We start from the raw sequence: 115,343 nt of genomic DNA, 5'->3' as shown, positions 1-115,343 counted from the left end.
AATCAATAGCTTTTCCTGTATGTACCTGTTGCGAGGCGTCTCTGGGTATGACCATTCCGTTAAGGAAAAAAATGGTTTTAGTAAACCCACTACAGTCCATACCTTTTGTTGAAGTGCCTCCCCATAAATACGGTACACCCATAAGGGTTTTAGAAGTAGAAACGAGGGTTTCCTGAGTAGGGTCCAGTTTTTCCAACCAACCTTCATAGGATTCGGCTTCTTCTTTACTCACAAATGCTTTTCTGCCATCCGGATATTGAACCTGAAAGAATTCATCTGTTTCTCCGATCAGCTTTAAAATATCTCCCGCTACCAAATCAGAAACTCGTTGTCCATAATCAGTATCTTGATATGAGTAGCCAGCAGTTTGGGTATAAATCAACTTTTGAGTGCTTTTCCATGTCTGGTATTGATTATCGTCCATCAGCACCACTCCTCCCGCATCTACCCAAGACAAATATTTATCCGGGGTTTGAATATAGTACCAATCACCTTCCTTTTTATACACTTTTACCGGAGTACCCAAGGTGGCCTGTGTAGCCAATTCTGCAGAATGTTTAGGTGCGCTTCTTAGATTGGCAACCGACAGATTAATAACGGCTTGGGTTTTTCCTTCTAGCGATTTTGAAGGCAGTAATTCTATTTCATTGACATACGTAACGTAATTCTCCTCCTTCAGCTTGGTTTCAAGGGCCTCAACAGCCTTAGGCATGTTGCTTTCACCTTTAAGAATATATTTTTCGGTATTTGTGAAAACATGAACATCAAAAAGCGCCGTTCTCTTATCTGGAGCATATTGTTTTCTTACCTCTGAAATACTCTCTATGAGCTGTGCTTCTTTTTTACTTTTTTCGGTACAGGAAACCAAAAGCAGAATTAAAAAAGCGGTGAACATGAACCCTATTCTATATCTTTTCATCCTTAATCTGATATCAATTTTACTTTCGTTAGTGAAATTATGTAATTTTATCGCAAATGAGCAAACTCAAAGCAATAGAACTTTTTGCAGGTGTCGGAGGATTTCGCCTGGGGCTGGAAAAAACAGGAAAATATGAGGTAGTTTGGAGTAACCAATGGGAGCCCTCTACCAAGGCTCAACACGCCTCTTTAGTTTACGAGGCCAACTTTGGTAAGGAAAACCACAGTAACCAGGATATTGCTGAAGTCCCCACTGATACTATTCCCGATGCAGATGTGCTCGTAGGTGGATTTCCGTGTCAAGATTATTCTGTTGCTACCACCTTACAAAACTCCAAAGGCCTAATTGGTAAAAAAGGAGTGTTATGGTGGAGTATCCATCGGGTTTTATCCGAAAAAAAGAATCCGCCCAAATACCTATTTCTTGAAAATGTAGATCGGTTGTTGAAATCGCCTTCCGCGCAACGTGGGCGTGACTTTGCTATTATGTTGAAAAGTCTTGATGATTTGGGTTATGCTGTAGAATGGCGTGTAATTAATGCCGCAGATTACGGAATGCCTCAGCGACGTAGACGTATTTTTTTCTTGGGCTATCATAAATCAACTCCACTTTATAAATCCTTAAAAAAAGCTGACCCTTCTGATTGGGTGCTTTCTTCAGGGACTATTGCTACCGCCCTTCCTGTTCAACAAACCGTTCAAAAGCCATCTTCCTTTAAAATTGAAGGCGATTTAGTGTCTCTCTCAGAAAGTTTTAATCTAGGCGAAAAACTATCTCCATTTCAAAATTCCGGAATATTTATAAATGGAAAAGTGTTTACGGTAAAAACCGAATCTAGTTATGCCGGTAAGCGAACCGTTTTAGGTGATGTGCTTCAAAACGGAGAAGTAACGCAGGAATTTTATATTCCCGAAGACGATTTCCCGAAATGGGAATACTTAAAAGGGGCAAAGAAAGAAGTCCGAACGGCAAAAACCGGATTCACCTATAATTACAGTGAGGGCGGAATGATTTTCCCTGATGCTTTGGATAACGCTTCTAGGACCATCATAACCGGAGAAGGCGGAAAATCTCCCTCAAGATTTAAACATGTGGTACAGACCACAAAGGGATTACGCCGATTAACTCCGGTAGAATTGGAGCGTTTAAATATGTTTCCTGATAATCATACGTTATTAGAAGGTATTAGTGATACCAAACGTGCCTTTTTTATGGGAAATGCACTTGTTGTAGGTGTTGTTGAAAAGATTGGTCAGGCTCTGGCCGATAAAATTAAAGTGTAAACCTTTTTAAAATTCCATATCAATATCTGTCCTATGCCTCTTCAAAGTAACTTTAATTCGGATTTGGAGAGGGAAAAAAAACTTTGTTCATTACTAGACCGTTACTACAGGCAATATTTAAAGCACTATTCTTTTGAGCGCATTTCTAAAATGCCACAGCAACTTGCAGGTATAGATTTGATTTTTACCCATACATCAAATGGGAAAAAATATAATATAGACGAGAAAGCTCAGTTAGATTACATTAACGAAAACCTACCGACTTTTGCCTTTGAACTGAGCTATGAAAAGAACGGAACTTTAAAAGAAGGTTGGCTATTCGATTCTTCTAAAAAGACAGAATTTTATGCCTTAATAACTTCTATATATGCAGATGCTCCTGGAGTGTTTACTTCCTGTAAAATTACTATGGTAAATCGGCAAAAGCTGATCAACTTTCTAAAAGAGCGTTCCATTGTATTATCGTCTTTAAAAAAATATATTTTACCAGATCAGAATATGCATGGTAAAATTAAGGTTGACGAACTACATCACAGAAGCGAGGGGTATCTATTTGCATCTACTAAAAACAAAGCTGAAAAACCACTAAACCTTATATTAAAACTGGATTTTCTAGAAGAAATTGGTGTAGCCAAAAGATTGGCATAACCATTCCTACAAACCGGGTAGTTTGTAAAAGTTAATATTTAGCTTTAAATATTGACTACTATGTACTTACAACCACAATATATTGTGTTTTATCCATAGCAAATAAGCTACAACTTTGGGTATTAAAGCATACTACAAACTGGGTAGTCGGTTCTTAAAATGCTGTTAATCAACGTTCAAAATTTGTTATTCTAATTTATTTATTTATCTTATTCCTTATGGTAAGAACAGAAAAGTCAGAAAATCAGGAATTTTTAGAGAAGTCAATTAACCATCTCGAGGCTACGGGTTTCGAAGATATAAAAGCCGATATTGATGGTTATGAAACACCCAAATCCTACGTTAGAAAAGGTACAGATTCTAAGATTACACCAGATATAGTGGCCCTTAAAAACGGAAGGAAATATTACTTTGAAATTAGCCTGAAATCTGCTAAACCTAGACTTCTAAAAACGAAGTGGCTTTTCTTGGATACCTTAAGCAGAATGAACTCTAATAGATTCCGAATTATAACGACCAAGGGACATTACAAGTTTACCGATAACATGTTGGAAGATATAAACCTAACCAACAAAGAACCTATTCGCATATAATTTTACTCGATAATGGAGATTGGATGCTCCAGGGCTTGCCTCGAAATCAAGGTGTATCCCTTTTGATGCCTCGTGGACTTACCCCGAGGTAGTTTACTATCCATCAAAAAAATAAAAGGTCCGTTAATTACGGGCCTTATTTTTTTACCATACCTATATGTGGTATGCCATCTTCTAGATACCCGTCTCCTTCTTGGTCAAAACCTAGGGAATGATAAAAACGTTCTAAATATAACTGGGCAGAAACTTTAATTACATTTTCATTAAAATGTTCTTCTACCGCCTTTATTGAAGCCTTCATTATATCTTTACCGTAACCATATTTTCTTTCGGTACTTTTTACTACTACCCTACCTATACTGGCTTCCTCAAAATAATCACCGGCTCTAAAAATTCGTGTATAGGCAACTATTTCATCATTTTTAGTGGCAATCACATGAAGTGCTTTTTGGTCTTTATCATCAATATCTTGATACACACAATCTTGTTCAACCACAAAAACTTCACTTCTAATTTTAAGTATATTGTAAAGTTCTAGTTTGGAGAGCGCCTCAAAGGATTTTACCGTAATTTCTATCATATTAATCTTGTACTATTATTTGTTTACTACCACATTTACCATATTCTGGTTGTATAGTAACGTGGTTGATTCCAAATTTGTGATACACCACCTCTTCTATTTCATCTAGAATGTTGTCAAACTCCGAAAGTCTGATGTCTTCATTAAAATCTACATGTGCCTCTAAGTGCACTTCATCTTCGTTTAATTGCCAAATATGTATGTGATGTATATTTTTTACGGATGCTATCTTACATACTTCTTCAACTATCTGTTGTACACGAATGGTATCTGGTGTAAATAGCATAAGTACGCGAGTAGCTTCCTTTAACAAATCATATCCCACAAAAATCAAATAAATGGCAATAGCTAAAGTCAATGCTGCATCTACCCAATAGATCTCATAAAACTTCATAACTAAACCGCCTATAAGCACCGCCACAGATGCCAACATATCTGTTAATAAGTGCAAGTAAGCTGACCTCATGTTCATATTACTCTTAGAATCTTTCTTAAGCAAGAGCACACTAAAACCATTTGCGGCAATACCTAATATAGAAAGCCATATCACTATGTCCGATTCTATGGTCTGTGGTTCAAAAAAGCGTTCTGAAGCTTCCTTTATCAATATAAGCGCAACTACAATTAATGTTGCTGCATTTACAAAAGCAGCAATAATTTCAGCACGTTTATAACCAAAGGTTTTATTTGTTGATGCCTGTCTTTTAGATAATAAGGTGGCCACATAACTAATAATAAGTGAAAGAACATCACTAAAATTATGTAGCGCATCCGAAAGTAGTGAAAGGCTTCCAGATACTAACCCTCCAATTACTTGAGCTACAGTAATTAGAATATTCAATAAGATGGATATAATTAAATTCCTTCCTTTTAAATTAGAATGAGCGTGACTGTGCCCATGAGAATGGTGTTCGTGAGAATGTCCCATTACTATGGTAGACTATATAGTTTATAAAATATATTATTATTGAAAAATCTTCATAACGGATTATAGACCCATTAAGAACATCTCAAATTATTAGTATTACAAAGTGGTTGGAAATTCTAGCTTTTTAAAAGCCTTGGTATATCTAAAAGTAAAGCTTTGAAAATTTACTTACAAGGTATTTTTTCTATTCTTCTCTCGTGCCTACCTCCTTCAAAATTGGTATTTAAAAAAGTCTTCACCATTTCTAGAGCTTGAGGTAAAGAAATAAATCTTGCCGGTAAGCTTAAGATATTGGCATCATTATGTTCTCTGCTTAATTGAACGATCTCTTTTGTCCAACAAAGGGCACAACGTACTTGTTGGTGTTTGTTGGCTGTCATAGAGGCACCGTTGCCACTACCACAGATAATAATACCAAAATCTACTTCACCTTTATCAACATCTAGAGCAACCGGGTGAACAAAATCGGCATAATCAACACTATCCGTTCCATCGGTACCATAATTACTTACCTCTATATTCATTGACTTCAGTAAACCTACAATGGCCAATTTATAGTCAGTACCTGCGTGATCGTTTCCAATAGCTATTTTCATTATACCTAATTATATTAGAACCTTATTAGAAGAAGGTTTAAGTACTATATTAAATCCGTTAATACCCGTACAAAGGTACAAATACTAGTGGTTCACAACAAAATACATACTCCTCACAACAATAGTTTTCTATTAACACTTGTTCATTGTTAATTTGTTATTGTTAAAAGGTGTTTATATTGTTAATAACCTTGCAAAAGAATCTAGATCTTAAATTTTGATTTCTCGGTTGAATAGTACTCTACAAAACTAAATGCTAATTGAGAAAATTATTTTTACCCTTTTTATAATACGCTATCAAAATGTTATTGTGGGTAATTAACATTAAATTTACGTTTACTTATTAAATAATTTATGTTGATATCACTTATCAACGAATATTGATAATTAAGTTACCACCCTGATTTTGTGAGATATTATAACTGTAAAGATTGTCAACAACTTATTAAAGTAGTTCAAAGCAATTATTTCTTCAAAATTTTATAAGCCTTATTAACACACTATAATAACCACCATTTTATTTTTTAAAATTTTAAAAGAAAAACAGATTATAATATAGTTGTTGATAACCTTGAATTCAGATCAAGAGTGTTCAATACATGAGGTAATGAATTATAATTCGTAATTTACCGTATAAATTAAAGATAGTTAATGTCAAAGAATAAAAAGAAAGCTCGTAACCATAGAACAAACGAGATAACAAAAGGAATCTTTACCGTATTAGAGAAAGATCCAAAAAAGAGTTTCAATTATAAACAAATAGCGGCTAAACTTGGCCTGGACAATACGCAAGACCGGAACCAATTAATTAAAAGGTTAGGGCAATTAAAGGAGAAAAATAGAATACAGGAAGAAAGCAGAGGTAGTTATATGGCTGTTGCTTCTACCAAAAAATATCAAACAGGTACTGTTGATCTTACTGGCCGTGGTAATGCCTATGTGGTCATAGAAGGCATGGAAGATGATGTTTTTGTACATGCCAACAAGGTAAATAAAGCTTTTCATGGAGACACCGTAGAGGTATACATATTTCCAAGGAGAAAAGGGAAAAAACTAGAGGGCGAGATTGCTAATATTCTGGAACGTAAAAAGACAGAATTTGTAGGTATTGTAGATCTACAGAAGACATTTGCTTTTGTACGCCCAACAGATTTTAGAATGTATACAGATTTCTTTATTCCAAAGGATAGTATAAATGGGGCCAACGATGGCGATAAGGTTATTGTTAAACTTGAAAGTTGGGACGGTAAGGATGATTCCCCTACCGGAACTATTACGGAAGTTTTAGGAAAACCTGGAGAACACAATACAGAAATTCATGCCATTTTAGCTGAATACGGACTTCCGTATGAATTTCCTACCGAAGTAGAACGTTACGCAGATACCCTTGATACTTCCATTAAAGAAGAAGAAATAGCTAAAAGGAGAGATATGAGAGAGGTGTTGACCTTTACCATTGACCCTAAAGATGCTAAGGATTTTGATGATGCCCTTTCCTTTGAAGTGCTCGAAAATGGTAATTATGAAATAGGAATTCATATTGCAGATGTTTCTCATTATTTGGTTCCCGATACTATTTTAGATGATGAAGCTTATGAAAGAGCTACATCGGTCTATTTGGTTGATCGTGTGGTACCTATGCTTCCAGAAGTATTATCCAATAATGCCTGTTCATTACGTCCTAACGAAGAAAAATATACGTTTTCCGCAATTTTTGAGATGGATAAAGATGCCAAGATCAAAAATCAATGGTTTGGTAGAACGGTCATTAATTCAAACGAACGTTTCGCTTATGAAGAAGCTCAGCATATTATAGAAAACCAAGAAGGAAGCATTCCTGAGGAAATATCCATTAGGGGAAATGCCTATACCGTTTCAGAAGAGGTAGTAAAAGCTACTTTAGAAATGGATAGATTGGCAAAAATTATGCGTGGTAAACGTATGCAAGATGGCGCTATTTCTTTTGATAAAGTTGAGGTTCGTTTTAATCTGAACGAAGAAAGTGAACCAATTGGGGTTTTCTTTAAAGAATCTAAAGACGCAAATAAACTAATTGAGGAATTTATGCTCTTGGCCAATAGAAAAGTGGCCGAATTTATAGGAAAGCAGAAGCCCAAGAAAACATTTGTTTATCGTGTGCACGATGATCCCAATGAAGATAAATTAATAGCTCTTAATGGAATTATCTCCCGGTTTGGGCATAAGTTAGACTTCAAGGATAAAAAGTCCATCAGCGCCTCTTTAAATCAGCTTTTGAGCGATGTTAAAGGTAAAAAAGAACAGAACTTGGTAGATACGCTAACTATTCGTAGTATGAGCAAAGCTATATACACTACGGATAACATTGGACATTATGGTTTATCGTTCGATTATTACAGTCACTTTACATCACCTATTCGGAGATATCCAGACGTAATGGTGCACCGCTTATTGCAACATTATTTAGACGGAGGGGCTTCGGCAAAAGAAGAAGTATACGAGCAAAAATGTAAGCACTCTTCGGATATGGAGTACTTGGCCTCCAGTGCGGAACGTGATTCTATAAAATATATGCAGATCAAGTTCATGCAAGATCATCAAGACCAAGAATTTGTTGGTGTTATTAGCGGAGTTACCGAATGGGGTATCTACGTTGAAATCATCGAAAACAAGTGTGAAGGTATGGTGAGGATCAGCGATATAAAAGATGATTATTATACCTTTGATGAAAAGCAGTACGCGATTGTTGGGGAAAGAACAAAGAAAACCTATCAATTGGGTGATGAAGTTGTAGTTATGGTAAAGAATTCCGATTTGGTTAAACGTCATTTAGATTTCTCCTTGTTGGGAAAGCATGAGGGATAGTCCTTTTTGGAACGGATTTTGTCTTTGAACTATCAAAATAACCTAAAAGGTACATCATGAAAAAGTTCGTTTTGCTTGTCATTTGTATGCTTGGGCTTCAATTTACCTATGCCCAGGATGCTAAGATGACACAAGACCTGACCAAATTCTCAGAGGTTAAGGCTTTTGACGGTCTTTCCGTTACGCTTATTAAAGCCGATGTGAACAAAGCGGTCATATCTGGTGAGAATATAGACAAAGTAGCCATTGTGAATAATGACGGTGTGCTGAAGATACGCATGCAAATTGGAAAAATCTTTAGTGGATATAAGACCTTTGTACAAATCTATTATACAGAAGATTTAATTGTAATAGATGTAAATGAAGATGCCCGTATAGCCTCTGAGCAGCCTATAAAACAAGAAGTATTGGAATTAAAGGCTCAAGAAGGAGGTGAATTGGCAATTAATGCCGAAGTGGAACAGATGTTGATAAAAACTGTTACTGGTGGTGTAGTTTCTACCATTGGCTCATCCAATTTACAGGACATTGTTATTAATACCGGTGGCATTTATGAAGGTAAAGAGTTCAAGACCAAGTTTTCTACCATCAATGTTAATGCAGGGTCTAGAGCAGAAATTTTTGCTTCGGATTATGTAAAGGCAACTGTAAAGGCAGGTGGCGAAGTTTTGGTATATGGTGATCCAAAGAAAATGGATGAAAAAACCGTATTTGGTGGCACCGTAACACGAATGTAGTCGGTTTTTATTCCAGTTTTAATCTCTTAGCTTTGTGTTATAGATTTTACCACAAAATACCGGTAACATACTATTCTACTGTAAACAATTCATATAAATACGAACCATAACGCATGTGGGAAGACATTCAGGCAGCAGTTCCATTAGGCTTTTTATTGAGTTTTATGATTGGACCTGTTTTCTTTGTTCTCTTAGAAACCAGCGCAATAAGAGGCTTTAGGGCCGCCCTGGTTTTTGATTTTGGAGTTATTCTTGCTGATGGTGTTTTTTTGGTCATTGCCTATTTCAGTAGTTTTCAACTTTTAGAAAATTTAAGCAATCAACCTGGTCTATATGTCTTTGGGGGTGTTATACTTTTGGTATATGGAATTACGACCGTATTTAGAAAACCGCCAAAGCAAGTTCATACGAACATAAAAGTGAAAAAAAGTGATTATATAGGACTCTTTATTAAAGGATTCCTCTTGAATTTTATAAACATTGGGGTACTTGTATTTTGGTTGGGTATCATCATTGTAGTAGGCCCAAGCTTAGATAACGATTCCAACAGAATTGTTGTATTTTTTTCTACAATGATAGGAGCTTATTTTGTTACCGATATTTTTAAAATCCTTTTGGCAAAACAATTAAAGAAAAAGCTGACTACCAGCAGAATTTACTTCATAAAAAAAGGCCTTGGTTTTATCCTAATAATTTGTGGTATTGTACTCATAGTTAAAGGTTTTTTACCCAAAGACCAGTTCACCATTGAAGAAGGAATTGAACGTATGGAAAAGTTGCAGTAAATTAATTTGGGGCAAGCCTCGTAGCATTTATTTTAGATTATCGCGTAAAACAAAAAAACCTTCGTATATCACGAAGGTTTTTTGTTGAGGCATCGAGCAGATTCGAACTGCTGTACAAGCTTTTGCAGAGCTCTGCCTAGCCACTCGGCCACGATGCCATTTGCAGGTGCAAAGATAGTTTTTTTGATTGAAATGCTATTTTTACTTTACTTTTTTTTTACACTGGCCCAATATAGCTCGTAAGAAAATTTGTAAGTGTAAAGATTTGCAGTTGTTTAGAGGGTAATTAAAGATTTCTACAAAATTACTTTTTTCGTTTTTCCCTTAAAACAATAGTAACCTTTTCTACATCACCCCCAATTGGCGGATTTATTTTGGAAACTTCAATTTCTGCTTTTCTTACAATTGGTATTTCTAAGAAAATACGGTCAATAATGCGTTTGCCTATATGTTCCAAAAGTTTAGAAGGTATCTTCATTTCCTCCTTTACAATATGGTTTATATGAACATAATCAACTGTATCAGATAATTTATCGGAAATTGATGCTTTGGTTAAATCAGCATCGACAGACACGTTTACCAAATATTCACTCCCTATTGCAGTTTCTTCCGCTAAGCATCCGTGGTGTGCATAAACCCTTATATTACTAACTTTAACCTTATCCAAAATCAATATATTTTTGCAAATTTAATTGAAAGCGGCGGAATAAAGATAAAAAGCCAATAGGTAATTTTTAAGGTTATGTTGCTCTTCTAAGGAGTTTAGGTTTTTAGTAGGTACAACGACAGTTACTAAGACCTTGAAACAAGTCTACACCAATGGTAACCACATGAGTACCTGTACTATAGGTAATTATTTCGTTAAGTATGATTTGATATGAATATCCAAAATAGAAATTGTTTTTCTTTAGACCGGCAAAAGGTGCAATATATAAGGGATCACCAATTTGATCATTTAAGAATCTATAGTTTACACCGGCATAGAAATAATCCTCAAAGTTGTACCATCTAAATTTAAGGTTTAAATCCGTTTCAGAACGGCCATCACTTTCAAAAAGTTTAAAGAGAACCGATGGTTCTATTTCTAGATCACTATTTTTATTTTTTCTATAACGGTAACCTGTATAGACGTAGTAGTTTCTTAATTCATTGGGTTCATCCGCGTTAAATGTAAAGCTACTTGGATCTTTGCCCAAAAGGTTAGAAGCATTGGCACTGATATAAAATTTACCATATCTGTATAATGCACCTACATCAAAGTTATGATTGCTCGTTTGGCGATTGTTTATAACACCAGGGTCAAGGTTAGCATCCACGAACTTATCAACATCTATTCTAAACTGGTTAAAGTTGTAAGATAGACCGAAAGAAAGAAATTCATCATCGTATCTATCTAGCGTTAAGTGATGCGCAAAAGAAACCCTTGCACCTTGTTGTTTAGTATATCCGTTTTTATCGTTATACAAGAATAGCCCTATACCTGATTTTTCGCCTAAACGCATATCTGCTGCCAAAGACTGCGTCTGTGGTGCATCTTTTATACCTACCCATTGGGTAAGACCGTTAAGCCTAATTTTTACATGGTCTCCTATACCGGCATATACTGGTGATAGAACAAAAGGGTTATCTGCCAAATATTGAGACAGTTGGGGCGAATTGAGCTCCTGACCTCTCGCGGTAAATATGCCCGATAAGAGCAGCAAGGTCCAAATGAATTTGCGCATGGTACTGTAGGTTGTAGGTTAAGTATTTTATTTAGCGATATAGGGTAAAGTGTCCAACGAATTCTCTGTCATCATTCTCTCCGTTTAGTTTAATGACGTACCAGTAATCTCCTGAAGGAAGCTCTTTTTGTAAGTAAAGACCATTCCAACCTGGATCACCAATACCCATTCGGTACACCTCTCTACCATAACGATCAAATATGATGGTTAGTATCTCTGGGAACCCTTCTTCATTTTTAGGTTTCCAAGTATCATTTTCACCATCTCCATTTGGGGTAAAGAAGTTTGGAATATCAAGATCTATAAATTCCATATATATACTGGCCACAGCTTCACAACCGTTTTCATCGGTTACGGTAACTATATAAGTATCAGTCCGATTAATATAGAATGTATTGTCAGAACCATTGTTTTTATCACCAAAGGTTATCGTGTATTCACCTCTACCTCCACTGACGTTTGCGGTAATTTGGTTGATGTTCGTTTGTTCTAAGGTTATAGTTAATGGTTGGTAATCTGCAATCTCTATGTCATAGGTTCTAATACAACCATTTGCGTGAGATATGGCTATATAATGCGTACCTGGGGTGAGGTCTCTAAAGAATGGATTCAATTGCATCTCAGCTGGGTCCGTAGTATCAACTCCATAAAGAACTTGTTCTGAAACACTTGAATCTTCCAAAGTTATATTGACGTAATTATTTGGAATGTTACCGTTACACCCGTACACAGGTTCTACAATAGCATTCAAATTTACACCGGGCTCTACGGTTACGGTTATATTTTCTTCACAGCCTTGAGCATCACGCACAAATATGATATATACACCTTCCGCTAAACCTGTAAAGGATGTTCTATCTTGAACAAAATTAGTTTCTGTATGTAACCTGGAACTATAAGCACCTGTTCCACCTGTAATGGTAAGATCGATCGTTCCATTTTCCTCACCTACACAAATTTCCGGTGTTGAGGTTCCTATAACTTCAATCACAGCTGGTTCATCAATTGTATATTCCAATTCTATGAAACACCCATTCTCATCTTGTGCAATTACTCTATAATCTCCAGGAGCAAGGTCTTCAAATGTATTTTCGTCATCAAACTGATTGAGGTTTGGAGATATAGCATATTGATAACCTCCTGAACCACCGGATAAAGTAACGGTTATACTACCGTCTTCTTCACCATTACAGGTTACGTTAATAACCTCATCCGTATATTCTAAAGCGGTAGGCTCAGAAATTACAACTTCTTCTGCTATAGTTCTACAATCTTGACTTGTTACATCTACGTAGTAGGTATCTGCTGGCAATGCACTAAATATTCCATTGCTTTGTGGTCCTGCAATACGTGAAGCAACACTCAATGAAGGATCAGTATAAAGCGAATACTGATAGTTTCCTAAACCACCATCTGCAGTGGCATAAATAGTAGCGGTACTATCGCCGTTACAATTAATTACCGCGGCAGTCTCATCTACAGTTAATATTAATGGATCAATAGGGTCTTCTTCAATAGAATTAGATTGAACAGCTGTACATAAGTTTACAGCATCTCTAACATAATAGCGATAGATACCAGCGCTTAACATACCGCTTAGAGGTAAATTAACGCTGTTTCCGGTCATTGCTGTCCAGTTCACATTATCAACACTGAATTCATATGCTCCACTTCCACCAGTAGCACTCAATTCAAACTCTACGCCTGTTGTACACGTCAACGGGCTAGTTCTAATTAATGATGCCTCTACTTCTGTTGGATTTACGATTTCAATAATAGCGGTCTCTTCCGAACATCCAACTTCATCACTTACCGTTACACTATAGAAACCGGCCGCTAAATTATTGAAGTCACCTGTACTCTGACCAACAGAAGTGGTTAATAAGTTACTTCCGGAAATATCGTCATAGACATTCAACTGATATTGGTACGTTGGTGTAATATTTCTAGCACCTACAGTTGTTGATATGCTTGCCGTGTTTGCATTGAAACACGATAAAGTAGTTGCCATAATATTAGCTACAATATCATCCGGTCTGATCAATGTGATGTTATCCGAGAATACACAAGAAAATGCATCCGTTACTGTTACATGGAAATCACCAGCGGACAGATTTCTGAAGATAAATGCCTCTACATTAGTTTCCGTATAAACGGTCGATGTAGTTGTGTTTTCTAAACGGATGGTATATGGACCTTCACCACCTGTTGGATCTACCAATATCTCACCTTGATCATTAGTACAAGAAACACTGGCTTCTTCCCTAATAGTAGCTGTTATTGGAGCACTTGGAGCCAATACGGTGATTACATTAGAATCATCATCACACAAAGGTGCATTGGTTTCTGTAATTCGTACATAATAGGTTCCTCCGGCTAAATTAGATATGGTTAAAGGAGAACTTGTATTACCTGTTCCACTAAATCCGGCACCAACTACAGGATTATCATTTATATCATATACTTGATAGCTATAAGGCCCAGTATAATTGTTAATAGTAACACTAAAACTTCCGTCATCTACACCATCGTTCAAACATTGTTCGTCCGTTAATTTAGTAGCAATAACTTCAATAACATCTGGGTCATCAATAGCATGAACCGTATTAATAACACAACCTGTATCTAGGTTGGTAATACTCACACTGTAATTACCTACTTCTAATCCTGTAAAAGTTTCCGGATTATTGCTAGAAGCAATGGTCTGACTATACGTAACATTTATTCCTGTTACCGTATATTCTAAATTAGGTGTTGCACTAGAAGGGCTAACGGTTACACCAACTTCTATTTCAGCGTTGTTTAATGGAGAACAAGCAGCTTCTTCAGTCGTAGTAACTGTGGCATCACTAATTTCTACAAAAGGTAAAACGGTATCAGTAGCTGAAAGTGCGGAACATCCTGCATCATCATAAACGCGTAATTCGTATGAACCACCTAAACCATCAGTTTCAAAATAAGTGGTGTTTGAACCATCTTGAACAATACTTCCATCGCGAATGAATACATAGCGAACAAAAGTTCCTGTTCCACCTGATGCATTGCTGAATGATACACTAGCATTATTTCCGTTGTTGCCAACAGTACAACCGTATTCAAGAATAGTGATTGGATCTACTGTGATAACATTTAATTCGGTAATAGTAACATCTGTTGTAATCGTACAGTTGTTAGCACCTCTTGCTTCTATGGTATAGGTTATACCTGCAATAGAACCTTCAAGTCCATCAAAGAAAGCAGATGTTGATGCTGAGGAAGTTGCAGCTATTGGGAAAGTAGCCGAACTACCTGGACCCGTAATTATACTGAACGTATACGGACCAACTCCATTATCGGTTACACTAACTGAGATTGTTCCATCATCTAAGCCATTACAAGTTACGTTGGTAGAAGAATCTACATTTAGTACAGGAATCACAGCTGTTTCTAAACGTTGTGTGATTGTGGTACTACAACCATGGTTAGGGTCTAAATCAGTGATTGTAAATACATAGTCTCCAACTTGTGTAAGATTTGTAAAAACACCTGTGTTGTTAGTATCATCTACCGTAGCAGGAGCGGATGAAGGATATTGTACATCATATCTAAAGCTTCCAGAACCACCCGTTTGTGAAATGGTTATTTGTCCGCCTGGATCCGTAGTAGAACAATCAATTGTTTTAACTACGGAAGCCAATGGTGAAATAGGTTCGTGAAAGTCAATACTTGTACTTGTAGTACCTACACAACCCCATTGGTCGCTAACAATTACTTGATATTCACCTGCGCCCAAACCACCAAATATGGCTGAGGTTTGTATAGGTCTCATATCTTCAAAAGCAGAAGTACCTGTATTGAAGAACTGTAACTGGTAACTATAATTGCTACCTTGACCGTTAAGTACGTTTATAACTTCAATTTCACCTTCAAAGTTGGTACAGTTAGGCTGATTGATTCTTAAATCTGCTGTAATCGGTGTTGGATCAGCCAGAACAACATCTGCCAATTGCTCAGCACATCCTCTAGAATCCATAACCCAAACTTGGTAGGTAGCCGCGGTTAGGTTTTCTTCTTTCTGGTTTGAAATATAACTAGCAGGGTCATTAGTGTCAATAGCTGGACCGGCGGTATCAAAAATGAGATACGAATAACCGCCCCATCCTCCGGTAACGTCCGTAATTGTAATGGTTCCGTTGTTACCTGGTACGCAAGTGATATCGGTAAATATCCTGTTTGCGCTAATTGGATCGCTAGGACCTGCAATGGTAAATAATTCAGAAGCTACACAAGAAGGATTACTGTCTTGGGTAACCTCAACGCGGTACTCGCCCGCGCCAATGTTAAATGGTGTTGTGGGACCTACATTGGCCGAGGTTCCGGTTGCTGCAATAATGATGGTATCATCGCCTGTGGCAATCGTACCTTGTGAGTTGTAAATTTGCCATGTGAAACCGCCAGTATATGGATTGGTACTATCGCTTATAGTAAAGCTAACAGAACCATCGTCTCCATTACAAACTACATCAACTGTGTCAGCTGTGATTTCAAATGTATTAGGATCTTCAATTTCAAAAGTAGTTTGTACAAAACATCCGGTATCGGCGTTTGTAACCGTTACTTCATAGTTTCCTACGCCTATTCCTGTAAATGAATTAGTAGGTTGATTTAAGTTGCTATATGCATTATCGGTTCCAACAACTGAATACTCTAGTGTTGGTGTTCCTGAAGGCGGAGTTAAATCAACCGCTATTGAAACTACAGCATCATTGCCAGGGTTACAGCTTACATCTGTATCAATGGTAACGGTAGGATTACTGATTTCAACAAAAGGGGCAATTGTTGCGTTGGCCGTGCCCACACAACCCTTATCGTCATACACATTTATTGTATATGCTCCACCTAATAGATCGGTTTCAATATAAGTATCATTAGAACCATTTTGAACCACGACGTCAGCTTCTACAGGAACGGTATTAGGATTGTCGTTTTTAATAAATTCATAACGCACGAAGTTGTTTGAACCTCCTGTGACACTTGCCACGGAAATGCTTGCATCATTCTGATTATTGGCCGTGGTACAACCAAATTCCACCACTGCATCCATGGTTACGGCAATTGTGGCTGGTTCCGCAATTAGTATGGAAGCACTATCCGTTGTACAGTTATTCGTGGTGCTATTACCTCTTAGGGTTACGATATATCCTGCTGCGGTTGTTGTAGGAGCAAGACCTGTGAACGTCGCCGTTGTATTTGTTGAACTAGTTGGGTTGATACTTACTGCTGCACCATCCAAAGAAGTAATCTCAAAAGTAAACGGTCCTATACCGTTATCCATGGCTGATATTGAAATGGTTCCATCGGAATCGCCAATACAAGTTACATCTGTAGATACAATAGTATTAACAATAGGTTCTATTCTAGTGGGTACCGTTACTATAAATTCCCGATTACAACTTGTATTATTAGGAGTATTAGCATCATAAATAGTGACCGTATAGTCTCCAGCAGCAGATGCTTGGTAATTGAATGGATTGCCAGGAATAGCAGTCTGAGCAACCGCAGGAACTCCTGCGGTATTGGTAATTGAATACTCGTAGTTTCCTGAACCATCTAAAACTTCAATGTTTATTATCGCATCTGATGATCCTGTACAATCTAAAACTTTGGTAAGTTCTGCTTTAGCTGATAATACAGGGTGAACCACAAAAGCCGATTGTGAATTGATACAACCATTTCCGTCTATGATATATACATCATAAGAACCGGCCGCTACATTTTCGAACAAGCCAGAATTGTCTATATAAGTTGTTGGTGCTGGGTTTCCATTTGGCACAATGGCATAACGGATATTTCCTGCTGCTGAATTTCCAACAACCGTAAGGTCAATAGGAGCACTACAATTATCTTGGGTAATAGAGGTAATAGTAGGGTTTGGTGATAAATCTAAAGTAACGGCTGCCATAGTGAACGAGCAACCATACTGATCATTAATAGTTACGGTATAATCGCCCGCAGGTGAGTTCACAGGAATTTGTACCGGATTGGTATTGATACCTGTCAATGCTGTAAAACCAGCAGGCCCTGTTACATCATAAGTATATGGTGCTCCACCTCCACCTGTGATATTGTCTACAGTTATTAGTCCGGGTAAGTTACATGAGATGTCTCTTGTTGCGGTTGCCGTTGCATTTAAGGCATTTAGTTCCTGCAAATAGCTGTTTTCGCTACCACCTCTACAGGCATCGGTAGTTCCATCGGATTGAACAATATCTATATAATACTCCCCTTCCGGTAAACCGGTTACGGTTATGGTATTGTTGTATAAAATATCTCCACCACTGGTCTGAAGAGCAACAGGATTTCCTACTTCAAAGAACTCCCAACGCATATGTGAACTTGGGGTACTCGGGTTTAAAGTATATTCTATTTCACCTGTTGAAGAACCGAAACAAGTAGGGGTTATATCCGTAGTTATTTCAATAGGTTCATTAATCAGATCATTAACATTGATTAAACTCTGGCGTACACAACCGGTATCATCCCTTACATAGAAAACGTAAGTTCTACCCGGTGTAAGACCTGTCCAAGTATGTGATCCTTCACCCGCTGGAACTGTGGCACCACTAGAATTAACGGTTCCGCCTGGTTCCCATGTTGTAGTAGCCGGGTCAAAATTAGCCGGGTCTTCTGAAAAAGCATATTCATAAGGAGCTACACCTGCAGTTCCTTGAACACGTACTTGCAAATCAAAACAGTCTACAACTATCGCGCTTATACTAATGTCCAAATTATCCAAAGGATAAGGAATAATGTATCTATCAAAATCTCTCTGACAAATAGTGCCACTAGGTAATGTAACTCTGATAGAAGGGAATACCTCCGTACCTGAAACAGTACCTACTAGGTCATTTGAAAGCTGCCAGTTAGCACCACCATCATTACTATATTCTATGGTACCACCAGAAGGAGCGGTTACATTATCAAAACGGAAGCCGTATTCATTAGGATCAGAGTCATTACATGCCGCTGGTAAAATAGGATCTATATCCGCAGTTATTTCTGTAGCATTGTTAATTGTAATGGTTGATGAAGTAACCGTACAACTGTTAGTATCGGTAACGGTGATTTCATAATCTCCTACTCCAATACCGCTAAAAGTTAATGTTGTTGTTGAAATATTAGTATTTGTCGTTCCGTAATCTATACCATCGGCAGGAGTCAAATCTACTAATTGATACGTAAACGGTCCTGTTCCTCCACCTACAGTGGCATCAATTGAACCTAGTCCATCAAAACATTCGGGGTCAGTTGCTGTTCCACTTGCGGTTAATGTGGCAACTGGAGTTAAAATGATATCTTCTTGTAGGAAAGAACAAGATGGAGATGCACCATTGTTATCCAATACATATACATCATAACCAGCAGGATTGGCTGTTGCCATTGCACTGGTTACCGTTAAGAAGTTAGTTGTTGAATAGAGCCCAGAAGGGTCTGTATTTGCCGGTACAATCGCATATACCAATGTTCCGTTTCCACCCGTGGCATTTACAGTAATTGAACCGTCATTACACGCACTAATATCAACAATAGCTACAGACACTACTAATTGTGGGTCTATTGTAATAGTTTGTTGTGCAGCGGTACACCCATAGGCATCTCTAACATCTATGGTATAAGTGCCATTTGCTAAATTGTCAAAAGTATGTGTAGTTCCGGTAACCGGAGTGGCGGCTATAAATGGGCCACCATCCAAACTGAAACTGTACCCTCCATTTCCTGCTGTAACATCAACCTGTATTGAAGCATCATTGGTACCTGAGTAACAAGCTGTGGCAATAGTATCAAAAGTAGGTACTACTGGAGCGGTTACTGTAATTGCCGTATTTATTGGATCGCTACATGAATTTGTGTCTCTTACCCTTACGATATAATCACCTGCAGGCACGCCGGTAAAAGTAGCTTCTGTTTGATAAGTTGTTATTGTTGTTCCTAAATCATCTTCTAGTTGGTACTCGTACGTTGGTGTGCCACCCGTAGCACTTGCCGTAATGGTAGCACCTGTATTGTTACACGTAAATTGCTCCGTAACACTTGCCGCAGCAATAATGGCATCTGGCTCGATTAAAGTTTGATTCAATACTACGGTACAACCCGGAAGTCCTGCAATTGCATTGTCAACATCGCGCACTTCAATTGAATGCGCTTGTGCGGCAAGACCTGTAATTTGTTCTGCAGCTGTAAAAGGTCCAACAAATGCAGCTCCGTTTAGGCTGTATTCGAATCCGCCTGTTCCGTAATTATCGGCATCAATGGTAATGGTTCCTGAACTATCAGCATTACAGTCTAGATTTTCAAAAGCTGTAATCGATGCTTCAAAAGCATATCCGTCTTCAACAATTACAGTTGTATCAACCGTACAATCACTACCGTAGTTTACAACAATAGTATGACTTCCTATGGCTACATCGTTAAATATATTTGTAGGTTGAGCTGCTGCTCCATCTAAACTATACGTATAAGATGCATCGTTAGGTAATACCGTAATATTTCCTGTTCCGTCACAATTATAACTAACAGAAGTAGAAAGGCTTGGTTCTGTTGGTAAAGGGGCAATGATAACATCGGCCAAAGTAATTTCACATGATGTAGCATTGGCGTCTCTAACCCTAATACTATAAGTATCATCGGTTAAGTCAGTAAATGTATGCACTCCCGTAGCGGAAGAGGCCGTCCAAGCGCCACCGTTAATGCTATACTGATAATCTCCAGAACCACCTGTTGTTGGTGTTACGCTTCCTATGGTTATTTCACCGTTTACAAGACAGGTATAGTTTTGGGTGATTTCAGCCTCCGCAGTAATTTGAGTGGGCTCGTTTACAATTATGTTTTGAGGTGTAGTTTCACAGTTATCAGCATCTCTAACTCGTACCGGATAGGTTCCGGCGGTCAAATTCGGAAAACTACTTTCTGTTACATAGGTGACCCCATCATCGATACTATACATGAACGGTGCGTTTCCACCAGAATCTACAGTAATTGAAATAGAACCGTTTGAATCTCCAAAACAGGTAACGTCTGTTGGTGTTGCGGTTAAGGAGATAGGTTGTATTTGCGTAATCGTAATTTCTGTAAACGCATCACAACGATTTGGTCCTCCGCTGGGATCGCGTAAATAAACATCATAATCCCCTGGCGCATAAATAAATCTCTCCGGCGACGCATCATAATCGGGCATAGTAGGGGTATCGCCATCTGGTACAATAGCATACTGGAACGAACCATCTCCGCCTGTTGATACAAAAGTAACGGTTGTAAAAGTGGCACAAGCAGAAATTGGGGGGGCAGATGCACTTACGGTTATAGGCTCATCGATTTCCACTGTTCTCACTGTACCAACACAACCGAATCCATCTTGAACGTTTATGGTGTACGTGCCGTTTGAAAGACCGTCGAATGTGTAGGTTGTAGCATTCGAAGGAGTTGGGCTTACCCAAGGATTTCCGTTGATGCTAAAAGTATAATTTCCATTTCCGTCAGTTACATCAACCTGTATGCTGGCATCGTTAGCCCCTGAATAACATTCGGTGGCAGTTACATCAAAAACAATAGGGTCTGGCGAAACGACGGTCAATGTGGCATCAATAGCATCTTCACAGGAATTGGAATCTCTTACACGAACAATATAGTCACCAGCTGCTAATCCTGAAAAGACTGTATTTGCTCCGTTTGTTGCATAATCAAAAGTTCCAATAATAGCGCCTAGATTATCTTCTAATTGATACTCATAAGCTGCTGTTCCACCGGTAACACTTGCCGTTATAGTAGCACCACCATTGGTACAGCTTAATTCCGTTGTAATTGAAGCAAAAGCCTCTAGTACATCTGGTGCGTTAATAGTTTGTGTAAGCGTTCTTGAACATGTTGTTTCATCTGCTTTTCTTACCACTAAGGTATGGGAGCCAGTGCCTAAGTTTGAGGCAGATGTAACTGGTGAAGTTGTTGAGGCTATAAAAGCACCACCGTCTATAGAATATTCAAATCCGGCTGCGTTAAAGTTTTCAACTTCAAATGTTATTGAGCCATCGCTTAGTCCGTTACAACTTGCATCCGTAGAACCGGTTATATTTGCGGTAAATACATTACCAGCAACCACGGTAACCGCAGTTTCAACAGTTTGCTCACAAACTTCCGGAACTTGGTGAACTACAATATCATCAAGTGCAAAATCATTGCCACCGTTACCTGTGACTTCAGATCTAATTATGAAATCGAGGGTGGTATTTGCTCCCGGGTTGAGGGTTGCTGTAAACTCTACCCAATCACTGGACCCTGTATTTTTGGCAATTTCTCCGGTTCTTATAGATTGAACAATATTTGTTGTTCCTGTTTCCCTTATTTCTACGGTTAAATTTGGATCAAGCCCACTAGTACCTTGGCGCAGAAGATTCATTACGTATAGTGTAACACTCAAATCTTGGTTAGGAATAACATCATTTATCTGTTTGGAATAGATGATTTGAGTTGGCGTTGGTGTACCTACATTCATCACCAAATAACGGCCTTGACCTGTTCTTGTTCCTGAAGTATGGTCTATTGGATTGATCCATGTACCAAAAGGAGCTTCAAGTTCGCTAGTAACCGTGTATTCAAAGTCGTTAACGTTTCTATTTGAATCTCCAGGAGCATCGTTTGTCTGATCCTCGTAAGTGTAACCTATTGTATTAGGGCTGGGAATAGTTGCTCCGCTACCAAAATCTTCACTTAGCAATACGCTTGGTGTTGGCGGTGTCTGTGAGCTATAATTTGTACTAACCGTATATGTTCCAGGGCCTACGTTTACAAAAACGTTGCTAGTTGGGTCCGGTGAGTTGGGCACACCATCTAGGGCATATGTATAATTGTATGTTGAAATATTTGGGGTTGCGGTTACAGTGGCCAATCCATCACAGTCATAGCTTACTTCAGGTGTAAGAGTTACTTCGGGCTCTTCAGGTACATCCTCTACCGTAACGTTCATTGGGTATTCACACGCGCCATCAGTTACAATTACAGTATAATCTCCTGGAGGAAGTGTTGCCGTACTAGAAGTGCCATAAGTAGCACCACCGTCAAAACTATATTCATATGGAGCTGTACCTCCCGTAACATTGGTTACTCTTACCTCTGCCCCATTTGGGTGACAAGTAGCATCTCTAGAGACACCAGCAGAAGCGCTTAAAGGAAAAGGCTCTGTTAATTCCACTGTTTCTGAAAAGGTACAACCAGAAGAATCAGTTACAAAAACTTCATATGTACCAGCAATAAGGTTAACAAAATTTGGTGTTCCTTGCGTAGTGGTTCCGCCATCAATACTAAATTCGTATGGCGCAACTCCTCCTGTTGTATTTATTGTTATTGCTCCATCGGAATCACCACTACATGAAGGTGAGGTTTCGGTAATGGAGTCTAGGGTCATTGCCCCGTTATCGTTTATAGTTACTTCATTAGAAAAAGCAAAACAGTTGTTAGAATCTACGATTACAAAAACATAATCACCCTCTTCTCCTGCAAAATATTCATCAACATCGTCGGCATCGGTATCTCTCCATCCGAATGAAAAGATAGGGTTGGTATCATATGCATCGCCTGGTATAGAAGCTACATCAGTATACAAATTTGTTCCGTTTTTACTCCAAATAGCATACGAATAGTCAGGGTTGGGAAGTCCGCCACTACCGGTGAGCTGAATTGTTCCTGCGGAACAACCAATGTCTCGTGTTGTTACGGCCAGTACAGTGGGATCGGGTGTACGGTCTACCGTTACATCTTCAGTATAGAAACACCCATCTTGTGTGGAAGCCTCTATCGTATAGTTTCCAGGATTTACGTTAAATGAATGTGTATTATCTGGTTGAGCTGTTTCATCGTCAATTAAGGTTCCGTCACTTCTTCGTAAGACGTAGGTGTAATTTGGTTCAACATTAAGAACATCGATCTTAATAATACCTTGAGCATTACAGTTAGATGGTGTTGTTGTTACATTTACTTGAAAATCTCTATCTAAAATTCCTATATCTGGAGTATTGAAAATACAAGCGTCCGGAATAGGGTTTCCTGAGCTGTCTAATTGAGTAACATCAACTCTATAAGCTCCATTGGTAGCAATATCAAAACTAGGACCGTTATTAGCGCTAAATGGCACTACAATAGTGTTGTTAGCCACATCTACTAATTGATAACCGTAGTTACTGCCTAAATTAGTAATGGTAATATTACCATCCGTGTTACAAATAATATCCCTGTCATTGTAAAGGATATCTAAATTGTTCTGAAAAACATCAAAGTAAAATCGACTAAAACACCCATTTGTATAATTTATTACCAAACGGTATTTTCCGGCTGTATCCGCATCATAATCGCTTCCTGTGGCAACTTCGTTCCATGTACAGGTAAGGTTTTTATTGGCACAGTCATCCGGGGCGGCAATACAACTACCTTCATCAAGCTTTTCCCAAGAAATACTCTGTGCATCCAGTATGTTTAAACGAATAGGCTGAATATCTGCTGAGCCGCAAAGGAAAAATTTTGGTAATAAATCTCCATCAATACTACATTCTACAATTTCACCCTGAATATCATTCGTTGGATCCGCATCACTATTGGTATCGTTAAAATAATCTACAAGCGGATTGGTCTGGGTAGTACCATACCTTTCAACAATCATTATTTCTTTGAAGCCTTTACAAGGATCAGCAACTATTTTATCTACAATGTAAGTTCCTACTTCGGTAACTTCTAAGGTACTTGGGTCAGAATCAGGGTCGCCATCGTTTAAAACTGGGTCGGATGCATCAATTTGTCCATTGCCGTTTTCATCGCGAACCCAAACGTAATCGTCAAAATTATCACCAGCATCTAAAACTGCGCTAAGACCACAGAGTTGAACTGTTCGGGTAAAATTACAGTCAGAAAGGTCATCTAATAAAAAGTTGGTTGCACCTGGTGTAACAAAACCACAATTATCAAAGTCAGATACGCTAGGGTCGTCGGTAATACGGTTGTTGTTTATTTCGCCCTCATAAGTGGAATACGCAAGATTTTCGATCAGATCTGTACAGGCATCAATGAAATCGAAACAATTTTCTGCAACCTGAACACGCATACGGATCTGTTCTGGTGTATCACCAACTTCAACGAACCTATTGGGAATGAAAAAATCTACCTCTCTAGTTGCGGGGTTATACGTATAAGTTGTACCTGTTGGCATGTCTAGATTTGCCTCATCTAAGGTAACATTAATAGGTAAAATATCACGAATGGTATAATTTACGGCGTCATCATTACCAGTGTTTTGAAAAGTAAGCACATAGTCTAAAATTTGACCTAGATTAACACCCTGTCCGGTAATATCGTTACCGGCAATATCCTCTACTTTTTTCTCAAGGATAATATCCGGTTCAATGATTTCGATATTGAAAGAATTGAAAAATGGATAGTATTGGTCACCATTGGTCTGAAACCTAAAGGTAGCAGCAGTTTCATTATTAGGAATTACGGAATTTGTTGGGTTGTTTAAATTGAAAATATCACTGTCAAAACCTAGTGTATTCAAGCTAAACGGATTTCTATCATTGGCATGTGCACCATTACGAGTAATGTTACTATTAAAAAAGTTATTGGATGGATTCGTACCGTTGCTCAATGTGGTATATCCACCATTACTTGCCGCTCTAATTCTTAATCTGTCTCCCGTAATTCTAAAATCACCTTCCAATGTAGCGGCACCAATATTGGCATTTACTGGCCCCACTGGAATGGTGTTAAATCCGTTATAAGGTATATCTATATTATCTGTGCCCGTAACTCTTGCAAAACCATCAAAGGTGGTGATAAGCTTACCACTCGTATTCGGGTTTTCGTATACAATTACTAAGGTCCAACCACCTGCGGCACCCCCGGTCATTCTAGACGTTCCGTTAGGGGCAATACCATATCCTTGCGCACTCGGTACGTTGGCTATGGTATAATCTCCCTCTGGATTTGCCAGGGGAGTTATTAAACTGGTTACATCTGCATAACATGCGTAGGGTGCGTTTGCGCTTAAATCTGTGTCGGTTAAACCATCATATAGTATTTCATCTGCGGTGATATCAACATATGCACCACCGGGGACTCTAAATTTAATTTCATCAATTTCATGATCTCTGGGCGTACCAACTGGGTCTGAAGTATCATCTCTAGGATAGGTTGCCGACCAGTATAGACCCGCATACCTAATTAAATTACAATCCGCCTGGGGAAAAGTAAAGGTTGCTGTACTAGAACTAAAGGTACTGGTGTCACTATCAACATCAATATACCGCATGTTTTTGCGATCATTATAATTGTAGTAGCCCCCTGTTTCAGCATTTCTATTACTTGATGGGTTATAGTCTCCGTTTGTGTTTAGGTTATTGTATGGGTCTTCTGGCTCTGTGGCGGTAGTGCCTCCGTCTCTGTTTACAATGGTATTGGAAATAAAGGTCAAGTCTCCCTTGATGTTGTTCTGATAACGAACTTCAAAGGAGTTGTATTCTTGTGAAAATCCTGCAGATGCATATAAAAACAGAGCGCCCGCAAGTATTTTTTTTAAGGATTTTGGTATCATTTATGCCAGTAGATTAGGTCTGACGCGCATAATCCACATTTTGTCGTTGTACGCATCATTTAGGTTGGTGTAGTAGGATAGGAGGGCGTTGTTCCAAGACTGGTGTCTTTTTAGGTATACATACCTCCAGTTGTTTTCGGGGTTTATAAAGTAACTGGCATTAAGCCCATAAGAATTTAAAAGTTTTACAAAACGATTTGCGTTTTTAGGGTTGGCAAATACATTAGCTATGATATAGTAGCCAGAACCGATACCATCAATCTTATGTGTTTTAGGATCTAACTCGTTAGATACCATTTGGTCTTTTACTACCGTGTTGGTACGTAGTACATCTGTATCATACTTGGCCGATTTCTCTTTTAATTTATCAACATTAGATGCATACGCTTCATTGGTATAGCGGTTATCAACATCCATGATCCAAAGTGGACCATCATAAGCACCGTTCATACTACTGTTATGAGCAGCTACTGCTTCATCCCAAGTATCATAACGTTGTAAATACACATATTTTAGTCCATTATTTGGGTTGTCTACATAGTCCGAAGAAAATCCTTCGTTGTTGAGTTTGTTCATAAATTTGTCCATGTACTGGCCACCTTTATATACATTGGCAACTACATAGTACCCATCTTTAACGTTTTCTAGGTTTTTGAATTTTCTACTTTTAACAGTGCCTCTATCGGCAATTTTGGAAGTAGCAGTTGTTGTTGTAACATTTGTATTTTTTGTATTCTGTATTTTATCCTTTGCAACTGTAGGTCTGGGTTGCTTTGGTGTATTTTGGGCTAAGGTTGTTGTTCCTGTATTTGTTGTGGAATTGATTGTTTCGGATGTACTGTTTGGTATAATATTACTGTTTTCGGTACTATTGTCAGCTACTGCAGGACGGTCGTTAGTTCCCATGAACAACCTTTCGGCACGGTCCTCTAAATCAGGTCTATCACCGTTGGTTTCATTACGAACCATGCTCATTACCATATTAAAGCGACGTTCCAAATCTTTTTGGCGATCGTTTTCTATGGAGTCTTGGCGGAACATCAGCTCTTGAATAATAGCATCGTTTTCTGCTAGTTTACGTTTAAGCTCTTCTATTTCCTCGTTATCAACTAAATCATTCTTATCTACTTCCTCATTTTCAACCAAAGCATCTTCATAATCATCCTCTAACATCACGCGATCTTCGGTAAGATTGGGAGTAAAGGAGTACGCAAATGATATTTCATGGGTAACACCAAAATTATTAAAGTCGGTTCCAAAGCCTTTTTCCATGGTATACCCTAGGGAAAGCCTTTTGTTTATATTGAAACCGGCACCTGCAGAAGCCCCATAAAAACTATCATACCCGGCTTGTAACCAGCCAAGTTTTGGTAAGTCTAGTATAGCTCCACCACCATAAGATAAATCTTGGGCATCATCCGTAGAAGATAGTCGGTTCTGTCCGTTCATTCGAACTCTTGCAATAGGTATTAAACGACTGCCCTCCATAATACCATCGCTTTTATCAAACCGATGGGTATATTGTAAATGACTTGAATAGGTTTTATCTGCAAAATCTGTTAGAGATTCACTCGTTTTGAGATTATAATCGAATAAATTTTCTGCGAATACACCAAAATCAATGTTACCATAAGAAAGGTTGAACCCAGGCTGAAATGAAAGAACATTACTGTCTTCCGTTCCGCTTAAGCTATAATCGTTAATATCAATAACATCAATACTATTCTGATCAAGACCGGTGCTATAGTATGCTAAGTTAGCACCGAAGGTAAAGTTGCTCTTATCGCTTAATTTTATGCCATATGCATAGTTAGCTAAAGCTCCAATATTAGATACCGCACCTACACTTTGCGTATACACACTAAGCCCCAAACCACTTTTGTCACCAATTCTACCACTATAACTTAAGAAGTAGGTTTGGTCATTATCCTTAAATTGTACCGATTGGTTTCTGTGTAAAAGGTTAATGTATGACTTGTCTTCCTGAACTGTAGAAAACGTAGGGTTGATCAAAAATCTATTGAATTTCAATAAATTTTGTGACGCAGGACTATATAACAAAACTGGGTCATCTTCTTGCGCCTGAACGTTTGCAAACGTAAGGGCGGCCAGTAATGTAAGCGCTATGTATTTTACAAATTTCATGGTTGGTTTGGGATTATCTGATAACTGTTACGGTACCTTGCTTTAATGTCTCGCTATCGTTTTTAATTACATAGTAGAAAACCATGTTTTGCTTAGCGAAGCTCATTGAGGACTCTGGCCAGTTATTTTGGTAGTTGGTTGAATTAAGTACTTCTGCACCACTTGCATTATATATAATAACACGTACGTCAGATTTATTGGAATATGAATTAGGTATAATCCATTGGTCGTTAGCGCCATCACCGTTAGGAGTAATAACGTTAGGTATATTAAACAAGTCTAAGTAGGTCACCGTTATTGGCTTGCTAATTTCACAGTTGTCAATATTCGCAATCAACAGATAGTTACCTTCTGTAGTAAACGTTGCAGATGAAGAGCTACTAATTTCAATATTATTAGCATTTAACCACCTGTATGCGGTACCTCCAGTTGCGTTCACGGTTTTGGAACTTCCTTCTGGGAAAATAACATCGCCATCAATATCCAAGGTAATTAGATCTGGATCTAATGGTGTTATATTTATTTCATTGGATATTTGGGAACAGCTACCTTTTCTAACTACTAAACGATAGGTGCCTTCTTGGGTAATTGATAAAGACGAATTTGAAGAGTTTATGGCCTCACCATTACGCTCCCAGTCAAAAGTTTCAGATGACAAATCGGTTGTAGTAGATAAGGTTATAACATCAGAAGAACTGCAATATACTGTGCTTGTACTACTAATAGTTAAGGTTTCACTTGCTAATTGTACTGGTAATTGGTTTGAGGTAGACGTCATACCACCTAGTTCTGTATTAACAGTATATGCTCCGTTTTCATCGCTATTGGTTAAACTAACAGATTGAGAAGTTTCTCCGGTTACATTCGTACCATCTTTTTGCCATTGATAATTGAAAGAAGAAGCAACATCTGCTGTTACATCAACTTCTGATACATCTCCTAGAACGGCATATATTTTTTCTGCGCTCAGGGCAATGCTCGTACTGATACATGATTCATAAGAGGTTACATACGAGATTTCTGTTCTAAATGCTGTTGGTGCAACAACCTCTGTATTTTCAGAATTAATTGTTGTAGATGCACAAGTACCGCCTGTTTGTGTAACTGCAGCATGATAAGTGCCTGCTTGACTAACCGTTAAGGATGAATTGTTTGAACTTGGTATTGGAGTTCCATTTCTAAACCATTCATAAGTAGGTGTATTTGCACTGGTAGTAACACTCAAAGTTTGGGTCTGTGATGGAAGCACTACAAGATTGGCGTTGTTGTTTCTTGTAACCGTAAATGCACCTGCGTTGGTAATTGTAACCGCAGCGGAAGTTTCTGTACAGATCCCTGATCCCTGTACTCTAACGGTATAATCGCCTACAAAAGCAGGATCGTTGGTATCAATAGTATAGGTAAAGCCACCTGTTTGGGAAGCTTGTACTTCACTACCATCTTTATACCATGTATATATATAACTACCATTTTGAACATTTGCCTCTAAAGGGGCTACGGTATCACCGGCACATAGTGCTGTGGTCGCTGGGGTGTTAATGGCAATACCTGTACTGGTACCAGAATTTACCACAATATGATTGGACTCCGTATTTGCCGATCCTGTACAGTCACCGTAATCTATAAAGGCAAAATATTCTCCAGCGCCATCAGTTAGTATGGATGGACCTGTTTCGGAAAGTTTGGTTCCACTTCTATACCAAGCATACTGATAGGTATTTAACTCGGAAGGAGGAATATTATCAACGGTTAAGGTGATTTGTGTACTTCCACAAGCTTGAACACTTCCTGGTGTAGTTCCATCTCCGTTAGGGCTCATATGTAGGTTGGTATCAAAGCCTAAAAAATACATTGAATATCCTGGTGATGCTGGACTGGTTGATGCTGGACTTGTACTTTTAACACGCATCATATAGTTGGCCCCTCTGGTATTTGTGGGAAGACTAAAGCTTGTTGTGAATTCTGGATTGCTGTTTTGGTCTGTTACCGTGGATAGTTCTAATGGGTTGGCAAATGATCCATTGGCATCAGATAATTCTAGAATAAATTCATTGTCTGAATTTGCTGCTCCTGCCCATTCAATGGACACGAAAAATTCGTTGAAGTCAGAATCGGCACATGCCCTTGGCCAGGTATTTGTTCCTGATAAGTTTGGGTTGTCTGCTGGCATAGGAGCCTGTAGAGCAATCTGTGCAGAGATTTGGGTTGTGAGGAGCACAAGTAGTGCCGTCAAAATTGTTCGCGGAATGTTAATTCTTTTCTGTCTCATAAGTAGGCGTAGTTTTGGGTTTACTACTGGTTTCAATGTCAGATTTGGGATATGACATGAGAATACATTAGCAAATATGACTTATAATTCACGCGTGGGGAATTTAATGTTGTAGGGGGGGATAAATTTGTTGTGAAATGCATGAATTTGTATGAAAGAAGATTCAAAGCTGCCCGATTACTGCATTTTACGTACCTTTGTGGCTCTAAAAAAGAACCCTATGAGCGAGGCAGTTGAATCGTTGAATTTCATCGAACATATTGTTGAAGAAGACTTAAAAAATGGCTATTCTGAGGAGGATTTACGCTTCCGTTTTCCACCCGAACCCAATGGCTATTTACATATAGGCCATGCAAGTTCAATTTGCTTGAATTTTGGGCTGGGATTACGCTATAATGCACCTGTTAATTTAAGGTTTGATGACACCAATCCGGCCAAAGAGGAACAGGAGTATGTAGACGCTATTAAGAAGGATGTGGAATGGCTAGGTTTTACATGGGATACCGAAAGGTATGCTTCTGATTATTTCCAACAATTGTATGATTGGGCTATTGAATTGATCAAGAAAGGAAAGGCCTATGTAGATGAGCAGTCATCGGAGGATATGGCCATCCAAAAAGGGACTCCTACACAAGCTGGTACGAACAGTCCTTACAGAGATCGTTCTGTAGAAGAGAATTTGTCTATTTTTCAAAAAATGAAAGATGGTGAATTTGAAGAGGGAACACATGTTTTGAGAGCAAAAATTGATATGAGTTCTTCTAACATGCTCATGCGCGACCCAATAATGTACCGAGTGTTACATAAAGCCCATCACCGCACAAATACTGATTGGTGTATTTACCCAATGTATGATTGGACACATGGTGAAAGTGACTATATAGAACAAGTTTCCCATTCCTTCTGTACACTAGAATTTGCGATGCACCGCGAACTTTATGATTGGTTTTTAGATCAAGTAACGGATAGTAAAAAGTTACGGCCCAAACAGCGTGAGTTTGCACGTAGGAACCTTAGCCATACGGTAGTCAGTAAACGAAAACTGCTGCAATTGGTAGAACAGAATGTGGTTACAGGATGGGATGACCCTAGGATGAGCACCTTATCAGGATTACGTAGACGTGGTTATACACCAGAGTCTATCCGAAACTTTGTGGAAACCATTGGTATTGCCAAGCGGGATAATTTGATTGATGTTTCTCTCTTAGAGTTTCATTTGCGTGATCACTTGAATAAAATTTCACCGAGGGTAATGGGTGTTTTAGATCCTGTGAGAGTTGTGATTACCAATTACCCTGAAGGTAAAGTTGAGTTGTTGGAAACTGAAAATAATCCCGAAGATGAAAGTGCGGGTACGCGTGAAGTTCCTTTCTCTAGAGAGATATACATAGAGAAGGAGGATTTTAGGGAGGAAGCAAATCGTAAGTTCTTCCGTTTAAAATTAGGTGGAGAGGTTAGACTTAAATCGGGCTATATTATCAAAGCGGAGAGTTGCACAAAAGATACCGATGGGAATATTACGGAAATTCAATGTACGTATGATCCTAAAAGTAAGAGTGGCAGTGGAACGGAAGAAAGCCTACGTAAAGTTAAGGGCACGTTGCATTGGGTATCTGTTGCACATGCTTTAGAGGCTGAGGTGAGGCTTTATGATCGTTTGTTTACGGACGAAAGTCCAGATTCGCACAAGGATAAGGATTTTATGGAATTCATTAATCCGGATTCGTTAAAAGTTATTACCGGATTTTTAGAACCTAGTTTGGCCGATGCCAAAGCAGGAGATAGATTCCAGTTTCAGCGAATAGGTTATTTCTGTGTTGACCCAGATTCAACTAATGAAAAATTGGTTTTTAATAAAACGGTTGGCTTAAGAGATACTTGGGCAAAACTTCAGAATAAGTAATAATCTATTTTTTTTAATATACACTCCTTAGAGACATTTTGGTCTTTAAGGAGTTTTTTTGTGGATTTTAGTTAAAACGAACATTATAATGTTTATCTATTGAAATTGTATTTAGTATTAGGTTTAGGTATTAAAATTGACATTGAATAAAGAGATTTTAGGATTTTTAGCATGGCATCTAGTATTCTTTATCCAGTTATGAGTTTTCTGTCTCTTAAATCGCTTTAAAACGTTAAATCACCCTTAAATTTATTTAAACGTCAATTTTAGAATGGATTGAGACAAGATGAGTTCAATCTATCCTCTAAATTGCAGGGTATATGATAAGGCGGTTGGTTTTCATCAGTTAGAACCAAAAAAATATCGCCATACAATTTTAACCAAGTATTAATTTTAAAAAAATAGATATTATGTCAAACGATAGTGGAAATGTTTTATTGGCCGTACTTACCGGAGCAATAATTGGAGTAGGAGCTGGAATATTATATGCACCGGACAAAGGTGAGAAGACCAGAAAGAAAATCAAGAAAAACGCTCTGAAGACAAAAGACGATTTAACCCATAGAATTACTCAAGCTACTGAAGAGTTAACAAAAACTGCGGAAGAGAAAAAGGTTGATTTTGAGCAAAAATTAGAAGATACAATTTCTAATATGAGTTATAAGGCAGATGATATTATTATGACCTTAGAAAACAAATTGGCCGATTTGAAAAAGAAAAACGCTCAATTACAGAAATAATATATGGCTTTTGATGACCTTAAACACAGCGTATCAGAAGCGGAGGCCAGTGCGAAGTCCTATATAGATAGCAGCGCAGAGTTTTACAAGCTCAAGGCCTTTAAACTGCTAATGAAAGGGGTTACGGGCTTTGCCCAAGCCGCTTTTTTAGCAATAGTGGTTTCTTTGGCGTTGATATTCTTATCTGTGGCCGCAGGTTTTTATATTGGCGCAGAACTAGAGAGTACCGCATTAGGTTTTCTTATTGTGGGTGGGTTCTATGTACTGGTAGGAATATTTGTATTTGTTTTCCGTAGAAGCCTTGTAAAGCCTTTAATGGCTCGTTTTTCCGAACTTTATTTTGAAGAAATATGATACCAAAAAAGTATACTTCCTTTGCACAGATAGATCAAGACCTAAAAATTTTGAAGCTTCAGCAAGAGATAGATCGTGAGAATTTAAAAATGCATGTTCAGGTTACAAAAAATAACTTGTACCCGTCTCAGTTATTGGGTGGGTTTAGCGGTATTTTTCAAAAGATTACGTTATCTATGGTTGCTAAAAAACTTATTAAAAAATTCAGCTAAACCAAACAAAAAAGCTGTAAAAAAGGGCTTTGGAATACGTTCCAAAGCCCTTTTTTGATTTGTATTTGTTATGAAGACGCTTATTTATTCTCGTCGTTTTTATTTTGCTTCGACTTCTTCATGGACTCCCCGATCATATTACTTGCAGTAAAGGAAGCCACCATGTTATTTAGCATATCACTGCCGGCTTGTGGTGAATTAGGCAGTAGGATTAGATTGGTATTCGTTTCTTCACCTATAGATTGTAATGTGTCATAATGTTGAGTAACTACGATTAGGGCAGAGGCTTCTTGTGAGTTGATACCTACTTTGTTCAAGACCTCCACGGACTCTTCTAGACCACGAGCTATTTCACGACGTTGGTCTGCGATTCCTTGGCCCTGTAACCGCTTGCTTTCAGCTTCAGCTTTTGCCTTTTCAACAATAAGAATACGTGCGGCATCACCTTCAAATTGAGCAGCGATTTTTTCACGCTCAGAGGCATTAATACGGTTCATGGCCTCTTTTACTTGGGCATCCGGGTCAATATCGGTTACTAAGGTCTTGATAATGTCGTATCCGTAGTCTAGCATTGCATCTTGTAGTTCTGATTTTACAGCTATGGCTATATCATCTTTTTTTACAAAAACATCATCTAGTTTCATTTTAGGCACTTCGGCACGCACCACGTCAAAAACATACGAAGTAATCTGCTCGTGCGGATATTCCAATTTATAAAAGGCATCGTAAACCTTTTCCCTAATTACCACATATTGAACAGAGACTTTTAATTTTACAAAAACGTCATCTAGGGTTTTAGTCTCAATGATGACATCCAATTGTTGAATTTTTAAGCTGATTCTTGCCGCAATACGCTGTACATAAGGTATTTTAAACTGAATTCCTGATTGTCTAACACTCGTAAATTTCCCGAATGTTTCAATCAAAACGGCAGTCTGTTGTTTCACAATAAATACGCCGGAGATAATAGTCACAACAACAAAGAATAGAATAGGAATCCAAATAAAACTGCCCATAATTTTTAGTTTTTAGTTAATGGAATGAATTTACGAAACGCTTTATTGATATGTAGTAATTTTCTTGAGTTTGTTACATCAGTTGTATTTTCATTGTCGAAGGGAATAAAAAAAGCCTGAATAGAAATGAACTATTCAGGCACTTACATAAAAGTGTATTTTACTATGAGTTTATGCTAAAGCTGAAATTGCTTTTTGAATGCGTGTTATACTATCTGCTTTGCCGATCATGGCCATGATATCAAATAAATGCGGGCCTTTCATATCACCAACAATCACTAAGCGTAAGGGTGGCATCACTTTACCAAAAGAGAGTTCTTCCTGGCCTATCCAATCTTTTACAATGGTTTCCACGTTTACGGATGAGAAATCAGATATTCCTTCCAACACGGATACCAAACGGTTTAGAATCTCGGGAGTACCTTCTTTCCATTGTTTTTTCACTGCCTTTTCATTGTAAGATGTAGGTGGAACAAAGAAGTAATCGGATAAATCCCAGAAGTCAGCTACAAAAACAGCTCGTTCTTTTATTAAACCAACTACATTTTCAAGATAATCTTCTGGTTTTTCATCAACTGCAATTGATTTCTCATGTAAGATATCTGCATATAGTTTAGCCAATTCGGCATTCGTTTTTGTCTGTAGGTACTGTTGATTATACCATTTGGTTTTATCAGGATCAAAGCGGGCCCCAGATTTGTTAACACGCTGTAGACTGAAGGTTTCTACTAATTCCTCTAGACTAAAAATCTCTTGTTCCGTACCTGGGTTCCAGCCTAAAAGGGCCAAAAAGTTAACAACAGCTTCTGAGAAATAACCTTCTTCTTTGTATCCAATGGATTCGTTCCAGCTTAGAGGAAATACAGGGAATCCCATTTTTTCACCATCACGTTTGCTAAGTTTTCCTTTTCCCACAGGTTTCATTATCAAGGGTAAGTGAGCAAATTCAGGGGCATTCCACCCAAAAGCATCGTATAGTTGCTGGTGAAGTGCTAAAGAAGGCAACCACTCCTCACCACGAATAACATGGGTAATTTCCATTAGGTGGTCATCCACAATGTTGGCAAGGTGATAGGTAGGCATTCCGTCACTTTTGAAAAGAACTTTATCGTCCAGAACATTAGTGTCAATTTCAATGTTACCGCGAACAATATCTTTTAAATGTAATTTTTCATCCGGAGGCGTTAAAAAACGAACCACATAATCTTCCCCTGCGTCCAAGCGTTTTTGAACATCTTCGGGCATTAGGGATAAGGAGTTATCCAGTTTTAACCGGTTGTGCCAGTTGTAAATAAAGGTCTTACCTTTTGCCTCATGGTCTTTTCTATGAAAATCCAACTTTTCTGCGGTATCAAAGGCATAATAGGCTTTCCCGTTGGCTATCAACTCCTCGGCATACTGCTTGTACAGGAGATTACGTTCACTTTGTCTATAAGGTCCAAAATTACCTTTTTGGCCTGGGCCTTCATCAAAAGCAAGGCCACACCATTTGAGTGCGTCAACAATATATTGCTCGGCACCTTCAACGTAGCGGTTTTGATCAGTATCTTCTATTCTCAATATGAAGTCCCCGCCGTGTTTTTTGGCGAATAAATAATTGAATAGGGCAGTGCGAACACCGCCTATGTGCAATGGCCCTGTAGGGCTTGGTGCAAAACGTACGCGTACTCTTTGGCTCATGGCTAAAATTTTATGGCGTAAAGGTATAAAAAGCACCTTATCTCCCCAAAGTAAACCTCTTAAACAGACGCATAAAGGACTTGAATTTGGAGCTAAGGCCTTGGGTGCTTTTTTCTGTATCTTTACAATCTATGAATGGTTACCAGAACATACTGCAAAAGCTGAACGGTTTTGTTAGAAAGTACTATACTAAAATGCTCATTAAGGGTGTAGTATTGTTTGTGGCCTTTGGTGTCCTTTTCCTTTTGGCTGTACTTGGAGTTGAATTCCTACTTTGGCTTAGCTCTACGGGACGTTTGGTCTTGCTGCTATTGTTTGTATGTATTGAGGTGTTATTGCTGTTTAAATACATTCTAATGCCTTTATTCTATCTATTTCGGTTAAAACAAGGGATTAGTAATAGAGAAGCTTCCGTTTTAATTGGTAAACATTTTCCTGAAGTTGGGGACAAGCTGTATAATCTTATTGATTTAGGCGAGGATAAAAACCAATCGGAATTATTGTTGGCTAGTATTGAACAGAGAAGTGAACGAATGCGTTTAGTGCCGTTTGCTAAGGCTGTGGAGTTTAAGGACAACTTAAAATATTTGAAATACCTTGCTATTCCAGCAATGGTAGTGTTTCTCATTGGCGTATCAGGTAATCTCAAACCCTTTTTTGGTTCCGGAAATAGGGTGGTTAATTATCGTATGGCTTACGAACCACCAGCACCTTTTTCTTTTCACTTAATGACCAAAGATTTAGACGTGTTGGATGCTAAAGAATATAATTTAGAAGTAATTACTAAGGGAAGTGTAAAGCCCGAAACTGTTTTTATAGTTGTTGATGGAAAACAATCAATTCTTCAGGAAGATAACGGTCGGTACCATTATAAGTTTACACCTCCTTTAAATTCGGTAAATTTTTATTTTTTGGCTAATGGAGTGCAATCTAAACCTTATCGACTTAATGTACTCAAAACGCCTGTAATGGATGGTTTTGAGATGGAATTGGACTATCCCAACTATACCGGTAAACCGACCGAAACCTTGAAAAGTACGGGTAATGCTATATTTCCAGAGGGTACAAAGGTTAGTTGGAAAATTACGGGTTCAAATACCAGTACTGTCCAATTAATTACTGAAGATACCATTCAGGATTTTTCTAAAAGTAATGTTGATTTTAATCTAGAAAAGAGAGTGTATAGCAATTTAGATTATGAGGTGGCTACTTCTAATGACAATGTATCTCATTATGAGAAATTAAGTTATAAGTTAACTGTTATTAGGGATGCGTATCCATCCATTAAAGTGAAGCAGGTGTTAGACTCACTCAATCCTAATGTAGCCTATTACGCAGGTGAGGCAACGGATGATTATAAACTAAACAGTATAAAATTGATATGTTATGCCGATGATAATCCGGAAAACAAGCAAACCATACTATTGAACAATCCTAATTCTAATTTTGATCAATTTTATTACACATTTCCTTCTGGGCTGGAAATAGATTCTGATACGAATTATAGTTTTTACTTTGAAGCGGTGGATAACGATGCTATTCATAAAGGAAAGTCCATAAAATCCCAAGTGTTTTCATTGTCTTTGTTGGACGAAGATGAGCTTAGGAATAAAGAATTGGAATCACAACAATCATTGATCAATAACCTTGATAAATCCTTAGATAAGTTTAAGGAGCAGAAGGAGAGTCTTAAGGACATTAATAGGGAACAAAAAGAGAAGACCCAGTTTAATTTTACTGACCAAAATCAGGTTAAGGATTTTCTAAGAAAGCAACAACAGCAGGAAAGTCAGATGGAAAAGTTCAGTAAACAACTGAAAGAGAACCTGAGTAAGATGGATAAAGATGATGAGTTAAACCAGTTGTTGCAGGAACGTTTGGAACGTCAGGAAATACAGGCTAAGAAGAATGAAAAGTTGCTGCAAGAACTTAATAAAATAGCTGATAAGATTGATAAATCTGAATTAACAAAGAGGTTAGAAGACCTAGGAAAGAAACAGCAGAACAGCGAACGTAACCTGGAGCAGTTGCTAGAATTGACCAAACGGTATTATGTTACTGAAAAGGTTAATCAACTGGCTCGTGATTTGGAAAAATTGGCTGAAAAGCAGGAAAAGGCTGCTGATAATTTTGGAGTAAAGGATAAAGAGAAGGAGCAGAAGGAATTGAATACATCCTTTGATAACATAGCGAAGGAGTTAGATGAGTTGCATAACGACAATTTAAATCTTAAGAAACCGCTTGATTTGAGCCGTGATCACCAGAAAGAGTTAGATGTTAAAGAGGATCAGAAAGAGGCTTTAGAAGAGATTAAAAAAGAAGAACCTAGCTTTTCAGAGCCAGAAAGTAGTAAGGGGTCAGCGGAAAAGGCAACTAAGAAACAAAAATCTGCAGCTCAGAAAATGAAGCAAATGAGCGAAGCGCTTAGAAAATCGTCCTCAGGTGGCGGCGGAGATTCCATTTCTGAGGATGCTGAAATGTTAAGACAAATATTGGATAACCTGATTACCTTCTCTTTTAAACAAGAAAAGTTGTACGATAGTCTAGAAGATGTTGATGCGGATAGTCCGCAGTTTTCTAACGCTATACACCAACAACAAGAGCTTCGTGATTTGTTTGAACATGTAGATGATAGCCTTTTTGCTTTATCGTTAAGGCGTGCGGAGTTATCTGAGTTCGTAAACGAACAGATTACAGAAGTGTATTATAATGTGGATAAGACTTTGGAGAGCGTTGCGGAAAATCAAATATACCAAGGTGTATCGTATCAAAAATATGTGCTTAATGCTTCCAATAGTTTAGCTGATTTTCTTGCTAAAATATTGGATAATATGGAACAGAGCATGATGTCTGGTAAAGGAGAGGGTAAAGGAGAAGGTTTTCAATTGCCAGATATTATTCAGGGGCAACAGGAATTAAAAGAGAAAATGGAAGGAATGGGCAAACCCGGAGAAGGAAAGCCTAGTAAAGGTGAAGGGGATAAAGGAGAGGGCTCTAAGGGTGATAAGGGAGAATCTAAAAAGGGGGAAGGGCAAAAACCCGGTGAAGGAGAATCTAATCAAGGAGACCAGCAACAGGGAAAAAATGGCAAGGGCGGTAGTGGAAAAGAGCAAGGGGGTGATTCTGGTGATGGCTCAGGACAACTGTCGGAATCAGAACTTGAGGAGATTTATGAAATTTACAAAGAGCAGCAGATGTTGCGTCAGCAATTGGAACAGCAATTAGAGGACATGATGAATGCTGGGGATAAAAAACTTGCAGAGAAGCTGATTAAGCAGATGGAGGATTTTGAGAATGATCTTTTAGAAAATGGTTTTACTCAGCGCAGTATGTCCAAGATTAATAACATTCAGTATGAAATGTTGAAGTTAGAAAATGCAGCGTTAAAACAAGGTAAAAAACCTGAAAGAGAGAGTAATACCAATACCAATCAGTTTGATAATCCTATTACTACTAAACCCTCATTATTAGAGAATTATCGTAATGAAGTTGAGATTTTAAACAGACAAAGCTTACCTTTGCGCCAAAATTTTCAAAATATGGTTAAAGAATATTTTAAAACGGATGATTGAGTTTCATTATAAGACGGACTTTATTCTGGAGAATGAGGGCAAGTATGTAGATTGGTTAGGTTCTGTTATTAGTTCTGAAGGGGGAGAGTTGAATCAAATTGACTATGTATTTTGTTCCGATGAAGAGGTTCTTGATATGAACGAAAAATATCTTAATCACGATACGTATACTGATATTTTGACGTTTGATTATACAGAAGGAAAAGTCATTGGAGGGGATATTTTTATCTCTGTTGATAGGGTGATGGAAAACGCTAAGGAATTCAACATTTCATTTGAAGAGGAAATGCTTAGGGTTATGGCGCATGGCATATTACATCTCTTTGGTTTTAAGGATAAGTCCGATGCAGAGGTAACCCTAATGCGTGGTAAGGAAAACGAAAAAATTAAAATGTTCCACGTGGAACAATAAGGACATACCAGACCCGTATTTTAAGGTTAGGGTGGTGTATGTAAAGTAAATAATCACATTTTATAAGGATAAGAGATGTTTGCAGAGGAGTATGATGTTGTAGTAGTAGGAGGAGGACATGCAGGGGCAGAGGCCGCTGCGGCAGCGGGTAATATGGGTTCCAAGACCCTTTTGGTAACCATGAATTTGCAGACTATCGGTCAGATGTCTTGTAATCCTGCCATGGGAGGAATTGCCAAAGGACAAATTGTACGTGAGATTGATGCGCTCGGAGGATTAAGTGGAATTATCACAGATAAGTCCGCTATTCAGTTTAAAATGTTGAATAAGTCCAAAGGACCTGCCATGTGGAGTCCACGTACTCAAAATGACCGTATGCGGTTTGCGGAGGAATGGCGTCTGGCGTTGGAGAACATACCTAATGTTGATTTTTATCAGGAAATGGTTAGTGGATTACTAATTGAGAATGGTAAAGCAGTAGGGGTAAAGAGTTCTTTAGGGATTGATATTAGATCTAAATCCGTTGTTCTAACGAACGGTACATTTTTAAATGGACTTATCCATATAGGCGAAAAACAGTTTGGTGGAGGAAGAGCAGGGGAAAAAGCAGCTACTGGAATTACCGAACAATTGCTGCAGTTGGGGTTTGAAAGTGGACGTATGAAGACTGGAACACCACCACGTGTTGATGGTCGTTCTTTGGATTATTCGGTTATGATTCCTCAGCCAGGGGATGTGATTCCGGAGAAATTCTCGTATTTGCAGACGCCGGTTCTTACTACCCAACGTGATTGTTTTATGACCCATACAAGTGAGTTGGTTCATGATGTGTTGCGTGATGGTTTTGATAGATCACCTATGTTCAATGGTCGAATTAAAAGTGTGGGGCCTCGTTATTGTCCATCTATTGAGGACAAGATTAACCGTTTCGCAGATAAGAATAGTCATCAAATTTTTGTTGAACCTGAGGGTTGGGATACGGTAGAAGTATATGTAAATGGTTTCTCAACTTCCCTTCCGGAGGATGTTCAATTTAAGGCATTACGCTCGGTTGTAGGGTTTGAAAATGTGAAGTTCTTCAGACCTGGTTACGCTATAGAATATGATTATTTTCCACCCACACAATTGAAACATACTTTGGAAACTAAGCTTGTGGAGAACCTGTATTTTGCTGGACAGATTAATGGAACTACCGGGTATGAGGAAGCAGCTTCCCAAGGTCTAATGGCTGGTATGAATGCCCATTTAAAAATTAAAGAAAAAGAGGAATTTATTCTCCAAAGAGACGAAGCATATATTGGTGTTTTGATTGATGATTTAATTACAAAGGGTACGGAAGAGCCTTATCGTATGTTTACTTCTAGGGCAGAATACAGAACTTTATTGCGACAGGATAATGCAGATTTGCGTTTAACTCCACGGAGTTTTCAGATTGGTTTAGCTAAAAAAGAACGCCTTATCCGCATGGAGGAGAAGGAGAAAAAATCTGATTCATTCGTAAATTTCTTTAAAGAAACCAGTGTTAAACCAGAGGATATTAATCCTATTTTGGAGAGTGTAAATTCCGCTTTGGTGAAACAATCCGATAAGATGTTCAAGGTGTTTTCAAGACCTAAAGTAACCATGGATCACATGCTACAATTGGAAACAGTTTCCGGTTTTGTGGAAGAGAATAAGCTGGACCGAGAGGTACTAGAACAGACCGAAATTCAGGTAAAGTATTCGGGATATATTGCTAAGGAAAAGAATAATGCTGATAAATTATTACGCTTGGAAAACGTAAAAATTCCGGCAAATTTTGACTATTCAAAACTTAAGTCTTTGTCCTACGAGGCAAGGGAAAAACTGAATTCTATACAGCCAGTTACTATAGCACAGGCAGCTAGAGTTAGTGGTGTAAATCCATCTGATATTAGTGTGCTTCTAGTGTATCTAGGAAGGTAGAATTTAAGAACGTTCCACGTGGAACATATGTCGTTTCCACACTGCTATTCTAGATAAGAATAGTGCGGATACGACTAAAGGAACCTTACTACAGCGAACGCTATAGCTTATATAACGTGCATTTTTAAAATATACATAAGAATAGTACTTAAGGGTTTCCCAGCCAGTTCTATAGTAGAAGGGTTCGAAATCCTTTTTTTATTTCTGTTTATATAGAACGAGTAGGGAGGTGTAAAATTGTTTTGGACTTGATTTTTTGTTGATGTATTTTTTCAATCAAAAACGTCTTTTAGATGAAGCGATATCTGTTTGTTTTGTGTCTTGTCGTTACAGTTCAATCTTGCATTTCGGTACGGATTGCGGCAAGCATAAAAGAGTATAAAATTTTTAAAAAGAAGAAGTTCAAAAAGAGTCTTTCCAGAATAAAGATGTTCATTTTTGAATGCCCCAAATAATCGAAGCATTTTACAATTATGTGTATGATGATTTCCCATTTGAGATTAATGGAAAAATTATTTTTTTCGTGTTTTATGAGACCTCAATTCCTGCCAAAGTTTTGAAACTAGCTCCTGCTATTTTTAACGATACTTTGAATACAGCTTTAGCCAATGAAGAAGATGTTAATTTTGTTGGGGGAGATGATATGACCAGAACCAATAATTGACATTTAGCTATTGAAATAAATCGCGATTATGAAAAAGACTGTGTTCATGAAAATTCGTTTTCTAGAGAGCCAGTTTTAAATTATCTTCGAACTCTCAAAAAAGAATACCTCACCACGCACAACTACAATGAAACCGTTTTTAAAAACTAAAGACTTCTCAATTACCGGCGAAGACTTTGAATTACTTTTAGATGAAGAACTTCAAATGTTGGTAACACAACCCCAACCAAAAGATCTTCAAAAATACTATGAAAGTGATGTCTATATTTCGCATACCGATTCGTCTAAATCTGTTATAGATAAAATGTATCAGGCGGTCAAAAAAATCAGTCTTTCTCAAAAAGTCTTTTTGATAAACCGATACGCAAAGCAAAATAAAACGCTCCTGGATATTGGTGCAGGTACCGGGGATTTTTTGTTGGAAGCAAAAAAATGGAAGTGGTCCGTTAAGGGAGTAGAACCCAACCAGGATGCTCGGATTCGTTCTCGCGAAAAGAGAATGGAATTGTTAGCCGGTTTAGATGATTTGCCTAATACCAAATTTCAGGTAATTACACTTTGGCATGTTCTAGAGCATCTTCCAGATTTAGATTCGCAAATAGAAACAATAAAGAAAAACTTAGAGAAAGATGGAACGCTTGTTATTGCTGTTCCGAATTTTAAATCTTACGACGCCCAACACTATAAAGAATTTTGGGCAGCTTATGATGTGCCCAGACATCTTTGGCATTTTTCAAAAGAAGCCATACATAAGATATTTGCAAAACACGGAATGGAATTGGTGAAAACCAAACCAATGTGGTTTGATGCTTTTTACGTCTCTATACTTTCGGAGAAATATAAGACGGGCAAACAAAATTTAATGAAATCATTTCTAATCGGTTTTTGGTCTAATCTTAAAGCTATATTCACGGGTCAACCTTCCTCTATAATCTATGTTTTAAAAAAGCAGCAATAATACTCGTTATTTACGTTAAAACTTATTTTAAGCCGTTTTAAGGCTGTTTGGCTACCATTGCCCAGTGATTGTATGATTTTAAAAATATAATTCCTCTATGGATTTTGTAAAGTGCTGTTTTTGATAAATTTCACTTATACTTTATCGAATGAAGTATAAAGACTGTTGATGGGCTGTTTTAGGAGCTAATAATGATATCGAATTAAATTTTTTATGAATAGGAGCTTCTTCATCGACATTTAAAAATTAGATGACAACAATTAAAAAAGCTTTTCTATTTTTGCGCAACTTGTAAATTAATTTCTTTAGAATTTAATGAAGTCTAATTTTAGAAGTAATTAGTTAAGAGTAAAAAGTAGACTAATAATAAACTGAATTATGAAAAACGTAGTAGTGGTATTTTTGATGTTGGTAATGGTTTCTTGTCAACAAGAAAAAATTGGATTTGTAGACAATGTAAAGTTGATGGAAGAATACCAAGAAAAAGTTGATGTTGAAGCGGCATTCAAAGTTAAAGCTGATGCGCTGACCAAAAAGAGAGATAGTATTTCTCAGGCATTTCAAATGGAGGCTCAGGCGTTTCAAGCTAAAGCTCAAAAATTATCCCAGCAAAAAGCGCAGGAAGAGTATGGTGCAATGCAACAAAGAGGGCAAATGATAGGGCAGCAATTGCAGCAGGAAGATCAACAACTTCAAATGGAAGGCCAAACCGAAATGGATAGTATTATCAGTAAGGTGAAGAAAGAAGTGAAGGCTTACGGAAAAGCAAATGGCTATAGCTACATTCTTGGAGGTGGTGATGGTGGTAGCGTGCTGTACGGTGCAGAAGCTAATGATCTTACTTCGGAAATCGTAAAACTTTTGAACGATAAGTACAAGAAGTAAACCTACATAAAAAAATTATTGAAACGCCCGTAGATTCTATCTACGGGCGTTTTTTTATCTCTGAAGGATGTAGACCAGAAATATGGCAGGCATGAAATATACGGCAATGGTCTTGGCTCCTTCATAATCCTTGGCCATACGTTGACCGAACATAAGCATCAGTAACGACACGCATGATAGAATACTGCCATAAAGCGCAATGCTGCTTTCTCCTATGATTAAAATTTGATAAAGCCCAACGGCGCATAAAACACCCGAAGCCATCTCTATCCACACTAGGGTGCCCAAGAGAAAAGGGACAAGCTTTTCTAACGGGGTGCCCGTAAAATGTTCTTTGAGCCAAGAGAGATTTCCTTTCCAATCAAAAATTTTGTCTATACTACTTTGAATGAAGACAATTATTAGAAAAATCAAGATTAAAATTTCGGTGGCGGAGTTTAGAAAAGAATCCATAGACTATGGTTTTGGGGTTGGTTGCTATTAAGTTAGCAAAAAAAAACCGTAGTATAGTACAGCCTATGCTGCTTTTCGATGTAAGAGACGCGTTAACTTTATAGAAAGGTCTGTAAGAATAATCTTGGAGTTCCCATTTCGTTCAACGTGGTAAATAGCATCTTCAAGTTCTTTTACAATAGTTAGAATATTGTTTTCATGAACAAAAGGAGCAAACTTGTCCAAACTAAAACCATCTGCATGGATACGCATAAAAGAGAGATCTTTGGCATTAAAATTAATGAGCATGGCCTGCCTCATTACCGCTATGCAGTAGTGTAAGAACTTCTTTTGTGTTTCACGACCGGTCTTAGCTACTTCTTCGCTCCACATAATAAGATCTTGGATGGCGCTTTTATTTCCTTTGGCTTTAAAAGCGCTCCGTACCCATTGCACGAACCATTTTTCAAAGATTAAATCTTCTGAGTCTTCATTCATCAAATCTAATGCCTTGTTGAAGTTTCCGTTAGCTTCATGGGCTATGCGCAAGGCTTCTTCTCTTAACGCTCCTTTTTCAACTAGGGCATTGGCCATAGCTTCTTCGGCTAGGGGAGGGAAATGTAAGACTTGACACCGAGAACGTATGGTCTGTATAATTTGTTCCTCGTCTTCGGTAATAAGAATAAAGACGGTTTTATTAGGAGGCTCCTCAATTAGTTTTAAAAGCTTGTTGGCTGCCGCGGTATTCATTTTCTCGGCCATCCAAATCACCATCACCTTATATCCTCCTTCGTAGGATTTTAAGACTAATTTCTTAACAACATCCTGGGCTTCATCAACCCCGATCTGACCTTGTTTTTTTTCAATTCCTATTAAACGGTACCAATCAAAAAGATTTCCGTAAGGTTGTTCTTTTACAAATTTTCGCCATTCTTCCATATAGTGGTTACTGACAGCGTGGCTTTTTACCTTATCCGAATTGGAAACGGGAAAAGCAAAATGCATATCAGGATGGGAAAGTGCACCAAATTTAAGATTGCAGCTCTGGTTGTGTCCGTTGTTCTCTCCGCCACTGTTGGCACAAATAATATATTGCGCATAGGCAATGGCCATGGGCAAGGTTCCGGATCCTTCCGGACCCACAAATAATTGGGCGTGAGGAATTCTACCTGCATCGGCACTAGTGGCCAAATGGTTCTTGATGTGTGATAGTCCTAAAATCTCGTTGAACAACATGGGCCAAAGATAACTTTTTTAATACATACGATTCAACTGTGCCAACTTCTTAAATATGGTTAATATCTAGAGTCTATTGGTTTTGTACTACCAGTCTAACATCCTTTTTATTACATTTGCGACTCTCTAAAACCGAATAACATGAAAACTGTAAACGACTTTAATTTTGAAAATAAGAAGGCTCTCATTCGCGTTGATTTCAACGTTCCATTGGATGAGGAATTTAATGTTGCCGATGCTACCCGTATAGAAGCGGCGAAGCCAACAATCATAAAAGTACTGGAAGATGGTGGTAGTGCCATTTTAATGAGCCACTTGGGAAGACCAAAGGGACAAAAAGTTGCCGATTTGTCTTTACAGCATATTGCGAATAAAGTTTCGGATGTTATTGGTGTTACGGTAAAATTTGTTGCGGATTGTGTGGGTGATGTTGCGGAGAAAGCGGCTGCTGAACTTAAACCAGGTGAAATACTATTATTGGAAAACTTAAGGTTCCACGCTGAAGAAGAAAAAGGAGACGAAGGTTTTGCTGAGCAACTTTCTAAATTAGGAGATATATACATCAATGATGCTTTTGGTACTGCACACAGAGCACATGCCTCAACCACTATTGTAGCAAAGTTCTTTACGGATAAAAAATGTTTTGGATTCTTGTTGGCTAAAGAAATTGAAGCAATTGATAAAGTAATGCAAACCGGCGAAAAGCCAGTTTTGGCAATTTTAGGAGGAGCAAAAGTCTCTTCAAAAATTACCATTATTGAAAACATTTTGGACAAAGTAGACCACCTGATAGTTGGCGGTGGTATGACGTATACGTTCATAAAAGCACAGGGTGGGCAAGTAGGTGATTCCATCTGTGAAGATGATAAGATGGATTTGGCCATGGATATTTTAAAACAAGCCAAAGAGAAGAATGTACAAGTTCATATTCCTGTTGATGTATTGGCTGCAGATGATTTTGCAAACGATGCGAATACGCAAATTGTAGACGTAACCAAAATACCTGACGGATGGCAAGGATTGGACGCTGGTCCAAAAACTTTGGAGAATTTTAAGGAGGTAATCTTAAAGTCAAAAACCATCCTTTGGAACGGTCCTATCGGTGTTTTTGAAATGGAGAGCTTCGCAAAAGGAACTATCGCTTTAGGTAATTATATTGATGAGGCTACGCAAGGCGGTGCTTTTTCACTTGTAGGAGGTGGTGATTCCGTTGCTGCTGTTAAACAGTTCGGTTTTGATGATAAGGTTAGTTATGTTTCTACTGGAGGTGGCGCTATGTTGGAAAGCCTAGAGGGTAAAACCCTACCTGGTATCGCTGCAATAATCGGTCAATAAAGGCGTTATCGATAAACGGGGCGAAACGCTTAATTTTGTAAAAATTTTATTTTTTCGGAAAAAAGTACGATTTTAGTAGGGTTACAGTTCGCTGTAACCCTATGTTAATCATAGCTGTACGTACCGCTATATATGCACTTTAAATGATAAAAAGTAAAAAACGTTTTCTTTCGATTTTTTCAGGTCTTATTTTGGCGTTGCCCGTAGTGGCACAAGAACAGGAGAAAGATTCGGTTGTGGTTTCTGACGAGCTAACGGAAGAGGTTGTAGTGGATACACTGGCCATGGATATGAAAGGCCTAGAGCAGATGGAGGAGATGGCTAAGGATAGTGTGGTTTTAAATGATAGCCCACTAACCTTATCAAAAGACAGTCTTATATTAAGACTAAGACTTCAAGATTTGCCTGAAGCTGCCAAGTATGACAGCCTTTGGATGAAGGAACTTTACGCAAATGCATCCCTTTCCGATGAAATGTTCCGTGAGGTGGAAACGTTAGATTATGATAAAACCTATCCTACTTCTCTTCCTACGGATACGCTGAAGGCTCGTTTGGATAGACTAAACCAAAAAACACCTTTCAATATTGCTTACAACCCTTCTTTAGAGAACGTCATTAAATCGTTTCTTTTCAGAAAAAGAGATTTAATGGAGCGTATGTTGACCGTAAGCCAATTTTATTTTCCTCTATTTGAGCAAGAGCTGGACAACTACAATATTCCTTTGGAGATGAAATATCTTTCTATTGTAGAATCGGCATTGAACCCAAGAGCCCGTTCACGTGTTGGAGCAACAGGTCTTTGGCAGTTTATGTACGGTACCGGTAAGCAATATAAATTAGATGTGTCCAGTTATGTAGATGATCGTAGTGATCCAATAAAATCTACTGCGGCAGCCTGTCAATTTCTTTCTAAACTTTATGATATTTATGGGGATTGGGATTTGGCCCTTGCAGCCTACAATTCTGGACCCGGTAATGTAAACAAGGCTATTAGAAGGTCTGGTGGCCAAAAGAATTATTGGCAACTACGGCGTTACCTACCTAGGGAAACAGCCGGTTATGTTCCTGCATTTTTGGCAACTATGTACCTTTTTGAATATGCGGATGAGCATGGTTTACGAGGAGAAAAGATAGAAAGGGCCTATTTTGAAACGGACACTCTACACGTAAAAAGTTTCATCACTTTTGATCAAATTTCTGAACTGACCGGAGTTAGCAAAGAGGAATTAAAGGTTTTAAATCCTTCTTATAAATTAGACGTTATTCCCTTTATAGAAGGGAAGAATCATACGTTGCGTTTGCCAAAATATGCAGTAGGAAGCTTTGTGCATAATGAGGAAGCTATCTATGCCCATATCAAAAAAGAATTGGAAAGCAAAGAAAGCCCGTTGGCACAAATGGCAAAGGAAGCGGAAGATAATCGTATTCGTTATAAAGTTCGTAGTGGAGATTTTTTGGGTAAAATAGCCGAGCGTTACGGGGTTGGCGTAAGTCAATTAAAACAATGGAACGGCTTGCGCAGTAATAATCTTAGAATAGGACAACGACTAACTATTTTTCCTAGAAAAATGCCAAGCGCTGCAGTGGTTTCTACAAAAACATCTAGCTCTGCTAAAAGTTTTCCACCCGGCACAAAGACCCATACAGTGCGCAGTGGTGACTCACTTTGGACCATTTCAAAAAAATATCCAGGAATTTCTGTTGAAAATTTACGACAATGGAACGGTATTAGCGGTAAGAATCTAAAACCGGGCACAAAATTGAAATTGTGCGAATGTTCATCGTAAACCTATACCAAAATGAAACAAGCTGGAACACTATTTTTACTCTTTTCCTTAGCATTTTTATCCTGTAAAGACAGTAAGAACCAAAACTACCTCCCTACTTCCGTTGGAGCAATAAACTCTATGGTCGTTGTAATTGATAACGAGCTATGGAAAGGCAGTGTGGGCGATAGTATTAGAAGTCATTTTGCTGCTCCTGTTGTGGGCATGCCTATGGATGAGCCTTTATTTACTATAGATCAGATCGCTCCTAAGTTTTTTACGGGTTCTATAAGGAATACACGCTCTATTCTTTATGTGGCGGAAGATTCGTTAAACTTGGCTCACATAAAGAAGGATATGTACGCTTCTCCACAACGCGTTGGGGTAATTAAGGGCACCACTAAGACTGAGGTCATTGAAAATATTAATGCTAAAGCCAATGATATTATCACTTCTTTTAAGAACATGGAAATTGAAGCTGCACAAAAACGTTTTGACCGCTCATTGAATAAAGAAACCGAGTTGCAGGACAAGTTTGGTATTCAATTGAAAATACCATCCATTTACAAGGTGGGTAAGCAGGAAGATAATTTTGTGTGGATTGACCGTGAAATACAGAAGGGCACCGCTAATATAATCGTGTATGAGATGCCTGCCAATAGCTTTGATAATGATTCTACTTTGGTGAAAGATATTGTGGCAATGCGCGATTCTGTTGGAGCCAAATACATTCCTGGGCCGGATGTTACAGGAAAAATAACCCACATGCGTACGGAACCGGCATTTGCTCCTTATATCTACCCTGTAGAAATAGCAGGATTAAAAGGTGTAGAGGTAAGAGGACTTTGGGATATTAAGAATTATCCTATGGCCGGACCTTTTTTGACCTATATTCTAAACGATAAGGCTAACAATAGAAAATTGGTTCTAGAAGGCTTTGTTTTTGCTCCCGCTACTCAAAAGAGAAATGACCTTTTTGAATTAGAAGCAATACTAAAGACATTACAATTAGGAAAGACTGCAAAATAGTTACTAGTACGGAATGTATTATAACGAAAACGCCCATCTTCTCAGATGGGCGTTTTTTTATTTACACTGTTTTAGTTTAAGCAAATGCAAAGCCCGTAGAGACCCGATAAATAAAAGCATATATCACAATCATCAATAAGGCAAAACAAAACCACGTGTACACCTTAAAATACTTTGTGAGTATTCTAAAGGTCCAGTCTCTAAATGCCTCTACATAAATTTCTTTAAAAAGTAATAATTTCCGCATATCATAGATTTTGAGATTCATGGCAAAGCTACGATGTACTGACGAGGCCTACACATTAATTGGATAAAGTGACAAGAAAATAGGGTGCATATTTTATTTATTTCAAAAGATAGACGAAGGGGTAATTTATTGGATATATGACCCTTTTTTACTGTCAAATTTATTTTTGGGTTACATGCGGTTATTGATTTTTCCTATAACAATATATCATACTCTTTGTAGGAGAATGTTATAAGTAAACAATGGGCTTGTGTATCTCCTTGAGCTGTTTATTGTTTTATTCAATATATATCCAAAAAAAACCGCTGCGTAAAAGGCAGCGGTTTTAGGTATTTGAATAAGTTGTTTCGGTTTTACATATTTAGTATTATAAATTCTGATCTTCTGTTTAGCAAGTGGTCTGCTTCCGAACAAGGTGATGAGCCATCACAATCATTAAGCAGTCTGTTTTCTCCATAACCTATGGCACTTTCTATACGATTGGCATCGATTCCCATAGATATGATGTAATCTCTTGTAGATTTAGCTCTTTTATCAGATAGGTATTCGTTGTAAACTTTGCTACCACGTGAATCTGTATGGGATTCAATTTTAATGACCATTGTTGGGTATTCCTTCATTACGCTAACCAACTTGTCCAATTCTTTTGCCGCATCTGGTCTAATTTGAGATTTATCAAAGTTAAAGTAAATCATTTCTGTCTTGATTTTTTTGATGCCATCTTCAACAGCGATCATTTCTTCAAGGCGTTTCATGGCGATATCTACATTGGTTGTATCATTTACTGTAGTCTCGACTAACCTCTCATTATCTACAAATTTTGACTGAACAGTTTTTAAAGTGTATTTGGTTGAATCGTCAAGGTCTTCAAAAATAAAGCTTCCGTCATCTTCGGTAACCATTTCTTTAAGCTTGATACCATTTTCATCCAAAAGCTGTATTAATGCTTGCGGCATTACATCTCCTGTTACCATCTCGGTCACAAAGCCGGCAATGGCATTTTTGTTTACAGGCACCTCTTCTAAAATTAATCGCTTAAAAGAATAGATGTCATCATCTCCCTTACCCCCTTCTCTATTGGATGCAAAATAACCTTGTTGATTTTCTTCGTTCACGATATATGAGAAATCATCCTTATTACTATTTACAGGTTGACCTAAATTCTTAACTTCTGCAAACCCTTCCTCTTGGTCATATGCACTTTCGTACACGTCTAGACCACCTAGACCTGTAAATCCGTCAGAGGAGAAATAAAGTTTGGTTCCGTTAAAGAAAGGGAACATTTCACGTTGTTCCGTGTTAATTGTAGGACCTAAGTTTCTAGGTTCGGAGAAGCTTCCGTCTTCAAGAACATCTACAACAAAAATATCGGTCTTACCTAAGCTACCGGGCATATCCGAAACAAAATAAAGCTGTTTCCCATCAGGGCTAAGTGCGGGGTGACCCGTAGAATAGTTATCGCTGTTGAAAGATACTTCTACTGCTTCCGTCCATTCTGTGTCTACTTTGGTAGATTTATATATTTTTAAATGATTCACTCCATTACTATCTCTTTTCAATTTTTTACCATAATTATTACGGGTAAAGTACATTGTGCTATTATCAGGTGTAAAAGTTACCGAAGCTTCATGATATTTTGTGTTTATCTTTTTGGAGAATTTTAAAGCATCTTTTAGGTCATTAGACTCTTCATTAATTTTAGCAACATATAAATCTAGGTAAGGTTGGTCGTTCCATTTATACCGTCTGGTACTAAAAAATGATGAATCTTTAGCAGATGAAAACACCACTTGATTACTGTCTAGGAACATTGGTGAAAAGTCTGAATATTCCGTGTTCACAGCTAAATTCTTAAGCTCAAAATCGGCTTTTGAATTCAATATATTATCTAAGACACTTTCGTTTGCTTTGCGGGCGTTGGACACCGCATTCGCAGGTGCGTCTTTCATCTTCTTGTTATAAAGACGCATAAGACGTTTTGATCTTGCATATTTACCAGTACCTTTTAAGGAGTGTGCATATTTAAATATATTTTCAGAAGACATTTCCTTACCGTAGTTTTCATAAAGTACGTTGTACCACTCGTATGCTTTCTCCATATTGGTATTAAAATAATATGCATCGGCAGTTTTTTGGATAACTTCTTTAGAGCGGTACTTTTCACCTTTCTCTAGGGCTTGCTCATATAATTCGGCAGCCTCGGTATACCACATTTTATCAAAATAGTGATCTGCACGTTGTAAAAGCTTGGTTTTATTTGTTGTTTCGGAAATTGTAGTTTTTGGTGTTTCTATTTCAATAAGTTCATCATCAACATAAGCGAGAGGAACTATATTTGTTTCCTTTTGGTTAAATACTTGAGTGTCTTTAATTTTTTCCAATTCTGAAAAGTCAGAAGACTCGGCGCCGGTTTCCGGGGCTACAATACCATTTTCGATAGACTCGGCCTCATCATTAAAATCAACACCATCACCCCCTATTGCAACACTATTTTCTATTTCAAGAATCCACTTATCATTTGTATAACTGCCATCTAAATCAGAAGCGCATGCATCTACCGCTTCAAGACCAAATGGGTAGTATGTTAAATATACATAGTTAAGATCATTTTCTGGATTAAGAATATATCCTGCAGACTCAAAACCTTTTTTATGTAGTTTCTTAAGGGTTTTGTTTAGCGTTTTTTGACTGCTAAAAACACCCGATATGATGTAATATCCGTTTTCAATACCCGAAAGGCCACTAAATGTTCTGTGGGGAATTTCATATCTATCAGCAGCCTCTTCAAAAGTTTCCGTGATAGAGAACGTATCAGAATCAACTGGTGTAAAGTTGACCGTTTCCGTTTCTGGCTGGGTCGATATTACTAGTTCTTCTGAATCAAGATTTTCAAAGTCTTGGGCAAAACTGCTAAAAGACAGGAGAAAAATAAAAGCGGTTATTAATTTTTTCATGATTTTGGGTGTTTAAAAAATCAAAAGATTTTTGAAAATTGGCTGGTGTTTTTTATGGGAATCTACTTAGAGCATGGTAAAATAGCGCTGTGCCTTACCTTAATACTATCTTTTGATAACGTAAATTTCGGGTGAAGGTTACGTATCTATTGATCTTTGTTGTGAAAGCCTTGTTTAGAGAAGTGAATGCCCTTTAAAATGATGTGAGCCCTATGGACAAGCAGAATTTTTAAATTTCGTAAAAAATGAGATGAGTTATCTACGACAATATAATATACCTTTTGGTATTAATTTAGGGTATAAAAAAACCTCTGATTACTATCAAAGGTTTATAAATCGTTAAGAATTAGGTGTTTCCTATTCTTTTTTCTCTTCTAAAGTATCGTCTTCTTTAGAGGCATCTTTAAATTCTTTAATGCCACTACCAAGTCCGCGCATCAATTCTGGAATCTTTTTTCCTCCGAACAATAAAAGAACCACTAAAACTACGATTCCTATTTGCCATGGCCCTATCGCTAAAAATATCTGTAAACTTGTCATATTCTCATTTTTAAACAGATTCAAAGATACTAAAAAAGTTACTTGATTAACCCTAAATATATCTGCAAGCAGATTATTTTAACAGATTTGTGCTCGTTTTCTTAAATGTTTAGGTAGCATGACTATGGTATTTACAAGAATCATTAATTTAGAACAACCGTATAAGAATCCGATTCCATCCTTTATATTTGCTCCATGGCCAAAAAAGTCAAAAAGAGAAAAGAAATAAAACGCAAACTGCTTCATAAGTATCGTTTGGTTATTCTGAACGAATCTACTTTTGAAGAGAAAATTTCTTTTAAGTTGAGTCGGCTTAACGTGTTTGTTACCGGCTCACTCTGTATTATTGGTTTAATTGGGCTTACAACTCTATTAATTGCTTTTACGCCATTACGAGAATATATACCTGGATATTCTAGTACAAAACTTAAAAAGCAGGCTACGGACCTTACTTACAAAACGGATTCTTTAGTGGCAACATTAAATAATACCAATAAGTATTTGGAAAGTATCCGTATGGTTTTGAGGGGAGATGTAGCTTCTCAAGAAGTTAATTTAGATTCCCTGCGAGAACAGTTTAAAATAGACCCATCTAGCGTAGATCTTACTCCTATAAAGGAAGATTCACTTTTAAGGGCGGAAGTAGCTCTAGAGGATAAATACAATCTTTTTGAACGTAGTGCAACAGCAGCAGAAATTGAATTGTTCCCTCCTTTAAGCGGAGAAATATCCAATAGTTATGATGCGGATAAACGTCATTATGCCGTAGACGTGACAGCACCAAAAGATACGCCTATTAAGGCCGTTGCTAATGGCACCGTGATATTTTCTGAATGGACGGCGGATACAGGTTATGTTATTATACTTGAACACAAAGACGGACTTTTGAGTGTGTATAAACACAATGGATCTTTAAATAAGGCACAAGGTGATGTGGTAAGGGCTGGCGAAGTAATTGCCTCTGTTGGTAATACAGGGGAATTTACTACAGGACCTCACCTCCACTTTGAGCTTTGGAGTAATGGTAACGCTGTTAACCCATTAGATTATATAGACTTTTAATGTGCATTTTTGAGCAAATAATTTTTAAAGAAGGAAACCTCACACTTGCCGTTTGAACTGATATCTGATTTTCTCTATGTCAATAAAATCACTTGGAGCTAAAATATTTGCAAAACGCATTGCCAAACAGACGGCAAAGTGGCGCGATAATCCTGTTGTAACACAGGACAAGGTTTTTCGTCAATTAATTCAAAAAGCAAGTCTAACAAAATTTGGTGTAGACCATGGTTTTGGAAATATAAAATCTCATGATGATTTTATTAAAAAAGTGCCCATACGAGACTATGAAGCTTTAAAGCCTTACATGGAAGAGGTTGTGGCAGGAAAAGAAGATATTCTTTGGCCCGGTAAACCGGTGTATTTTGCAAAAACTTCCGGAACGACATCCGGTGCAAAATATATTCCTATTACGGAAACTTCTATTAAACATCAGGTCAATGCTTCCAGAAATGCCATTCTAAATTATATTGATGAAACAGGGAATGCCGATTTTGTAACCGGAAGAATGATTTTTCTTCAGGGAAGCCCGGAATTAACAGAAAAGAATGGAGTTAAATTGGGTCGGCTTTCAGGAATATCAGCCCATTACGTTCCTAATTATTTACAAAAAAACCGTCTACCTAGTTGGGAAACCAACTGCATTGAAGACTGGGAAACCAAGGTCAATACTATAGTTGATGAGACTATAAATGAGGATATGACCGTTATTGCGGGTATACCTTCATGGGTACAGATGTATTTTGAAAAATTGGAAGAGAAGTCGGGTAAAAAGGTGGGAGACTTGTTCAAGAACTTTAACCTTTTCATATATGGAGGGGTCAATTATGAACCGTATCGAGCAAAATTTGAGGGATTAATAGGGCGTAAAGTTGATAGTATAGAGCTCTTCCCTGCTAGTGAAGGATTCTTCGCCTATCAAGATTCCCAGAAAGATAAAGGGATGCTTTTGCTCTTAGATTCTGGTATATTTTACGAGTTTGTAAAAGCTGACGAGTTTTTTGAAGAGAACGCAAAACGCATCACTATAAAAGATGTTGAGCTAGGGGTTAATTATGTAATGATAATTTCTACGGATGCAGGCTTATGGGCCTATAATCTGGGAGATACCGTTCAGTTTATTTCTTTAAAGCCATACAAAGTAGTGGTTTCGGGACGTATTAAGCATTTCATTTCCGCTTTTGGAGAACATGTAATTGCTAAAGAGGTGGAAGAGGCTATGCAATTGGCCGTTAAAGAAACGGGTGCAAGTATTAATGAATTTACCGTTGCTCCACAGATTACTCCAGCAGGTAATCAATTGCCCTATCATGAGTGGTTCATAGAATTTGAAAATGAACCAATGGATATGGAGCGGTTTATAGAGATTTTGGATAATTCTTTACAAAAGCAGAATAGCTATTATTATGATTTAATTATAGGTAAAGTTCTCCAAACCTTAAAAGTTACCCGTATTTCAGAAGGTGGTTTCAATGCATACATGAAATCTATAGGAAAGTTGGGTGGTCAGAACAAAGTGCAACGACTGTCCAATGACCGTAAGGTGGCAGATGGGTTATCTTCATTTAAAAAATGATTTATACTGATTGATTTTGTTGACTTGGATGAGATTGGATTTCTAGAAAAGTTATGGGATTGGATATGGAGTGGACAGTATAAAACAACAACGGTCAAATCGTAACGACACCAAAAAAAATATCGTAATTTTGATTGAAATATTTTTATGGGAAATAATATAACCACTACGCGTGCTCAAGAATCGACTAATGCGATCGAGCGTTTGTACATAACTATGCGCCACCTGTTTAACCGTGGTTTCTATAAACCCACCGGTGTTTCGGGTGAGTCGCTAAAAAACGCGTTGCTACAATTACGACCGGAAATTTACGGTTCTATTGCAGAGGAAAAAGCGGAATTAAGCGGACTAATATATGTTTTAGAACGTTTGCCAAAGGGCATCGAACAATGCCGTTTTATCAATTTGACTTCGGATGAAGGTTATAGGAAATCGCACTTTGACCCAATCATACCACCAAAGCGGCGACGAAATTGTTACCGTATTGACGATGAGCAAATGAATATTGAGATTACTCGAGGTCGTTCTGACATTTATGATATTCTTACCCATTTAACTTTTCTTTTTATCGAATCTGAAAAAATCTGTAAAAGGGTTTTAATTGAAGATACGGATAAAACTATTCGGGATTGGAAAAAGCTGGAAGAGGCAGTCACAAAAGAAGAATTGACATTAGCCGAAAGAGAAGTTGCCGTTATACATACTGCTAATATCCTAGGGCGTTCCTTCATAGAGATTATGGCGGTTCATGAACAGTTTGCTACCGAAGAACAGCCTGATCGCTTTCTGGAAATCGTTTATTGGTTAGGCAAATTGGCAATTGAGGAGGAAATAACAGGCGAAAAGCGAGCTATAACTTTTAGCGCTTTGCTTCGGGAGCGTTTGGGGCACCATATTCACGGAGAACGTTGGGCAGATACCATAAAGGAGGTCTTGAAGAAAAACGGTCTTTTGGAGCGGCCTATCCATATTATAAGTGCTAATATGCACAGTGTTATGAATTCCTTGTTCGCAAAGAACTCGCTTAAAAAAGAGTTTAAAGGAAAAGAATCACTCGAAATCTACGAAGCGCTAAGCTCTCCATTAAACGGAAAATTACGCTCTAAAGTCGCTAAAATTGCAACCGAGAATGGAATGATCGCAATAGATGATTTTTCGGGAACGAATATAGACGTACAGTTGTTCGATACTGCTAAAATGAGTTCAGACGCTTGTTGCTATAAATTATCGGAGAATATTTCAGATGAAGAAAAGCCGGTACTATTCGTTATGGACTATGCATTTGGTGAGCAAGCTTATGAAACGATAGATGAGTTTTTAAAACCTTATAAAACAAAGGGAGACAAATCCGTGTTTTTGGATGTCGCGTCTATTTCCATTATGGGTAAAGCAGGTATTTTGGAAGGAGGAAAAGGTGATTTAATGATTCCGTCCGCACATATTTTTGAAGGTACGGCAGATAACTACCCTTTTAAGAATGAGTTATGTGCGGAAGATTTTAGAGGGCATGGGCTAAAAGTGTTTGAGGGAACAATGATAACTGTTCTAGGAACCTCGTTACAAAATAAGGATGTCTTGAAATTCTTTCACCAATCTACTTGGAATGTTGTTGGTCTGGAAATGGAAGGTGTTCACTATCAAAAAGCGGTACAGTCCGCTTCTAAAATACGAAAGAGCGTGCGAGAGGATATAAAAGTACGTTATGCATATTATGCATCGGATAACCCGTTAGAAACCGGAAGCACTTTAGCTTCAGGAGGTTTGGGTACTACAGGTGTCAAGCCTACTTACCTAATTACGGAAAAAATATTGGAACAAATTTTTAATTCATAGATTAATGTCAGACAAACCAAATAGCGCTTCTACCTCAGATGAGATTGACTTGGGGCAGTTGTTTAAGATGATTGCCAATGGTTTTAACCGAGTAGGCATCGCTTTTTTGCGTGTATTTTTGTATCTCAAAAAAAATGCACTCCTATTAATTGGGCTCATTGCGTTAGGTATAATCATTAGTTTTATTCTAAGTTCTTTTATTAATAAAAAGTTGAAGACAGAGGCTATTGTAAGACCTAATTTTGATAGCACGGATTATGTGTATGATGTTATTGATGAAATCCAATCCAACATATCTAGTCAGGACACCGCCTTCTTTCAAAAGATAGATCTGTCAGTCGAAGATTTAAAAGGTTTTAGAATTGAGATTGAACCCATTGAAGATCCCGAAGAAACCAAAGAGGAGGCAGAGCAGGAACTGCGATATTTAGAGCTACTTCAAGATTTCAAAGAAGAGAGCTTTGTGGTTGATATTGTACGGTCTGAACTAACCAAGAAAAGTATCATTGCGCATCGTATTACGTTTACATACATTGATGCAGACAAAGGGAATCAAATAGCTGAAAAATTATTGGATTATATTAACGATAATTCTTATTACGATAAAGTAAAGAGTACTTCTAGAGAAAACGCTCAGCTAAGAATAAATAAGAATACCGCACTTATTGCTCAAATCGATAATCTTATAGATAATTACACAAGAACACTGTTGCGCGACGATTCGCAGAAAGCGCAGGGTAACGTTTATATGGAAAATGAAAGCGCACTTAATATTTCTAGTTTGCTTTCGCTTAAGAACCGATTTTTAAAGGAAATTGAAGAAAAGAAATCAGAACTAACAGAGCAGACCGAAATATTGAGTGTAATTAATATGGGGAAGACCCAGGTATATAAAAAACCTCTTTTTAATAATACGTTTTTTTTGATTCCTACCGTATTGGTAGTATTGTTTTTTATGATTTCTTTCATTCTGTTCTTAAATAGAAAGGCCAAAGAATTACAATTATAGATAATTTTTATGTCCAGTAGAACAATTCTCATTACAGGTGGAGCGGGTTTTATAGGAAGTAATTTCATTCCATTTTTTCTAGAGGAGCATCCAAGGTTTTCCGTGGTGAATCTGGACAAGCTTACCTATGCCGGGAATCTGGCCCACCTGAAAGAAGTTAAAAACAACAAACGGTATAAATTTGTTAAAGGTGATATTTGCGATGCTAATTTGGTGGAGGCCATTTTCAGTGAAAACCAAATTACGGATGTTATTCATTTTGCTGCTGAGTCTCACGTAGACAATTCTATAGCGGGCCCGGAAGCATTTATACAGACTAATGTTAACGGAACTTTTAGGTTACTAGAAGCGGCGCGTAAAAGTTGGTTAGATGAGGGTAATGGAGCAAAGACTGGCTTTGAAACATCTCGTTTTCATCATATTTCTACCGATGAGGTATATGGTAGTTTAGGGGAATCTGGTTTTTTTGATGAAAATACGCCGTACGCACCCAATAGTCCGTACAGTGCTTCAAAAGCTTCATCTGATTTTTTGGTGAGAAGTTATTATCATACGTATGGACTTAACGTGGTAACGAGTAACTGCTCCAATAATTACGGGCCTAAGCAACATGATGAAAAATTGATTCCTACCATTATTCGAAAGGCATTGGCCGAAGAAGAAATCCCTATTTATGGAGATGGAAAGAATGTTAGGGACTGGCTGTATGTACAGGACCATTGTTCAGGAATAAATGACGTTTTTACTAATGGACGTGCAGGAGAAACCTATGTTATTGGGGGTAATAATGAGCATAATAATATTTCCATCGCTCAAAAAATATGTGGTATTTTAAATGACCTTCTCCCCAAAAAGAACGGAAGTTTCATAAATCAAATAGCTTTTGTAAAAGATCGTTTGGGCCATGACTTCAGGTATGCCATAGATGCCACCAAAATCAAGACGGAACTTGGTTGGAAAGCAGAATCGGATTTTGATTCTGGAATTAGGAAGACGGTTTTGTGGTATATAAACAAATATCAGAAGGATTAACGTATGAAGGGCATCATTTTAGCAGGAGGGTCAGGAACGCGCTTACACCCACTTACGTTGGCCGTAAGCAAGCAGCTTATGCCCATTTATGACAAACCGATGATATACTACCCGCTGGCAACACTTTTATCAGCAGGTATTCAGGAAATATTGATTATTACTACGCCTCAGGATATTACTCTTTTTAAAAAATTATTGGGAGACGGAAGTCAATTGGGCTGTAACTTCCAATATGCCATACAGGAGAACCCGAATGGATTGGCAGAGGCCTTTATTATTGGGGAAGATTTTATAGGAAAGGAAAAGGTTGCCCTTATTCTTGGAGATAATATTTTTTATGGTTCCGGACTTGCGAAATTGCTTCAAGCGAACAACGACCCTGATGGAGGAATCATTTATGGCTATCATGTTCAGGATCCAAAGCGCTATGGAGTGGTGGAGTTTGATGAGAATGGAAAAGCAATTTCTATCGAAGAAAAACCAGAGAATCCAAAGTCTAATTATGCGGTTCCGGGTATATATTTTTATGATAACCAAGTTGTGGAAATTGCCAAAGGTATTAAGCCTAGTCCAAGAGGAGAACTGGAAATAACAGATATCAATAAAGTATATCTAGAAAATAAAAAATTAACTGTAAGTATTCTAGACCGCGGTACTGCGTGGTTGGATACCGGTACATTTAGCTCCTTAATGCAAGCATCACAATTTGTTGAGGTCATTGAAGAGCGTCAAGGTCTAAAGGTAGGTTCTATTGAAGAGGTTGCTTATACCATGAGGTATATTTCTCGGGAGCAATTACATAAATTGGCCAAACCACTTGTTAAAAGTGGTTACGGTAGCTATTTGCTAGAATTATAATCGACGGAAAACTGCAATATGAAAATAACGGAAACTAGCTTAAAAGGCTGTTTTGTAATACAACCGAGACTGTTTGAAGACGAAAGAGGAATATTCTTTGAATCCTATCAGCAGGAAAAATTTGAAGAAGTCTTGGATGAGCCAATCCATTTTGTTCAGGATAATATTTCGGTGTCCAAAAAGGGAGTGATTAGGGGGCTTCACCTTCAGACAGGAGTTCATGCGCAAGCCAAGTTGGTGCAGGTAGTTCATGGAGAGGTTTTGGATGTAGTGGTAGATTTGAGGAAAGATAGCCTAACTTTCGGGAAACATTTCAAGCTTAAATTATCAAGTAAAAATAGAACTTCAATTTTTGTACCAAAAGGTATGGCGCATGGTTTTATAACCTTGAGTGAAGAAGCTACATTTATGTATAAGTGCGATGCGTTTTATAATTCAGCATCCGAACGTGGTATAATCTATAATGATGCAGATTTAGAGATTGATTGGCAATGTCCGGTGGATGTGCCCATCATTTCCGAAAAAGATAAACTACTTCCCACTTTTAAAGAATTTTTTAAATGAAATCCGTACTCGTTACCGGAGCCAGTGGGCAGTTGGGGCAGAGCATCAAAAAGATAGCTTCTGGCTATCCCCAACTAGATTTTACATTCTTTAATTCGACGGATTTAGATATTACAAATACAAAAGCTGTAGAAGAAAAGTTTTCAAATAGAGCGTTTGATTACTGTATTAATTGTGCTGCCTATACTAATGTAGAAAACTCGGAAAAAGAGCCTGAGAGGGCATTCAAAGTCAATTCTGAAGGTGTTAAGAATTTAGCGACAGTTTGTAAAGAACAGCGGACGGTCTTGATACATATTTCAACAGACTATGTTTTTGATGGAGAGAAGGGGGCTCCTTACTTAGTTACCGATGCAACTAATCCGATAAATGTGTATGGAGCATCTAAACTAGAAGGAGAACAACATGTTCAAAATCTAATGAGCGCTTATTTCATTATAAGAACTTCTTGGCTTTATTCGGAATATGGAAAAAATTTTTATAAAACCATTTTACAAAAGGCAAGGGAAGGTGCAGATCTTAGTGTAACAGATAATCAGATTGGTTGTCCAACACACGCTGGAAATTTGGCTAAATATGTGTTGGATTTAATTGCGGGTGAAAGTATGCACTATGGAATCCACCACTTTACCGATGAGAAAAGTCTAAGTTGGTACGGTTTTGCAGAGGAAATATTACGTGAAAACAATCTGTTCGGAAAGGTACAATTAGAGAAAACGAAGAATTATCGTACTTTTGCTAGAAGGCCAAAATATAGTGTCCTAAAAAAATAACCGAATTAACTTTCCAATATGTCTACCGATACGTTTTTTGCCCATGAAACAGCCGTTGTTGATGAAGGCTGCAACATAGGCCTAGGTACTAAAATATGGCATTTTTCACATATTATGTCCGATTGTAAAATTGGAGAAAAATGCAATATTGGTCAAAATGTAGTAGTCTCACCAGGAGTAGTTTTGGGCAATAACGTAAAGGTTCAGAATAACGTTTCTATATACACTGGCGTTATTTGCGAAGATGATGTTTTTCTTGGTCCTTCCATGGTATTTACCAATATTATAAACCCTAGAAGTGCCATTGTTCGTCGCGATAATTATCAAAAGACACTTGTTAAGCAAGGGGCATCAATTGGTGCAAATGCTACTATAGTTTGTGGTAATCCACTAGGAAAATATTGCTTGATCGGCGCAGGAGCTGTGGTGACCAAAGAAGTGCCGGATTACGCACTAATTGTTGGCAATCCTGGTAAACAAATAGGATGGGTTAGCGAATACGGACATCGTTTGGAGTTTAACGATGGAAATAGTGCTACTTGCCCAGAAAGTAATCAAGTATATAAATTGGAGGACCAAAAGGTTGTCCGCATGAAATAAAAACCATTTACTATTTATGAAGATTGATTTTGCCAACCTTACTCAGGCGTATCAAGAGCATAGTTCTGAATTTGAAAAAGCCGTTTTGGATGTGATGTCCTCTGCCCGTTACATTTTGGGAAAAGAAACGGATGAGCTTGAGGCATCTTTACAGGGTTATGTACAAACGGATTATGCTTTAGGGGTATCATCGGGAACGGATGCTTTATTGCTGGCAATGATGGCTTTAGGTATTCGCGGTGGCGATGAGATAATTACTACCCCTTTCACGTTTATTGCTACTGCAGAAACAATTGCTTGCTTGGGTGCAAAACCGGTTTTTGTAGACATTGACGAAGAAACGTTCAATATAGATGCATCCCTTATTGAAAATGCAATAACTGAGAAGACAAAGGCTATTATGCCCGTTTCGCTATATGGGCAAATGGCTAATTTGGATGAAATCAATAAGATTGCTTCTAAACATAATTTAGCTGTAATAGAAGATGCTGCGCAGAGTTTTGGAGCTCTATATAAAGGAAAGCGAAGCTGTTCTGCCACAACTATTGGTTGTACCAGTTTTTTTCCCGCTAAACCATTGGGGTGTTTTGGAGATGGAGGAGCGGTATTTACAAAAGACCAGGAGCTTTATGACAAGATGAAAGCAATGCGCGTTCATGGCCAGGTAAAACGTTATACACACAAGTACATTGGTATGGGTGGCCGATTAGATAATCTTCAAGCAGCTATTCTTAATATAAAACTAAGGCACTACGAAAAGGATATTGAGCGAAGACAAAATGTGGCTGAAAAATATACAGAACAATTAAGTTCCCATGTATCCACTCCTAACATAAAAGAAGACAGAACTTCGGTTTGGGCACAATATACAATTAGAATTAAAAATAGGGAACAGCTTCAAGCACGTTTAAAAGAAGCAGGTATTCCTACGGCAGTTCATTATCCTATACCTATGCACCTACAGGAGTGTTTTAGCTATTTAGGACACAAGAAAGGAGATTTCCCCATTAGTGAAGCTTGTTCGGCAGAGGTAATGAGCCTTCCTATGAACCCATATTTGAGCAACGACGAAATAGAATATATAACTTCAAATTTGATAAAAAATTTATAGATGAAAAACTTTGCATTAATTGGCGCAGCAGGCTATATAGCACCCCGGCATATGAAGGCCATTAAGGATACGGGAAACAACTTACTAACCGCTTTTGATAAAGGCGATAGTGTGGGTGTGATTGATTCTTATTTTCCAGATGCGGATTTTTTCGTCGAGTTTGAACGTTTTGATCGTCACATAGAAAAACTCAAATACGAGAAAAATACCTATTTGGATTTTGTAAGTATCTGTTCTCCAAATTATTTGCATGATGCCCATATTAGATTTGCGTTGCGCAGTGGTGCGGATGCCATTTGCGAAAAACCATTGGTACTTAACCCTTGGAACGTAGATAAGCTGCAGCATGTTGAGGAAAAAACGGGCAAAAAGATTTATAATATTTTGCAGTTAAGGGTACACCCAAGTATTATTGCCCTGAGAGAGAAAGTGAAAAATGCTAAGAAGGACACAAAATTTGAAGTAGACCTTACTTATCTCACCTCTAGGGGGCATTGGTACCATACTTCATGGAAAGGAGATAAAACAAAGTCTGGAGGAATTGCTACTAATATTGGTGTGCATTTCTACGATATGTTGTCTTGGATTTTTGGTGATGTACAAGAAAATATAGTTCACGTCCACGAAGACGATCGTGCAGCGGGCTACTTAGAGTTCGAGAATGCAAGAGTTAGATGGTTTCTTTCAATAAGTTCGCAATATTTGCCACAAAATATTAGAGATAAAGGACAGACCACCTTTAGGTCTATAACAATTGACGGTGAAGAGTTGGAATTTAGTGGAGGTTTTAAAGATTTGCATACGATGGTTTATAAAGATATTCTGGACGGTAAAGGTTATGGAGTTGATGCGGCAAGAACAGCGATTCAAATCGTCCATGATATTCGAAACTCAAAGCCGGTTGGATTAAAGGGAGAGTATCATAGCTTTTTAAAGTCTTGATTTTTAGATTTTTTTGATAACAAATCAAATGGAATATTTATATCCTCAGTTCTTCTAGTTGTATTAAATACCACTAGAAGAATAATAGGCCTTTAAATTGTGTACATTTTTTAGAAAAATTTGTAGAGTTTAGCTTGTTGAAACTTATCCAGAAGGTTATATTTTACAATATAAAAACAAACCTTAATACTCGGATTAACGCTAATTTTATTTCACGAATTATTGGCCGTAATTTTAAAGGAATATTAAATAATCGCATATCAGTTTATTTTATAACATCTGGTCAAAATTCTCGAAATCTGAATTTTCGAGAAACGTATCTTCCCAAATATTGGGTACAGGTTTAGCACAGGCTTTGCCATTTTTAGCGACGCCACTTTTGACACGTTTGTTTTCGGAAGAAGATTTTGCGCTGTATACCTCTTTTTTTGCTACAGCCAGTATTTTTGCTGTAGGAGTAGGAGGCAAGTATCACCTAGCTATTGTTCTTCCAAAAGAAGAAGTAAAAGCGAAAAAGGTATTTATTCTAAGCGTATACATTACTATTTCATATTCAGTTCTCCTGGCCGTATTACTTCCTTTGTTTCATAGTTTTTTCCCGGACAACCTTACTGTCGTGCTATATTATGTTCCGCTTTATGTTCTGTTTTTTGGTTTATGGAGTTCTTATATCAATGTGTCCATTCGGCATAAAACATTTACATCTAATGCCTACGCCAAAGTTTTACAAGCAATTGGTTATATTCTAAGTGCAGTAGCAATTGGTTTTTCTCAAATTCTAGTCTATGGCTTGGTAATTGCTAAAATATTGGGTACCGTAGTCTCTTGGCTATTTTTATCAAAAAAGTCATCAATACGTTTTAAATTATTTTCATTTAGAAGTTTAGTACCTGTTGCAAAAGAATATATTGACTATCCTAAATTTGGTATTTGGCCATCTTTTTTGAATACCATTTCTTTACAAGCCCTTGTTTTGGTTCTTACGAAGTTTTATTCTACAGATGACTTAGGTTATTTCGGATTAACGTTCATGGTTCTAAGCGCTCCTTTGGGCTTAATAGGTACTTCCTATAAAGATGTTTTCTATCAAAAGATAACAGCTTTGATGAACGAAAAAAAGTATATCCAAGGTTTGGTTTTTTTTAAAAAATCTGCGTTAGCATTATTTATCATGGCGTTACCTATATGTGGTATCTTGTATTTTCTTGGAGAACCTATTTTCGCCTTTGTGTTTGGTGAAAGATGGATTAGATCAGGAGAGTTCGCTTCTATTTTGGCTTTTAGTTTTTTAGTTAAGCTAGTGGTCAGTCCATTGTCTTCTATATTTAATGCTACCAATACCCTACGTACTGCTTCACAATGGCAGGTTTTATATTTTATAACCACCTTTGCAACATTGTTATATGGTGTATACATCGCAAAATTAGAGGTAACTTCGCTTCTAGTTGTTTATGTAATTAATGAAATAATATTATATGGTATTTACTTTTGGTGGCAACATCGTACCATTGCTAAATTTGTAAAATTGTAAAATGCTTTTGTGCACAATTTTTGAACAACTCAATACGTGTTAGAAAAAATAAAAAATGAGGGGTATTATTATGGAGCATTATTATATGCTTTTCTTATTCCCTTTCACCAGAAACTAGCCACTCTTGTATTAATTGCATGGGCCATACTATCAATATTTAGCTTTAAAAAATCTGATACACATAAGAATTGGTGTTGGGCAGTCTTACCCATTTTCTACCTACTATACTTTATAGGATGTTTTACTGCAGAGACACCTTACTTTGGTTTCCTGGAGACAAAGCTCTCTTTCTTGATTTTTCCTCTACTATTTTTTTTACATAGTTATACAGCTCCTCAACGAATGAATATGCTGAAGGTTTTTATCTTTGGACTATTGGGTGCGGGTTTACTTTGTTTTATATTTTCATGTTATCGGTCAATTGAGATTCAGGAGGGTTCGCTTTACTTTAGGGCAAATGTTTTAGGAGGAAAAGGTTTTATTGAAGCCATATTGTACGGAGGAAATTATTTTTTCGGAAATTATTTTTCTATTTTTCACCAAACAGTTTATTATGCTTTATATCTCTGTTCAGGCATAGCAATACTACTTTTTTATCCAAAATTGTTTAGTGAAAAATCAAGAAGGTGTATACTTCTAATTTTTACTTTGTTTATCTTTTTAATTTCGAATAAGGCGAGTTTTATAGCATTGGGAATGCTTTTTATTTTTCGTTTAACTATAATGAAAATCAGTTCTTCAAAAAAAATGATTGGTCTTATTGTTATTTTTGGAATGATGGCGGTATTTGTTCTTATGAACCCGAGGACGAAAGAAGCAGTTAAAAAAGTAACAGCGGGTGAATTGAAGATAAATAAAAATGCTAGATATGGTTTTACAACGCGAATATTAACTTGGGATGCTGCATGGTCTCTCATCAAAGAAAAACCTATCTTGGGTTATGGTGCTGGCGAAACTCAATTAAAATTGAATGGAGTATATAAAGAAAAAGAATATCAACACCCACTCAAAGAAACTTATAATGCACATAATCTTTGGTTACAAACCTGGCTTGAAAATGGAATTTTAAGCCTTTTATTACTTGTGGGAATTTTTGCTCTTTTGTTTCAAAAGAGCATTAAAAACAAAGAATATCAAAGCTTCTTTTTGGCACTAGTTCTTCTGGTAATAATAAACACCTTTTTTGAAAGTATGTTCAATCGATTTTCGGGTGTTTCTTTTTTTTCCTTCCTAGTCTGTTTTATTTTATCAATATCGAGAGGTGAGATAGCTAAGAAATGAAACTAAAACTTAAAATATATCATTATTTTATTCTTTACTTTCTCTTGTTGATGGGCTTGTACCATTACAAGGTAAAATTTTATCCATATTGGAATCTTATCGCTTTTAACCAAGGTTCCTCTTTTGAACTATCCCTTGGACGAGTTTTCTTTGCAACCTGTATTTTTGCATTGAATCTCTACCTTCTTTTTAAGGTAGACACGAACAAATTTATTTTTACCGTAATTTCTATATTCTTTTTATTGTTGACCGTTCCTTCATTAATTGCTTTTACATCTGGCAATATGTACCCGGTAAAGCTAATGATCTATCATCAAGGATTTAGTTTTATGCTCATTGTATTTTCGAAAATCAAAATTAATTTTAGTGGGTTTCCAGTGCTGAACAAGAAGCAGAGCCTCTATCTGTTCTTCATAGTAATTAGCATTGGAATTCTACCTTATTTAGCTATATATGGCCCCTACTTAAACCTCAAAAACTTGTTGCTGATTGATGTTTACAAAACAAGAAGAACAATAGGGGCCCTTTCAAACCCATATTTTGGTTATACTTATTCGCTGTTTACAAAAATTGTAATTCCCTTATTCTTGATTTTCTCCTTAGAACTTAAAAATAAAATCATGACGGGCTTTGCTATACTTTATCTTTTGCTCTTTTATCTTTTTGGGGCTCACAAAACGGTATATGTCGGGTTGATTGTTGTTTTTGTGTTTTATGGGTTAAGCTATTACTCTGCAATATTTAAAATTCTAAAATGGTCTAATATCTTAATTGTTTTTTCTATATGTTTAGCGGCTATAGGGTTTGACCTGTTGTGGATTTATTCTTTTCGAAGGGTTCATTTTATTCCCACCCTCCTAGATATTTGTTATCTTGATTTTTTTGACGAAAATCACCTTTATTGGTCAAATTCGGTATTGAAAACTTTTATTGATTACCGGTATGACGTTACCCATGCACATCTCATTGGTGAAGCATATTTTAATAGTCCAAATATGGATGCAAATAATGGTTTGATTTCCGATGGATTTATGAACTGGGGTACTTGGGGAGTACTTATAAATTGTTTTATTGTTTCTTTTTATTTTATGGTATTGAACAGTTTACGGATACCTGCAAAATATTTTGGTCTTTATTTACTGATTATTTTCTCTTTCATTAGTTCCTCTACACCGACTGTTATGCTAACTCATGGCGGGTTAGCTCTACTTATAATTTCAATATTTATTCTTAACGAAAGTAAAAGTGCCAAATTACATTAAACTTTTTGGACTTTTTAAGGAGTAGGTGTTATTTGATACTTAGATATAAATTAAACAAAACAGAATGATTCATAAATTAAAGGTAAGTTCAAAATTAGCATTAATAGCATTAAGCATTTTGTTGTTATCATCTTGTTCTGATGTATTAACAAAAAATCAAATAAAGCCTATTATATGGGGTTGCAACCCAGTTTCAACCAAACAGAAATTACAAAATTTTTCAAGTGGAAAAATAGAACCCCACCCATTGGACTTAGGAAGGTATTTGTTTTATTCGATACATATGTTCGCCAAAACAAAGGATCCGTTTTTTTCGGACCTGAGTAACCGATATCTAAGCTTGATTAATAAGTTATATAAGAATCCTGAGTATTTCAATAACGGTAGTTTTAAGTACAATTTCCCACACGGTTCAATAAAACCAGGATGGTGGTCGGGAATGGCAAACTCTGCTTTAGTTGCGGGGCTTACGTATGCGGATCATGTACTGGAAACGGATAATCAACAAATAATAAATGAGTTAATCAAAAACTTGTCTACAAGTTATAAATTGGGCGGTAGCTTAAGAGATGAAGATGGTGAGAGCTGGATACTTGAATATGCCTGGAGTGGGATGGAGGAAGAATCTATAAAGTCTGTTTTTAATGGATTTGCGTTTTCTTTGGTTTGTCTAGAAACTGCAAACCAAATTTCTAACAACAAGATACTTGATAACTTAGTTAAAAACGGTGTTAAAGCTTTGAAAGAGCAAACTAACAGGTTTTACTATGAGAATATAAAGTGGACTAAATATGACTTAGTACCCACTATAGAGTCTCCGCATTACGCCATATTCGATATTATGTTATTAGAGTCTTTAGGAGAATTATTGTCTAGTGAAGATGAATGGTTAGCTAAGGACATTGATAAAAGAAGGGAAATATTAAAAAACGGATATAAACTTGAACTATGTTCTGAAAAAATAGCTGGATATTCAGTATTATTCAGCTTAATCGGTCCTCCCCATCCTTATTGGATAGATATTTACCCTATTGAGTTAGAGTTGTTATTTTCTAACGGAGAGAGGAGAATAGTAAAATCACACCCTCCTAAAGATCTAAAAATACATATCGCCGATAGAGGTTTTGTGAAAGTTAATTTGACAAAGGAGGATTATAAAACTTTAATAAGTGTAAAAGTCAACGCCGTTTATTCCGGAGAGGAACAGGAAATCGCTACCTATAAAAAATCGGAACTTACTTTAATAAAAAAATCAGAATTATTACCCCTAACTATTGAAACAAAGAGTTTAATAGTCGGTTTTGATGGAACTCAAAAAGAAGGGTACATACAGATTGAACCAGAAAATAAATTCGATTACGAAAATGAAAATTATAGAAATAATATTGCTCAAATAATTTTTCCTTTTAAAGAGTCACAAAATTTTAAAGAAAACGAAAATATAGTATTAAAGGTTGAAAATAACATGGATATTTCACCCCACATGTTTTTTTTATACACAGAGAGTGGCAAAGTTTTTCAACGATATTACTTACCTATAAAAAAGGGTAAAAATTTAATAGTTCTTAATACCACAGGGTTTAAAGGTAGTAATAATGCTGAGAAAATCACCAAAATGGTTTGGAGAATATTCACAAGTAAAATGGCTGAGGGTGGCTCATTAAAATTTCATAACATCTTGAAAACAAAAAATAATTATCAACTTATGAAAAGTTTAAAAAACGATGACTTTGTTTTTGAAGAAAAGAAAAATAAAGGAAATATATACTAGTAGTAGAAACAGCTATTATGTCTAGCTTCCCGACATATTTTAATAGATAATTTTTGGATAGAAAGGTTTTTCGATAATTATAAACGTAAGTGAGCTTGCTATATTAAGCTGGACAATAGTTTAAGGGAATTGTTGTTACGTAATTTTCCTTTGATTATGTCAAGACGAAAAGAATTACAGCGTAGAATTTAAGAAAAAGGGTTGAGATGCTGTTATTAATATTCTATGACTAATTTATGGTTAAAATGAGCTGCGATAAATCTTTTGTGAAATTTTAATCAAGAGTATTACTCCCAGTGTCAACATTATTAAAATGCACTATAGATATGGCTAATTGTTTGTTCCTTCAATAATTTATATATGTTTGTAAATATGGACTTCACGCATTATTTCAATATGCGTTCCGAATGACTATAGATAAAATAACATTTTAAAAATGCTTCAATAGATTAAGTAATGTATAGTTTTAGTTTAAATTTTTAGAAGGAACATCGAGTTTCAAACCTAATTTGAATATCAACATTGAATTTATGAAGATCTGTCATTTAACATCGGTCCATACTAGGTATGATATAAGAATATTTAAAAAGGAATGTTCCTCAGCGGCTAAAGCGGGCTTTGATATTTCTTTAATAGTCGCAGACGGCCAATCGGACGAGACGATAAATGGTGTCAAAATTTACGGTGTTCCAAAAGCTGGTTCTAGGCTGAAACGCTTTGTTGGCACGGGAAAAGTTGTTTATGAAAAAGCATTGCAATTAAACGCTCAAATATACCATTTTCATGACCCAGAGTTATTTCCTTACGGAATTAAACTTAGAAAAAAGGGGAAGAAAGTAATTTTCGATTCGCATGAAGATTTACCAAGGGCTTTGCTAAGCAAACCTTATTTGTCGCGCTTTGCAGCAAGGATTATTTCTGCTGTTATGGAAAAATATGAAAATTATTGTTGTCGTAAATATGATGCGTTAGTCACTGCTACCCCTTTTATTAATGAAAGGTTTAAAAAGATTAACACGAACAGTGTTAACGTTAACAATTTTCCTTTTTTAGATGAATTTAATCAAGAGGGATTAATTGAAAAAAAATCTAGTAATAAGGTATGTTATGTTGGGGGGGTTACCAAAATAAGAGGGCTTCATTTTGTTATTATGGCACTGGACCAATCGAGAGCAATATTGCATTTAGCGGGGGGGATTGCTTCCAGTAGCTATCAACAAGAGTTGCAATCTGAAAATGGTTGGGAAAAAGTGAAGTATCACGGGAACGTGTCTCGTGAAAAAGTCAAAGAAATTTTAGGGGATAGTGTGGCAGGCATAGTAACATTTTTACCTGTCCCTAATCATATTAACGCACAACCAAATAAACTTTTTGAGTATATGTCAGCAGGTATTCCGGTTATTGCATCCAATTATCCCTTATGGAAAGGTATTGTTGAGAAATATAAATGTGGAATTTGTGTAGATCCGGAAAGCAGCAATGAAATTGCCAATGCAATAGAATATATTGTTAAAAATCCAAATGAGGCAAAACGTATGGGTGTTAACGGAAGAAATGCAATAGAGCAAGTTTTTAATTGGGAGCAGGAAGAGAAAAAGCTAATTGATCTTTACTGGAGACTCTCTTAATTTCAATGGACATTACGCCCTGTTATGTTCAAGGGCACCAAAAACAATTAAGCAAAATAGAGTTATTATCTTTGAATAATAGTTTTTAATAAATATTTCAATATGAAAATAATTACCATCGTAGGCGCTAGGCCTCAATTTGTAAAGGCTGCAGTTGTAAGCAGGGCAGTGGAAGAACATAATAAAAATTCCGATCAAAAATTAACCGAAATAATCGTTCACACAGGACAACATTTTGATGAGAATATGAGTTCAGTTTTTTTTGACCAAATGAACATTCCGAAGCCTCATTATAATTTAGAAATTAATAGTCTTTCGCATGGAGCCATGACTGGTAAGATGTTGGAGAAGATTGAGGAGGTATTGTTAAAGGAAAAACCAGACTGGGTTTTGGTATATGGCGACACGAACTCTACCATTGCAGGAGCATTGGCAGCAAAAAAATTACATATTAAAGTTGCCCATGTTGAAGCGGGATTACGTTCCTTCAACATGCGAATGCCTGAAGAAATCAATAGAATATTAACCGATAGAATCAGTGATGTTCTTTTTTGCCCAACTGATACAGCAATTGAGAATCTAGAGAAGGAAGGATATGCTAATATAGACATTGAACAAATAAAGTGTGGTGATGTGATGTACGATGCAGCACTTTATTATACCAATCGAGCAGTTAAATCAGATGTAGTAGACAGTAACAATAATTTCGTCTTGTCTACCATACATCGCCAAGAGAATACTGATGATGAGGTAAAATTGAAGGTTATTTTTGAAGCTTTGGGAGAAATCGCACAGAAACAAAAAGTAATTCTACCTTTACACCCTAGAACTATCAAAAAGTTGGAGGAATTTAAAATTTCTCTGAACAAGAATATTCAAATTTTGGAACCGGTAGGTTATTTTGAGATGATATGGCTTTTAAAACACAGTACTTGTGTTATTACTGATAGTGGAGGTTTGCAGAAAGAGGCGTTTTTCTTTAAAAAACCTTGTATTACCGTTCGAGATGAGACCGAATGGGTAGAATTAATCAGAAATGGGGTCAATTTTTTAACTGGTCCTAGCAAAGAGCGAATTTTGGCAGCATTTAATGATTTAAAAAACATGAATATAAATTTCGATATTAATCTCTATGGAAAGGGTAATACAGGGGAAATTATTGTAAAAGAACTAGTTGGATATACTGTATAATGAGAATTCTTTTTTTAACAGATAATTTCATACCAGAAACTAATGCGCCAGCACATAGAACCTATGAACATTGCCGAGAGTGGGTTAAGCAAGGAGAAGAGGTAACAGTTATTACCTGTTTTCCTAATTTTCCTTATGGTAAAGTATACAAAGGATATAAAAATAAGCTGTATCAGGTTGAATGGATTGAAGGTATTAAGGTAATTCGTGTTTGGTCTTTTATGGCTGAAAACAAGGGTTTCTTTAAACGGATTATAGATTTCTTAAGCTATATGATTTCTTCTTTTATGGTTGGATTGTTTGTCAAAACGGACTTAATTATCGCTACTTCTCCTCAATTTTTTACTGCAGTTTCTGGAAGGTGGCTTTCATTTTGGAAGAGAAAGAAATGGGTTATGGAAGTAAGAGATTTGTGGCCTGAATCGGTGAAAGTTGTAGGGGCTATGAAAGATAATCCTGCAATTCGGTTTTTTGAGTATCTAGAGCACAAGCTTTATAAAAGTGCTTGGAAGATTGTCCCAGTAACAGAGTTCATTGGCAATGAAATAACTAGAAAACACAATGTGGCCAAAAACAAGGTGCTTGTGATTCGAAATGGAGTAGATTTGAGCTTGTTTCAGCCTTTACCGAAAGATGAAGACTTAGTAGCTGAATTAGGATTGCAAAATAAATTTATCATTGGGTACATTGGCACCCACGGTATGGCTCATGGACTTGATTTTATACTTAAAACAGCTTTAAAAATAGAAAATGGTAAAGTACATTTTCTATTCGTGGGGTCAGGTGCGGCTAAAGAAGATTTATTAGAATTGGATAAAAGTCTACAATTAACAAATACTACATTTTTGCCACCTGTATCTAAATCTGAGGTTAAGCGTTATATTTCCATTCTTAACATGGGATTGGTCAATCTTATTGATTCACCCGTTTTCTTAGGAGCATTACCTTCGAAGATGAACGAATTGGCGGCAATGAAAATTCCAATACTTCTTGGCGTAAGAGGTGAGGCTGAAGATTTCGTAAAAAATAATAATTTAGGATTATGTTATATTCCCGAAAATGAAAGTAGTCTTATAAGTGCAATAAATAGGGCACTTACCGCTGGAGAAACAATTGATGTCGATTTGCATAAAGTTGCTTCCCAAATTAATAGAGGCTCTTTGGCGAAAAAGATGCTGAATTTTTTAAGGGATTAATCCTGTTATATAAAAATGGTAAATAGATTTATACGAAATGATTTTGTCTTTAAATACACTTAGGTAATCATGTTATAGCACCCTATTTGATAATTTGTTATAACTCCGCATGGTTAAGCTAATTCCACCTTTGAAGTAAATTTATATGCTTAAGTTTACCATAAAATCCTGAACTTTGTTTTTTTTAGAAACCGCCATATCATTATTTATAGGAGCCTTTCTTCTAACGTATTTAACCATTCCTAAAATTATAAAGGTGGTTGAGCATAAGCGTTTGATGGATGACCCAAATCAAAGGAGTTCTCACTCTTCAAAAACACCAACTCTAGGAGGGGTTTCCTTTTTTTATGTTCTCATACTTGCTCTTTTTTTTATAAAAGACAGGGATTTGTATGACGAAGCAATGCACATGATTCCAGCCTTAACAATACTTTTCATAATAGGCCTGAAAGATGACCTAGTCGTAATTTCACCTGGTGCAAAACTTCTGGCACAAGCCTTTGCAATAATATTTATACTTACGAATCCCAGTTTTACCATACACTCCCTCAACGGCTTTTTGAATATTAATGAAATACCCTATTACCTATATCTCATAATTGCTGGTTTTATGATGATTACAATCATTAACTCCTACAATCTAATTGATGGAATAGATGGGTTGGCCTCGGTAGTGGGTATTGTAATTATGGTACTTTATACCACTATTTTCTATCTAACTGGTGAATATTTCTTTGCGTTGATAAGTATTACTATGAACGCAAGTCTCATGGCGTTTTTAGGATTTAACCTATCTTCTGATAAAAAGATTTTCATGGGAGACACGGGTTCTTTAATTGTTGGGTTAATTATAAGTATACTTACTCTTAAATTTCTTGCATTAAGGCCAACGTCATATACAGAACTTCCGTTTCTTCTGGAGAACGCCCCTTTAATTGCCATAAGTATTTTGATAGTCCCACTTTTCGATACCGCGAGAGTGTTTGCTATACGGATTGCAAATAAAAAAGGTCCTTTTTCCCCCGATCGAAATCATACCCATCATGTGCTAATTGATTATTGGGGCCTTACACACAAACAGGCTAGTTTTATTATAGGCTGCTTCAACTTACTGTTTGTTATGTTGTTTATTGTACTGGGTAGTACTGCCAAAAATTTAGGTATGGTAATTATGTTGGTTTCCGTAGTTATTATTTTAGGTTATGTGTTCTTCAAGTATAATTATAGTTTTGCTACGTTGAAGCAAAAAATACTACTTAAGAGGAAGGTGGATAAAATAAAATCTAGAGTTGAAGAATCTAACCTTACCAAGAAGAAAAAAGATAAACAGCAAACAGAAGATGTTGAAGGAAAGGTTAAAGAATAAATTTATCCCACTCTAATTCATTTGATAAAAGGGCAATATAAAATCCTTTGTACTTTTTACTACGATATTCCCCTTCAAAACGTATTTTTGCGCAAACCTTAGAACATGAATATTCTTATTTTAGGTGCTGGCGGTCGCGAGCACACTTTAGCCTGGAAACTAAAACAAAGCCCCAAACTAAATAATCTTTATGTAGCCCCCGGAAATGCGGGTACTGCCGAAATCGCCAAAAACATACCGGTTGGTGTAAACGATTTTGAGGGAATCAAAAAGGCTGTTCTGGCGAATAACGTGAATATTGTTGTAGTTGGCCCAGAAGACCCATTGGTAAACGGAGTTCATGATTACTTTCTTAACGATTCGGAATTAAAGAACATTCCAGTAATTGGACCGCAAAAAGCAGGAGCAGAACTGGAAGGCAGTAAAGAATTTGCTAAAGAGTTTATGATTAGGCACAACATTCCTACAGCAGCCTATGAAAGTTTTACTGCCGAGACACTTCAAGAAGGTTTCAAATTTCTTGAAACTTTACAGCCACCATATGTATTAAAAGCAGACGGACTAGCAGCTGGTAAAGGAGTTGTTATCCTTGAAGATATAGTTGATGCCAAAGAAGAGCTGAAAACCATGTTGGTAGACGCTAAATTCGGTAATGCCAGTGCTACTGTGGTTATAGAAGAGTTTCTAGCCGGTATAGAGCTCAGTGTTTTTGTTCTTACAGATGGTAGTGGTTATAAGGTTTTGCCAACTGCCAAAGACTACAAACGTATTGGAGAAGGTGACGCTGGACTCAATACAGGCGGTATGGGTGCTATTTCACCTGTTCCTTTTGCAGACGAGGCCTTTATGAACAAGATACACCAACGAATAGTTAAACCAACGGTAGAAGGCCTTAAAAAGGATAATTTGCCATATAAAGGTTTTATATTCATTGGCCTTATAAAGGTCGGTGACGAACCTAAGGTTATTGAATACAATGTGCGTATGGGCGATCCAGAGACGGAAGTGGTCATACCTAGAATAAAAAATGATTTAGTAGATGTTTTGGAAGCGGTGGCTAATGGAACTTTAGACGCTATAGATTTAGAACTAGACCCAAGAACGGCATCTACGGTAATGCTAGTTTCTGGTGGTTACCCTGAGGCATACGAAAAGGGCAAAGAAATTACTGGGTTTGATTCTGTTAAAGACTCATTGGTATTTCACGCGGGCACTAGTCTAAAAGAAGGTAAGGTAGTTACTAGTGGAGGTAGGGTAATGGCAATTACTTCCTACGGAGATACTTTCAAAGAGGCATTGGTTACATCTTATGAAAATATCGAGAAAATCAAATTTGAAGATATGAACTATAGAAAAGATATTGGATTCGACCTTTAATAGAGCGAATCCAATATCTTTAAATAGAAATTATCAAGAAACCTAAATAGGTTTAAAGGTAAGAGTGAGAAGAGATAGATTTATCCTCTTCGTCATTATCGTTGTACTTTTTGAGTTGTAGCATCCAATAAACGAAAGCTGCACTACAGATAATCGCAAGAATCCAGTTAATAATATTGGCTCCCCACCAGCTATGCATAAAACGCAACTGGTCTAATGGCCAAAACAAATGGTTTACGAACAAATCCGCTATTCCTTCAAAAAATGATTTCATGTTAGCTATATTTACACTTGCAAAAATATAAAAAGCTTAGGAACTTTCTAAATTTTAATGTTGATGATTTAGTAAGCACAATCAAAACTTAGTTTTCGTTTTTGAAAAGAAAAAATACGGTCCATAAAATTTAGATAGATTTTCAAATGATTTCAATCATTTTTGGCAAAACAAAGCCAATTAATTACATAATAGTTCTTTCATTTCTGTTCGTTTTCTATTGGTTCGCCCATTTTTCATTGTTCGAAAGAATCTATTCCCTAAGTCAGATATTTTGGAAATTCTTTATTCTATCTGTTCTTTTTTTCAGTGTATTTGTTATCAATTTTATCGTAAAACGGAATAAAGTTACCGGGGCAAACTCGTTTACCATACTTTTTTATGGGTTACTAATGGTTGTTTTTCCTGAAACCTTAATAGATTCCAATGCTATTTTCTGTAGTTTCTTTTTATTGTTGGCAATGAGAAGGTTGATTAGCATTAGATCCTTGAAAAACATTAAATTCAAAATTTTTGATGCTACTATCTGGATTTTGGTATCAAGCCTTTTTTATGACTGGGCGATGTTATTCTTAATTTTAGTAGTAGCGGCAATATATTTCTACGAGCCTAAAAATATAAGAAATTGGTTAGTGCCATTTGCAGCCATTTTCACGGTACTCATGATTGCGGAATGTGTACTGGTTCTTTATGGTGCCCCAGACTTTTTTGTTGAGCATTATAAGTTTGAAGTCTCGCCCAGCATTACTTATTTCTCATATTGGGGACACAGTACCAAATTGATTTTATTTACTCTTACAACTTTAGTTGCAGGTGTTTTAGCATTCGTTAAATTAGGAAAGTCAGGTTTTGGCAGGGTAATAACTATGCAGCTGATAGGCCTGTCTTTCATCCTTGGTCTGGTTCTTAATATACTATTGCTATCTGACAATGTCTATCCCGTAATGGTTATGTTCTTTCCCGCTGCTGTGTTTATGACCAAGTACATAGAGTCGTTGCGCAGAGCAAATATTAAAGAGATTATTCTCATGGCAGCGGTGATTATTCCGTTTTTGGTACTAACGACGAGTATTGCCATCAAATAATTTATGAATAACTTTGCTTCTAAAGCAAGAAAGAGATGTTCAGTAAATTCGCATATACAGTTTTTGAGGAAAGTATCCAGAAATATCACATTAAAGATAATGTCTATCAGCCTTTTGTTAACCCTTATCCTAAGGATGATATTGCACGTTTGCTTTATAGAAAAAATTGGATAGATACGGTGCAGTGGCATTATGAGGACATTATTCGTGATCCTGAAATAGCTCCTGACGATGCTTTGGTACTAAAACGAAAAATTGATGCTAGCAACCAAGACCGTACGGATTTGGTAGAGTTTATTGATAGCTATTTTTTAGAGAAATATAAAGATGTTGAGGTTAAGGCCGATGCCACTATAAATACCGAAAGTCCAGCTTGGGCCATAGATAGACTCTCAATTTTAGCTTTAAAAATCTATCACATGCAAGAAGAGGTTGGTCGTACGGACGCTTCTGTTGAGCATATTGAAAAATGTACTCAAAAATTGAACGTACTGTTAGAACAACGGAAAGACCTTTCCACTGCAATTGACCAATTATTAGCGGATATTGAGGCTGGAGACAAATATATGAAAGTATATAAGCAGATGAAGATGTATAATGATGATGAGTTGAACCCTGTTCTCCGTGGCCAAAAATAAACCAGAACATTTGTTGGTCATACGGCTTTCGGCCATGGGTGATGTCGCTATGACCGTTCCTGTTCTTGTGGCGCTCTCAAAACAATACCCAACCCTGAAAATTACGCTGCTAACGCGTAAATTTTTTAGTCCCATGTTTGCTACGTTACCAAACGTTAGCGTTTATGAAGCAGATGTAAAGGGAAGACATAAAGGGGTTTTTGGCCTTTGGAAACTTTACAAAGAACTTAGAAAACTGAAAATTGATGCAGTTGCCGATCTGCACAATGTGCTGCGCAGCAAAGTCTTAAAAAAATATTTCAGGTATGGTGGCTTTCCGGTTGTACAAATTGATAAAGGGAGGGCAGAAAAAAAAGCGTTGACCTCTAGTAAATCAAAAGTGTTCAAACCATTAAAATCTACGCATCAGAGGTATGTTGATGTTTTTCAGAAGTTAGGTTTCCCTATCGATTTATCACAAAATATGGTATTGGCTAAAGCGGATCTGTCAGATGAAATAATTAAAATCACCGGATCTGATTCTAAAAAGTGGATTGGTATTGCCCCTTTCGCTGCTTTTAAAGGTAAAACCTATCCATTGGAATTAATGGAAGAGGTTATTGCTACACTGAACAAAACCAATGCATATAAAATTTTCCTTTTCGGAGGAGGCCCTATTCAAGAGAAACAGCTGGAAGTTTTTAGTAATCAATTTGAGAACTGTCTTAATATGGTAGGTAGACTATCGTTTGATAAGGAGTTGATACTGATTTCAAATTTAGATGCCATGTTATCCATGGATAGCGGTAATGCACATTTGGGGGCTATGTTCGGTATTCCAGTAATTACAATTTGGGGAGTTACCCATCCGTATGCCGGATTCTTTCCATTTGCTCAAAACATGGATAACGCCCTTTGCGCCGATCGAGAAAAATTTCCCCTTATTCCAACATCTATTTACGGTAATAAAATGCCTGAGAATTACAAGATGGCAATGCACACCATTCAGCCTGAACAAGTGGTACAGAAAATAGAACAGGTTCTTAATGCCGATAAAAATTCGGATTAAACAGTTTCTCTTTTCGGTTCTATAGATTTAAAATACTGACGTAACTGAGACATGAAACGGTATTTACGCGCGCTAGGGGCCGTTTCTACCATTAAAGTTCTAACACCAATATAAGAGCTCATAAGATAAACAGCAACACCTTCACTATCTACATGTCTATCAATATGCCCGTTAAATTTTCCGCGTTGTACAGCAGATACTAAATTTACCTCCCAGATACGCAGAATGTCATTCAGATGCTTCATCACGGTTTCGTTTTTACCATTAAACTCGTTAATGAAATTACTTAATACAAAACCGAAGTCGAATTCATTGTGAACAGCAGTTTCTAAAGCCTCTTCAAAACACTGGGTAATGAGGTCTATAGTATTATCATGACCTTCTATAGGCTCAATAAGTTGACTGTACATTTTACGAACAAGCAGGTTCTCAATGATTTGAATGAAGAAATCTTCTTTAGATTCAAAATGGTAGTAAAAGGCTCCTTTAGATAAGGATAACTCCTTTAAGATGTCATCTACACTTGTATTATAGTATCCGTTTCTATAGAAAAGCTCTAGTCCTGTTACTTGCATTCTTTGCATGGTTGCCATGCGTTTTAAACTCTTGGTCATAATTTTAAGATTTGGGTTAAACAGACCGTTGGGTCTCATACAAAGAACCCTAGCAATGTAATCTATGTTCGGAAATAGGGGTCGTGTGACCAAATTTTTCGTTTAAGTGTCTAAAAGGTTAAATATGAGGTTGTTCAACGAGTGACTCACAAACCACGTGGTCGGTTAATTAGTGTCGATTACCGAGTAAAACGGGATGGCTAATTGTATGAAAATCATGTTTTATGCTTATGTATGACCTAGTAACGGCTGTTTAATTTGTAGGAAAATACCTTTGAAAAGATAAAATGCAAGTAACTTGTTTAGTATCTTGCGCTAAAAAGAGAAGTAAGGTTCAAAAACTATTACGACGAAAGTTGATAAATGGGGCAAAAAAATAAGGATACCGCAATTTTAGTATTCTCTCTTTCGGCACAGCTGGAGGCAGAACGTAAGTCCCTTTTTGGTAAACGCAATAAAAATGCGTCCAAAGGTTTTTTTGATATCCTTATTAAGAGAACCCATACAATTGCATCTGCAGCCCATGCCGATGTGGTGGTTTTTGATGAGAGCCAGCAACGCGGAAAAACATTTGGAGATCGTTATGCCAATGCTTTTCAAGAACTTTTTGATTTAGGCTACAGAAAAGTACTTTCTATTGGTAACGATACCCCGGATTTAACTTCTGAAGTACTAGAACAAGCGGTTGACCGAATTCAACATAATGATATGGTAGTTGGACCTTCCACAGATGGAGGAATCTATCTATTGGGGATGCGTCGGGAGTTTTTCAATATAAATGAATTTAAAGCCCTACCGTGGTTACAGTCTACCTTGTTCCATACTTTGGTAAACGGTGTTTTTTGGAAAAAGGCAAAGACATATTATTTTGATGAGCTTTCGGATATTGATACAGCTCATGCACTACATCAATTTTTATACACTACGGAAGATGCTATTTTAATTGAATTTATATTAAATCATCTATCGTTCCGTACAAATCCGGCTTTTTGCCCAAAAGCACTTTTTCATTCCAACAAATATTCATATTCTTTTCAGTTAAGAGGTCCCCCCGCATTTTCTGTTGCGGCTTAATTTAGACCTTAAGAGGTTAGAAAAGGTGGAGACCCGGTGGTTTTCTCTTTTCATAAACCAAATAACAATCCTTACTGAATTTTAATGAAAACAGCTATAATAGCGCTTATGCAGCTATGTGCGGTAACAGCATATTGCCAGAGTAATTCGTACACTGCAAAATTGGTAGACACAGATAATCTGCCCGTCCCTTATGCCACGATAAATGAGTTGGGCACCAATAATTATGTGGTTTCCGATGAATCAGGGAAATTTACTTTAGAAACGGACGCAGATGATATTACGGTCAGTATTGCGTCCATAGGCTATATAACGAAAGAGGTTCCGGCTGTAAATGGACGCCTTCCCAAAGTGATTATACTAGAACTTTCATCCGAACAATTAGATGAAATTGTAGTTACGGCGCTGGGCATTGAACGGGAAAAGCAATCTTTGGTTTCTGCCGTAACCACGGTTAAAGCAGAACAATTAACAGAGGTGCCACTTACTAATATGGTAAATAGCCTTGCCGGTCGGGTTGCCGGTGTTCAGATTACTAACGGTTCATCGGGTGTGGGTTCTTCATCACGCATTGTAATTCGGGGTGAAAACTCTTTGGGCGGTAGCAACCAACCCTTATTTGTTGTTGATGGTGTGCCTATCAGTAATGAGCAGATTACTAGTAACCTGGTAAATGACGGAGCGCTCCAAGAAGTGGATTTCGGTAATGGCGGTGCAGATATTAGTCCAGATGATATTGCATCAATCTCCATTTTAAAGGGCGCTGGTTCTGCAGCCTTGTACGGAGCACGTGCCGCAAACGGAGTTGTAGTCATTACTACTAAAAGAGGCCGAAAGAAAAAGGGATTGGGCATAAGCATCAATAGCACTTTGACGGTGGAAAGCCTATTGACCTTGCCCGATTATCAAAACGAGTATGGTGGAGGTTCCAATGGGGAATATGCCTTTCAAAATGGAATTGGAGCAGGTCTCAACGATGGAGGTATCAGCAGCTATGGCCCACGTTTAGACCAAGGTCAGCTTATTGCTCAGTTCGATAGTCCTTCCACAGATATCAACGGTAATCCTGTAAGGGCAGGAGATGTGATTTCCAGAACCCGTCCAGATGGTTCGTTTACGGATATAACCCCTACACCGTGGGTGTCAAGACCGGACAACGTTCGTAATTTCTTTGAAACAGGGGTAACATATCAAAATAACATTTCCATTAGTACGGGCGGAGAAAAGGGAAGCGCGCGGTTATCGTACAGTAACCTAAAAAATGACGGAATTGTGCCGAATACCGATTTAAAACGGAACGGAATCGCAATTAGCTTAGACCAGAAAGTTCACGATAAACTGAATGTAAAGGCCTTTTTGAACTATATCAATACCCGCAGCGGCAATCGGCCTAATTTAGGGTATGGCTATGAAAATCCGCTGTACGGATTTAACTGGACGGGTAGAAATACCAACGTGGAGTCGTTAAAAAACTATTGGCAAGCAGGTCAAGAGGGCATCCAGCATTATGATTTTAACTATTTATGGTTGACCAACCCTTATTTAACGGTTTATGAAAACACAAATAGTTTCAATAAAAATAGAATTTTAGGAAACGCATCTGCTACCTATGATATTACGGATAAGCTAAGTCTAAGTGTTCGCGCCGGTATTGATACGTATGATGATAAAAGGGAATTCCGTCGTGCGGTGAGTACAAATCAGAATCCGTTAGGAACCTATCGTGAAGATGATGTTCGGTTTCGGGAGTTAAATACCGATGCACTTCTCTCCTATTCCGATAATATTAACGAGGATTGGAAGTACAACATATCGGCAGGCGCAAATCGGTTTGACCAAGACATTCAATATAAATTTTCTGAAGCCTCCCAATTGGCTATTCCTGGTATTTACACCTTAGCAAATTCAAGAACACCACTTAAAGGAGATAGTCAGAAATTCAACAAACGCATTAATAGTGTGTATGCCAGCGGTAATCTTTCCTATAAAAATTCACTGTATTTTGATGCTACTTTTAGAAACGACTGGAGCAGTACATTACCAAGTGATAATAATTCTTTTGGATACTACTCGGCAGGGCTAAGTTATGTTGTGAGCAATATGTTTACGCTGCCCGAAGCCATTTCGTACCTGAACTTAAGGTTTAGCGCTGCCAGTGTCGGTAACGACACGGACCCGTACCAGAATGTACAGAACTTCGTTTTTAATCAAAACTATGGCTCTAGTTTTAGGGTAACCAATGAAACGGTATTGAAAAATGCCAATTTACGGCCAGAACGTTTAAATGCTTTGGAAGCCGGTTTGGAGGCATGGTTTTTAGATGGCGGGCTTCAGCTAGATGTGGCTGGATACCAAAACACCAGTATTGACCAGATTATTTCCAGACCTATTTCGCAGACCAGCGGGTTTTCTAATTTTAATGTAAATGGCGGCGAAGTAAGAACCAGAGGTTTTGAAGCTTTGGTGAGTGCTGAAATTATCCGTTCGCAAGATTTCGGCTGGCAATCATCAGTAAACTATTCAACCTATAGAAGTGAAGTTACGGAATTGCCCGAAGGTGTAGACCAGTTTGTGACCGGCACAGCAGATATTTTCTCCGGTGGTGGCGGTTCTAACACCGTTTTTTATATTGCTCGTGAGAACGGTCGTGTAGGTGACATGTATGGCACTGGGTTCCTTGAGGTAGATGGAAAAACTGTTTACGGCGCTAATGGATTGCCGATCCAAGACGGAAATCTTAGGCTTTTAGGAAATTATAATCCTGATTTTACGGTAGGCTTCAATAACAAGTTTTCCTATAAAAATATTGATATGACCATACTTTTCGATTGGCGAAAAGGCGGTACCATTGTTTCCAGAATCAAAGCTTTAGGTAGCACTTCAGGTGTTTTGCAAGAAACTTTGGTGGGTCGGGAAGATGGTGTCATTGGCGATGGGGTCGTAAATGTAGGAACTGCCGAAAGCCCGGAATACGTGCCGAATACTACAGCAGTCCCGGCGAGTCAATTTTACAATAACTTTTTTGACCGTGGTAACGAAGATAGCGCACTTTATAGTGCATCTTATGTAAAACTGCGTCAGTTAGGGCTGTACTATAACCTCCCGGAAAAAGTATCCAAATCAATTGGTTTTCAGAATATCAAGTTAGGCTTGGTGGGTAGCAATTTATTGTTGTTTACGGAGAACCCTCATTTTGACCCGGAACTCAATGCTTTGCAAGGGCAGCGAATTGTTTATGGGGTAGAAGACTTTTCCTATCCATCCACTAGAAGTTTTGGTTTTAGTGTAAAAACTGATTTTTAAGTTGGGACATTATGGAACGAAAACAAAATATTAAAACAATGAACAAACTATATATAGTAACCCTTACAAGTTTTATCTTGTTATTTGGGAGTTGTACAGATGAGTTTGAAGAACTTAATGAAAACCCAAATTCTCCGGAATCAGTAGATCCACAGTTTTTGTTGGCAAACGTTATTTCGGTTGAAGCAGACCAGAATGCGTACAATCAAGGGTTTCGTTTGGCTAATTACATTCAGCAGTTTGCAGCTAGTGTAGAATTTGAGCGCATTGACCGTTACGAAATGGGAACGAATAGCGAGTATTGGAATATCATTTTTCAATTGCTGAGCGATATTAAATCTATGCGAGAGCTACAAGGCTCTAATGAGGCGTATAATGCCATTGGAGATGTAATGCAAAGCTTTCTGTTCTCTCAATTAACGGATATGTGGGGAGATGTACCCTATACCGATGCCGTCAATGCGTTGGAGGGCCAGTTTACACCAGCTTATGATACGCAAGAGAGTATTTATACAGATTCGGAAACAGGTATTTTAGTTGTTTTGGAACGGGCAGCGGCTACTTTAGAAAATTCAAATGCCACTATAAATGGGGATGTTATGTTTAATGGGGATTTGAACAAATGGATGCGTTTTGCCAATTCCTTGCGTTTACGTTATCTTTTAAGAATTAGTAAACGGCTTACCGATTATTCTGAGATTCAGGTTTTGGCGGAATCAGGTAAACTAATGCAGTCAAATGCCGATAATGCTGTGTTGCCCTATTTGACTTCGGCACCCAATCAATACCCAATGACGTTGGCCGCTTTGGGCCTATATCAAGAACACCGTATGACGGCAACCGTTGATTCGGTTTTAACTCTGTGGAACGACCCTAGGGTTGAGGTTTTGTACAAACCAACCCAGGTAAGCATTAATACAGGAAATCCTGAATTTAAGGGGTTGGTCAATGGTCAAGATCGAGAAACTATTGCAGAAAAGGGAATCGATTTAAATGACGTTTCTTTGTTCGGTGCTATTTTTAGAGATGTTCCTGATGGGGTGGATGCACAGTTTATGCAATATTCAGAGGTGCAGTTTGCTTTGGCAGAAGCTGTAGAGCGTGGTTATATCTCTGGAGATGTACAAGCGTATTACGAAGCGGGTATTGCTGCAAGTTTTGAATATTATGATGTTGAGCTCCCAACTGGTTATGTATCCCAGGAATCAATTGTATTGAATGGAACTGATAATCTAAACAAAATTTTGACTCAAAAATGGTTTAGCTTAATTTCGAATGGCCACGAAGCATGGTTTAATGTACGAAGAACGGGTATTCCGAATTTAAAACCAGGTCCTGATAACCTGAACAATAATAAATATCCCGTTCGGTATTTGTATCCGGAATCTGAGCAAGCAACAAATAGTGCCAATTATAAAGCGGCAGCCGAAAGAATTGGAGGAGATAATATCAACAGTAAAGGTTGGTGGGAAAAAGATTGATATTGAAGAAAATTATAAAGGTTTATAGGATTATACGACAAAGTGATTTTGTAGGTCAAAGAAGTAGTTAAAATGAATAGGATTAGAAATATACTATTTGGTTTTTTAATAGGGCTAAGTTTACTCGGTTGTGGAGAGAAATCTAAACAAGACGATGAACAATTGAAGAGCGCAACATGGCAGGAAATCGAAAAGAAATCTGAGGGTAAAACCGTTAACTTCATGATGTGGCAGGGCAGTACGGCCATTAATGATTACATAAATAACTATGTAGTGCCAACGGTTAAGGAGAAGTATGATATTGACTTACAAATTAGTGGTGGTCAAGGGCCCGAAATCGTGCAGTTGGTTATGGGAGAAAAGCAAGCCGATATTGATGAAGGGCAAGTAGATATGGTTTGGATCAATGGAGAGACATTTTTCCAATTAAGAAAGGTAGACGGGCTTTGGGGATCATTCGTGGAGAAGCTACCAAATTCCAAATTTATAGATTTTGATAATCCTTTTATAAATACGGATTTTCAACAACCCGTAAATGGTATGGAGGCCCCGTGGAGTATAAATCAGTTTGCAATCGTATACGATTCACAGAAGACATCAAGTCCGCCTAAAAGTATTCCTGAGTTTGAAATATTTATTAAAGAAAATCCGGGGACGTTTACGATTTCTAATGATTTTACGGGTATGACGTTCTTAAAGAGTTTGATGGCCGAAATAGGTGGTAGCCCAAATGCTCTGGATGGAAATTTTGACGAAAATAAATACCAAGAGCTCTCAGCAAAATTATGGGCCTTCATAAATGAGAGCAAGCAATATTTTTGGAAGGAAGGAAGTACTTTTCCTAAAGAGCAATCTAAAATGAACCAGCTTTTTGCTAATGGAGAATTGCTTCTTACCTATGGATTTAGGGAAGGTAGTATTGAAGATAAAGTATTGAGCGGATTTTATCCAAAATCTACCAAAGGGTATGCTTGGGAAAACGGTACGATAAGAAACACTAATTACCTCGGAATTTTGCATAATGCACCCCAAAAGGCAGCTACAATGCAAGTGATTAATTTTTTGCTTTCTCCTGAAGCTCAACTCAAAAAATCCGATGTTGACGGAATGAATTCCAATACGGTTTTGGACATGAGTGAACTGCCTCCAGATTGGAGTATGAAATTCCTTGATGCTAAAAAGCGGGAATTTGGTCCGAGTATAAGAGAATTGGAGTTGAACGCCATCACGGAACCTGCACCGGAATATATGATTCGTTTATACGAGGACTTTAGAAAACATGTCATTGAGAATTAAGAAAGCCAACATAGGCGTACTATTTTTTATACTTATAGGTATAGTTCCTTTTGCCGCGGCATTTATATATGCCCTGCTGTACAGTTTTGGTGTTACTGGTGTAGCAAACGATGGTTTTACTTTAAAATTCTGGGAAACCGTAATTGCATCCGGCTCATTTTTTAAATCACTAGGGTTTAGCGTTTTAATTGCCTTGGTTGCGGTGGTTATTTCGGTTGGTGGGGCACTTTGGATAACACTAAAATTTAAAGAGCAATTAGAAAGCCGTTTTTTCTCCTTTATTATCTATTTGCCTTTGGCGATTCCAGGTATTGTTACCGGCTTTTTTACATTCCAGCTTTTTTCTAAAGGAGGTTTTTTAGCCCGTATTAGCCATAAGTTAGGGTTTATTACAGAGGCTTCTCAGTTTCCGGATTTGGTAAATGATGGTTTAGCATTCGGTATCATACTGTCTTTTATCGCCCTGATTATGCCTTTTTTTATATTACTTTTTCTAAATGTTTATAAAAACGAACGTGTAGAGGAACTTTCTATTTTGGCACAATCACTGGGAGCCAGTGCCAATCAAATTGCAAAAAAGATCTTTTTGCCTATTCTAATTAAAAAGACCTGGGTGCTTATCGTGCTCTATTTTATTTTTCTTTTAGGGGCTTATGAGGTCCCCTTAATTTTAGGTCAAGAATCACCTCAAATGCTGTCTGTTCTAATTATTCAAGAGATTAAACAATATGATCTGGATAAAATTTCCGAAGGATATGTTGTTGCTGTATTGTATACGATAATTGTCTCGGTGACCGCAATTGCATTGTTTCTCCCCAAAAGAAAAACAGCCTATGCGAATTAACTGGAAACCCTTTGTGCTTAGTCTGGCGGTGCTGTTGATACTGTTTCCGTTCGTCTACCTCGTGTTTTTGTCGTTGGCTTCAGAATGGAGATTTCCTGATGTTTGGCCCTCTTATTTAGGGTTAAGGAATTGGCAGACCGTTTTTGATTCAGAAACAGGACTTTTACAAAGTTTTTTGTCCTCTTTGGTAATATCACTTTCTGTGGCAGTATTTTCAACAGCTTCCGGATTTTTAATTAGTAAGTCCGTTTTTTATCACCCCAAGAGAAAGACATTGACGTTACTTGCCTATTTTCCATACATATTGTCACCCGTCGTTTTCGCGGCCTGTCTCAGCTTTTTCTTTTTAAAAATGGGGTTGTTCGGGAATATGACCGGTGTTGTTGTGGCGCAGTTCATCATCGCTTTCCCTTATGCTCTGCTTTTTTTTAGCAGTTTTTGGAACGAAAAGGTTAAAAACTATGAAGATTTGGTGGCTACCTTAGGCGGAAACAAATGGCAGGCCTATACCAAGGTTTTATTACCCTTGGCAAAAGGCCTTATTCTTATCTGCTTTTTTCAGACCTTTCTTATTTCATGGTTTGAGTATGGCTTAACTTCTATTATTGGGATTGGTAAGGTGCAAACCTTAACTATCAAGGTGTTCTTGTTTATTAAGGAGGCCAACTATTATTATGGAGCATTAAGTTGCTGTTTATTGATTTTTCCACCGGTAGTTTTATTGTATTTTAACAAACGTTATGTGTTTAAAAAATTGGTTTAAATGTTTCTTGAGGTACAACATATCGTAAAAAGTTTTGAAGTGGAAAATGTGGTCAAAGACCTTAATTTTTCACTTGAAGCTAAGCAGACCCTAAGTATTTTAGGAAAATCTGGCTGTGGAAAAACCACGATGCTTAAAACTATAGGCGGACTAATTACGCCGGATTCAGGGAGAATTTTATTGAACGGAGAAGATATTACCGCGGTTAAACCCGAAAAGAGAAACATTGTTTATCTGTATCAAGAAGACTTGCTTTTTCCTCATTTAAATGCTTTTGAGAATATCGCTTTTGGACTTCGCCTTAAAAAAATACCGGAAGGTTTAATAAAAGAGAAGGTTAATCACATGCTTAAAAGTTTAGAACTAGAAGGACAATCGGATAAAATGCCTACACAACTATCCGGTGGGCAACGGCAACGTGTTTCTTTTGGGCGAGCTATAAGTACCAGCCCTTCGCTTTTGCTTTTAGATGAGCCTTTTGGGAGTTTGGATACGGGCACGCGCCAACGAATGCAGGAGCTATTTAAAAGGTTGACCGAGGAGTTCAAAATTACCTCACTTTTTGTTACGCATGATTTAAAAGAAGCGGTTTTGATGGGAGACCAAATCGGTTTTATGGAAGATGGTATTTTAAAGATTTATGAGGATAAAAAAGATTTTATTCAAGACCCGCAGACCGGTGTTCGGAATGAAATCGATTTTTGGGGAGGATTGATATAACAGGGTAAAAAAATAATTCAGATAGAATGACGAAGAAAAAGGTATGGATAGACACTGATCTTTCAGTGGGTATGACAAGAGAGAAGCGCAAAGGCTATTGCGATGTTGACGATGGGTATGCCGTTTTGCAACTGATAAAAGCTGATACTATTGATGTTTGTGGCATCAGTGCCGTTTTTGGAAACACGGTTATTGAAAATTCATATCCGCTGAGCCAAAAAATGAGTACTGAGTTTGCTCTTGGCGAAATACCTGTTTATAGAGGAGCTGGCGAAGCTATAAACCTCAAAGCGGTAGAAAGTAACGAAGCTGTTGATGCGTTCGCAGAAGCGCTCCGTAAACAGCCCATGATAATTATGGCTATTGGTCCCGCAACCAACGTTGGCCTTTTACTTTTAAAATACCCAGAACTGAAGAGCCAGATTTTAGAAGTGGTTTTGGTTGCCGGTCGTAGAACCCCTAAAGACTATTTTAGGATTGGGAACAAGGGCAATCACGCACAAGACCTAAATTTTGATTTGGATAATGATGCGTTTCGTATACTATTCGAAAATGGCGTGCCGGTAACTCTTTGTCCATTTGAGATTTCTAATAAAGTTTGGATTAAAGCCGATGATTTAGATGCTTTGGCAAACGGTGATAAAGGAAATCAATGGATAGCGGAAGCTTCCCGTGCTTGGTTACAGCAATGGCTAGATCAAGGTGCTGATGGGTTCAATCCTTTTGATGTATTGGCGAGCCATTATATTATTTCACCTGAGGATATTGTTTCCGAAGAACTTCATGCTCGACTAGAAATTCATCAGGATGATACGGTCAAAGAAAACGAGAAACAAGTGTTCAAACCGTATTTGATATGCGACAAGAAAGAAGGTTTTCCCGTGAAGTACTGTTACGATGTAGTTTCAGACTATCACAAAAAATTGATGGATAGTCTATTGAAATAAATACCTTCGCAATGTCGTTTTCAGAATAACTACAATGAAGGACTTAGAAACAAAATCACTGGGACTTGTGCTTTCTGGCGGAGGGGTACGCGGTATGGCTCATATCGGTCTAATTCAGGCTATGAACGAGTTTGGACTTACCGCTAGTGTCATAGGAGGTAGTAGCGTAGGGGCTTTAGTAGGCGCATTGTACGCCAACGGAAACTCGGTTCTAGATATGATGGCCTTTTTTAAGGAAACCCCTTTATTTAAATACAACTTCCTGACTATAGTAAAGCCCGGTTTTATTGATACCGATAGGTATTTTGATGTATTCAAAGCCTTTTTTCCCGATGATACGTTTGAAGCTCTTCATAAAAAACTACACGTAACGGCTACCAACCTTGAAAAGGGAGATCTTGAATATTTTTCTGAAGGAGAGCTTATTAGACCATTATTGGCATCTGCAGCATTACCACCGGTTTTTAGTCCCGTAGAGATGAATGGAGGACTTTATGCGGATGGCGGTATTATGAACAACTTTCCGCTGGAACCGGTTATGGGTCAGGCGGAATATATTATTGGTAGTAATGTCTCGGTGGTTAGTGAGCTCAATAAAACTCACCTTAAAAATTCAATACAGCTTACGGGCAGGGTAACCGGCCTTATGATTTACGCCATCAACAGAAAAAAACTTGAAGCTTGCGATTTGTTAATGGAGTTTAAGGAACTGGAACATATTGGGGTGTTAGACCGGAAAGGAATTGAAAAGGCCTATCTCATTGGTTATGAAAATACAGCGAGAAAATTAGAAGAGCTATTAAAAAAGCCACAACTGTAAATGACAATTGTGGCTTTCTTTATTTTTTAAAAGGATGTTGTTTAAACATCATCATAATCTACTTTTAAGGTGGGTGTTGTCGGGTGCGCCTGGCAAGTAAGAATCAAACCTTCTTCGATTTCGCCATCGGTAAGAATCTGGTTTTTTACCATTTCGGCTTTTCCTTCCGTTATCCTGGCAATACAGCTACTACAAACTCCACCTTGGCAAGAATAAGGAGCATCAATATTCTGCTTGAGAACAGCATCAAGAACTATCTCCTTTTTATCCATCTCTAAAGTGAATTCCTCATCGTCAACCATAATGGTAACTTTAGTTTTGCCTTCCGCTTGCTCGGGTAGCTCATCTAAAATTTCGGTTGTGGTAAAGAGTTCAAAATGAATTTTATCTTTTGGAATGTCGTTCTCTTGTAGCGTATCGGAAACTAAATTTATCATTGCTTCCGGTCCACAAAGGTAATACCCATCAAAATCTACATCTTTCTGTTTATTATTAAGCGCATAATTTACCGTGGACACATCAATACGTCCAAAAAGAGAATCGTCTTCTTGGGTCTGGCTAGTAATGAAATACACATTAAATCGGCCCGCGTACTCTAGTTCCAATTTTGCCAAATCAGTATAGAACATCGCTTCTTTATGGGATTTATTTCCGTAAACGAGAACAAATTTGTTTTTAGGGTTATCTGCCAATACCGCCTTAGCAATACTCATAATCGGTGTTATACCACTACCCGCAGCAAAAGCCGCAATGTTTTTCACTTTACCGGTAGGCTGAAAAGTAAACCTACCTTCAGGAGGCATCACTTCTAAAACATCACCGGCTTTTAGTTTGGTATGTGCGTAATCTGAGAATCCGCCTTTATCAACTTTCTTGACGCCAATTGTAAAACAATCGCTTTTAGGTGAAGAACAGATAGAGTAAGCCCTTCTGATCTCTTTGCCTTTGAGCTCCATTTTAATGGTAATATATTGCCCGGGAACAAAATCAAAAGTTTGTATAAGGTCTTTAGGTATGGTAAAAGTTATAGCAACCGAACTTGGTGTAAGCGGTTTTATATGTTTTACGGTCAAGGAGTGAAAATGCACCATTGTATTTTATTTAGTCAAATGTGACCGCAAAAATAAGCATTGATAGAGCCATTTGAAACGGAAACGGTAAAAAAAGAAACTTATATGCTGTTTTTGAAAATATCGGACGTAGGTATAATAGATGTTGTGATAAATTTTTAGGTCAAAAACCTACTCTGAATACAAAATATCTTAAAATTTTTGTAACTAATCCTATCCTTTTAAATACTAACTTACCAGACCAGTAATCTATTTCTTATGTTTAAAAGCTTCATTAAGCTGCAATGGAAATCTTTCTTTCGCTCTTCGGCACTGGGTAAGAGCTTGGGCGTTAAAATACTAATGGGTTTCTTTGCACTCTATCTTATGGGGATGTTAGGCTTTCTAGGCTCTACCCTATTCTTTATTTTAAAAAAGACAATACCCAATGTGGACCCTGTGGTTTTTTTGAACCAGTATCTTTTGTACTGGGTATTGGGGGAGTTGTTTCTGCGCTATTTTATGCAAAAGCTTCCCGTATTGGATATTAAGCCGTTTTTGACACTACCTATTAATAAAAGCAGCATTGCCCATTATATTTTAGGACGTTCGGCGGTTTCTTTTTATAATTTTTTGGCTTTGTTTTTCTTTGTTCCGTTTAGTGTAGTTCTACTTATAAAAGGGTATGCTCCACAAAACGTTTTATTTTGGTTATTGGGCATTATTGGTATTGTTCTCAGTATTAATTATGTCAATTTTATAGTGAACAAGAGTGATAAAGCTTTAGTCGTGATCGGCACTCTTTTGCTGGCTTGTTATGGTTTAGATTATTTTGGTATCCTTCCTGTAAAAGAATATGCAGGCCAGATTTTTTATAGCTTATATGAGAATCCGTTGTATGCCCTAATTCCGTTAGGCGTAGCATTCGCTACCTATTACATGAACTACTCGTACCTAAGAAGCCGAATATATCTAGATACGACACTTAAGAAAAAGACAACGGAAGTTACTTCATCGGATTTGTCGTGGACCAAGCGCTTTGGTGACATTGCTCCATATTTACAATTGGATTTAAAGCTGATTTGGCGCAACAAACGAACCAAAACACAGGTTTTTATCTCGTTGGCCATGATTCTGTACGGTCTTCTTTTTTATACGATGGACGACTTTGGCGATACATCACCAATGCTTGTTTTTGTGGGTATTTTTATGACGGGAATCTTTTTGATGAATTTTGGACAGTTTATCCCTGCGTGGGATAGCTCCTATTACAGTATGATGATGTCTCAGAATATTCCATTACGAAGCTATCTAGAATCAAAGGCGCGCTTAATTTATATTAGTGTTGGAGTTATGTTTCTCCTATCTATTCCATATGTTTGTTTTGGGTGGCAGGCCTTGGCCATAAATTTTAGTTGTGCGCTATACAATGCAGGTGTAAATGTGCCCATGATTTTATTTTTTGGCTCCATGAACAAAAAGCGTATAGATCTTAATAAAAGTGCTGTGGGTAATATGCAGGGTATGGGTGCAGCCCAATTTTTAGTGGGTATTCCCCTATTTGGCCTTCCAATAGCAATCTTCACCTTATTTTATTATCTGGTGTCGTTTCAAGTAGCTGTAATCGTTTTAAGTGTGTTCGGCTTGTTGGGCTTTGCTTTTAAGAACATTTTGCTAAATATGATTACTAAAGTGTACCGAAAGAAAAAGTACGGAATGATTGCCGGCTTTAAAGAACAAAACAGCTAGAAGCTTTTAAATTGAAACAAGAACATTATTTTTAATTATGATAACAGTTCAGAACCTTACTAAAAAATACGTTGGTAAAACCGTATTGAATCTTGAACATCTTGAAATTCCCAAAGGGCAAAGTTTTGGCCTTGTAGGTAACAACGGTGCCGGCAAAACTACTTTTTTTAGTCTTTTGTTAGATTTGATTCAGCCTACCACGGGCCATATTATTAATAATGAGATTCAAGTAGACCAAAGCGAAACCTGGAAAAAGCATACATCGTCTTTTATTGATGAAACTTTTTTGATCGGCTATTTGACCCCGGAGGAATATTTCTATTTCATTGGTGAATTACGGAAACAGAATAAAGCAGATGTAGATGGGCTGCTCTCAAATTTTGAAGATTTCTTTCACGGTGAAATTCTAAATCAGAAAAAATACCTGAGAGACCTTTCAAAAGGAAACCAAAAGAAAGCGGGTATTGTGGCATCTTTTATTGGCAATCCAGAAGTGGTTATTTTAGATGAACCTTTTGCTAATCTGGATCCAACAACTCAAATTCGACTTAAAAATATTATTAAGGATTTGGCTTCCAAACAAGGGGTTACGGTTTTGGTCTCTAGCCACGATCTAATTCATGTAACCGAGGTGTGCGAACGAATTGTGGTATTGAACAAAGGCGAAATTGTAAAAGACATTGCAACCTCAGAGGCCACACTAAAAGAATTGGAACTGTTTTTTGGTGGAAAAGAGGCGCCTCAAGATGATATTCCGGTCGCATAATCCTTTTTCATGAAACCGACTATACGGTCGGTTCGGTTTTTGAAAAACTCCGATAGCTTAGGAAACACTTCCGATTACGTGCCGTTTACTTCTGATAATTGGTAATAAATTAGGCCTCTTATCGGTGAAATGAACAATCACAGACTACTTGGTCGGTGAAAAGTGGACTTCCGTTTTTCAGCTTTCTGCAAACTTCACGTACTTTGTATACCGTTGAATCCGTCAAAAAGAAAATTCGGACTTAAATTTAAAGTTAAAATGGTCATGAGATGGGCACTATAATAAAAACGCCGCATTTGCTCGTGCCAGTCTATCTTTTTCCTTGCGTAAACCCCGAACGATAAACTTTTTATCGACCAACTGCATAATAATCCCGTTCTTTTTTAGTTAGAGTAAAGTACGTAGATATACAATTTTGAAGCTGCACTATAAACTTATCATTTTTTCAATTCTGGGGGGCATTGTTCTAAACGCATGTTCTACCAAAAAAGACGCATTTGTTAATCGTAATTGGCATGCGCTCAATACCAAGTACAACACTTTGTACAATGGTAACATCGCTTTTGAAGAAGGTAGGGCGGAACTCAATCTTAATTATCATGATGATTATTGGGAGGTTTTACCCATTGAGCGTTTAGAAGTAACCGAAGATATTAAGTTAGATTCTGAGGATAACAACCCTAATTTTATTATTGCCGAAGAGAAAGCCACCAAAGCCATACAGAAGCATAGTATGGACATTAGAGATGTGGAAAGGAACCCGCAGACAGATGAGGCTTTTTTACTTTTAGGTAAGGCGCGTTATTTTGATCAGCGCTATATGCCAGCGCTTGAGGCTTTTAATTATATAATCAGAAAATACGATTATAGTGATAAGCTGAACGAAGCGCATATTTGGCGCGAGAAGGTAAACATTAGACTTGAGAATGATGAGTTGGCTATAAAAAACTTAAAGCGACTTTTAAAGTTTGAACAGTTATCTGATCAAGAATATGCTGATGCGCGTGCCATGATGGCTCAGGCCTACATCAACGAAAAGGTATTGGATACCGCTGTTCAGCATTTAAAAGTAGCATCGCATTACACCAAGAAGAATGAGGAAAAAGGGCGTTACTACTATATTATTGGGCAGTTGTACAATCAAATGAATCATAAGGATAGTGCTAATTATGCCTTTACCAAAGTAATTGACCTCAATAGAAAATCACCCCGGGTTTATATGATCAATGCGGAGATTCAAAAAATCCGAAACACTAAAATCACATCTGAGAATAGTGAGGAGATGTTGGAGTATCTTACGGATTTGGAAGAAAACCGAGAGAACCGACCGTTTCTGGATATTATTTATCGCCAAGTAGCGGAGTATCATTTAGAGCAGGAGAATGATAGTATGGCCATAGCCTATTTTAACAAGTCACTTCGCGCCACACAAAACGAACCTAAGTTGAATGCTCTCAATTATGAGAATTTGGCCGTTTATAATTTTGATCATAATGAGTATAAACTGGCAGGAGCTTATTATGACAGTGTTATTCCCAATCTAGATGAAAACACCAAGAAGTATAGATCCACCAAGAAGAAACTAGATAACCTTGAGGATGTTATTAAATATGAAGATATTGCCCATCAAACGGATAGTGTCATTACGTTATATAATTTACCGTTAGCAGAACGTACAGCTTATTTTGAAGATTATATAGCAGAATTGCAAGCGGCAAAAGATGCAGCGGCAAAAAAAGAAGAAAGAAGATTGGCTACGGGCTTTGCGGAATTTGCGAAAAGTAAAGGTGGAAAGGAAAACCAAGGTAAATTCTACTTTTACAACCTGAAAAGTTTGGGTTATGGTAAAAACGATTTTGTCCAAAGATGGGGTAAAAGAGTGTTAGAAGATGATTGGAGATGGAGCAACAAAAAAAGAACGTTATCGCAAGAAAATAATGAAGCCCTTGCTTCAAATGATAGTATTTATGCCGATGTGGGAGAGGAAGAAAAATTTTCGGTCGATTATTATTTAGATAGAATACCAACAGATGTTACTGTAATTGATAGTTTAAAGGGAGAAAGGAACTTTGCCAATTATCAATTGGGATTGATTTATAAGGAAAAGTTTAAAGAGAACCTTTTGGCGGCTGAAAAATTGGAAAATGTTTTGGATTCAGAGCCCGAAGAACGATTGATTCTTCCATCAAAATATAATTTGTATAAGATTTATGAGGAAGAGGGTAGCCCATTGTTGGCTTCAATGAAAAATGATATATTAAGTAATCATGCAGACTCGCGCTATGCAGAGATTATACTAAATCCAAGAGCGGTGTTAGAAGATGATGCCGATAGCCCGGATGCGCGCTACGCAGCCTTATACCGCATGTACCAAAAACAAGAGTTTTTAAGGACGATTACGGGAGCGGAAGAGAATATAGAAAAGTTTACGGGAGACCCCATAGTGCCTAAATTTGAAATGTTGAAGACAAATGCTATTGGTAGATTGAACGGTTTTAAGCCATTTGAGGAAGCCCTCAATTATGTGGCTCTGACCTATCCTAACAATCCGGAAGGTAAAAAAGCAGAGCAAATGGTGGCCGAACAACTTCCTAAATTGGCGGTTAAAGATTTTTCTACGGAACTCGGTTCATCCGGCACCGGAAATTGGAAAGTGGTTTTCCCGTTTAGAAGAAGTAATGATGAAATTGCCAAAAGGGTAAAGAAGGCATTAGAAGATGCAATTATAGATTTGAGGTACAAGAATGTTGTTTCAAAAGATATCTATACCTTAGAAGACCAATTTGTGGTCGTACATGGCTTTAAGTCTAAAGATTATGCCTTGGGCTTTGCAGAGCTTATAAAATTTAACAAGGATTACCTTATTGAGAATGAGAATTTTGTAATTTTATCTACCAACTATAAAATTATACAGGTACATAAAAACCTACAATCTTATAAAAATCAAATTTTAACCCCAAAACCTTAACAAATGTTTTCTGACAACAAAAAACCTAGAACTATGAACGAAATTGGCGCACAACCTAACAGAATTTCCAAGCACACAAAAATTAAAGGTGATATCGAATCTGAAGCAGACTTCAGAATTGATGGAAAATTAGATGGTAACGTAAAGACTACCGGTAAAGTAGTTATTGGTAAAGATGGCTACATTCATGGTAAAGTAGAATGTGTAAATGCTGATATTGAAGGAAGCTTCAACGGAGAGCTTTTAGTATCCGATTTGCTTTCCCTTAAATCCTCTGCCGTAATTGAGGGCACTGTATCCGTAACTAAATTGGCCGTTGAGCCAGGAGCTACTTTTAACGCTTCATGTACCATGAAAGGTAAAGGCGGATCTTTAAACAGCGGTTCTAGCAGTTTTAAGTCTTCTTTAAGCAATAGTTCTAGTACAAGCAATGAGCCAGCAAAAGCCTCGTGATAATTCAAATTTAATACGTACTGCGGCCAGTTTTTCGGGCATTGCCATACAAATGGGTGTTACCATCTATTTGGGCAATCTTTTGGGGGCCTGGCTAGATGTAAAGTTTGAAAAAACGTTTCTTGAGGATACATTTACCTTACTTGCCGTATTTTTGTCGATGTATATCGTCATCAAAAAAGTGATGACACTAAATAAATAGCATTGATCAAACAAATAGTACAATACATAGTCGTGTTCATTTTGGTGGGCGCGACTTCTTTTTTTCTTCATCAATTTTTATTGACAGATGATAATTTAGACTTTAATGAACTACTTCAAAAAGCCTATATTTTTCATTTTGTTTTCTCTTTATCGGTAATAATTGCTTTTCAACTTCTCTCAAAAAGTGAAAAAGTTTTTGTCCAATTAGGTTTCATTTATATGGGACTTTTGGTTTTTAAAATAGCAGCTTATACTGCCATGTGCTACCCGCAACTTATGGGAGATCAGTATTTACCGAGATTCTATAGAGCTTCTCTCTTAATTCCTGTGTTTGTTTTTTTAGTCCTAGAAGTCTTTTTTGTTTCAAAAATTATGCAACGCAGATAGTTTCAAAATTTTATGGAATAAAAATGCTTTGTATTACAGTAAGATTACCTACTTTTGCGCAAAATTTCAGGAGCATAATTTTTTGATAGAAAATAATGAAGGAAGTTTCAAAATTGGTCAGAACACTAGTATTACTTTGTACACTCTGCATTTCTTTTCAAGGTTTTGCCCTCTCCGAGGGAGGCGATGAAGGAGCTGTGGACACAAAAGCAGAGGTGGACGCATACATTCAGCATCACATTAAAGATGCGCATGATTTTCATTTGTTTTCTTATACAGGTGATAATGGAGAGCGTAAACATGTAGGTTTTCCATTGCCGGTTATTCTTTGGACCAGTAATGGGTTGGTGACTTTCATGTCTTCTGAATTTCATCATGATGATGCCGGAAAAGTTATTGTAGAGAAAGGCGGATCTAAGTTCGTAAAGCTTCACGGAAAAATATACGAATTGAACGCAGGTGCCACTGAAGTTCAATTTGATGAACATCACCATGCGGAAAATGCAGCTAAAGTTTTAGACTTTTCAATCACTAAGAGTGTTTTTGGAATATTATTGGTGGGTCTTTTTATGCTTTGGGCTTTCTCTTCATTGGCAAAACAATACGCTAAGAAAAAAGTGCCTACCGGTTTTGGTAGAGTATTGGAGCCTTTAGTAATCTATGTTAGAGACGAGATTGCTAAGCCAAACATCGGCGAGAAAAAATATCGCAAGTTCACGGGGTATTTGTTGACCGTGTTTTTCTTTATATGGATTTTGAACCTTCTAGGTTTAACGCCATTTGGTTTTAACGTAACAGGTCAGTTGGCCGTTACCGCTGCTTTGGCAATTTTTACTTTGATCATCTATACATTTAGCGGAAACAAGGACTACTGGATGCACATGGTTTGGATGCCAGGAGTTCCTGTTTTGATTAGACCGATTCTTGCTATTATAGAATTGGCCGGAGCTTTTGTGATCAAGCCTTTTTCATTGTTGGTACGTTTGTTCGCGAACATATCCGCAGGTCACATTGTAGTTATGAGTTTGATTGCCATTATGTTTACACTTAAGAAAAGCTTAGGTGTGGTTGGTGCAACAGGACTGTCATTGGTACTATCATTTTTCATTACGCTTATTGAGGTGTTGGTAGCCTTTTTACAGGCCTATATTTTCACTATGTTATCAGCATTGTTTATTGGTATGGCCGTTGCAGAGCACGATCATGGTCATGAGCACGATGCAAATGGACATGAAGTTCCGGACGCAGAAGACGTTAGGGGGGATTTCATCTAAAAGAGAGTTTTTTAATTTAATTATATAAATCAATTACTATGTACAACTTAATTGGAGCTGGTTTAATCGTAATCGGAGCAGGTATCGGTCTTGGTCAAATTGGTGGAAAAGCAATGGAAGGTATTGCTCGTCAGCCAGAAGCAACAGGAAAAATCCAAACTGCGATGATTATCATTGCTGCACTTTTAGAAGGTTTGGCATTCGGTGCCTTGTTCTTAGGTAAAGCTTAAGGGTTTAAAAACCAAAAAAACATTTTCCTGTAACGGTTGGTTGCAGGAAATGTTTTTAATCAAGTTTAGAATTTTAAAGTAATATTATATATGGAAACTTTATTAAACGATTTTTCACCAGGTCTTTTCGTAGTTCAGACAATACTATTGTTAGGTTTGATTTTCCTATTGGTGAAATTTGCATGGAAACCAATCTTAACTTCTTTGAACGAACGTGAGGAAGGTATTCATGGTGCATTGGAAGCTGCTGAAAAAGCGCGTGCAGAAATGCAAAACTTGCAAGCTGATAACGATAAGTTGTTAAAAGAAGCTCGTGCCGAGCGTGAAGCTATGTTAAAAGAAGCTCGTGAGATCAAGGATAAGATGATCACAGATTCTAAAGAACAAGCTAAAGTTGAAGGTGATAAAATGCTAAAGCAAGCTCAAGCTGCTATCGAAAGCGAAAAGAAAGCTGCTGTGGCGGATATCAAAAACCAAGTAGCCGAACTTTCTGTGGAGATTGCCGAGAAGGTTTTAAAAGAACAACTATCCAACAAAGACCAACAATTAAAATTGGTTGAAAGTATGTTGGGTGATGTTAAATTGAATTAAGTAGCTATATTGCTTTTTGTTAGACCGATGAATTTCGGGTAGCAAGACAATAAAACAAAATAAAAAATGAGCGATTCTAGAGCAGCAATACGTTACGCAAAAGCGGTTTTGGACCTAGCGGTACAGAACAAAGCTACGAGCGCAGTTGAAAAAGACATGCGTTCGGTTGTGGCAACTATTGCCGATAGTAAGGAGTTGAGGGCCATGTTGGCTAGCCCTGTAGTTAATGGGGAAACCAAAAAGAAAGCTTTAGCTGCTGTTTTTAAAGGGAGCAATGAGGTTACTTTAGGTTTGATCAACACACTTGTTTCAAATAAAAGGATATCTATTTTAAACGAAGTAGCTTTAAAATATATCATTCTTAATGAAGATTTAAAAGGTGAGGGCGTAGCTTATGTTACTACCGCTGTGCCATTGAGTGCAGACCTTGAGAAAAAAGTGCTGAAGCAATTAGCTCAGATAACCGGTAATGCGATAACTATTCAGAATAAAATAGATGAAAGCATTATTGGAGGATTTGTTTTACGTGTTGGTGATTTACAATATGATGCTAGCATTTCAAGCAAATTGAATACAATTAAAAGAGAATTTACAAGTAGTTTATAATATCAATAACGAGTCGATAAAAGCCTTTTGTCTTTCATCTTTTCGTCTTTATATCTAAAACAATGGCAGGAGTAAAAGCCGCTGAGGTATCAGCAATTTTAAAGGAGCAATTATCAGGATTTGAAGCCACCGCTTCATTAGACGAGGTGGGAACAGTACTGCAGGTTGGTGATGGTATCGCCAGGGTCTACGGTTTATCAAATGTCCAATATGGAGAATTGGTAGAATTCGAAGGAGGCTTAGAAGGTATCGTTCTTAACCTGGAAGAAGATAACGTTGGTGTGGTTCTTTTAGGACCTTCTAAATCTGTGGGTGAAGGAGATACGGTTAAACGTACGCAACGTATTGCTTCTGTAAAAGTTGGTGAAGGTATTGTTGGTCGTGTTGTGGATACCTTAGGTAACCCAATCGACGGTAAAGGACCTATTTCTGGTGATACATATGAGATGCCATTAGAGCGTAAAGCGCCAGGTGTTATCTTTAGAGAGCCGGTAACCGAACCAATGCAATCTGGTATTAAGGCAATTGATGCTATGATTCCTGTTGGCCGTGGTCAAAGGGAGCTTGTAATTGGTGACCGTCAAACAGGTAAGACTACCGTTTGCATCGATACCATCTTGAATCAAAAAGAATTTTACGATGCTGGTGAGCCAGTATATTGTATATATGTTGCTATTGGTCAGAAGGCTTCTACTGTTGCTGCAATTGCGCAGACTTTAGAAGATAAAGGTGCAATGGCATATACTACTATTGTTGCTGCAAATGCTTCCGATCCTGCAGCAATGCAGGTGTATGCTCCTTTTACAGGTGCATCTATCGGTGAGTATTTCCGTGATACGGGTCGTCCAGCTTTGATTATCTATGATGATTTGTCAAAACAAGCGGTTGCATATCGTGAGGTATCTCTTCTTTTGAGAAGACCACCGGGACGTGAGGCATACCCAGGGGATGTTTTCTTCTTGCACTCTAGATTGTTAGAGCGTGCGGCAAAGGTTATCAATGATGATAATATTGCAAAGAACATGAACGATTTACCAGATGTATTGAAGCCAATGGTAAAAGGTGGTGGTTCTTTAACTGCACTTCCTATTATTGAGACTCAAGCGGGTGACGTTTCTGCATATATTCCTACGAACGTAATTTCTATTACGGACGGACAGATTTTCTTGGAGCAGGATTTATTCAACCAAGGTGTAAGACCGGCTATTAACGTGGGTATTTCAGTATCTCGTGTAGGTGGTAACGCTCAGATTAAATCCATGAAAAAAGTATCTGGTACTTTAAAATTGGATCAAGCGCAGTTCCGTGAATTGGAAGCTTTTGCCAAGTTCGGTTCTGATTTGGATGCTGCTACATTGAACGTTATTGAAAAAGGACGTCGTAACGTAGAGATTCTAAAGCAAGCGCAAAACGATCCTTATACTGTAGAAGATCAGGTTGCGATTATCTACGCAGGTTCTAAGAACTTGTTACGTGACGTACCAGTAGAGAAGATAAAGGAATTCGAAAGAGATTACTTAGAGTTCTTGAATGCGAAGCACAGAGATGTATTGGATACATTAAAGTCTGGTAAACTTACCGATGAGGTAACGGATGTTTTGACTGCTGTAGCAAAAGACCTTTCAGGTAAATATAGAAACTAGTAAGGAGTATTAAGTACCCGAGTATTAATTACAAAGTAATTGGTACAGGTGTAAAGCCGAGGGTACGAACTACAAACTGCTAAATGCTAAATACTATTTAAAGAATGGCGAACTTAAAGGAAATACGAAACAGAATAGCATCGGTATCATCAACCATGCAGATTACCAGTGCCATGAAAATGGTGTCTGCTGCAAAGTTGAAGAAAGCACAAGATGCCATTACTGCAATGCGACCTTATGCCGATAAGCTTACTGAGTTGTTACAGGGGCTAAGTGCAAGCTTGGATTCGGATTCTGGTAGTGTATATGCTGAGAAAAGAGAGGTAAATAAAGTCTTGGTGGTTGCCATAACTTCAAACAGAGGTTTGGCAGGTGCTTTTAACTCTAATATCTTAAAACAGTGTACTGTTTTAATTAATGAGAAGTATGCTGGTAAGCAGGTAGATTTTGTTGCAATAGGTAAGAAAGCCAATGACTTCTTGGTAAAAAGGTCAAATGTGATTGCCAATCATAGTGATATTTATGACGATTTAAATTTTGATAGCGTATCTGCTATAGCCGAAGATTTAATGGAGCAATTCACCTTAGGGAACTATGATCGTATTGATATTGTGTATAACAAGTTCAAGAATGCGGCAACGCAGATTATAATGACCGAGCAGTTTTTACCAATTGTTCCGGTTGAAGGGGCAGACAATTTGAGTAATGATTACGTTTTTGAACCTTCAAAAATAGAAATCATTGAGCAACTGATTCCTAAGTCTTTGAAAACACAGTTGTACAAAGGTATCCGTGATTCTTTTGCCAGTGAGCACGGTGCACGTATGACCGCTATGCATAAAGCAACGGATAACGCAACAGATTTAAGAGATCAATTGAAGTTGTCTTATAACCAGGCAAGACAAGCTGCAATTACCAACGAAATCTTGGAGATTGTTGGTGGTGCGGAAGCATTAAATAATTAATACAATATATCAGCTTTGACCTAGTCATCGTAGATACATATAGGTTAACAAACCCCACATTTATGTGGGGTTTCTTTTTTTAGGATAGTCTTTGCGCACGCTTTATGCGTATGTATTGCCAAATACAATACGAAAACTATCATGAAAAAATATATCTATATTTTAGGGTTAAGCTTATTTTTCCTTACGGGTTGTGGGTCAACAAAGAAACTGGAAACTATGGCGCCTTTTAGTTTAGGAGAAGCCTATGCTCAAAAATGGTCCGTTGGAGAACCATTAGAGGAGGACGGTTATGAGTTGGTAATTACCGTGCTAAGTTTAGATAATGATAATGCCGATTTAAAGAATATCTACTACAACGGAAAAATGGCACCTATTTCTATTGAAGTTACCGATAAGGGCATCATTGGGATATCCGAGTTTGGAAAAGTCCAAAGTTCTGAAGAGTTTCCTTTTGAGCTGACCGAAACCCAAGCGGTTATAAGTTATATGCAAAAGGATAAAGTAAAATACTACCAAATTAATGGTATTCAACAGAATCTTCCTATTTCCTACGCCAATTTAGACGAAAAAAATAGCCGCTAGAAAAAAGAAAGTCTTCGGGGTTTAACTTCCCTTTGCTACATCCCTTTAAATGGGTACTTTTGGATTTAAATACTTCGCTATTGAATCCGCTTAAAAAATTGTTCAAACAAACGGCTATCTACGGTCTTGCCACTGTATTGCCTAGAATGATTTCTTTCTTCTTGGTGCGGGTGCATACAGATGCTATGCCTCCGGAAATTTATGGTGAGTTGGCAGTTATATTTGCCTATTTTGCTATGTTCAACGTGGTTTTGGCCTATGGTATGGAAACTGCATTTTTTAGATTTTATAGTAAGTCAGAAGACAAGGAAACTGTAATATCTACTTCCTTGATGTCCATTTTGGGGTCTACTATGGTTTTTATGGTGTTCTCATTGTTATTTCAGGATGGAATGGCAAGCCTTCTGAACATTGACCCTAAGTATATTAAATACGTCATTTTCATTCTTTCGTTAGATGCCCTTGTCATTATACCATTTGCATGGTTGCGTGCCAATGAAAGACCGCTTAAGTATGCAGTGGTCAAGATTTTGAACGTTGTAATCAATTTTGGACTGAATATTTTCTTCCTTTTGATATTGCCCGGTGTGGCAGCAGATAATCCTGATGGGTTATTGGCTGCATTGTACAGGCCTAATTTTCAAATTTCATATATTATCATAGCCAACCTTGTAGCAAGTGGTGTAACGCTCTTATTAATGTTGAAGCCGTATTTGATCAGTCGCTATACTTTTGATAAAAAGCTTTGGGAGCAAATGATGAAATATGCGATTCCCGTATTAGTTGCTGGGGTAGCATTTACCATTAACGAAGTTTTTGATAGGGTAATGCTAGAGGCTTTGCTTCCTGAGGATATTGCCAACAAAGAAGTGGGAATGTACAATGCCTGTGTAAAGCTGGCATTGTTTATGACTTTGTTCTCCACTGCGTTCCGTATGGGTATTGAGCCTTTCTTTTTTAGCCATGCCGGCACGGAGAATCCGCAAAAGGCATATGCCCAGATAACCAATTATTTTGTGGTTCTGGGAAGTGTTATTTTATTGGGAGTTGTTGTTTTTGCCGATGTTCTAAAAGTATTGTTCGTTAAAAATCCTGCCTATTGGGAGGCCATGTCCGTGGTGCCGATTATTTTGTTGGCAAGTTTCTTTTTAGGCATTTACCACAATCTGTCGGTATGGTATAAAGTTACGGACAAGACGCGCTATGGTGCTTTTATATCGGTCTTTGGAGCAATTATAACAATCGTTATAAATTACGTATTCATTCCGTATATTGGCTATATGGCCAGTGCTATCGCTACGGTTATGGCGTATGGCAACATGATGGTACTTTCGTATTATTTGGGTAAATCAAGATATCCGGTTCCGTATAACTTCAGAAAAATTTTATTCTATCTAGGTTTTTCAATTCTTTTCTCTGCGCTTTCGTTTTATGTTTTCAATAGGAATTTAATTATAGGAAGTATTTTACTTTTGTTGTTCTTAGGTTTGGTGTACAAATTAGAAAATGATAAACTGAAGGAAATCTTTCTAAAACGGAAAAGTTAACATTCAACAGAATCAAATCTATATTTTTTACGTTTAAACAAATAGTATGCAAATAAGAATAATCAACAAGTCGCAACATAACCTTCCGCATTACGAAACTGGAGCTTCTGCAGGAATGGACTTAAGAGCCAATATTACTGAAACCGTAACTTTACAGCCCTTGGAAAGAGCTATTATTAAAACGGGCTTGTTTATTGAGCTTCCTGTGGGGTTTGAAGCCCAAGTAAGACCAAGAAGTGGTCTGGCAGCTAAAAAAGGAATCACGGTTCTTAACGCGCCCGGTACTGTAGATGCTGATTATCGTGGAGAAATTGGTGTGATTTTAGTCAATTTGTCCAACGAGAGTTTTGCTATAGAAAATGGGGAGCGTATTGCTCAACTGGTCATAGCCAAGCATGAACGGGCGGAGTGGATTGCGGTTGAAACATTGTCTGAAACCACAAGAGGAGAAGGTGGGTTTGGTAGTACGGGAGTAAAATAAAAAAATCAAATTAAGGGTTTTATAGGTGTAGACTTACGTGTAGAATGAAAACAAGTCCTATCATATCGGCTTTTTTCGGAGGAATTTTATTTACCTCTCTCTCAATGCGTGCCCAAGAAACACCTGTGATTGATGAAAATCAAAGTTCAGAAATCTTTTTAGACGATTATTCGGATGATTTTCAAGAGAAATTCTTTGAAGCTTTAAAGCAGAAAGGAATTGAAAATTATGATAGGGCCATTAACCTCATGTTGGCCTGCAAACAGTTGGATGCGGACAATTATGTAGTAGACCATGAACTTGCCCAATTGTACTTAAAAGAAAAACAATATCCCGTTGCCGAAGGTTATGCTTTAACCGCCGTTTTAGCGGAACCGGACAATCTTTGGTATACAAATACGTATGTAGAAATATTACAGAAGCAACAAAAACCAATAGAAGCTTTAAGGGCACAATTGCCTTTTGACAATTCCAAGTTTAAAGAGAACTTGGCATTGGTATATTATAGAAAAGGAAGGGCAAAGGCGGCACAGGCAATTTTAAAAGAAACCCCAAAATCTGGGTTTACCCAACAACTCTCCGTAAAAGTTGAGGATTTAATAGAGACCCAAGAAGCCGCAATTACTAGAAGCTCTTTCTCCGTTACAAATGAGAATAGGGAGGCATCAGGTTCTTTTGAGCAGTTTAAGGCCCGCATTCAAGGTATGCTAAGGAGCAATAATTATTTGGCTTTGGACCAAGTGGCGGAAGAGGCATTGGAAAGTTATCCGTCCCAACCTTATTTTTACTATGCTCAGGGCTACGCCTTCAATAAAAAATCAAAACCGCGTGATGCTATTGAGTCGTTAGAAACGGGTTTGGACTATTTGGTGGGTGACATAGCACTAGCCAACAAATTTTATAAGGAGCTGGCAGATGCTTATAATTCCATTAACAATTCAGTCAAGGCAAATATGTATCTTCGTAAGATAAAACCTGGGTTTTAAACTTAACAAAGATTATGGCGTTACCCTTACGAATTGCTTTGCGCTTTATGGCGCTCGTTTCAATATCCTTTTTTCTTTCCTGTAAATCAAACAAAGTGCTGGCTGATGGAAAGGTAGATGGCAGTCTTTCGGCGAAAGCAATTGTCAAAAATCATTATGCCAATACTACCAATTTCAATACGTTGAGCGGTAAAATGCGTATTGATTATTCAGATGGCGAATCCTCACAAGGAGTTTCTGTAAGTCTCAGGATGGAAAAGGATAAAGCTATTTGGATGAGCGCTCCCCTTGGCATGGTAAAAGCGTATATTACTCCGGGTAGGGTTACTTTTTATAACAAACTCCAGAATGAATATTTTGATGGTAATTTTGCCTACCTGAGTAAGTTTTTGGGCACTGAGCTAGATTTTGAGCAGGTTCAGAACTTGTTAATGGGGCAGGCACTTTTTGACCTGAAAGAAGCCAAGTATGACGCTTCCGTTGTGAACGGTGATTATCAGTTGAAACCGAAAAAAGCAATGGATTTGTTTAAGGTGATGTTTCAAGTAGAGCCCAAAAACTTCAAGATGGCTTCGCAACAATTATCCCAACCTTTAAAGAAACGATTGTTGCAGGTGAACTATACGGACTATCAACAGATTGGTAAGTACATTCTTCCACAACGTATTGCTGTTGCTGCTATTGAAGGTGATGACAGAAATACGGTCGATATTGAATATAAGAGTATTGAATTTGACCAGCCGATGAACTTTCCATATAAAATACCGAAAGGTTTTAAAGAAATCACATTAACGGACGATGCTAAGTAAAAAGCGTTACATCGTTGTTTTTCTTTTATTCTGCTTGTCCGGATGGAGCCCTGCTTATGCTCAGACCGAAGAGCAGGAGGAACTAGAGGCTAAACGGGAAAAATTGCAGAAAGAGATAGAGCAAATCAATTATTTACTGTTTGATCAAAAGAAGAAAAAAGGGAATGTCATTGATCAGATGGAAGCCTTGGATAATAAAATAAAGGTTCGCCAAGAGCTGATTAATGTTACCAATAGGCAATCAAATCTCCTCAATAGAAAAATTAATGCCAATATTAAGGTTATTTCAGATTTAAGGGATGAGTTGGATAAGCTCAAAGATGATTATGCAATGATGATTCAAAAGGGATATCAAAGTAAAATTCAACAAAGTAAGTTGATGTTTCTTTTGGCTTCAGACGATTTTTATCAGGCATTTAAGCGTATTCAATATATTAAACAATACACCGAGTTTAGGAGAAAGCAAGGCGAGACCATTGTCGTGAAGACCGAAGAACTGAGTAAGTTGAATATCGGCCTTACGGCACAACGAAAGGAAAAAGACCGTTTGGTTGCTGAGAACCTCAAAGCCAAGCGGGCCATGACTCAAGAAAAAGAGGATCATCAGGCGTTATTAGGAACTATTCGTAAAAGTGAAACAAAATTTGCAGCTCAAATTCGTGATAAGCAGAATCAAGCAAAAGAAATTGACCGTCAGATTGAGCGATTGATTCGTGAAGCCATTGCATCAGCAAATAGAGATGCCGATAAAAAGAGCGATGACCCTAGCAAGTTTTTGTTAACCCCTGAGGCAGCAATCGTTGCAAATAGCTTTACGGCAAACAAGGGCAGATTAATATGGCCGGTGGAGAAGGGTTTCAAAAGTCAAGGTTTTGGAGTGTATGCAGATGCTATTTACCCTGGTATAAAACACCAAAGCAATGGCGTGGTAATAACTACCGATCAAGGCGCAAAAGCCCGAGCTATTTTTAGGGGAGAGGTAATAGCTATTCTTTCTATTCCGGGCGGAAACAAGGCCGTACAGCTGAAGCATGGTAACTTTATCAGCACCTATTATAACCTTTCTAATTTATACGTTAAAAAAGGGGATAGAGTTGAGGCTAAAACCGAGTTGGGAGAAATTTATACCAATCGGTCTAACGGACAGACAAAATTAAAATTTTACTTACACCAAAACACTTCAAAGTTAAATCCGGAAGAGTGGGTGTACCAATTATAAGAACTTTATGAAGAAGATAACAGATTTACAAGGCACTTTTAAATTAAGTAACAATGTAGCAATGCCGTACCTAGGTTTAGGTACGTACCAAGCAGATAATGACCAAGAGGTGATCGATGCGGTAAGGAATGCGTTGAATGCCGGTTATAGGCACATAGATACGGCTTCGGCTTACAAAAATGAAGAAGGAGTAGGCAAGGGTATTGTTGAAAGCAATGTGGCAAGAGAGGAGATTTTCTTGGTATCAAAACTTTGGAATGCAGACCAAGGCTATGAAAGTACTTTAAAAGCTTTTGAAGAGACTTTAGAGCGTTTGGGGGTGGATTACCTCGACTTATATTTAATTCATTGGCCTGTTGCCGGAAAATACAAGGATACGTGGCGAGCCATGGAGAAGCTTTATCAAGACAAGAAAATTAAGGCTATAGGAGTGAGTAATTTTTTGCAGCATCATTTAGAAGATTTATTGGAGACTGCCGAGATTGTTCCCATGGTGAACCAGATGGAGTTTCATCCGTTTTTAGTGCAACAGACACTTATTGATTTCTGTAACGCTAAAGGTATTCAATATGAATCTTGGTCTCCTTTTATGCAGGGGGAAGTTTTTGACTCCAAATCTGAGGAATTTAAACAACTCACCGGGAAGTATCAAAAATCTACCGCACAAATAATCTTACGGTACAATTTGCAGAAAGGTATTGTAGCCATTCCAAAATCGGTACATGAAAATAGGATCAAGTCCAATGCCGATATTTTCGACTTTGAACTTTCGGAAGCCGATGTGGCATATCTAGATGGCCTAGATAAAGGAGAGCGCAGCGGACCTGACCCAGATAATTTTGATTTCTAAGGAGTGGTTATTCTGTAAATAAGGCCTTTAATTCTGTGGCCTCGTTAGGTTTCATTTTACCGGCCAATACTAGACTGAGCTGTTTTCTACGCAAGGCGCCTTCAAAGCGTTCTTGCTCTAGCTCGTTTTCTGGTTGTAAAGGGGGGACTATAGTGGGTCTTCCGGTATCATCTACTGCCACAAAGGTGTAAATAGCCTCGTTGGCCTTGGAGCGTTCGCCCGTGAAACGGTCTTCCATCCAAACATCAATATAAACCTCCATAGAGGTTCTAAAAGCACGCGAAACCGCTGCTTCTACGGTAAGGACGCTTCCTACAGGAACAGATTGATTGAACGCCACGTGGTTTACAGATGCGGTAACGGTAATACGGCGGCTATGGCGGCGTGCAGCAATACTGGCAGCACGGTCCATACGAGCTAAAAGCTCTCCTCCAAATAAATTATTGAGGGGGTTGGTCTCGCTTGGGAGTACCATATCGGTCATTACGGTTCTAGAATCACGGGGATTTTTAGCCTGCATACTTCAATTTTTGGGCAAAGATACCTTTTTTAGCGGGCATCATATCATAAGCTTTTGCGCTAAGCAAATGCTGATATTAAAAAAACGTAAAATGCGTCTTTTCTTTGTAAATGATTAAATGTGAGGACTGGGGTTAGTGACCGGACTTTAACCAAGCATCTTTTTGGGTCAGCTTAATTTCACGAAGCGCATCCAAAGCTTTGTTAGAATCGGTAAAACTATCGTAAGCAACCAAATACAGGCCAAAAGGGTTTGTGCCTATATAAGAAGGGTTATAGCCTTCTTGCTTAAGTTCCTCTATTTTCCTATCTGCATTTGTGCGATAACGGAATGCTCCGGCAATAATATGGTGCATGCGTTCCACAGCTTTCTCTGCTGATTCTTTTTTAGAGGTTTTAAGTGTAATCGTTGGCAATTCTAAGGGCTGTGCATCAAAAAAAGTAGCTTCTTGAATGCGTTTTGAAACCTGTTGTTCAGCTTCCTGACGAGCTAATTGCTGATTGTTCTCGTTAGATTTATAAAATTGAAATCCCGTAACTCCCAATGTTAATGCAATTAATGCAACTGCAGCATATTTTAAATAAGGACGCAGGGTTAGGGTTTCACGTTTCTCCGGTGTAAAAGCAAATGGAATCTTTTCTTCTAATTGTACGACTTCTTCTTTTAAAACTTCGCGGGTTACCGGAGCCGTAACAAAAGAAGACATTCCGAAAGAAGACGTCAAATAATTGACATTTCCTGAGGGTTGAAACTGAATTTTATCTTCTACACTGTACCAAAGTGTTCCAATATCTGCTAATCTTAGTTGATTGCCTTTTTTAAGGTCCGCTTTCCATTCGCTAACGATTTCGCCAACTTGTGTAAGCATTTCCTCAAAAGAAACATTTTCTGTTTCAGCGGCATAAGAAACCAATAGTCCGTCGTTTGACAGCAGTTGTTGGTTAAAAGAAACCGTCTTTACAGGTGGGTAAAAAGTATTTGTACTCTCATGTATTACGGCCGATTTCTGCTCTGTTAAAAAAGCTCCGAAACCGGGCACGACTACACAATTGTAGCGATACATTAATTCAGATATATAGCGTTCTAGTCCCATTTAACGCAAATATGAAAAAAAATAAAGGGTCATACCAGAGCCCACATAACTTTTTATTAACATTATAATTTGTGTATTTTGTGGATAACTTTGACGCCCTTATAAATGACTACAGATGAATTGCTTGCAGTTTTACGCCTGCAAGGTGCCCCAAAAATTGGTGATGTAACGTTGAAAAAATTAATTGCACACTGCGGAAGTGCGCAAGCTGTTTTTGAAGAGAAAAGACAGAATCTTTTAAAAATTGACGGTATAGGCACGCATGCTTTAAAAGGTTTATATGATGGGGAGCATGAAGAATCTGCAGTTGATGAGTATGAATATATTAAACGAAATGAAATAGGATTCTCCTATTTCATGGATGCGGATTATCCGTCATACTTGAAACATTGTATTGATAGCCCAGTTTTACTCTATAAGAGGGGAAACATTAATTTGGAGGGGCGCAAATTGATAAGTATAGTTGGTACGCGTAACATAACCAGTTATGGAACTACATTTTGCGAGAAGTTCATAGAAGACATTGCCCCGTTGGACCCTGTTATAGTTAGTGGTTTTGCGTATGGAGTTGATATTACAGCTCAAAAAGCAGCTGTGAAACATGGTTTACAGACTATTGGCTGCTTGGCGCACGGGCTCAATCAAATCTACCCCAAAGTACATAGTAAGTACCTTCTGGATGTAGAAAAGAATGGTGGTTTCTACACCGAATTTAGAAGCTCAAGCAATCCGGATAGAGAAAATTTTTTAAAACGAAATCGCGTTATTGCCGGGATGAGCGAAGCCACGGTAGTTATAGAATCGGCAGAAAAAGGAGGTAGTTTGGTAACTGCGGATATTGCCAATAGTTATAACCGAGACGTTTTTGCCGTACCGGGAAGAGCAAAAGATAAGTACAGTTCTGGATGCAATAATCTCATTAAACAGCAAAAGGCTCACATGTTAACTTCGGCAGCGGATTTGATT

The 115,343-nt window shown here is 37.6% G+C and carries 92 protein-coding genes and 1 tRNA gene (2 of these 93 only partly in view); 71 read left to right on the top strand and 22 right to left on the bottom strand.

Annotation, left to right across the window (positions count from 1 at the left end):
* Positions 1-919: the 5' portion of a C40 family peptidase gene (locus P0077_RS08310; RefSeq protein WP_276168647.1), read on the bottom strand. 278 nt of this gene lie to the left of the window's left edge; only the first 919 of its 1,197 coding nucleotides appear in the window; its start codon is at positions 917-919; the stop codon falls past the left edge of the window.
* Positions 920-975: 56 nt separating this feature from the next.
* Between P0077_RS08310 and dcm the strand changes: the two genes are divergently transcribed.
* The 3 genes from dcm to P0077_RS08295 all read left to right on the top strand — a co-directional run bounded on the left by dcm (position 976) and on the right by P0077_RS08295 (position 3,443).
* Positions 976-2,202: a DNA (cytosine-5-)-methyltransferase gene (gene dcm / locus P0077_RS08305; RefSeq protein WP_276168646.1), complete on the top strand. Its 1,227-nt coding sequence runs from the start codon at positions 976-978 to the stop codon at positions 2,200-2,202.
* 33 nt (positions 2,203-2,235) lie between these two features.
* The gene (locus P0077_RS08300) at positions 2,236-2,850 is read left to right on the top strand and encodes a hypothetical protein (protein ID WP_276168645.1); all 615 of its coding nucleotides are present in this window, start codon (positions 2,236-2,238) and stop codon (positions 2,848-2,850) included.
* Positions 2,851-3,068: 218 nt separating this feature from the next.
* Positions 3,069-3,443, top strand: coding sequence for a hypothetical protein (locus P0077_RS08295; RefSeq protein ID WP_276168644.1), 375 nt, complete (start codon positions 3,069-3,071; stop codon positions 3,441-3,443).
* Positions 3,444-3,579: 136 nt separating this feature from the next.
* Here the strand turns inward: P0077_RS08295 and P0077_RS08290 are convergent, their stop codons facing one another.
* The 3 genes from P0077_RS08290 to P0077_RS08280 all read right to left on the bottom strand — a co-directional run bounded on the left by P0077_RS08290 (position 3,580) and on the right by P0077_RS08280 (position 5,547).
* The gene (locus P0077_RS08290; RefSeq protein ID WP_276168643.1) at positions 3,580-4,023 is read right to left on the bottom strand and encodes a GNAT family N-acetyltransferase; all 444 of its coding nucleotides are present in this window, start codon (positions 4,021-4,023) and stop codon (positions 3,580-3,582) included.
* A 1-nt stretch (position 4,024) separates the two neighbouring features.
* On the bottom strand, positions 4,025-4,951 hold the full coding sequence (locus tag P0077_RS08285; RefSeq protein ID WP_276168642.1) for a cation diffusion facilitator family transporter: 927 nt from the start codon (positions 4,949-4,951) through the stop codon (positions 4,025-4,027).
* 164 nt (positions 4,952-5,115) lie between these two features.
* Positions 5,116-5,547 (bottom strand): RpiB/LacA/LacB family sugar-phosphate isomerase, encoded by a 432-nt coding sequence (locus P0077_RS08280; protein WP_276168641.1) that lies wholly within the window; start codon positions 5,545-5,547, stop codon positions 5,116-5,118.
* Between the two features lie 651 nt (positions 5,548-6,198).
* Here P0077_RS08280 and rnr point away from each other — a divergent pair.
* The 3 genes from rnr (at position 6,199) to P0077_RS08265 (ending at position 9,913) form a co-directional block, all read left to right on the top strand.
* Complete coding sequence (gene rnr, locus P0077_RS08275) at positions 6,199-8,391, top strand: ribonuclease R (RefSeq protein ID WP_276168640.1); 2,193 nt, start codon at positions 6,199-6,201, stop codon at positions 8,389-8,391.
* 56 nt (positions 8,392-8,447) lie between these two features.
* The gene (locus P0077_RS08270; RefSeq protein WP_276168639.1) at positions 8,448-9,128 is read left to right on the top strand and encodes a head GIN domain-containing protein; all 681 of its coding nucleotides are present in this window, start codon (positions 8,448-8,450) and stop codon (positions 9,126-9,128) included.
* 113 nt (positions 9,129-9,241) lie between these two features.
* On the top strand, positions 9,242-9,913 hold the full coding sequence (locus P0077_RS08265) for a LysE family translocator (RefSeq protein ID WP_276168638.1): 672 nt from the start codon (positions 9,242-9,244) through the stop codon (positions 9,911-9,913).
* An 87-nt stretch (positions 9,914-10,000) separates the two neighbouring features.
* Here P0077_RS08265 and P0077_RS08260 read toward each other — a convergent pair.
* From P0077_RS08260 to P0077_RS08235, 6 genes are all read right to left on the bottom strand, one after another.
* A tRNA-Cys gene (locus P0077_RS08260) sits at positions 10,001-10,071 on the bottom strand.
* A gap of 146 nt (positions 10,072-10,217) precedes the next feature.
* Complete coding sequence (folB, locus tag P0077_RS08255; RefSeq protein ID WP_276168637.1) at positions 10,218-10,580, bottom strand: dihydroneopterin aldolase; 363 nt, start codon at positions 10,578-10,580, stop codon at positions 10,218-10,220.
* Positions 10,581-10,683: 103 nt separating this feature from the next.
* A complete protein-coding gene (locus tag P0077_RS08250; protein WP_276168636.1) occupies positions 10,684-11,637 on the bottom strand; it encodes a PorP/SprF family type IX secretion system membrane protein in 954 nt (317 codons plus the stop codon).
* Positions 11,638-11,668: 31 nt separating this feature from the next.
* Positions 11,669-26,242 (bottom strand): T9SS type B sorting domain-containing protein, encoded by a 14,574-nt coding sequence (locus P0077_RS08245; protein WP_276168635.1) that lies wholly within the window; start codon positions 26,240-26,242, stop codon positions 11,669-11,671.
* Positions 26,243-28,387: a PorP/SprF family type IX secretion system membrane protein gene (locus P0077_RS08240; RefSeq protein ID WP_276168634.1), complete on the bottom strand. Its 2,145-nt coding sequence runs from the start codon at positions 28,385-28,387 to the stop codon at positions 26,243-26,245.
* A 13-nt stretch (positions 28,388-28,400) separates the two neighbouring features.
* Positions 28,401-30,656 (bottom strand): T9SS type B sorting domain-containing protein, encoded by a 2,256-nt coding sequence (locus P0077_RS08235; RefSeq protein ID WP_276168633.1) that lies wholly within the window; start codon positions 30,654-30,656, stop codon positions 28,401-28,403.
* 220 nt (positions 30,657-30,876) lie between these two features.
* Here P0077_RS08235 and P0077_RS08230 point away from each other — a divergent pair, with 220 nt between their 5' ends.
* The 4 genes from P0077_RS08230 (at position 30,877) to P0077_RS08215 (ending at position 33,865) form a co-directional block, all read left to right on the top strand.
* Entirely contained in the window at positions 30,877-32,559 is a 1,683-nt protein-coding gene (locus tag P0077_RS08230; protein ID WP_276169183.1) for a glutamine--tRNA ligase/YqeY domain fusion protein, read from the top strand.
* 410 nt (positions 32,560-32,969) lie between these two features.
* Positions 32,970-33,299 (top strand): YtxH domain-containing protein, encoded by a 330-nt coding sequence (locus P0077_RS08225; RefSeq protein ID WP_276168632.1) that lies wholly within the window; start codon positions 32,970-32,972, stop codon positions 33,297-33,299.
* 3 nt (positions 33,300-33,302) lie between these two features.
* On the top strand, positions 33,303-33,653 hold the full coding sequence (locus tag P0077_RS08220; protein WP_276168631.1) for a hypothetical protein: 351 nt from the start codon (positions 33,303-33,305) through the stop codon (positions 33,651-33,653).
* A complete protein-coding gene (locus P0077_RS08215) occupies positions 33,650-33,865 on the top strand; it encodes a DUF6327 family protein (protein WP_276168630.1) in 216 nt (71 codons plus the stop codon). The genes P0077_RS08220 and P0077_RS08215 overlap by 4 nt, the downstream gene beginning before the upstream one ends.
* Before the next feature lie 80 nt (positions 33,866-33,945).
* Here P0077_RS08215 and P0077_RS08210 read toward each other — a convergent pair whose 3' ends face one another.
* Together P0077_RS08210 and gltX are read right to left on the bottom strand one after the other, a co-directional pair.
* Complete coding sequence (locus P0077_RS08210) at positions 33,946-34,881, bottom strand: SPFH domain-containing protein (RefSeq protein WP_276168629.1); 936 nt, start codon at positions 34,879-34,881, stop codon at positions 33,946-33,948.
* Positions 34,882-35,052: 171 nt separating this feature from the next.
* Positions 35,053-36,561, bottom strand: a complete 1,509-nt coding sequence (gene gltX / locus P0077_RS08205; RefSeq protein WP_276168628.1) for a glutamate--tRNA ligase — start codon at positions 36,559-36,561, stop codon at positions 35,053-35,055.
* 131 nt (positions 36,562-36,692) lie between these two features.
* On the opposite strand from gltX, the gene P0077_RS08200 reads away from it, so the two are divergent.
* From P0077_RS08200 to P0077_RS08175, 6 genes are all read left to right on the top strand, one after another.
* The gene (locus P0077_RS08200) at positions 36,693-40,133 is read left to right on the top strand and encodes a DUF4175 family protein (RefSeq protein ID WP_276168627.1); all 3,441 of its coding nucleotides are present in this window, start codon (positions 36,693-36,695) and stop codon (positions 40,131-40,133) included.
* Positions 40,126-40,545 (top strand): rRNA maturation RNase YbeY, encoded by a 420-nt coding sequence (gene ybeY, locus P0077_RS08195; RefSeq protein ID WP_276168626.1) that lies wholly within the window; start codon positions 40,126-40,128, stop codon positions 40,543-40,545. The genes P0077_RS08200 and ybeY overlap by 8 nt, the downstream gene beginning before the upstream one ends.
* 75 nt (positions 40,546-40,620) lie before the next feature.
* Positions 40,621-42,489, top strand: coding sequence for a tRNA uridine-5-carboxymethylaminomethyl(34) synthesis enzyme MnmG (mnmG, locus tag P0077_RS08190; protein ID WP_276168625.1), 1,869 nt, complete (start codon positions 40,621-40,623; stop codon positions 42,487-42,489).
* A gap of 442 nt (positions 42,490-42,931) precedes the next feature.
* Positions 42,932-43,153 (top strand): hypothetical protein, encoded by a 222-nt coding sequence (locus P0077_RS08185; protein WP_276168624.1) that lies wholly within the window; start codon positions 42,932-42,934, stop codon positions 43,151-43,153.
* Between the two features lie 127 nt (positions 43,154-43,280).
* Positions 43,281-44,111: a class I SAM-dependent methyltransferase gene (locus P0077_RS08180; RefSeq protein ID WP_276168623.1), complete on the top strand. Its 831-nt coding sequence runs from the start codon at positions 43,281-43,283 to the stop codon at positions 44,109-44,111.
* 378 nt (positions 44,112-44,489) lie between these two features.
* Positions 44,490-44,996, top strand: coding sequence for an OmpH/Skp family outer membrane protein (locus P0077_RS08175; protein WP_276168622.1), 507 nt, complete (start codon positions 44,490-44,492; stop codon positions 44,994-44,996).
* Between the two features lie 54 nt (positions 44,997-45,050).
* Here P0077_RS08175 and P0077_RS08170 read toward each other — a convergent pair whose 3' ends face one another.
* Both P0077_RS08170 and holB read right to left on the bottom strand, forming a co-directional pair.
* Complete coding sequence (locus tag P0077_RS08170) at positions 45,051-45,449, bottom strand: DoxX family protein (RefSeq protein WP_276168621.1); 399 nt, start codon at positions 45,447-45,449, stop codon at positions 45,051-45,053.
* 63 nt (positions 45,450-45,512) lie between these two features.
* On the bottom strand, positions 45,513-46,664 hold the full coding sequence (gene holB / locus P0077_RS08165) for a DNA polymerase III subunit delta' (RefSeq protein ID WP_276168620.1): 1,152 nt from the start codon (positions 46,662-46,664) through the stop codon (positions 45,513-45,515).
* A 141-nt stretch (positions 46,665-46,805) separates the two neighbouring features.
* Here holB and P0077_RS08160 point away from each other — a divergent pair, with 141 nt between their 5' ends.
* From P0077_RS08160 to P0077_RS08150, 3 genes are all read left to right on the top strand, one after another.
* A complete protein-coding gene (locus P0077_RS08160; protein ID WP_276168619.1) occupies positions 46,806-47,999 on the top strand; it encodes a phosphoglycerate kinase in 1,194 nt (397 codons plus the stop codon).
* Between the two features lie 143 nt (positions 48,000-48,142).
* Positions 48,143-49,786: a LysM peptidoglycan-binding domain-containing protein gene (locus P0077_RS08155; RefSeq protein ID WP_276168618.1), complete on the top strand. Its 1,644-nt coding sequence runs from the start codon at positions 48,143-48,145 to the stop codon at positions 49,784-49,786.
* Between the two features lie 12 nt (positions 49,787-49,798).
* Positions 49,799-50,794 carry a DUF4837 family protein gene (locus P0077_RS08150; protein WP_276168617.1) on the top strand — a complete coding sequence of 332 codons (996 nt, stop codon included), beginning with the start codon at positions 49,799-49,801 and terminating at the stop codon, positions 50,792-50,794.
* A gap of 76 nt (positions 50,795-50,870) precedes the next feature.
* Here the strand turns inward: P0077_RS08150 and P0077_RS20930 are convergent, their stop codons facing one another.
* From P0077_RS20930 to tatA, 3 genes are all read right to left on the bottom strand, one after another.
* On the bottom strand, positions 50,871-51,041 hold the full coding sequence (locus P0077_RS20930) for a DUF6747 family protein (RefSeq protein ID WP_349292982.1): 171 nt from the start codon (positions 51,039-51,041) through the stop codon (positions 50,871-50,873).
* 353 nt (positions 51,042-51,394) lie between these two features.
* Positions 51,395-53,995, bottom strand: coding sequence for an OmpA family protein (locus P0077_RS08145; protein WP_276168616.1), 2,601 nt, complete (start codon positions 53,993-53,995; stop codon positions 51,395-51,397).
* Positions 53,996-54,352: 357 nt separating this feature from the next.
* Complete coding sequence (tatA, locus tag P0077_RS08140; RefSeq protein ID WP_276168615.1) at positions 54,353-54,535, bottom strand: twin-arginine translocase TatA/TatE family subunit; 183 nt, start codon at positions 54,533-54,535, stop codon at positions 54,353-54,355.
* Positions 54,536-54,730: 195 nt separating this feature from the next.
* Here tatA and P0077_RS08135 point away from each other — a divergent pair, with 195 nt between their 5' ends.
* The 20 genes from P0077_RS08135 (at position 54,731) to purD (ending at position 78,495) form a co-directional block, all read left to right on the top strand.
* The gene (locus P0077_RS08135) at positions 54,731-55,597 is read left to right on the top strand and encodes a M23 family metallopeptidase (protein WP_276168614.1); all 867 of its coding nucleotides are present in this window, start codon (positions 54,731-54,733) and stop codon (positions 55,595-55,597) included.
* A gap of 76 nt (positions 55,598-55,673) precedes the next feature.
* Complete coding sequence (locus P0077_RS08130) at positions 55,674-57,170, top strand: GH3 auxin-responsive promoter family protein (protein WP_276168613.1); 1,497 nt, start codon at positions 55,674-55,676, stop codon at positions 57,168-57,170.
* Positions 57,171-57,317: 147 nt separating this feature from the next.
* Positions 57,318-59,003 (top strand): DUF6909 family protein, encoded by a 1,686-nt coding sequence (locus tag P0077_RS08125; protein WP_276168612.1) that lies wholly within the window; start codon positions 57,318-57,320, stop codon positions 59,001-59,003.
* Between the two features lie 4 nt (positions 59,004-59,007).
* Positions 59,008-60,012 carry a hypothetical protein gene (locus tag P0077_RS08120; protein WP_276168611.1) on the top strand — a complete coding sequence of 335 codons (1,005 nt, stop codon included), beginning with the start codon at positions 59,008-59,010 and terminating at the stop codon, positions 60,010-60,012.
* A 9-nt stretch (positions 60,013-60,021) separates the two neighbouring features.
* Positions 60,022-61,044, top strand: coding sequence for a dTDP-glucose 4,6-dehydratase (gene rfbB, locus P0077_RS08115; protein ID WP_276168610.1), 1,023 nt, complete (start codon positions 60,022-60,024; stop codon positions 61,042-61,044).
* A 3-nt stretch (positions 61,045-61,047) separates the two neighbouring features.
* Positions 61,048-61,902 (top strand): glucose-1-phosphate thymidylyltransferase RfbA, encoded by an 855-nt coding sequence (gene rfbA, locus P0077_RS08110; RefSeq protein ID WP_276168609.1) that lies wholly within the window; start codon positions 61,048-61,050, stop codon positions 61,900-61,902.
* 18 nt (positions 61,903-61,920) lie between these two features.
* Positions 61,921-62,466 carry a dTDP-4-dehydrorhamnose 3,5-epimerase gene (gene rfbC, locus P0077_RS08105; protein ID WP_276168608.1) on the top strand — a complete coding sequence of 182 codons (546 nt, stop codon included), beginning with the start codon at positions 61,921-61,923 and terminating at the stop codon, positions 62,464-62,466.
* Complete coding sequence (gene rfbD, locus P0077_RS08100) at positions 62,463-63,239, top strand: dTDP-4-dehydrorhamnose reductase (protein WP_276168607.1); 777 nt, start codon at positions 62,463-62,465, stop codon at positions 63,237-63,239. Before rfbC ends, rfbD begins: the two co-directional genes overlap by 4 nt.
* Positions 63,240-63,257: 18 nt before the next feature.
* Positions 63,258-63,839, top strand: coding sequence for an acyltransferase (locus tag P0077_RS08095; RefSeq protein ID WP_276168606.1), 582 nt, complete (start codon positions 63,258-63,260; stop codon positions 63,837-63,839).
* Between the two features lie 16 nt (positions 63,840-63,855).
* On the top strand, positions 63,856-64,950 hold the full coding sequence (locus tag P0077_RS08090; RefSeq protein ID WP_276168605.1) for a DegT/DnrJ/EryC1/StrS family aminotransferase: 1,095 nt from the start codon (positions 63,856-63,858) through the stop codon (positions 64,948-64,950).
* Positions 64,951-65,892: a Gfo/Idh/MocA family protein gene (locus P0077_RS08085; protein ID WP_276168604.1), complete on the top strand. Its 942-nt coding sequence runs from the start codon at positions 64,951-64,953 to the stop codon at positions 65,890-65,892. It abuts the gene before it with no gap.
* A 259-nt stretch (positions 65,893-66,151) separates the two neighbouring features.
* Positions 66,152-67,423: an oligosaccharide flippase family protein gene (locus P0077_RS08080; RefSeq protein ID WP_349293001.1), complete on the top strand. Its 1,272-nt coding sequence runs from the start codon at positions 66,152-66,154 to the stop codon at positions 67,421-67,423.
* 36 nt (positions 67,424-67,459) lie between these two features.
* Complete coding sequence (locus tag P0077_RS08075; RefSeq protein WP_276168603.1) at positions 67,460-68,704, top strand: O-antigen ligase family protein; 1,245 nt, start codon at positions 67,460-67,462, stop codon at positions 68,702-68,704.
* Between the two features lie 917 nt (positions 68,705-69,621).
* A complete protein-coding gene (locus P0077_RS08070; RefSeq protein WP_276168602.1) occupies positions 69,622-69,966 on the top strand; it encodes a hypothetical protein in 345 nt (114 codons plus the stop codon).
* A gap of 64 nt (positions 69,967-70,030) precedes the next feature.
* Entirely contained in the window at positions 70,031-71,737 is a 1,707-nt protein-coding gene (locus P0077_RS08065; protein ID WP_276168601.1) for a D-glucuronyl C5-epimerase family protein, read from the top strand.
* Positions 71,738-72,267: 530 nt separating this feature from the next.
* Positions 72,268-73,365, top strand: coding sequence for a glycosyltransferase family 4 protein (locus P0077_RS08060; RefSeq protein WP_276168600.1), 1,098 nt, complete (start codon positions 72,268-72,270; stop codon positions 73,363-73,365).
* 102 nt (positions 73,366-73,467) lie between these two features.
* On the top strand, positions 73,468-74,556 hold the full coding sequence (wecB, locus tag P0077_RS08055; RefSeq protein WP_276168599.1) for a non-hydrolyzing UDP-N-acetylglucosamine 2-epimerase: 1,089 nt from the start codon (positions 73,468-73,470) through the stop codon (positions 74,554-74,556).
* On the top strand, positions 74,556-75,752 hold the full coding sequence (locus P0077_RS08050) for a glycosyltransferase family 4 protein (RefSeq protein WP_276168598.1): 1,197 nt from the start codon (positions 74,556-74,558) through the stop codon (positions 75,750-75,752). Before wecB ends, P0077_RS08050 begins: the two co-directional genes overlap by 1 nt.
* Positions 75,753-75,927: 175 nt before the next feature.
* The gene (locus P0077_RS08045) at positions 75,928-77,118 is read left to right on the top strand and encodes a glycosyltransferase family 4 protein (protein WP_276168597.1); all 1,191 of its coding nucleotides are present in this window, start codon (positions 75,928-75,930) and stop codon (positions 77,116-77,118) included.
* A 105-nt stretch (positions 77,119-77,223) separates the two neighbouring features.
* On the top strand, positions 77,224-78,495 hold the full coding sequence (gene purD / locus P0077_RS08040; protein ID WP_276168596.1) for a phosphoribosylamine--glycine ligase: 1,272 nt from the start codon (positions 77,224-77,226) through the stop codon (positions 78,493-78,495).
* 52 nt (positions 78,496-78,547) lie between these two features.
* On the opposite strand, the gene P0077_RS08035 is transcribed toward purD, so the two are convergent.
* The gene (locus tag P0077_RS08035; RefSeq protein ID WP_276168595.1) at positions 78,548-78,769 is read right to left on the bottom strand and encodes a DUF6341 family protein; all 222 of its coding nucleotides are present in this window, start codon (positions 78,767-78,769) and stop codon (positions 78,548-78,550) included.
* A gap of 146 nt (positions 78,770-78,915) precedes the next feature.
* Between P0077_RS08035 and P0077_RS08030 the strand changes: the two genes are divergently transcribed.
* From P0077_RS08030 to P0077_RS08020, 3 genes are read left to right on the top strand one after another with little or no spacing between them, the layout of a single operon-like run.
* A complete protein-coding gene (locus tag P0077_RS08030) occupies positions 78,916-79,854 on the top strand; it encodes a hypothetical protein (RefSeq protein ID WP_276168594.1) in 939 nt (312 codons plus the stop codon).
* Positions 79,855-79,889: 35 nt separating this feature from the next.
* A complete protein-coding gene (locus P0077_RS08025) occupies positions 79,890-80,492 on the top strand; it encodes a DUF4254 domain-containing protein (protein ID WP_276168593.1) in 603 nt (200 codons plus the stop codon).
* Positions 80,479-81,540, top strand: a complete 1,062-nt coding sequence (locus P0077_RS08020; RefSeq protein ID WP_349292981.1) for a glycosyltransferase family 9 protein — start codon at positions 80,479-80,481, stop codon at positions 81,538-81,540. The genes P0077_RS08025 and P0077_RS08020 overlap by 14 nt, the downstream gene beginning before the upstream one ends.
* On the opposite strand, the gene P0077_RS08015 is transcribed toward P0077_RS08020, so the two are convergent.
* The gene (locus P0077_RS08015; protein WP_276168592.1) at positions 81,537-82,154 is read right to left on the bottom strand and encodes a TetR/AcrR family transcriptional regulator; all 618 of its coding nucleotides are present in this window, start codon (positions 82,152-82,154) and stop codon (positions 81,537-81,539) included. The genes P0077_RS08020 and P0077_RS08015 overlap by 4 nt on opposite strands.
* Before the next feature lie 363 nt (positions 82,155-82,517).
* On the opposite strand from P0077_RS08015, the gene P0077_RS08010 reads away from it, so the two are divergent.
* The 9 genes from P0077_RS08010 to P0077_RS07970 all read left to right on the top strand — a co-directional run bounded on the left by P0077_RS08010 (position 82,518) and on the right by P0077_RS07970 (position 93,402).
* Positions 82,518-83,228 carry a TIGR04282 family arsenosugar biosynthesis glycosyltransferase gene (locus P0077_RS08010; RefSeq protein ID WP_276168591.1) on the top strand — a complete coding sequence of 237 codons (711 nt, stop codon included), beginning with the start codon at positions 82,518-82,520 and terminating at the stop codon, positions 83,226-83,228.
* 84 nt (positions 83,229-83,312) lie between these two features.
* A complete protein-coding gene (locus P0077_RS08005; protein WP_276168590.1) occupies positions 83,313-86,531 on the top strand; it encodes a SusC/RagA family TonB-linked outer membrane protein in 3,219 nt (1,072 codons plus the stop codon).
* 38 nt (positions 86,532-86,569) lie between these two features.
* Positions 86,570-88,012, top strand: coding sequence for a SusD/RagB family nutrient-binding outer membrane lipoprotein (locus P0077_RS08000; RefSeq protein ID WP_276168589.1), 1,443 nt, complete (start codon positions 86,570-86,572; stop codon positions 88,010-88,012).
* 72 nt (positions 88,013-88,084) lie between these two features.
* A complete protein-coding gene (locus P0077_RS07995; RefSeq protein WP_276168588.1) occupies positions 88,085-89,308 on the top strand; it encodes an ABC transporter substrate-binding protein in 1,224 nt (407 codons plus the stop codon).
* Positions 89,292-90,152 carry an ABC transporter permease subunit gene (locus P0077_RS07990; protein ID WP_276168587.1) on the top strand — a complete coding sequence of 287 codons (861 nt, stop codon included), beginning with the start codon at positions 89,292-89,294 and terminating at the stop codon, positions 90,150-90,152. Before P0077_RS07995 ends, P0077_RS07990 begins: the two co-directional genes overlap by 17 nt.
* On the top strand, positions 90,142-90,915 hold the full coding sequence (locus P0077_RS07985; RefSeq protein ID WP_276168586.1) for an ABC transporter permease: 774 nt from the start codon (positions 90,142-90,144) through the stop codon (positions 90,913-90,915). Before P0077_RS07990 ends, P0077_RS07985 begins: the two co-directional genes overlap by 11 nt.
* Positions 90,916-91,635 (top strand): ABC transporter ATP-binding protein, encoded by a 720-nt coding sequence (locus P0077_RS07980; protein ID WP_276168585.1) that lies wholly within the window; start codon positions 90,916-90,918, stop codon positions 91,633-91,635. It begins immediately after the preceding gene.
* 26 nt (positions 91,636-91,661) lie between these two features.
* The gene (locus P0077_RS07975) at positions 91,662-92,582 is read left to right on the top strand and encodes a nucleoside hydrolase (RefSeq protein WP_276168584.1); all 921 of its coding nucleotides are present in this window, start codon (positions 91,662-91,664) and stop codon (positions 92,580-92,582) included.
* 34 nt (positions 92,583-92,616) lie between these two features.
* Positions 92,617-93,402, top strand: a complete 786-nt coding sequence (locus P0077_RS07970; protein ID WP_276168583.1) for a patatin-like phospholipase family protein — start codon at positions 92,617-92,619, stop codon at positions 93,400-93,402.
* 41 nt (positions 93,403-93,443) lie between these two features.
* On the opposite strand, the gene P0077_RS07965 is transcribed toward P0077_RS07970, so the two are convergent.
* Complete coding sequence (locus P0077_RS07965) at positions 93,444-94,493, bottom strand: ferredoxin--NADP reductase (protein WP_276168582.1); 1,050 nt, start codon at positions 94,491-94,493, stop codon at positions 93,444-93,446.
* 237 nt (positions 94,494-94,730) lie between these two features.
* Here P0077_RS07965 and P0077_RS07960 point away from each other — a divergent pair, with 237 nt between their 5' ends.
* The 19 genes from P0077_RS07960 to P0077_RS07875 all read left to right on the top strand — a co-directional run bounded on the left by P0077_RS07960 (position 94,731) and on the right by P0077_RS07875 (position 112,764).
* Entirely contained in the window at positions 94,731-96,200 is a 1,470-nt protein-coding gene (locus P0077_RS07960; RefSeq protein WP_276168581.1) for a DUF5687 family protein, read from the top strand.
* Positions 96,201-96,237: 37 nt separating this feature from the next.
* Positions 96,238-96,966, top strand: a complete 729-nt coding sequence (locus P0077_RS07955) for an ABC transporter ATP-binding protein (protein ID WP_276168580.1) — start codon at positions 96,238-96,240, stop codon at positions 96,964-96,966.
* Between the two features lie 415 nt (positions 96,967-97,381).
* Positions 97,382-99,934, top strand: coding sequence for a type IX secretion system periplasmic lipoprotein PorW/SprE (gene porW / locus P0077_RS07950; RefSeq protein ID WP_276168579.1), 2,553 nt, complete (start codon positions 97,382-97,384; stop codon positions 99,932-99,934).
* 3 nt (positions 99,935-99,937) lie between these two features.
* Positions 99,938-100,387, top strand: a complete 450-nt coding sequence (locus P0077_RS07945) for a bactofilin family protein (protein ID WP_194525279.1) — start codon at positions 99,938-99,940, stop codon at positions 100,385-100,387.
* Positions 100,365-100,589 (top strand): AtpZ/AtpI family protein, encoded by a 225-nt coding sequence (locus P0077_RS07940; protein ID WP_194529134.1) that lies wholly within the window; start codon positions 100,365-100,367, stop codon positions 100,587-100,589. The genes P0077_RS07945 and P0077_RS07940 overlap by 23 nt, the downstream gene beginning before the upstream one ends.
* A 2-nt stretch (positions 100,590-100,591) precedes the next feature.
* The gene (locus P0077_RS20960) at positions 100,592-100,978 is read left to right on the top strand and encodes a DUF6168 family protein (RefSeq protein WP_432422804.1); all 387 of its coding nucleotides are present in this window, start codon (positions 100,592-100,594) and stop codon (positions 100,976-100,978) included.
* Between the two features lie 95 nt (positions 100,979-101,073).
* On the top strand, positions 101,074-102,252 hold the full coding sequence (gene atpB, locus P0077_RS07935; protein WP_276168577.1) for a F0F1 ATP synthase subunit A: 1,179 nt from the start codon (positions 101,074-101,076) through the stop codon (positions 102,250-102,252).
* Between the two features lie 38 nt (positions 102,253-102,290).
* Positions 102,291-102,482, top strand: a complete 192-nt coding sequence (atpE, locus tag P0077_RS07930; RefSeq protein ID WP_076453121.1) for an ATP synthase F0 subunit C — start codon at positions 102,291-102,293, stop codon at positions 102,480-102,482.
* Between the two features lie 90 nt (positions 102,483-102,572).
* A complete protein-coding gene (locus P0077_RS07925) occupies positions 102,573-103,073 on the top strand; it encodes a F0F1 ATP synthase subunit B (RefSeq protein WP_276168576.1) in 501 nt (166 codons plus the stop codon).
* Positions 103,074-103,139: 66 nt separating this feature from the next.
* Entirely contained in the window at positions 103,140-103,679 is a 540-nt protein-coding gene (atpH, locus tag P0077_RS07920; protein ID WP_276168575.1) for an ATP synthase F1 subunit delta, read from the top strand.
* A gap of 62 nt (positions 103,680-103,741) precedes the next feature.
* Positions 103,742-105,322 carry a F0F1 ATP synthase subunit alpha gene (atpA, locus tag P0077_RS07915; RefSeq protein ID WP_276168574.1) on the top strand — a complete coding sequence of 527 codons (1,581 nt, stop codon included), beginning with the start codon at positions 103,742-103,744 and terminating at the stop codon, positions 105,320-105,322.
* A gap of 104 nt (positions 105,323-105,426) precedes the next feature.
* Positions 105,427-106,287 carry an ATP synthase F1 subunit gamma gene (atpG, locus tag P0077_RS07910; protein ID WP_194525273.1) on the top strand — a complete coding sequence of 287 codons (861 nt, stop codon included), beginning with the start codon at positions 105,427-105,429 and terminating at the stop codon, positions 106,285-106,287.
* Between the two features lie 141 nt (positions 106,288-106,428).
* Positions 106,429-106,872 carry a hypothetical protein gene (locus P0077_RS07905; RefSeq protein WP_276168573.1) on the top strand — a complete coding sequence of 148 codons (444 nt, stop codon included), beginning with the start codon at positions 106,429-106,431 and terminating at the stop codon, positions 106,870-106,872.
* Positions 106,873-106,952: 80 nt separating this feature from the next.
* Complete coding sequence (locus tag P0077_RS07900) at positions 106,953-108,419, top strand: lipopolysaccharide biosynthesis protein (RefSeq protein ID WP_276169180.1); 1,467 nt, start codon at positions 106,953-106,955, stop codon at positions 108,417-108,419.
* A gap of 46 nt (positions 108,420-108,465) precedes the next feature.
* The gene (gene dut / locus P0077_RS07895; RefSeq protein ID WP_276168572.1) at positions 108,466-108,900 is read left to right on the top strand and encodes a dUTP diphosphatase; all 435 of its coding nucleotides are present in this window, start codon (positions 108,466-108,468) and stop codon (positions 108,898-108,900) included.
* Positions 108,901-108,944: 44 nt separating this feature from the next.
* Positions 108,945-109,886, top strand: coding sequence for a tetratricopeptide repeat protein (locus P0077_RS07890; RefSeq protein WP_276168571.1), 942 nt, complete (start codon positions 108,945-108,947; stop codon positions 109,884-109,886).
* A 14-nt stretch (positions 109,887-109,900) separates the two neighbouring features.
* Positions 109,901-110,695 (top strand): lipoprotein insertase outer membrane protein LolB1, encoded by a 795-nt coding sequence (gene lolB1, locus P0077_RS07885; RefSeq protein WP_276168570.1) that lies wholly within the window; start codon positions 109,901-109,903, stop codon positions 110,693-110,695.
* Positions 110,685-111,914, top strand: coding sequence for a murein hydrolase activator EnvC family protein (locus P0077_RS07880; protein ID WP_276168569.1), 1,230 nt, complete (start codon positions 110,685-110,687; stop codon positions 111,912-111,914). Before lolB1 ends, P0077_RS07880 begins: the two co-directional genes overlap by 11 nt.
* A 7-nt stretch (positions 111,915-111,921) precedes the next feature.
* Positions 111,922-112,764, top strand: a complete 843-nt coding sequence (locus P0077_RS07875; protein ID WP_276168568.1) for an aldo/keto reductase — start codon at positions 111,922-111,924, stop codon at positions 112,762-112,764.
* Between the two features lie 7 nt (positions 112,765-112,771).
* On the opposite strand, the gene P0077_RS07870 is transcribed toward P0077_RS07875, so the two are convergent.
* Positions 112,772-113,284, bottom strand: a complete 513-nt coding sequence (locus P0077_RS07870; protein WP_194525266.1) for an acyl-CoA thioesterase — start codon at positions 113,282-113,284, stop codon at positions 112,772-112,774.
* Between the two features lie 133 nt (positions 113,285-113,417).
* Positions 113,418-114,377, bottom strand: a complete 960-nt coding sequence (locus P0077_RS07865) for an HU domain-containing protein (RefSeq protein ID WP_276168567.1) — start codon at positions 114,375-114,377, stop codon at positions 113,418-113,420.
* A 105-nt stretch (positions 114,378-114,482) separates the two neighbouring features.
* Between P0077_RS07865 and dprA the strand changes: the two genes are divergently transcribed.
* Positions 114,483-115,343, top strand: the 5' portion of a protein-coding gene (gene dprA, locus P0077_RS07860) for a DNA-processing protein DprA (protein WP_276168566.1). 243 nt of this gene lie beyond the right edge of the window; only the first 861 of its 1,104 coding nucleotides appear in the window; the start codon lies at positions 114,483-114,485; its stop codon lies beyond the right edge, outside the window.

It is taken from the genome of Zobellia alginiliquefaciens, from assembly GCF_029323795.1.
Lineage (GTDB): Bacteria > Bacteroidota > Bacteroidia > Flavobacteriales > Flavobacteriaceae > Zobellia > Zobellia alginiliquefaciens.
The sequence above is the reverse complement of the archived record's forward strand: the minus strand, read 5'-3'. Positions and strand labels throughout refer to the sequence as shown.

Excerpts from the sequence above, each read along its gene's own strand:
- P0077_RS08035 (WP_276168595.1), bottom strand. The coding sequence starts at position 78,769 with ATGAAATCATTTTTTGAAGGAATAGCGGATTTGTTCGTAAACCATTTG.
- P0077_RS08010 (WP_276168591.1), top strand. The coding sequence starts at position 82,518 with ATGGGGCAAAAAAATAAGGATACCGCAATTTTAGTATTCTCTCTTTCG.
- gltX (WP_276168628.1), bottom strand. The coding sequence starts at position 36,561 with ATGAGCCAAAGAGTACGCGTACGTTTTGCACCAAGCCCTACAGGGCCA.
- P0077_RS08265 (WP_276168638.1), top strand. The coding sequence starts at position 9,242 with ATGTGGGAAGACATTCAGGCAGCAGTTCCATTAGGCTTTTTATTGAGT.
- P0077_RS08290 (WP_276168643.1), bottom strand. The coding sequence starts at position 4,023 with ATGATAGAAATTACGGTAAAATCCTTTGAGGCGCTCTCCAAACTAGAA.
- P0077_RS08015 (WP_276168592.1), bottom strand. The coding sequence starts at position 82,154 with ATGACCAAGAGTTTAAAACGCATGGCAACCATGCAAAGAATGCAAGTA.
- P0077_RS08300 (WP_276168645.1), top strand. The coding sequence starts at position 2,236 with ATGCCTCTTCAAAGTAACTTTAATTCGGATTTGGAGAGGGAAAAAAAA.
- P0077_RS08235 (WP_276168633.1), bottom strand. The coding sequence starts at position 30,656 with ATGAGACAGAAAAGAATTAACATTCCGCGAACAATTTTGACGGCACTA.
- P0077_RS07945 (WP_194525279.1), top strand. The coding sequence starts at position 99,938 with ATGTTTTCTGACAACAAAAAACCTAGAACTATGAACGAAATTGGCGCA.
- P0077_RS07925 (WP_276168576.1), top strand. The coding sequence starts at position 102,573 with ATGGAAACTTTATTAAACGATTTTTCACCAGGTCTTTTCGTAGTTCAG.
- P0077_RS08280 (WP_276168641.1), bottom strand. The coding sequence starts at position 5,547 with ATGAAAATAGCTATTGGAAACGATCACGCAGGTACTGACTATAAATTG.
- P0077_RS07880 (WP_276168569.1), top strand. The coding sequence starts at position 110,685 with ATGCTAAGTAAAAAGCGTTACATCGTTGTTTTTCTTTTATTCTGCTTG.
- P0077_RS08170 (WP_276168621.1), bottom strand. The coding sequence starts at position 45,449 with ATGGATTCTTTTCTAAACTCCGCCACCGAAATTTTAATCTTGATTTTT.
- P0077_RS08150 (WP_276168617.1), top strand. The coding sequence starts at position 49,799 with ATGAAACAAGCTGGAACACTATTTTTACTCTTTTCCTTAGCATTTTTA.
- P0077_RS08090 (WP_276168605.1), top strand. The coding sequence starts at position 63,856 with ATGAAGATTGATTTTGCCAACCTTACTCAGGCGTATCAAGAGCATAGT.
- P0077_RS08025 (WP_276168593.1), top strand. The coding sequence starts at position 79,890 with ATGTTCAGTAAATTCGCATATACAGTTTTTGAGGAAAGTATCCAGAAA.
- dut (WP_276168572.1), top strand. The coding sequence starts at position 108,466 with ATGCAAATAAGAATAATCAACAAGTCGCAACATAACCTTCCGCATTAC.
- P0077_RS08175 (WP_276168622.1), top strand. The coding sequence starts at position 44,490 with ATGAAAAACGTAGTAGTGGTATTTTTGATGTTGGTAATGGTTTCTTGT.
- lolB1 (WP_276168570.1), top strand. The coding sequence starts at position 109,901 with ATGGCGTTACCCTTACGAATTGCTTTGCGCTTTATGGCGCTCGTTTCA.
- P0077_RS07995 (WP_276168588.1), top strand. The coding sequence starts at position 88,085 with ATGAATAGGATTAGAAATATACTATTTGGTTTTTTAATAGGGCTAAGT.
- P0077_RS08130 (WP_276168613.1), top strand. The coding sequence starts at position 55,674 with ATGTCAATAAAATCACTTGGAGCTAAAATATTTGCAAAACGCATTGCC.
- atpB (WP_276168577.1), top strand. The coding sequence starts at position 101,074 with ATGAAGGAAGTTTCAAAATTGGTCAGAACACTAGTATTACTTTGTACA.
- P0077_RS08005 (WP_276168590.1), top strand. The coding sequence starts at position 83,313 with ATGAAAACAGCTATAATAGCGCTTATGCAGCTATGTGCGGTAACAGCA.
- P0077_RS07905 (WP_276168573.1), top strand. The coding sequence starts at position 106,429 with ATGAAAAAATATATCTATATTTTAGGGTTAAGCTTATTTTTCCTTACG.
- rfbD (WP_276168607.1), top strand. The coding sequence starts at position 62,463 with ATGAAATCCGTACTCGTTACCGGAGCCAGTGGGCAGTTGGGGCAGAGC.
- rfbA (WP_276168609.1), top strand. The coding sequence starts at position 61,048 with ATGAAGGGCATCATTTTAGCAGGAGGGTCAGGAACGCGCTTACACCCA.
- P0077_RS08270 (WP_276168639.1), top strand. The coding sequence starts at position 8,448 with ATGAAAAAGTTCGTTTTGCTTGTCATTTGTATGCTTGGGCTTCAATTT.
- rfbB (WP_276168610.1), top strand. The coding sequence starts at position 60,022 with ATGTCCAGTAGAACAATTCTCATTACAGGTGGAGCGGGTTTTATAGGA.
- P0077_RS08250 (WP_276168636.1), bottom strand. The coding sequence starts at position 11,637 with ATGCGCAAATTCATTTGGACCTTGCTGCTCTTATCGGGCATATTTACC.
- P0077_RS08210 (WP_276168629.1), bottom strand. The coding sequence starts at position 34,881 with ATGGGCAGTTTTATTTGGATTCCTATTCTATTCTTTGTTGTTGTGACT.
- purD (WP_276168596.1), top strand. The coding sequence starts at position 77,224 with ATGAATATTCTTATTTTAGGTGCTGGCGGTCGCGAGCACACTTTAGCC.
- P0077_RS07890 (WP_276168571.1), top strand. The coding sequence starts at position 108,945 with ATGAAAACAAGTCCTATCATATCGGCTTTTTTCGGAGGAATTTTATTT.
- P0077_RS08000 (WP_276168589.1), top strand. The coding sequence starts at position 86,570 with ATGAACAAACTATATATAGTAACCCTTACAAGTTTTATCTTGTTATTT.
- atpH (WP_276168575.1), top strand. The coding sequence starts at position 103,140 with ATGAGCGATTCTAGAGCAGCAATACGTTACGCAAAAGCGGTTTTGGAC.
- mnmG (WP_276168625.1), top strand. The coding sequence starts at position 40,621 with ATGTTTGCAGAGGAGTATGATGTTGTAGTAGTAGGAGGAGGACATGCA.
- P0077_RS07980 (WP_276168585.1), top strand. The coding sequence starts at position 90,916 with ATGTTTCTTGAGGTACAACATATCGTAAAAAGTTTTGAAGTGGAAAAT.
- P0077_RS07960 (WP_276168581.1), top strand. The coding sequence starts at position 94,731 with ATGTTTAAAAGCTTCATTAAGCTGCAATGGAAATCTTTCTTTCGCTCT.
- P0077_RS07955 (WP_276168580.1), top strand. The coding sequence starts at position 96,238 with ATGATAACAGTTCAGAACCTTACTAAAAAATACGTTGGTAAAACCGTA.
- P0077_RS08125 (WP_276168612.1), top strand. The coding sequence starts at position 57,318 with ATGGGAAATAATATAACCACTACGCGTGCTCAAGAATCGACTAATGCG.
- P0077_RS08220 (WP_276168631.1), top strand. The coding sequence starts at position 33,303 with ATGGCTTTTGATGACCTTAAACACAGCGTATCAGAAGCGGAGGCCAGT.
- P0077_RS20930 (WP_349292982.1), bottom strand. The coding sequence starts at position 51,041 with ATGCGGAAATTATTACTTTTTAAAGAAATTTATGTAGAGGCATTTAGA.
- P0077_RS08145 (WP_276168616.1), bottom strand. The coding sequence starts at position 53,995 with ATGAAAAAATTAATAACCGCTTTTATTTTTCTCCTGTCTTTTAGCAGT.
- P0077_RS08180 (WP_276168623.1), top strand. The coding sequence starts at position 43,281 with ATGAAACCGTTTTTAAAAACTAAAGACTTCTCAATTACCGGCGAAGAC.
- P0077_RS08225 (WP_276168632.1), top strand. The coding sequence starts at position 32,970 with ATGTCAAACGATAGTGGAAATGTTTTATTGGCCGTACTTACCGGAGCA.
- rnr (WP_276168640.1), top strand. The coding sequence starts at position 6,199 with ATGTCAAAGAATAAAAAGAAAGCTCGTAACCATAGAACAAACGAGATA.
- P0077_RS08185 (WP_276168624.1), top strand. The coding sequence starts at position 42,932 with ATGCCCCAAATAATCGAAGCATTTTACAATTATGTGTATGATGATTTC.
- P0077_RS07965 (WP_276168582.1), bottom strand. The coding sequence starts at position 94,493 with ATGGTGCATTTTCACTCCTTGACCGTAAAACATATAAAACCGCTTACA.
- P0077_RS08160 (WP_276168619.1), top strand. The coding sequence starts at position 46,806 with ATGAAAACTGTAAACGACTTTAATTTTGAAAATAAGAAGGCTCTCATT.
- P0077_RS08120 (WP_276168611.1), top strand. The coding sequence starts at position 59,008 with ATGTCAGACAAACCAAATAGCGCTTCTACCTCAGATGAGATTGACTTG.
- atpA (WP_276168574.1), top strand. The coding sequence starts at position 103,742 with ATGGCAGGAGTAAAAGCCGCTGAGGTATCAGCAATTTTAAAGGAGCAA.
- P0077_RS07870 (WP_194525266.1), bottom strand. The coding sequence starts at position 113,284 with ATGCAGGCTAAAAATCCCCGTGATTCTAGAACCGTAATGACCGATATG.
- P0077_RS07990 (WP_276168587.1), top strand. The coding sequence starts at position 89,292 with ATGTCATTGAGAATTAAGAAAGCCAACATAGGCGTACTATTTTTTATA.
- P0077_RS08155 (WP_276168618.1), top strand. The coding sequence starts at position 48,143 with ATGATAAAAAGTAAAAAACGTTTTCTTTCGATTTTTTCAGGTCTTATT.
- P0077_RS08095 (WP_276168606.1), top strand. The coding sequence starts at position 63,258 with ATGTCTACCGATACGTTTTTTGCCCATGAAACAGCCGTTGTTGATGAA.
- P0077_RS08295 (WP_276168644.1), top strand. The coding sequence starts at position 3,069 with ATGGTAAGAACAGAAAAGTCAGAAAATCAGGAATTTTTAGAGAAGTCA.
- P0077_RS08240 (WP_276168634.1), bottom strand. The coding sequence starts at position 28,387 with ATGAAATTTGTAAAATACATAGCGCTTACATTACTGGCCGCCCTTACG.
- tatA (WP_276168615.1), bottom strand. The coding sequence starts at position 54,535 with ATGACAAGTTTACAGATATTTTTAGCGATAGGGCCATGGCAAATAGGA.
- atpE (WP_076453121.1), top strand. The coding sequence starts at position 102,291 with ATGTACAACTTAATTGGAGCTGGTTTAATCGTAATCGGAGCAGGTATC.
- P0077_RS08060 (WP_276168600.1), top strand. The coding sequence starts at position 72,268 with ATGAAGATCTGTCATTTAACATCGGTCCATACTAGGTATGATATAAGA.
- P0077_RS08050 (WP_276168598.1), top strand. The coding sequence starts at position 74,556 with ATGAGAATTCTTTTTTTAACAGATAATTTCATACCAGAAACTAATGCG.
- atpG (WP_194525273.1), top strand. The coding sequence starts at position 105,427 with ATGGCGAACTTAAAGGAAATACGAAACAGAATAGCATCGGTATCATCA.
- P0077_RS07940 (WP_194529134.1), top strand. The coding sequence starts at position 100,365 with ATGAGCCAGCAAAAGCCTCGTGATAATTCAAATTTAATACGTACTGCG.
- P0077_RS08230 (WP_276169183.1), top strand. The coding sequence starts at position 30,877 with ATGAGCGAGGCAGTTGAATCGTTGAATTTCATCGAACATATTGTTGAA.
- holB (WP_276168620.1), bottom strand. The coding sequence starts at position 46,664 with ATGTTGTTCAACGAGATTTTAGGACTATCACACATCAAGAACCATTTG.
- rfbC (WP_276168608.1), top strand. The coding sequence starts at position 61,921 with ATGAAAATAACGGAAACTAGCTTAAAAGGCTGTTTTGTAATACAACCG.
- wecB (WP_276168599.1), top strand. The coding sequence starts at position 73,468 with ATGAAAATAATTACCATCGTAGGCGCTAGGCCTCAATTTGTAAAGGCT.
- P0077_RS08285 (WP_276168642.1), bottom strand. The coding sequence starts at position 4,951 with ATGGGACATTCTCACGAACACCATTCTCATGGGCACAGTCACGCTCAT.
- P0077_RS08030 (WP_276168594.1), top strand. The coding sequence starts at position 78,916 with ATGATTTCAATCATTTTTGGCAAAACAAAGCCAATTAATTACATAATA.
- P0077_RS08200 (WP_276168627.1), top strand. The coding sequence starts at position 36,693 with ATGAATGGTTACCAGAACATACTGCAAAAGCTGAACGGTTTTGTTAGA.
- ybeY (WP_276168626.1), top strand. The coding sequence starts at position 40,126 with ATGATTGAGTTTCATTATAAGACGGACTTTATTCTGGAGAATGAGGGC.
- P0077_RS08245 (WP_276168635.1), bottom strand. The coding sequence starts at position 26,242 with ATGATACCAAAATCCTTAAAAAAAATACTTGCGGGCGCTCTGTTTTTA.
- P0077_RS08065 (WP_276168601.1), top strand. The coding sequence starts at position 70,031 with ATGATTCATAAATTAAAGGTAAGTTCAAAATTAGCATTAATAGCATTA.
- dcm (WP_276168646.1), top strand. The coding sequence starts at position 976 with ATGAGCAAACTCAAAGCAATAGAACTTTTTGCAGGTGTCGGAGGATTT.
- P0077_RS07970 (WP_276168583.1), top strand. The coding sequence starts at position 92,617 with ATGAAGGACTTAGAAACAAAATCACTGGGACTTGTGCTTTCTGGCGGA.
- P0077_RS07865 (WP_276168567.1), bottom strand. The coding sequence starts at position 114,377 with ATGGGACTAGAACGCTATATATCTGAATTAATGTATCGCTACAATTGT.
- P0077_RS07985 (WP_276168586.1), top strand. The coding sequence starts at position 90,142 with ATGCGAATTAACTGGAAACCCTTTGTGCTTAGTCTGGCGGTGCTGTTG.
- P0077_RS08215 (WP_276168630.1), top strand. The coding sequence starts at position 33,650 with ATGATACCAAAAAAGTATACTTCCTTTGCACAGATAGATCAAGACCTA.
- P0077_RS07875 (WP_276168568.1), top strand. The coding sequence starts at position 111,922 with ATGAAGAAGATAACAGATTTACAAGGCACTTTTAAATTAAGTAACAAT.
- P0077_RS07975 (WP_276168584.1), top strand. The coding sequence starts at position 91,662 with ATGACGAAGAAAAAGGTATGGATAGACACTGATCTTTCAGTGGGTATG.
- P0077_RS08135 (WP_276168614.1), top strand. The coding sequence starts at position 54,731 with ATGGCCAAAAAAGTCAAAAAGAGAAAAGAAATAAAACGCAAACTGCTT.
- P0077_RS08085 (WP_276168604.1), top strand. The coding sequence starts at position 64,951 with ATGAAAAACTTTGCATTAATTGGCGCAGCAGGCTATATAGCACCCCGG.